This window comes from Deinococcus ficus (assembly GCF_003444775.1).
Lineage (GTDB): Bacteria > Deinococcota > Deinococci > Deinococcales > Deinococcaceae > Deinococcus > Deinococcus ficus.
Window position 1 is genome coordinate 911,919 of sequence record NZ_CP021081.1, and the last position, 112,069, is coordinate 1,023,987.

104 protein-coding genes and 1 riboswitch (2 of these 105 only partly in view) are annotated in these 112,069 nt (G+C 70.8%); of the genes, 41 read left to right on the forward strand and 63 right to left on the reverse strand.

Annotated elements, in window-relative coordinates:
* Together DFI_RS04585 and DFI_RS04590 are read left to right on the forward strand one after the other, a co-directional pair.
* Positions 1 to 1,033: the 3' portion of an ABC transporter permease gene (locus DFI_RS04585; protein ID WP_027462112.1), read on the forward strand. It extends 167 nt beyond the left edge of the window; only the last 1,033 of its 1,200 coding nucleotides appear in the window; its start codon lies beyond the left edge, outside the window; it ends in the stop codon at positions 1,031 to 1,033.
* Positions 1,034 to 1,157: 124 nt separating this feature from the next.
* Positions 1,158 to 2,177 carry a DUF4384 domain-containing protein gene (locus DFI_RS04590; RefSeq protein WP_022799853.1) on the forward strand — a complete coding sequence of 340 codons (1,020 nt, stop codon included), beginning with the start codon at positions 1,158 to 1,160 and terminating at the stop codon, positions 2,175 to 2,177.
* 69 nt (positions 2,178 to 2,246) lie between these two features.
* Here DFI_RS04590 and DFI_RS04595 read toward each other — a convergent pair whose 3' ends face one another.
* Both DFI_RS04595 and DFI_RS04600 read right to left on the reverse strand, forming a co-directional pair.
* The gene (locus DFI_RS04595; RefSeq protein ID WP_027462113.1) at positions 2,247 to 3,419 is read right to left on the reverse strand and encodes an acetyl-CoA C-acetyltransferase; all 1,173 of its coding nucleotides are present in this window, start codon (positions 3,417 to 3,419) and stop codon (positions 2,247 to 2,249) included.
* Positions 3,420 to 3,487: 68 nt separating this feature from the next.
* Complete coding sequence (locus tag DFI_RS04600; protein ID WP_051307473.1) at positions 3,488 to 4,837, reverse strand: ArsB/NhaD family transporter; 1,350 nt, start codon at positions 4,835 to 4,837, stop codon at positions 3,488 to 3,490.
* 152 nt (positions 4,838 to 4,989) lie between these two features.
* Between DFI_RS04600 and DFI_RS04605 the strand changes: the two genes are divergently transcribed.
* The 6 genes from DFI_RS04605 (at position 4,990) to DFI_RS04630 (ending at position 11,037) form a co-directional block, all read left to right on the forward strand.
* Positions 4,990 to 5,814, forward strand: coding sequence for an alpha/beta hydrolase (locus DFI_RS04605; RefSeq protein WP_027462115.1), 825 nt, complete (start codon positions 4,990 to 4,992; stop codon positions 5,812 to 5,814).
* A 175-nt stretch (positions 5,815 to 5,989) separates the two neighbouring features.
* Positions 5,990 to 6,625 (forward strand): phage holin family protein, encoded by a 636-nt coding sequence (locus DFI_RS04610; RefSeq protein WP_081425726.1) that lies wholly within the window; start codon positions 5,990 to 5,992, stop codon positions 6,623 to 6,625.
* Positions 6,622 to 7,806 carry a hypothetical protein gene (locus DFI_RS04615; protein ID WP_051307475.1) on the forward strand — a complete coding sequence of 395 codons (1,185 nt, stop codon included), beginning with the start codon at positions 6,622 to 6,624 and terminating at the stop codon, positions 7,804 to 7,806. Before DFI_RS04610 ends, DFI_RS04615 begins: the two co-directional genes overlap by 4 nt.
* A gap of 105 nt (positions 7,807 to 7,911) precedes the next feature.
* On the forward strand, positions 7,912 to 8,316 hold the full coding sequence (locus DFI_RS04620; protein WP_022799847.1) for a Fur family transcriptional regulator: 405 nt from the start codon (positions 7,912 to 7,914) through the stop codon (positions 8,314 to 8,316).
* A 316-nt stretch (positions 8,317 to 8,632) separates the two neighbouring features.
* On the forward strand, positions 8,633 to 10,003 hold the full coding sequence (locus DFI_RS04625; RefSeq protein ID WP_043776967.1) for an O-acetylhomoserine aminocarboxypropyltransferase/cysteine synthase family protein: 1,371 nt from the start codon (positions 8,633 to 8,635) through the stop codon (positions 10,001 to 10,003).
* Entirely contained in the window at positions 10,000 to 11,037 is a 1,038-nt protein-coding gene (locus DFI_RS04630) for a homoserine O-acetyltransferase family protein (RefSeq protein ID WP_244940315.1), read from the forward strand. The genes DFI_RS04625 and DFI_RS04630 overlap by 4 nt, the downstream gene beginning before the upstream one ends.
* A 46-nt stretch (positions 11,038 to 11,083) precedes the next feature.
* Here the strand turns inward: DFI_RS04630 and DFI_RS04635 are convergent, their stop codons facing one another.
* From DFI_RS04635 to purH, 4 genes are all read right to left on the reverse strand, one after another.
* A complete protein-coding gene (locus DFI_RS04635; protein WP_027462116.1) occupies positions 11,084 to 12,376 on the reverse strand; it encodes a glycosyltransferase in 1,293 nt (430 codons plus the stop codon).
* 42 nt (positions 12,377 to 12,418) lie between these two features.
* A complete protein-coding gene (locus DFI_RS04640; protein WP_043776969.1) occupies positions 12,419 to 13,528 on the reverse strand; it encodes a glycosyltransferase family 4 protein in 1,110 nt (369 codons plus the stop codon).
* Positions 13,525 to 14,421, reverse strand: a complete 897-nt coding sequence (locus DFI_RS04645; RefSeq protein WP_027462117.1) for a bifunctional 5,10-methylenetetrahydrofolate dehydrogenase/5,10-methenyltetrahydrofolate cyclohydrolase — start codon at positions 14,419 to 14,421, stop codon at positions 13,525 to 13,527. The genes DFI_RS04640 and DFI_RS04645 overlap by 4 nt, the downstream gene beginning before the upstream one ends.
* 72 nt (positions 14,422 to 14,493) lie before the next feature.
* Complete coding sequence (gene purH, locus DFI_RS04650; RefSeq protein WP_027462118.1) at positions 14,494 to 16,041, reverse strand: bifunctional phosphoribosylaminoimidazolecarboxamide formyltransferase/IMP cyclohydrolase; 1,548 nt, start codon at positions 16,039 to 16,041, stop codon at positions 14,494 to 14,496.
* 85 nt (positions 16,042 to 16,126) lie between these two features.
* Positions 16,127 to 16,213: riboswitch (ZMP/ZTP riboswitch) on the reverse strand.
* Between the two features lie 138 nt (positions 16,214 to 16,351).
* Here purH and DFI_RS04655 point away from each other — a divergent pair.
* Positions 16,352 to 17,149 (forward strand): amino acid ABC transporter permease, encoded by a 798-nt coding sequence (locus DFI_RS04655; protein ID WP_022799840.1) that lies wholly within the window; start codon positions 16,352 to 16,354, stop codon positions 17,147 to 17,149.
* Between the two features lie 64 nt (positions 17,150 to 17,213).
* Here the strand turns inward: DFI_RS04655 and DFI_RS04660 are convergent, their stop codons facing one another.
* The 3 genes from DFI_RS04660 to DFI_RS04670 all read right to left on the reverse strand — a co-directional run bounded on the left by DFI_RS04660 (position 17,214) and on the right by DFI_RS04670 (position 21,830).
* A complete protein-coding gene (locus DFI_RS04660; protein ID WP_022799839.1) occupies positions 17,214 to 18,515 on the reverse strand; it encodes an AI-2E family transporter in 1,302 nt (433 codons plus the stop codon).
* A 4-nt stretch (positions 18,516 to 18,519) separates the two neighbouring features.
* Positions 18,520 to 20,769, reverse strand: coding sequence for a TRAP transporter permease (locus tag DFI_RS04665; RefSeq protein ID WP_081425710.1), 2,250 nt, complete (start codon positions 20,767 to 20,769; stop codon positions 18,520 to 18,522).
* A gap of 95 nt (positions 20,770 to 20,864) precedes the next feature.
* On the reverse strand, positions 20,865 to 21,830 hold the full coding sequence (locus DFI_RS04670) for a TAXI family TRAP transporter solute-binding subunit (RefSeq protein WP_022799837.1): 966 nt from the start codon (positions 21,828 to 21,830) through the stop codon (positions 20,865 to 20,867).
* A 260-nt stretch (positions 21,831 to 22,090) separates the two neighbouring features.
* Between DFI_RS04670 and DFI_RS04675 the strand changes: the two genes are divergently transcribed.
* Positions 22,091 to 22,816 (forward strand): amino acid ABC transporter ATP-binding protein, encoded by a 726-nt coding sequence (locus DFI_RS04675; protein ID WP_162145400.1) that lies wholly within the window; start codon positions 22,091 to 22,093, stop codon positions 22,814 to 22,816.
* 79 nt (positions 22,817 to 22,895) lie between these two features.
* Here DFI_RS04675 and DFI_RS04680 read toward each other — a convergent pair whose 3' ends face one another.
* Positions 22,896 to 24,194 carry an MFS transporter gene (locus DFI_RS04680; protein ID WP_420810877.1) on the reverse strand — a complete coding sequence of 433 codons (1,299 nt, stop codon included), beginning with the start codon at positions 24,192 to 24,194 and terminating at the stop codon, positions 22,896 to 22,898.
* 112 nt (positions 24,195 to 24,306) lie between these two features.
* Positions 24,307 to 25,947, reverse strand: a complete 1,641-nt coding sequence (locus DFI_RS04685; RefSeq protein ID WP_027462120.1) for a chloride channel protein — start codon at positions 25,945 to 25,947, stop codon at positions 24,307 to 24,309.
* A 119-nt stretch (positions 25,948 to 26,066) separates the two neighbouring features.
* On the opposite strand from DFI_RS04685, the gene DFI_RS04690 reads away from it, so the two are divergent.
* From DFI_RS04690 to DFI_RS04705, 4 genes are all read left to right on the forward strand, one after another.
* Entirely contained in the window at positions 26,067 to 27,461 is a 1,395-nt protein-coding gene (locus DFI_RS04690) for an NCS2 family permease (RefSeq protein WP_027462121.1), read from the forward strand.
* 4 nt (positions 27,462 to 27,465) lie between these two features.
* Positions 27,466 to 28,728 (forward strand): glycerate kinase type-2 family protein, encoded by a 1,263-nt coding sequence (locus DFI_RS04695; RefSeq protein WP_027462122.1) that lies wholly within the window; start codon positions 27,466 to 27,468, stop codon positions 28,726 to 28,728.
* Between the two features lie 129 nt (positions 28,729 to 28,857).
* Positions 28,858 to 29,481 (forward strand): superoxide dismutase [Mn], encoded by a 624-nt coding sequence (gene sodA / locus DFI_RS04700; protein WP_027462123.1) that lies wholly within the window; start codon positions 28,858 to 28,860, stop codon positions 29,479 to 29,481.
* 100 nt (positions 29,482 to 29,581) lie between these two features.
* Entirely contained in the window at positions 29,582 to 29,992 is a 411-nt protein-coding gene (locus DFI_RS04705; protein ID WP_027462124.1) for a hypothetical protein, read from the forward strand.
* A 21-nt stretch (positions 29,993 to 30,013) separates the two neighbouring features.
* Here the strand turns inward: DFI_RS04705 and DFI_RS04710 are convergent, their stop codons facing one another.
* The gene (locus DFI_RS04710; protein WP_027462125.1) at positions 30,014 to 30,757 is read right to left on the reverse strand and encodes a chlorite dismutase family protein; all 744 of its coding nucleotides are present in this window, start codon (positions 30,755 to 30,757) and stop codon (positions 30,014 to 30,016) included.
* A 248-nt stretch (positions 30,758 to 31,005) separates the two neighbouring features.
* On the opposite strand from DFI_RS04710, the gene DFI_RS04715 reads away from it, so the two are divergent.
* Positions 31,006 to 31,386 carry a VOC family protein gene (locus DFI_RS04715; RefSeq protein ID WP_027462126.1) on the forward strand — a complete coding sequence of 127 codons (381 nt, stop codon included), beginning with the start codon at positions 31,006 to 31,008 and terminating at the stop codon, positions 31,384 to 31,386.
* Here the strand turns inward: DFI_RS04715 and DFI_RS04720 are convergent.
* From DFI_RS04720 to DFI_RS20685, 4 genes are all read right to left on the reverse strand, one after another.
* Positions 31,344 to 32,639 (reverse strand): AI-2E family transporter, encoded by a 1,296-nt coding sequence (locus DFI_RS04720; RefSeq protein WP_244940316.1) that lies wholly within the window; start codon positions 32,637 to 32,639, stop codon positions 31,344 to 31,346. The genes DFI_RS04715 and DFI_RS04720 overlap by 43 nt on opposite strands.
* 64 nt (positions 32,640 to 32,703) lie before the next feature.
* A complete protein-coding gene (locus DFI_RS04725) occupies positions 32,704 to 33,732 on the reverse strand; it encodes a helix-turn-helix domain-containing protein (protein WP_027462127.1) in 1,029 nt (342 codons plus the stop codon).
* 136 nt (positions 33,733 to 33,868) lie between these two features.
* Entirely contained in the window at positions 33,869 to 34,783 is a 915-nt protein-coding gene (locus tag DFI_RS04730) for an ABC transporter permease (RefSeq protein ID WP_022799823.1), read from the reverse strand.
* Positions 34,780 to 36,933: an ABC transporter permease gene (locus DFI_RS20685; protein WP_081425712.1), complete on the reverse strand. Its 2,154-nt coding sequence runs from the start codon at positions 36,931 to 36,933 to the stop codon at positions 34,780 to 34,782. Before DFI_RS20685 ends, DFI_RS04730 begins: the two co-directional genes overlap by 4 nt.
* Positions 36,934 to 37,100: 167 nt before the next feature.
* Here DFI_RS20685 and ndk point away from each other — a divergent pair, with 167 nt between their 5' ends.
* Positions 37,101 to 37,514 carry a nucleoside-diphosphate kinase gene (gene ndk, locus DFI_RS04740; RefSeq protein ID WP_022799821.1) on the forward strand — a complete coding sequence of 138 codons (414 nt, stop codon included), beginning with the start codon at positions 37,101 to 37,103 and terminating at the stop codon, positions 37,512 to 37,514.
* 69 nt (positions 37,515 to 37,583) lie between these two features.
* Here ndk and DFI_RS04745 read toward each other — a convergent pair whose 3' ends face one another.
* Positions 37,584 to 38,063, reverse strand: coding sequence for a hypothetical protein (locus DFI_RS04745; RefSeq protein ID WP_244940317.1), 480 nt, complete (start codon positions 38,061 to 38,063; stop codon positions 37,584 to 37,586).
* A 52-nt stretch (positions 38,064 to 38,115) separates the two neighbouring features.
* Here DFI_RS04745 and DFI_RS04750 point away from each other — a divergent pair, with 52 nt between their 5' ends.
* The 4 genes from DFI_RS04750 (at position 38,116) to DFI_RS04765 (ending at position 41,462) form a co-directional block, all read left to right on the forward strand.
* Positions 38,116 to 38,433 carry a hypothetical protein gene (locus tag DFI_RS04750; protein ID WP_027462128.1) on the forward strand — a complete coding sequence of 106 codons (318 nt, stop codon included), beginning with the start codon at positions 38,116 to 38,118 and terminating at the stop codon, positions 38,431 to 38,433.
* Between the two features lie 25 nt (positions 38,434 to 38,458).
* Entirely contained in the window at positions 38,459 to 39,244 is a 786-nt protein-coding gene (locus tag DFI_RS04755; protein ID WP_027462129.1) for a nitroreductase family protein, read from the forward strand.
* An 84-nt stretch (positions 39,245 to 39,328) separates the two neighbouring features.
* Complete coding sequence (locus DFI_RS04760; RefSeq protein ID WP_051307477.1) at positions 39,329 to 40,255, forward strand: aldo/keto reductase; 927 nt, start codon at positions 39,329 to 39,331, stop codon at positions 40,253 to 40,255.
* Positions 40,256 to 40,400: 145 nt separating this feature from the next.
* Positions 40,401 to 41,462: a type III polyketide synthase gene (locus DFI_RS04765; RefSeq protein ID WP_027462131.1), complete on the forward strand. Its 1,062-nt coding sequence runs from the start codon at positions 40,401 to 40,403 to the stop codon at positions 41,460 to 41,462.
* Between the two features lie 60 nt (positions 41,463 to 41,522).
* Here the strand turns inward: DFI_RS04765 and DFI_RS04770 are convergent, their stop codons facing one another.
* The 7 genes from DFI_RS04770 to DFI_RS04800 form a co-directional block, all read right to left on the reverse strand.
* Positions 41,523 to 41,867 (reverse strand): hypothetical protein, encoded by a 345-nt coding sequence (locus tag DFI_RS04770; RefSeq protein WP_051307478.1) that lies wholly within the window; start codon positions 41,865 to 41,867, stop codon positions 41,523 to 41,525.
* 26 nt (positions 41,868 to 41,893) lie between these two features.
* On the reverse strand, positions 41,894 to 42,097 hold the full coding sequence (locus DFI_RS04775) for a hypothetical protein (RefSeq protein ID WP_027462132.1): 204 nt from the start codon (positions 42,095 to 42,097) through the stop codon (positions 41,894 to 41,896).
* An 18-nt stretch (positions 42,098 to 42,115) separates the two neighbouring features.
* The gene (locus tag DFI_RS04780) at positions 42,116 to 42,313 is read right to left on the reverse strand and encodes a hypothetical protein (protein WP_022799813.1); all 198 of its coding nucleotides are present in this window, start codon (positions 42,311 to 42,313) and stop codon (positions 42,116 to 42,118) included.
* A gap of 121 nt (positions 42,314 to 42,434) precedes the next feature.
* Positions 42,435 to 42,902, reverse strand: a complete 468-nt coding sequence (locus DFI_RS04785) for a heme-binding domain-containing protein (protein ID WP_043776976.1) — start codon at positions 42,900 to 42,902, stop codon at positions 42,435 to 42,437.
* Positions 42,903 to 42,924: 22 nt separating this feature from the next.
* Positions 42,925 to 44,850 (reverse strand): heavy metal translocating P-type ATPase, encoded by a 1,926-nt coding sequence (locus DFI_RS04790; RefSeq protein ID WP_051307479.1) that lies wholly within the window; start codon positions 44,848 to 44,850, stop codon positions 42,925 to 42,927.
* 361 nt (positions 44,851 to 45,211) lie between these two features.
* Complete coding sequence (locus DFI_RS04795) at positions 45,212 to 46,057, reverse strand: CoA transferase (protein ID WP_027462135.1); 846 nt, start codon at positions 46,055 to 46,057, stop codon at positions 45,212 to 45,214.
* 68 nt (positions 46,058 to 46,125) lie between these two features.
* Positions 46,126 to 47,052 (reverse strand): hypothetical protein, encoded by a 927-nt coding sequence (locus tag DFI_RS04800; protein WP_244940318.1) that lies wholly within the window; start codon positions 47,050 to 47,052, stop codon positions 46,126 to 46,128.
* Positions 47,053 to 47,292: 240 nt separating this feature from the next.
* Between DFI_RS04800 and acnA the strand changes: the two genes are divergently transcribed.
* A complete protein-coding gene (gene acnA / locus DFI_RS04805; protein ID WP_027462136.1) occupies positions 47,293 to 50,007 on the forward strand; it encodes an aconitate hydratase AcnA in 2,715 nt (904 codons plus the stop codon).
* A gap of 110 nt (positions 50,008 to 50,117) precedes the next feature.
* Here acnA and DFI_RS04810 read toward each other — a convergent pair whose 3' ends face one another.
* The 6 genes from DFI_RS04810 to DFI_RS20565 form a co-directional block, all read right to left on the reverse strand.
* On the reverse strand, positions 50,118 to 51,485 hold the full coding sequence (locus tag DFI_RS04810) for an NAD(P)(+) transhydrogenase (Re/Si-specific) subunit beta (RefSeq protein ID WP_027462137.1): 1,368 nt from the start codon (positions 51,483 to 51,485) through the stop codon (positions 50,118 to 50,120).
* A gap of 3 nt (positions 51,486 to 51,488) precedes the next feature.
* Positions 51,489 to 51,809, reverse strand: coding sequence for an NAD(P) transhydrogenase subunit alpha part 2 (locus tag DFI_RS04815; RefSeq protein ID WP_051307480.1), 321 nt, complete (start codon positions 51,807 to 51,809; stop codon positions 51,489 to 51,491).
* Positions 51,810 to 51,819: 10 nt separating this feature from the next.
* Complete coding sequence (locus DFI_RS04820) at positions 51,820 to 52,944, reverse strand: NAD(P) transhydrogenase subunit alpha (RefSeq protein WP_027462138.1); 1,125 nt, start codon at positions 52,942 to 52,944, stop codon at positions 51,820 to 51,822.
* 302 nt (positions 52,945 to 53,246) lie between these two features.
* A complete protein-coding gene (locus tag DFI_RS04825; RefSeq protein ID WP_081425713.1) occupies positions 53,247 to 54,587 on the reverse strand; it encodes an NF041680 family putative transposase in 1,341 nt (446 codons plus the stop codon).
* 168 nt (positions 54,588 to 54,755) lie between these two features.
* The gene (locus DFI_RS04830) at positions 54,756 to 55,151 is read right to left on the reverse strand and encodes a hypothetical protein (protein ID WP_051307481.1); all 396 of its coding nucleotides are present in this window, start codon (positions 55,149 to 55,151) and stop codon (positions 54,756 to 54,758) included.
* Positions 55,152 to 55,240: 89 nt separating this feature from the next.
* Entirely contained in the window at positions 55,241 to 55,711 is a 471-nt protein-coding gene (locus DFI_RS20565; RefSeq protein ID WP_211235341.1) for a hypothetical protein, read from the reverse strand.
* A 130-nt stretch (positions 55,712 to 55,841) separates the two neighbouring features.
* Between DFI_RS20565 and DFI_RS04840 the strand changes: the two genes are divergently transcribed.
* From DFI_RS04840 to rdgB, 5 genes are all read left to right on the forward strand, one after another.
* Positions 55,842 to 56,966 (forward strand): XdhC family protein, encoded by a 1,125-nt coding sequence (locus tag DFI_RS04840; protein WP_027462139.1) that lies wholly within the window; start codon positions 55,842 to 55,844, stop codon positions 56,964 to 56,966.
* Positions 56,967 to 57,028: 62 nt separating this feature from the next.
* On the forward strand, positions 57,029 to 57,436 hold the full coding sequence (locus tag DFI_RS04845; protein ID WP_244940319.1) for a YbaN family protein: 408 nt from the start codon (positions 57,029 to 57,031) through the stop codon (positions 57,434 to 57,436).
* Positions 57,429 to 58,433 (forward strand): 4Fe-4S dicluster domain-containing protein, encoded by a 1,005-nt coding sequence (locus DFI_RS04850; RefSeq protein ID WP_027462141.1) that lies wholly within the window; start codon positions 57,429 to 57,431, stop codon positions 58,431 to 58,433. Before DFI_RS04845 ends, DFI_RS04850 begins: the two co-directional genes overlap by 8 nt.
* Positions 58,434 to 58,551: 118 nt before the next feature.
* The gene (locus tag DFI_RS04855; RefSeq protein ID WP_027462142.1) at positions 58,552 to 59,967 is read left to right on the forward strand and encodes a D-alanyl-D-alanine carboxypeptidase/D-alanyl-D-alanine-endopeptidase; all 1,416 of its coding nucleotides are present in this window, start codon (positions 58,552 to 58,554) and stop codon (positions 59,965 to 59,967) included.
* Between the two features lie 87 nt (positions 59,968 to 60,054).
* Positions 60,055 to 60,657, forward strand: coding sequence for an RdgB/HAM1 family non-canonical purine NTP pyrophosphatase (gene rdgB / locus DFI_RS04860; protein ID WP_373295768.1), 603 nt, complete (start codon positions 60,055 to 60,057; stop codon positions 60,655 to 60,657).
* 64 nt (positions 60,658 to 60,721) lie between these two features.
* On the opposite strand, the gene DFI_RS04865 is transcribed toward rdgB, so the two are convergent.
* Positions 60,722 to 61,168: a SufE family protein gene (locus tag DFI_RS04865; RefSeq protein WP_027462144.1), complete on the reverse strand. Its 447-nt coding sequence runs from the start codon at positions 61,166 to 61,168 to the stop codon at positions 60,722 to 60,724.
* 101 nt (positions 61,169 to 61,269) lie between these two features.
* On the opposite strand from DFI_RS04865, the gene DFI_RS04870 reads away from it, so the two are divergent.
* The 3 genes from DFI_RS04870 (at position 61,270) to DFI_RS04880 (ending at position 63,595) form a co-directional block, all read left to right on the forward strand.
* On the forward strand, positions 61,270 to 62,142 hold the full coding sequence (locus DFI_RS04870; RefSeq protein WP_027462145.1) for a sulfurtransferase: 873 nt from the start codon (positions 61,270 to 61,272) through the stop codon (positions 62,140 to 62,142).
* Positions 62,143 to 62,421: 279 nt separating this feature from the next.
* A complete protein-coding gene (locus tag DFI_RS20690) occupies positions 62,422 to 62,997 on the forward strand; it encodes a hypothetical protein (protein ID WP_244940320.1) in 576 nt (191 codons plus the stop codon).
* Positions 62,998 to 63,118: 121 nt separating this feature from the next.
* The gene (locus DFI_RS04880; protein ID WP_027462146.1) at positions 63,119 to 63,595 is read left to right on the forward strand and encodes a hypothetical protein; all 477 of its coding nucleotides are present in this window, start codon (positions 63,119 to 63,121) and stop codon (positions 63,593 to 63,595) included.
* A 67-nt stretch (positions 63,596 to 63,662) separates the two neighbouring features.
* Here the strand turns inward: DFI_RS04880 and DFI_RS04885 are convergent, their stop codons facing one another.
* Entirely contained in the window at positions 63,663 to 64,625 is a 963-nt protein-coding gene (locus DFI_RS04885; protein WP_027462147.1) for a metallophosphoesterase family protein, read from the reverse strand.
* 77 nt (positions 64,626 to 64,702) lie between these two features.
* Between DFI_RS04885 and DFI_RS04890 the strand changes: the two genes are divergently transcribed.
* The 4 genes from DFI_RS04890 to DFI_RS04905 all read left to right on the forward strand — a co-directional run bounded on the left by DFI_RS04890 (position 64,703) and on the right by DFI_RS04905 (position 68,055).
* Positions 64,703 to 65,059, forward strand: a complete 357-nt coding sequence (locus DFI_RS04890; RefSeq protein ID WP_027462148.1) for an MmcQ/YjbR family DNA-binding protein — start codon at positions 64,703 to 64,705, stop codon at positions 65,057 to 65,059.
* On the forward strand, positions 65,056 to 65,634 hold the full coding sequence (locus DFI_RS04895) for a hypothetical protein (RefSeq protein ID WP_118375832.1): 579 nt from the start codon (positions 65,056 to 65,058) through the stop codon (positions 65,632 to 65,634). Before DFI_RS04890 ends, DFI_RS04895 begins: the two co-directional genes overlap by 4 nt.
* Before the next feature lie 61 nt (positions 65,635 to 65,695).
* On the forward strand, positions 65,696 to 66,559 hold the full coding sequence (locus tag DFI_RS04900) for an SDR family NAD(P)-dependent oxidoreductase (RefSeq protein ID WP_043776979.1): 864 nt from the start codon (positions 65,696 to 65,698) through the stop codon (positions 66,557 to 66,559).
* A gap of 32 nt (positions 66,560 to 66,591) precedes the next feature.
* Entirely contained in the window at positions 66,592 to 68,055 is a 1,464-nt protein-coding gene (locus DFI_RS04905; RefSeq protein ID WP_027462150.1) for a class I adenylate-forming enzyme family protein, read from the forward strand.
* Positions 68,056 to 68,284: 229 nt separating this feature from the next.
* Here DFI_RS04905 and alaS read toward each other — a convergent pair whose 3' ends face one another.
* A complete protein-coding gene (alaS, locus tag DFI_RS04910) occupies positions 68,285 to 70,957 on the reverse strand; it encodes an alanine--tRNA ligase (protein ID WP_027462151.1) in 2,673 nt (890 codons plus the stop codon).
* A 109-nt stretch (positions 70,958 to 71,066) separates the two neighbouring features.
* Here alaS and DFI_RS04915 point away from each other — a divergent pair, with 109 nt between their 5' ends.
* Positions 71,067 to 73,436 carry a putative bifunctional diguanylate cyclase/phosphodiesterase gene (locus tag DFI_RS04915; RefSeq protein ID WP_051307482.1) on the forward strand — a complete coding sequence of 790 codons (2,370 nt, stop codon included), beginning with the start codon at positions 71,067 to 71,069 and terminating at the stop codon, positions 73,434 to 73,436.
* A gap of 19 nt (positions 73,437 to 73,455) precedes the next feature.
* Here the strand turns inward: DFI_RS04915 and DFI_RS04920 are convergent, their stop codons facing one another.
* From DFI_RS04920 to DFI_RS04945, 6 genes are all read right to left on the reverse strand, one after another.
* Positions 73,456 to 74,490 carry an AfsR/SARP family transcriptional regulator gene (locus DFI_RS04920; RefSeq protein ID WP_022799784.1) on the reverse strand — a complete coding sequence of 345 codons (1,035 nt, stop codon included), beginning with the start codon at positions 74,488 to 74,490 and terminating at the stop codon, positions 73,456 to 73,458.
* 123 nt (positions 74,491 to 74,613) lie between these two features.
* Positions 74,614 to 75,345, reverse strand: coding sequence for a YebC/PmpR family DNA-binding transcriptional regulator (locus tag DFI_RS04925; RefSeq protein ID WP_022799783.1), 732 nt, complete (start codon positions 75,343 to 75,345; stop codon positions 74,614 to 74,616).
* Positions 75,346 to 75,512: 167 nt separating this feature from the next.
* Positions 75,513 to 75,989, reverse strand: coding sequence for an MgtC/SapB family protein (locus tag DFI_RS04930; protein ID WP_027462152.1), 477 nt, complete (start codon positions 75,987 to 75,989; stop codon positions 75,513 to 75,515).
* A 34-nt stretch (positions 75,990 to 76,023) separates the two neighbouring features.
* Complete coding sequence (locus DFI_RS04935) at positions 76,024 to 76,224, reverse strand: hypothetical protein (RefSeq protein WP_022799781.1); 201 nt, start codon at positions 76,222 to 76,224, stop codon at positions 76,024 to 76,026.
* A gap of 85 nt (positions 76,225 to 76,309) precedes the next feature.
* Positions 76,310 to 77,347 carry a sugar phosphate nucleotidyltransferase gene (locus tag DFI_RS04940; RefSeq protein ID WP_027462153.1) on the reverse strand — a complete coding sequence of 346 codons (1,038 nt, stop codon included), beginning with the start codon at positions 77,345 to 77,347 and terminating at the stop codon, positions 76,310 to 76,312.
* Positions 77,348 to 77,421: 74 nt separating this feature from the next.
* Entirely contained in the window at positions 77,422 to 78,393 is a 972-nt protein-coding gene (locus DFI_RS04945) for an alpha/beta fold hydrolase (RefSeq protein WP_081425715.1), read from the reverse strand.
* A gap of 243 nt (positions 78,394 to 78,636) precedes the next feature.
* On the opposite strand from DFI_RS04945, the gene DFI_RS04950 reads away from it, so the two are divergent.
* Positions 78,637 to 79,305: a response regulator transcription factor gene (locus DFI_RS04950; protein ID WP_022799778.1), complete on the forward strand. Its 669-nt coding sequence runs from the start codon at positions 78,637 to 78,639 to the stop codon at positions 79,303 to 79,305.
* A gap of 69 nt (positions 79,306 to 79,374) precedes the next feature.
* Here DFI_RS04950 and DFI_RS04955 read toward each other — a convergent pair whose 3' ends face one another.
* Positions 79,375 to 80,022 carry a TetR/AcrR family transcriptional regulator gene (locus DFI_RS04955; protein ID WP_027462155.1) on the reverse strand — a complete coding sequence of 216 codons (648 nt, stop codon included), beginning with the start codon at positions 80,020 to 80,022 and terminating at the stop codon, positions 79,375 to 79,377.
* A 79-nt stretch (positions 80,023 to 80,101) separates the two neighbouring features.
* Between DFI_RS04955 and DFI_RS04960 the strand changes: the two genes are divergently transcribed.
* Positions 80,102 to 80,986, forward strand: coding sequence for an alpha/beta fold hydrolase (locus tag DFI_RS04960; RefSeq protein WP_027462156.1), 885 nt, complete (start codon positions 80,102 to 80,104; stop codon positions 80,984 to 80,986).
* A gap of 34 nt (positions 80,987 to 81,020) precedes the next feature.
* Positions 81,021 to 81,953 carry a P1 family peptidase gene (locus DFI_RS04965; RefSeq protein WP_043776983.1) on the forward strand — a complete coding sequence of 311 codons (933 nt, stop codon included), beginning with the start codon at positions 81,021 to 81,023 and terminating at the stop codon, positions 81,951 to 81,953.
* Here the strand turns inward: DFI_RS04965 and DFI_RS04970 are convergent.
* Positions 81,940 to 82,647, reverse strand: a complete 708-nt coding sequence (locus tag DFI_RS04970) for a GNAT family N-acetyltransferase (RefSeq protein ID WP_051307500.1) — start codon at positions 82,645 to 82,647, stop codon at positions 81,940 to 81,942. The two genes, DFI_RS04965 and DFI_RS04970, sit on opposite strands and share 14 nt — an antisense overlap.
* 44 nt (positions 82,648 to 82,691) lie before the next feature.
* Here DFI_RS04970 and pyrE point away from each other — a divergent pair, with 44 nt between their 5' ends.
* Positions 82,692 to 83,267 carry an orotate phosphoribosyltransferase gene (pyrE, locus tag DFI_RS04975; RefSeq protein ID WP_027462158.1) on the forward strand — a complete coding sequence of 192 codons (576 nt, stop codon included), beginning with the start codon at positions 82,692 to 82,694 and terminating at the stop codon, positions 83,265 to 83,267.
* Positions 83,268 to 83,296: 29 nt separating this feature from the next.
* Here the strand turns inward: pyrE and DFI_RS04980 are convergent, their stop codons facing one another.
* The 5 genes from DFI_RS04980 to DFI_RS05000 form a co-directional block, all read right to left on the reverse strand.
* Complete coding sequence (locus DFI_RS04980) at positions 83,297 to 85,117, reverse strand: ABC transporter ATP-binding protein (protein ID WP_027462159.1); 1,821 nt, start codon at positions 85,115 to 85,117, stop codon at positions 83,297 to 83,299.
* Between the two features lie 61 nt (positions 85,118 to 85,178).
* Positions 85,179 to 86,978, reverse strand: a complete 1,800-nt coding sequence (locus DFI_RS04985; RefSeq protein WP_244940321.1) for an ABC transporter ATP-binding protein — start codon at positions 86,976 to 86,978, stop codon at positions 85,179 to 85,181.
* A gap of 107 nt (positions 86,979 to 87,085) precedes the next feature.
* The gene (gene phoU, locus DFI_RS04990) at positions 87,086 to 87,739 is read right to left on the reverse strand and encodes a phosphate signaling complex protein PhoU (protein WP_022799770.1); all 654 of its coding nucleotides are present in this window, start codon (positions 87,737 to 87,739) and stop codon (positions 87,086 to 87,088) included.
* A 135-nt stretch (positions 87,740 to 87,874) separates the two neighbouring features.
* Positions 87,875 to 88,792, reverse strand: coding sequence for a sensor histidine kinase (locus DFI_RS04995; protein ID WP_043777160.1), 918 nt, complete (start codon positions 88,790 to 88,792; stop codon positions 87,875 to 87,877).
* Positions 88,793 to 88,892: 100 nt separating this feature from the next.
* Complete coding sequence (locus DFI_RS05000; protein ID WP_027462161.1) at positions 88,893 to 89,588, reverse strand: winged helix-turn-helix domain-containing protein; 696 nt, start codon at positions 89,586 to 89,588, stop codon at positions 88,893 to 88,895.
* 273 nt (positions 89,589 to 89,861) lie between these two features.
* Here DFI_RS05000 and metK point away from each other — a divergent pair, with 273 nt between their 5' ends.
* Positions 89,862 to 91,073 (forward strand): methionine adenosyltransferase, encoded by a 1,212-nt coding sequence (metK, locus tag DFI_RS05005; RefSeq protein WP_027462162.1) that lies wholly within the window; start codon positions 89,862 to 89,864, stop codon positions 91,071 to 91,073.
* 56 nt (positions 91,074 to 91,129) lie between these two features.
* Here metK and DFI_RS05010 read toward each other — a convergent pair whose 3' ends face one another.
* On the reverse strand, positions 91,130 to 92,098 hold the full coding sequence (locus DFI_RS05010) for an RluA family pseudouridine synthase (RefSeq protein ID WP_043776986.1): 969 nt from the start codon (positions 92,096 to 92,098) through the stop codon (positions 91,130 to 91,132).
* Between the two features lie 25 nt (positions 92,099 to 92,123).
* Complete coding sequence (locus tag DFI_RS05015) at positions 92,124 to 92,732, reverse strand: carboxymuconolactone decarboxylase family protein (protein WP_027462163.1); 609 nt, start codon at positions 92,730 to 92,732, stop codon at positions 92,124 to 92,126.
* Between the two features lie 121 nt (positions 92,733 to 92,853).
* Here DFI_RS05015 and DFI_RS05020 point away from each other — a divergent pair, with 121 nt between their 5' ends.
* Positions 92,854 to 93,825, forward strand: coding sequence for an MBL fold metallo-hydrolase (locus DFI_RS05020; protein ID WP_027462164.1), 972 nt, complete (start codon positions 92,854 to 92,856; stop codon positions 93,823 to 93,825).
* Here DFI_RS05020 and DFI_RS05025 read toward each other — a convergent pair.
* From DFI_RS05025 to DFI_RS05060, 8 genes are all read right to left on the reverse strand, one after another.
* Positions 93,816 to 94,103 carry a hypothetical protein gene (locus DFI_RS05025; RefSeq protein ID WP_027462165.1) on the reverse strand — a complete coding sequence of 96 codons (288 nt, stop codon included), beginning with the start codon at positions 94,101 to 94,103 and terminating at the stop codon, positions 93,816 to 93,818. The genes DFI_RS05020 and DFI_RS05025 overlap by 10 nt on opposite strands.
* A gap of 3 nt (positions 94,104 to 94,106) precedes the next feature.
* Positions 94,107 to 95,879 (reverse strand): ATP-binding protein, encoded by a 1,773-nt coding sequence (locus DFI_RS05030; protein WP_043777163.1) that lies wholly within the window; start codon positions 95,877 to 95,879, stop codon positions 94,107 to 94,109.
* Between the two features lie 23 nt (positions 95,880 to 95,902).
* The gene (locus DFI_RS05035; RefSeq protein ID WP_118375837.1) at positions 95,903 to 96,943 is read right to left on the reverse strand and encodes a nuclease; all 1,041 of its coding nucleotides are present in this window, start codon (positions 96,941 to 96,943) and stop codon (positions 95,903 to 95,905) included.
* A gap of 68 nt (positions 96,944 to 97,011) precedes the next feature.
* On the reverse strand, positions 97,012 to 98,049 hold the full coding sequence (locus DFI_RS05040; RefSeq protein WP_027462167.1) for an ABC transporter ATP-binding protein: 1,038 nt from the start codon (positions 98,047 to 98,049) through the stop codon (positions 97,012 to 97,014).
* Positions 98,046 to 99,608 carry an ABC transporter permease gene (locus DFI_RS05045; protein ID WP_027462168.1) on the reverse strand — a complete coding sequence of 521 codons (1,563 nt, stop codon included), beginning with the start codon at positions 99,606 to 99,608 and terminating at the stop codon, positions 98,046 to 98,048. The genes DFI_RS05040 and DFI_RS05045 overlap by 4 nt, the downstream gene beginning before the upstream one ends.
* A 100-nt stretch (positions 99,609 to 99,708) precedes the next feature.
* Positions 99,709 to 100,698, reverse strand: a complete 990-nt coding sequence (locus DFI_RS05050; RefSeq protein ID WP_027462169.1) for an extracellular solute-binding protein — start codon at positions 100,696 to 100,698, stop codon at positions 99,709 to 99,711.
* 127 nt (positions 100,699 to 100,825) lie between these two features.
* A complete protein-coding gene (locus DFI_RS05055) occupies positions 100,826 to 101,464 on the reverse strand; it encodes a helix-turn-helix domain-containing protein (RefSeq protein WP_027462170.1) in 639 nt (212 codons plus the stop codon).
* Positions 101,465 to 101,675: 211 nt separating this feature from the next.
* A complete protein-coding gene (locus tag DFI_RS05060; protein ID WP_027462171.1) occupies positions 101,676 to 102,590 on the reverse strand; it encodes a histone deacetylase family protein in 915 nt (304 codons plus the stop codon).
* Positions 102,591 to 102,660: 70 nt separating this feature from the next.
* On the opposite strand from DFI_RS05060, the gene DFI_RS05065 reads away from it, so the two are divergent.
* Positions 102,661 to 103,422 (forward strand): CHAD domain-containing protein, encoded by a 762-nt coding sequence (locus DFI_RS05065; RefSeq protein WP_051307484.1) that lies wholly within the window; start codon positions 102,661 to 102,663, stop codon positions 103,420 to 103,422.
* Positions 103,423 to 103,999: 577 nt separating this feature from the next.
* On the opposite strand, the gene DFI_RS05075 is transcribed toward DFI_RS05065, so the two are convergent.
* The 7 genes from DFI_RS05075 to DFI_RS05105 all read right to left on the reverse strand — a co-directional run.
* Positions 104,000 to 104,805, reverse strand: a protein-coding gene (locus tag DFI_RS05075) for an IS5 family transposase (RefSeq protein WP_118375838.1) whose coding sequence is annotated in 2 segments (ribosomal slippage) — positions 104,000 to 104,463 and positions 104,463 to 104,805 — 807 coding nt in all. Because the reading frame shifts where the segments join, the coding sequence is not laid out codon by codon here.
* A 416-nt stretch (positions 104,806 to 105,221) separates the two neighbouring features.
* A complete protein-coding gene (locus DFI_RS05080; RefSeq protein WP_051308335.1) occupies positions 105,222 to 105,686 on the reverse strand; it encodes a hypothetical protein in 465 nt (154 codons plus the stop codon).
* Positions 105,687 to 105,928: 242 nt separating this feature from the next.
* Positions 105,929 to 106,474 carry a T6SS immunity protein Tdi1 domain-containing protein gene (locus DFI_RS05085; protein WP_118375839.1) on the reverse strand — a complete coding sequence of 182 codons (546 nt, stop codon included), beginning with the start codon at positions 106,472 to 106,474 and terminating at the stop codon, positions 105,929 to 105,931.
* Between the two features lie 33 nt (positions 106,475 to 106,507).
* Complete coding sequence (locus DFI_RS05090) at positions 106,508 to 110,002, reverse strand: eCIS core domain-containing protein (RefSeq protein WP_043779687.1); 3,495 nt, start codon at positions 110,000 to 110,002, stop codon at positions 106,508 to 106,510.
* A gap of 130 nt (positions 110,003 to 110,132) precedes the next feature.
* The gene (locus DFI_RS05095; protein ID WP_027464280.1) at positions 110,133 to 110,942 is read right to left on the reverse strand and encodes a metal ABC transporter permease; all 810 of its coding nucleotides are present in this window, start codon (positions 110,940 to 110,942) and stop codon (positions 110,133 to 110,135) included.
* 4 nt (positions 110,943 to 110,946) lie between these two features.
* Complete coding sequence (locus DFI_RS05100; RefSeq protein ID WP_027464279.1) at positions 110,947 to 111,678, reverse strand: metal ABC transporter ATP-binding protein; 732 nt, start codon at positions 111,676 to 111,678, stop codon at positions 110,947 to 110,949.
* A 39-nt stretch (positions 111,679 to 111,717) separates the two neighbouring features.
* Positions 111,718 to 112,069 carry the 3' portion of a M28 family peptidase gene (locus tag DFI_RS05105; protein ID WP_051308333.1) on the reverse strand. 896 nt of this gene lie beyond the right edge of the window, so the window shows 352 of its 1,248 coding nt (coding positions 897-1,248); its start codon lies off the right edge, out of view — the gene reads right to left on this strand; the stop codon is at positions 111,718 to 111,720.

Genomic DNA, 112,069 nt, shown 5'->3' on the forward strand with positions numbered 1-112,069 from the left:
CTTCACCGGCGCCCTGATCGACGCGACCCTGCGGGCCAGCCCTCACCTGAGCGTGACCGCCTTCCGGCCCGCCGGCCCCGACCCGGAGCTGGAACGCGCGCTGCGCGGCGACGCTCGGGTGCAGGCCTTCACGCCCTTTCTGGCGGACAAGGGCCTGCTGACCCGGCCGGCCACGGACGGGCGGGCCGCCGGGGTGGACTTCACCACGCTGTTCGGCGTGCCCGGGCAGGGCAGCCGCGTGCTGGAACTGCGCGAACCGGAACGCAGCCAGCTCGCCACCCTGAAAGACGGCGAGGTGCTGCTGGGCAGCGCCCTGGCCCGCAGCGTCGGGGCGTTCACGGGAGAGGAGGTGCGGCTGCTGAACAGCACGCAGCGCCGCACCACGCTGACCGTGCGGGGCGTGTTCAGCACCGGCAACTACCTGATCGACAGCGCCTACGCCTTCACCACGCTGAACACCCTGCAGGACCTGCAGCAGACCCGCACCATCACCGGGTACCAGCTGCGCCTGCACGACCCGCAGACCGCCCGCGCGGTCGGCCGGGACCTGACCCTGAACCGCAACTACGCCGCGCTGCCCTGGCAGAACCTGTACGGCACGCTGCTGCAGCAGCTGGACCTGCAGAAGAAGGTCATCGGGTTCGTGGTGTTCCTGATCGTGGTCGTGGCCGCGTTCGGGATCGCGAACGTCCTGACCCTGGCGGTGTTCGAGAAGACGCAGGAGATCGCCATTCTCCGCGCGGTCGGCGCCACCCGCGCCCTGATCACCCGGGTGTTCCTGCTCGAAGGCCTGATCCTGGGCCTGGGCGGGCTGCTGCTGGGCAACCTGCTGGGCCTGGGCATCAGCGCGTACTTCACGGTGCGGCCCTTCCAGCTGCCCGGCGACCTGTACTTCATCACGGCCCTGCCGGTGGAGGTGCGCCTGACGGACCTGCTCGGCGTGAACACCCTGGGCCTGGTGACCACGCTGCTCGCCGCCCTGATCCCGGCGCGGCGCGCCGCGAACATCGAACCGGCCCGTATCATCCGCTGAAGAGATGCGGTTCCTGACCGGACTGTTCAGACCTGATCCGTGCCTGAACCACAATTAACGTTCCGTGCCGGCCGGCTCATGGCCGGTCAAGATGACCCCACTAGGCTGCGGGCAGGAGGAACCCATGAAAAAGATCCTGATGATTCCCGCTGCCATGCTCCTTAGCACGGCCGCCGCCGCCCCGAAGATCAGCGCCCAGAGCATCATCGTGAACCCCACCCAGCCCGACCTCAAGGTGAGCGTTCGCGTGGACAAGGACACCAGCGGCAGCCAGAACCCCGCCTACCGCGTCGGTGAGAAGATCAGCATCAGCACGACCGTCAACCGCGACGCCTACGTGTACCTCTTCAACGTCAACCCCGACGGGACCGTCGACCAGATCCTGCCCAACAAGCTGGGCGGCGACAACTTCGTCAAGGCCAACACCACCCGCGTGTTCCCGGCCGCCGACGACAAGTTCACCTTCGACATCCAGGGCCCCATCGGCCAGAACAAGGTCCTGGCGCTCGCCAGCCTGACGCCCCTGAACCTGGAGCAGATCAGCCAGTTCAAGACCGCGCAGGACACCTTCGCGACCGTGACCGCCAAGACCCAGGCCGGCTTCGCGCAGGCGCTGAGCATCGTCGTGAACCCCCTGCCCCAGAACAGCTGGGTCAGCGACACCGCCTTCTACACCGTCGCCTCCCGCGCCCAGATCAGCACCGGCAGCCTGTTCGTCGGCACGAACGTGAACAACGCCACCGTGATTCTGAACGGCCAGCGCCTCGGCGGTGCGAACGTCACCTACAGCAACCTGCGTCCCGGCACGTACCCCATCCGCGTGCAGGCCGCCGGCTACCGTGACTTCACCACCACCATCACCGTGCGGGCCAACACCACCACGAACGTGAACGTGGAATTCGCCCAGGCCACCACCCCCGCGCCCGTCGTCAGCACCTACACCGTCGCCATCCGCAGCAACGTGAACGGCGCTCGCGTGTTCGTGGACGGCCGCGAGGTGGGCGTGATCGCCAACAACGGCCTAAACGTACAGCTGAGCGGCGGCCAGCACGAGATCGTGATGATCGCCCCCGGCTACCGCACCAGCGTCGGCACGTACACCGTGACCCGCAACGCGCAGCTGACCATCAACGCCAGCCGCTAATCCTGAGCCGGACCAACTGTGCCACCCCCGCCGAAGCCGGCGGGGGTGTTTTCTTTGCCCTGCTGTTGTTCAGCCGCGGGCACGGACCACCATGGCGATCCCCATGCCGCCGCCGATGCACAGGCTCGCCACCCCGGTCTCCTTGCCCATGCGCCGGAGCTGATGCACCAGCGTGACCAGCACGCGCGCGCCGGACGCGCCGATGGGGTGGCCCAGCGCCACCGCGCCGCCCGTGACGTTCACGCGCGCCGGATCGGCCTTCAGGTCCCGCACGACCGCCAGGGACTGTGCGGCGAAGGCCTCGTTCAGCTCGAAGAGGTCGACGTCCGCCACGCCCAGTCCGGCGCGGTCCAGCGCGATCGGCACGGCCTTCGCCGGCCCGATCCCCATGACCGCCGGGTCCACGCCGATCGCGGCGTAGCTGGCGATCTCGGCCAGCACCGGCAGCCCGTGTGCCTGCGCGTACTCCTCGGAGGCGACCAGCAGCATGGCGGCGCCGTCGTTGATGCCGCTGGCGTTCCCGGCCGTGACGGTCCCGTCCTTCTTGAAGGCCGGCTTCAGTTTCGCCAGGGCCTCCAGGGTGGTCGCGCGCGGGTACTCGTCGCGCTCGAAGATGGTCGTGCCCTTGCGGCCCGGCACCTCCACCGGCACCAGCTCGTCGGCGAAATGCCCGGCGTCCAGCGCCGCCGCGGCCCGGGTCTGGCTTTCCAGCGCGAAGGCGTCCTGCTCCTCGCGGGTCAGATTCCACGCCTCGGCGACGTTCTCCGCGGTGATGCCCATGTGGTAGTCGGCGAACACGTCCGTCAGGCCGTCACTCAGGATGCTGTCCAGCGCCTGCGCGTGCCCCAGGCGGTAGCCCTCGCGGGCGCGGGGCAGCAGGTACGGCGCGCGGCTCATGGATTCCGTGCCGCCCGCGAGGTACACCTGACCGTCCCCGGCGCGGATGCCCTGCGCGGCGCTCACGACCGCCTGCAGGCCGCTGCCGCACACGCGGTTCACGGTGAGGCCCGGCACGTGATGCGCCAGCCCCGCCCCGATCGCCACCTGCCGGGCCACGTTCATGCCCTGCCCGGCCTGCAGCACGTTCCCCACGATCACGTCGGCGATGTCGTCGCCGTTCACGCCGTCCAGCACTGCCCGGGCCGCCGTCACGCCCAGCTGCGCGGCCGACACGTCCTTCAGGCTGCCCAGGAAACTCCCGATGGGGGTGCGTTTGGCGGCCACGATCACCAGTTTCGTCATGCCCTGAAGTGTAACGGGCGGGTGTCACAGCGGCGCCCGCGCCGGGTGTCACCGCCGCGGGACGCGGCCTACGCGGTGAGCCGGTACACGGCCCAGTACAGCAGCAGGGCCACGCTGGTCGTGACCACCGCCACCGGCGTGCCGTAGCGCATGAACGCCCCGAAGCCCATGGGATGCCCCTCGCGGCGCGCGATGTCGGACACCACGATGTTCGCCGACGCGCCGATCAAGGTGAGGTTCCCGCCCAGGCACGCGCCCAGCGACAGCGCCCACCACAGCGGGTCCAGCGCGGCCCCGCCGGCGCCCTGCATCTCGCGCAGCACGCCCGCCATGCTGATTGTGAAGGGAATGTTGTCCACGAACCCGCTGATCAGCGCGCTGCCGAACCCCACCAGCAGGATGCCGCGCCCCACGTCCCCGCCGATCACACCGGTCATCGCCTGCGCCACCGTGGTGAACACCCCGGCGTGCTCCAGTGCGCCCACCACCACGAACAGCCCCATGAAGAACAGCAGCGTCGTCCACTCCACGCTCTCGAACAGTTCCGCCGGGTTCAGGTCGGCGATCAGCATCAGGAACGTGCTGGTGGTCAGGGCGATCAGGCCGGCCTCCAGGCCGAGCGGGTGCCCCACCATGAACAGAAGGAGCGTCACCCCGAACACCGCCAGCGCCTGCCGCATCAGCCGCGCGTCGGTCTTCACCGGGGTGGGGTCGGTCAGCACCCGGCGCAGGTTGTCCGCGTCGAAGGTTCCGGCCAGCGCGCCGCTGCGGCGCATCATCAGGTGCATCATGCCCACCGCGAGCACGGTCACGACGGCCGCGTACGGCGCGACGTTCACCAGGAAATCCCCGAAGCCCTTGCCGGCCACCGAGCCGATGATGATGTTCGGCGGGTCGCCGACCAGCGTGGCCGTGCCGCCCGTGTTGCTGGCGATGATCACCGCGATCAGGTAGGGCAGGGGCTTGAGGCCCAGCCGCGTGACCACCGTGACCACCACCGGCGCCATGAACAGCACGGTCGTCACGTTGTCCAGGAAGGCGCTGAACGCCGCGGTGAGCAGGCTGAACACCCACAGCACCCGCACCGGCTCGCCGCGCGTGACCAGCAATGCCCGCCGCGCGACCAGCTCGAAGAACCCGCTGCGGGACAGCACGTTGACGATGTTCATCATGCCGAACAGCAGGAAGATCGTGTTGAAGTCGATGGCCCCCCACGCCTGATCCGGCGTGAGCAGACCCAGCAGCATCACCGCGCAGGCGCCGAGCAGCGCCGCGACGGTGCGGTGCACGTACTTTTCCAGCAGGATCATCAGGTACGTCAGGCCGAACAGCGCGAGGGCCAGCGTGGTGACCTGCCCCGCACTCAGGTGCAGGCCGAGCGAGTCCAGCAGGGAGGGGTGGGCAGGGGAGTCATGCATCAGGGCACCGTCCAGGGCAGCAGGGGAAGGCTCAAAGCAAAGGAGGAGTCTGCGCAGAACAGACTCCTCCAGGTCGGCGTATGGTCGCCGGCACCCGCCCCGAAAGGCAGCGTTACGCTCCCACTGTACCAGCCCTTCACTACACTGCACGCATGCAACCACAGGACTGGACGGTGCCCGGGGCGCCCGTGAAGGGGTACGTGTGGCCGGCCGCCCCGGAGCGCGGCGCGGTGCTGCTCTCCCACGGCGTCGGCGAGTACGCCGCGCGCTACGTCGAGCGGTACCACGCCCTGATTCCCGCCCTGGTCGCGCGGGGCTACAGCGTGTACGCCTTCGACCACCGTGGGCACGGGCAGTCGCCGGGCCGGCGCGCCGTGGTGGACCTGAACGACCTCGTCGAGGATCACCTCAGGGCCCGGGAGGCGCTGCGGGGTCTGACCGTGCCGGTGTTCGCGTTCGGGCACAGCCTGGGCGGGCTGGTCACCGCCGCCAGCGCCAGCCGCGACCCGCGCGGCCTGGCCGGCGTGATCCTCTCCAGCCCGGCGCTGCTGGTCGGGCAGGAGGAACCCGCCTGGCTGAAGAAACTCGCGCCGCTGCTGGCCCGGGTCGCGCCCGCCCTGCCCGTGAACGCCCTGAGCACCGCGCACCTGTCCCGCCTGCCCGACGAGGTCCAGGCGTACGAGGCCGACGAGCAGGTCTTTCACGGCAAGGTCCGCGCCCTCACCGCCGCGAGCCTGCTGGGCCTCAGCGAGCGCCTGTGGGACATGTACCCCCGCTGGACGCTGCCCACCCTGACCGTGCACGGCGAGGCAGACCGCATCACCGACCCGCGCGGCAGCCGCCGGTTCCACGACCTGATCGCCAGCCCCGACAAGGAACTGCACCTGGAAGCGGGCGGGTACCACGAACTCCTGAACGACCTGCCGCGCGAGCAGGTGCGCGCCCGCCTGCTGGACTGGCTGGACGCCCGCACCTGAGCCGCGCCCCCTTCCAGCCCGCGCGGGTGCCCGGACACGCATGAGCCCGCTGGGGACGGCGGCTTCAGGTTTCCTTGTCGCAGCCTGCCCGCCCGGGGCCGGATTGACTATGCTGCGCTGAGAGTCAAGGGCGGCGCGCGGCGGGTTGCGGCGCGCCCGCCCACCGGAGGAACGCATGGAAGAACGCAAGAGCATGGGAACGGCCCTCGTCGACGTGTTCGACGCCGGGGTGACCCTGGTCAAAGCAGAAGTGAATGGTGTGGCCCGCAAGGTCGGGGACGTCGCCAAGGCCAAGGGGCTGGGCGCCGTGATCCTGCTCGCCGCGGTCGGGCCGCTGATCCTGGGCCTGATCTTCCTGATCCTCGCCCTGTTCTACCTGCTGATGCTGTGGCTGCCCGCCTGGGGCGCCGCCCTGGTGATCGCCCTGCTCAGCCTGGCCGTCACCGCCGGCCTGATCATGTTCGGCCTGAAGAAACTCAGCGCCGAGGTGGACACCAGCGAACCCCTGCTGCACCGCGACGAGATCGCCTGGGCCGACCAGGGCAGCCCCAGCGTGACCTTCGGTCAGAGCGCCGCCGAGACCACCACCGTGAGCACCACCACCTACGCCGCCCACGCCACGCCCGACGCGGCCAGCACGACCACCTACGCGGCCACCACCGGCACGGAGGTCACGGACGATATCCGGGTGGTTGACCGGTCCCGCACCGCCCACACCCACCCCACCCCCGGAACGCCCGAGGTGCCCGGCGTGCCCGTCAGCACCGAACCGACCTACCGGGACGACATGCGCCGCGGAGGCAACGCATGAACGGCAAGCACGACCACGTCCCGCCCCACGTCACCACCGAACGCGAACTGATCACCGAGCGCGAGGCCGCCCGTGAACGCCTGCGCGCCAGCGTGGACACCCTGGCGCAGCAGGCCAACCTGCACGTGCAGATGCAGAAAGACCCCCTGAAGATGATCGGCGGCGCGTCCGCGGTCGGGGCGGTCCTGGGCCTGATGATGGGCCGCCAGATGCGCCGCACGAAGAAGATCTACGTGGACGCCGACAGCCCCGCCAAGTACCAGAAGGCCCTGATCAAGGCGCAGAAAAGCCAGAAGGGCGGCGGGGTCGGCGGCGCCCTGGTCGCCACGCTCGGCACGCTGGCCGTGAAGACGCTCACCGAGCGCGTCATCACGCCCCGCCTGGAGCAGCTCTCCACGTCCCTGCTCGACCGGGCCGGGCAGGCCCCCGCAGCCGGGCCGCGCGCCGCTCTGGACCGCGGACAGCAGGTCACCTTCACCGAGGTGGACCGCGTGACCGGCCGCCCCGCCACCTTCGACAAACCCGTCACCGGCCCGGTCACCCTGACCACCGGCGAGGGCGGGCAGGTCGTCGTGAAGGAAGGCCGCACGCCCGTCCACTCGTCCGCAGCCACCGCCGCCTTCCTGAAAGAGCCCCAGGGCGGGGAGGACCACCGCCCAAAAGCTGACGCGCCGGGCCTCCACACGAGTGGACGTCCGGCGCATGCCAGCCACGACCGGAGCGGTACAGTGACGGCCGTGAGTCCCGTTACCCCCACCCACCCCGGGGTCGTGCCCATGCCCGAGAGCCAGGTCGAGGCCAAGGCCGTCGGCACCGCCATCCCGGACACCGACCGCCGCAATCCCACCGCCTCCGCGGCTCTGCCCGGCGGGCAGACGCCCCACAGCACCGGCGCGACCGGCCCCGCTGTTACCCCCCGCCACGCCGGCGTGGTCAGCATGCCGGACAGCCAGGTGGACGCCAAGGCCACCGGCACGGCCATCGATCCGCTGCACCGCAGCAACCCGAACGCCGGCCCCGTCACCCGCCCCGGAACGGGCGCAGTGGGCACCGGACCCACCGGCCCGGTCGTGACCCCCGCGCACGCCGGCGTGGTGCGCATGCCGGACAGCCAGGTGGAGGCGAAGGCCAGCGGCACCCCCATCGCCGGGGACGAGCGCGGCAACCCCAACGCCCGCTGACCTGGGTTCCACCCTGAATCCGGCGCCCCGCCCCCTGTGGCTGCGGGGCGCCTGTTCGTGGCGCGCGCCCCGGCCGGTTGCGGGGGCGTTTGCTACCCTGGGCACGTGCCCTCCGCCCGTCCCTCCACCCGCACCACCCGCCAGCGCGACGAGATTCACCGCGTGCTGACCACCGCGCCGGGCCCCCTGACCGTCACCGAGATTCACGCGCAGGCGCAGCGGGACCTGCCGGCCCTGGGCATCGCCACGGTGTACCGCACCCTGAAGCTCCTCACCGACCAGGGCCTGATCCATCCGGTCATGCTGGACGGCGAGACGCTGTATGAGGCGAGCGGCCGCGGTCACCACCACCACTTCAGCTGCCGCCGGTGCGGCCGCGTGTTCACCCTGCAGACCTGTCCGGTCAGCCTGCCGCGCGGCACGGTGTTCGCCGGCGGGTTCGTGGTGGACGCCCACGAACTTACCCTGTACGGCCTGTGCCCCGACTGCGCCGCCCTGCCCCCCGCCTGACCTGACCGGACAACCCCGCCGCCCGGCCCTTGCACGCCCCCGCACCGGGGCGGTACTCTCCGCATAGCTCCCGCGTGGAGCGACCCACTTCAGAGCGCCCGAGAGACCTGGCTCCACGACGGCGCGGCAACCGGACCTCATCACGTCACGGTGCCAAGGCCAGCCCCCGCACGTTCACGATGATCACTGCGCGGGGACCGAGCGGGAAGAGGACACGCGGATGACCATCTGGCGCCCCCTTCTCTTCAGACCCACCGAAGAAGGGGGCGCCCCTGTACCGGGGCCGCTCCCACCCCCCCACCGAGGAGGGCGGCCCATGCCCCATTCCCACAAGACCACCCCGCGTTTCGAGACCCTGCAGGTGCACGCCGGCCAGCGCCCCGACCCCGCCACCGGCGCGCAGGCGGTGCCCATCTACGCCACGAACAGCTACGTGTTCGAATCCCCCGAGCACGCCGCGCAGCTGTTCGGGCTGCAGGCCTTCGGGAACATCTACAGCCGCATCCAGAACCCCACCACCGCCGTGTTCGAGGACCGCGTCGCCGCGCTCGAAGGGGGCGTGGGCGCACTGGCCGTGTCCAGCGGGCACGCCGCGCAGTTCCTGGCGATCACCACCCTGGCGCAGGCCGGGGACAACATCGTCGCCAGCCCCAACCTGTACGGCGGGACCGTCAACCAGTTCCGCGTAACGCTGAAACGCCTGGGCATCGAGGTGCGCTTCACCGGCCGCGATCAGCGCTCCGAGGAGTTCGCCGCCCTGATCGACGACCGCACCCGCGTCGTGTACTTCGAGACGCTCGGCAACCCCGGCCTGGACGTCCCGGACTTCGAGGGCATCGCGCGGGCCGCCCACGCGCGCGGCGTGGCCGTGATCGTGGACAACACCTTCGGCGCCGGCGGGTACTACTGCCAGCCGCTCAGGCACGGCGCGGACATCGTGACCCACAGCGCCAGCAAATGGATCGGCGGGCACGGCAACGGCATCGGCGGCGTGATCGTGGACGGCGGCACCTTCGACTGGGGCAGCGGCCGCTACCCCCTGATGACCGAGCCCAGCCCCAGCTACCACGGCCTGAACTTCTGGGAGACCTTCGGCACCGGCAACCCGCTCGGCCTGCCGAACATTGCGTTCATCATCCGCGCCCGCACCGAGGGCCTGCGTGACTTCGGCACCACCCTCGCCCCCCAGCAGGCGTGGCAGTTCATCCAGGGCCTGGAAACGCTGAGCCTGCGCGCCGAACGCCACGCGCAGAACACCCTCGCGCTGGCCGGCTGGCTCGCCACGCACCCTGACGTGAGCCGCGTCACTTATCCCGGGCTGAGCAACCACCCGCATTACGACCGGGCCCAGCATTACCTGCCGCGCGGGGCCGGCTCCGTCCTCACCTTCGAACTCAAGGGCGGCCGGGCGGCCGGCGAGGCCTTCATCCGCAGCGTCACGCTCGCTCAGCACGTCGCGAACGTCGGCGACACCCGCACCCTGGTCATCCACCCCGCCAGCACCACCCACAGCCAGCTCGACGAGCTCACCCAGACGGCCGCCGGCGTCACGCCCGGCCTGATCCGGGTGTCGGTGGGCATCGAACACATCGACGATATCCGCGAGGACTTCGCCCAGGCGCTCGTCGCCGCCCACGACGGCCCCGCCGCACCGCAGGAGGCCGCGCCCGCCGGAGCCGGAGCGTGACCGCCCTGACCCGCCCCGCCCCCACCCGGCCCGCCCCGCCCGTCACCACCCCGGAAGGCGGCCGCGCCCCCGAGCCCCAGCCGGCCCCCGTCACCACCGGCACCGCCACCCTGTTCCGCACCACGCCGCTGCTTCTCGACTGCGGGCAGCCGGTCAACGACATCCGCCTGCGGTACCACACCTACGGCACCCCCCGCCCCGAGGCCACCCTGGTCCTGCACGCCCTGACCGGCACCAGCGCCGTGCACGACTGGTGGCCAGACTTCCTCGGCCCCGGCCGGCCCCTGGACCCCCAGGAGCAGTACGTCGTGTGCGCCAACGTCCTGGGCGGCTGCGCCGGCAGCACCGGCCCCGCCGACCTGCCCCGCGTGAACGGCGGCGACCCGCCCCTCACCCTGCGCGACCTCGCCCGCGCCGGACGCGCCCTGCTGGAGCACCTGGGCGTGCAGCGCGTGCGCGTGATCGGCGCCAGCATGGGCGGCATGCTCGCCTACGCCTGGCTGCTGGAATGCCCGGACCTCGTGGACCGCGCCGTGATCATCGGCGCGCCCGCCCGGCACAGCCCCTGGGCGGTCGGCCTGAACACTGCCCAGCGCGGCGCCATCCGCGCCGCCCCCGGCGGGGAAGGCCTCAAGGTCGCGCGGATGATCGCCATGCTCTCCTACCGCAGCCCCGAAAGCCTGGACGCCACCCAGGCCGGACAGCGCGTGCCCGGCGTGCCCGCCATCACCAGCTACCTGCACTACCAGGGCGAGAAACTCCACGCCCGCTTCTGCGAACGCACCTACTGCACCCTCACGCAGGCCATGGACGCCTTCCAGCCCACCGACGCCGAACTGCGATGTATCCAGGCGCCCGTGCTCGCCGTCGGCATCCGCAGCGACCAGCTGTACCCCGCCGCCGAAGTCCAGGGCCACGCCCGGCGCCTCCCGCAGGGCACCTACTGGGAACTGGACAGCCCCCACGGCCACGACGCCTTCCTGATGGACGCCCAGGACCTCCCCGGGCAGGTCCGCGCCTTCCTGAACGCCTGACTCCCCCAAGCCCGGGTGGGCAGGGGGAGTCAGGAACCTGCAGGCTTTACAGCGGGACGGTGGCCGGCGGTTCATCGTGCCGGACGCTCTTGTACCAGCTTTTCTCCCCGGTGGCGTGCCGGTAGAGGGCCAGCGGCAAGGACCACAAGGTCACGGCACTGAACACCGGCAGCGTCAGCATGATGTACACCACGGTCGTCCACGGCAGCTGCTTTTCCCGGCAGTAGCGCACGGCCCACTGCAACTGCATCAGGAGCGGCAGGCCCGACATGACCGTGCCCCACCACCCTGGCGTGGACAGCCCCGCCCCCGGCGTCCGGCGCCGCAGCGGCTGGGTCAGCAGGCTGAGGGTGAGCAGGGTGTTCAGCCAAGGCCCCAGGATCATGTACGTGAAGTCCAGCAGCGTCGCCGGATGGGACCGGCTGCGCAGCAGCCTGGGCAGGTACGGCAGGCACTCCATGGTGCCCTGAATCCAGCGGGCGCGTTGTTTCATGAAGGGCACCGCGTCGATCATGCCCTGCTGCCCGACCTGCGCGGTCAGCATCGCGATCCGGTTCTCGGGCCGTTCCAGCCGGATTTCCAGGGCGCTGCCGAAATCCTCCAGCAGCACGTCCGGCCAGGGCAGCACGCCCCGGTCCAGCTGCCGGGCCACGTAACTGGCGCGCATGCACTGCCCGTTCCCGGTCAGGGACGCCGTGCCGGCCGCATGCCGCACGCGCTGGTAATGCCCCAGGATGAAGTTCTCCAGGTCCTGCTGGACCAGCAGCACGCGGGCCAGTGCCCCATGCAGGCCCGGCAGCGCCCCGCCCGGCATCCGGTAACGCATCCAGCCCTGCGCGGCCATGACCTGAGGCGCCTCGAACGCGCCCCGCACCTGCGAGACGAACTCCGGCCCGATCCGGCCGTCCGCGTCGATGCCGACGAACACGACCCGCTCCAGGGCCCGCCCCGCCGCCCGGTACTCCCGCAGCAGCTGCTCCACCGCCCAGTTCATGGCCCGGCCCTTGTTCTGCCGGGCATTCGGGAACTCGCGGCGCAGCAGGCGCACCGACGGGTCCAGCGCGGCAAGGCGCCGCACGATGCCGTCAGTGCCGTCGTCGCTGGCGTCGTCGATCACGACCACCTCGGCGTCCGGGGCGGTCGCCCGCAGGTTCTCCACGGTCGCCTCGATCACCTGCGCCTCGTTCAGCGCGGGCACCAGGAACGTGAGCTGGGCGCCGGACCTCGACTCGGGGAGCCGCTGGGCGGGCATCAGGGCACTGGCCACCTGCTGAACGGCATACAGGCCGAACGAGACCATGCCCACGGCATCAATCAGTTTGAAGAGCTTCCTGAGCATAAAGTTCCTAGAGATACCACACGTCGCCCGGCGGGTCGGCCTTCAGGAGCGCCGCGCGCCGCCCGGGGACGCCTCACCGAGAACGTCCGCGACGAGCGCGGCGGTGTGGTGGATGGTGTGGTGGTCGAGCACGAACTGGCGGGCGTTGAGGCCCAGCTGCCGGGCCCGCTCCGGGTGGGCAGCGAGGGCCCGGAGGGCGGTGGCGAGCAACCGGGGCTGGGCGGGCACCAGCAGGCCGGTGTGGCCGTCCTGGACGAGTTCGGCCTGGGCGGGGATGGGGGTGGTGACGATGGGCAGGGCGCTGCTCATGGCCTCCAGGGTGACGAGGGACTGGTTTTCGGCGAGGGTGGGTTGCAGCAGGACGTCGGCGGCGCGGTACAGCTCGGGCATGTCCCAGCGCCGTCCCAGAAACCGCACGTTCCCCAGCCGCAGGAGCTTCTGGAGGCGGTGCGCGGCGGCGCCCAGCCCGGCGTCCTGGTCGCCCACGAACACGAAGTCCAGGTCCGGGGCGTGCCGGGCGGCGAGCAGCGCCGTGAGCTGGTTCTTCTCTGGCGCGAACCGGCCGGGAATCAGCACCGTGAAGCGCGTGAAGCCGTACTCGGAGCGCAGTGCCTCGCGTTCCCCGGGGTGGGCCGGGCGGAACCTCGTGGGGTCGGCGCCGTTCGTGACCTCGCCCACCTGCGGCAGCCCGAGCGGGCCGCGCAGGAACGCCCCGCCCCAGCGGGACACCGTGACCAGCCGGTCGGCGGTCCGCAGGGGCCGGGCCTTCGTGCGTCGGTAGATCTCGCGGTACAGCAGCCGCACCGGCGCGGGGTAGTGGTATTCCAGCTGGTCGTGCAGCACGGCCAGCCGCGGCGAGGCCAGCCGTGGCAGCAGCTGGCGGTAGGTGGCCGGCTCCCAGGCCTGCAGCACGCGCAGGTGGAAGGCCCGCGTGTGGTCCGGCAGCGTGGCGGGGTCGCCGAAGCGCTCCACCGGCACGCCGGCCGCCTGGAAGCGCCGGGCGAGTTCGTCCAGCGTGTCCCGGTCCGGCAGGAACACCGTCGGCTGCCAGCCGTGCGCGGGCAGCAGCGGCAGCACGTCCAGCAGCCAGACCTCGCTGCCGGCCACGCGCGGGGCGTCCGTGATGAAGGCCGCAGTCCGGGGGGCGGTCATTCGACGCGTTCTCCCCGCTGGAGTTTCACGGCGCGCACGAGGTTCTGGTACATCAGCGCGCCGGTCAGCGGGCCGACGCCGCCGGGCACGGGCGTCTGCGCGCGGACCGGCAGGTCGCGCTCGGCGTCGCCAGCCACGCCGGACTCCTGCACGTTGATGCCGGCGTCCACGATCACGTGGTGCGGCTGAACGTGCCCGGCCCGCAGCAGCCCGGCCCGGCCGACCGCGACCACCACGGCGTCCACGTCCGCGAGCACGCGCGGGAGGTCGCGGGTGTGCTCGTTGCACAGGGTGACGGTCACGCCGCGGTTGTTGAGCATGAAGGTCAGGGGCCGGCCCACCGTGCGGCCCGGGCCGATCACGGCCACGCGCCGGCCGCGCAGGTCGTCACCCAGCGCCTCGCGCAGCAGGAACCGCACGGACCGTGGCGTGGGCGGCAGCAGCGCCTCGGGCTCGCGCCCGGCGGCGATCAGGCCCAGGTTGCCGGGCGTGAGGCCCTCCACGTCCTTGCGGTGCGCGATGTGCAGCAGCGCCTCGTCGGCGTCCAGGCCGGGCGCGAGCGGGAGTTCCAGCACGATGCCGTGCACGGACTCGTCGGCCGAGAGTTCCCGCAGCGCGGCTTCCAGGTCGGCCTGGGTGACGGTCTCGCCCAGGTCCACCACGTGGAAGTCCAGGCCGAGCTTGCGGGCCTGCCGGGCCTTGCTCTGCACGTACACGCGCGAGGCCGGGTCGCTGGAGGCCAGCACGCTCACCAGCCGCGGCTGGAACGGTGGGGTCAGGGCCGCCCACTCGGCCAGGGCGGCGCGGACCTCGGCGGTCACGCGGTCGGCCAGGGGTTTGCCCGGCAGGGCGCGGGGCGGGGCAGGGGAGTCGGGGGGAGTGAAATCAGTCATGGCTGGGGGGGGCGGGGCGGCGCCCGCGGACGCTGCCCTTGAGCTTACCCCCGGGGTGGGGGAGGGCGCTCATCAGTGGCGGAAGTGGCGGGAGCCGGTGAAGACCATGCTGAGGCCCAGCTCGTTGCACGCGGCGATGACTTCCGGGTCGCGTTTCGCGCCGCCGGGCTGCAGGATGGCGGTCACGCCGGCCGCTGCCGCGAGGCGCACCACGTCGTCGAAGGGGAAGAAGGCCTCGCTGGACAGCACGGCGCCCTGCGCCCGCTCCCCGGCGTTCGCCACGGCCCGCTCGGCCGCCCAGATGCGGCTCACGGCGCCCGCCCCCAGGCCCACGGTCACGCCCTCCTTGGCCAGCACGACGGCGTTGCTGCGCGCGCCCTTGACCACGCCCCACGCGAAGCGCAGGTCTGCCCACTCCTGCTCGGTCGGCTGGCGCTCCGTCACCACTTCGGGGCACAGGTCGTCCCAGGGCCGCGCGTCGCGTTCCTGCACGGCGAAACCCCCGGTCAGCGGGCGGACGTCCAGCACGCTCACATTCTGCTCGGGCCCGGCGATCAGCACGCGCAGGTCGGGTTTCTTCTGCGCGAACCACTCCACCGCGTCCGGGGTGACGTCCGGCGCGATCAGCACCTCCAGGAACGTGCCGCGCATCGCCTGCGCCGCCGCGAAGTCCACGGCGCGGCTCACCGCGACCACCCCGCCGAACACGCTGAGGGTGTCGGCGTCCCGGGCGCGTTCCCAGGCCCCCGTCACGGTGTCCGCCACGGCCACGCCGCAGGGGTTGGCGTGCTTCACGGCCACGCACACCGCGCCGTCCGTCCCGGCCGCCTGTTCCTGCGCGGCCAGGTCCTGGCACAGCGCCCAGGCGGCGTCCGCGTCGGCGTAGTTGTTGAAGCTCATGGGCTTGCCGGCCACCACGCGGGCGTCCAGCACCGGCCCGCGCGCCGCGCCCCAGCGGTAGATGGCGCCGGGCTGGTGCGGGTTTTCTCCGTAACGCACCTCCGCCGCCTTGGTCAGGTTCAGGGTCAGGGCGTCGGGCAGTTTCGTGGGCAGGACGTCCGAGGCGCCCTCCAGGTACGCGGTGATGGCCGCGTCGTACTCGCTGGTGTGCCGGTAGGCCTTCGCCGCCAGCCGCCGCCTCTCGGCCGCCGGGACCTCGTCCTGCAGGGCCACGGCGTAGTCGGCCGGGTCCACCAGGACCAGCACGCCCTCGTGGTTCTTCGCCGCCGAGCGGATCATGGCCGGCCCGCCGATGTCGATGTTCTCGATCACGTCCGCGTCCGGCGCGCCGCGCGCCACCGTCTCCCGGAAGGGGTACAGGTTCACGCACACCAGATCGATGGTGCCGAAGCCCTGCCCGGCCAGCTCGTCCATGTGGGCCGTGCCGCGCCGCGCCAGGATGCCGCCGTGCACCGCGGGGTGCAGGGTCTTCACGCGGCCGTCCATCATCTCCGGGAAGCCGGTCACGTCACTCACCGCGCGCACCGGCACGCCCGCCGCCGACAGCGCCGCGAAGGTGCCGCCAGTGCTCAGCACCTCCCAGCCGCGCGCCGAGAGCGCCTGCGCGAACTCCACCACGCCCGTCTTGTCACTCACCGAGATCAAGGCCCGTTTCGTCATCCTGTCCTCCCTCCGTCCGGCGGGCCCGCGCCCGGCCGGCTGCATCAGAAACGATGGACACCACCCCCACCACTTGCGGGAACCGGTGTCCGACCCAGGCGCGCGATCACTTCCCTGTCCTGAACGGCTTCCCCGTGGTTCGCCCACGCTAGCGCCAGTCGCCGTTCACTCGGAGTGCAGCATACCAGCCGGCCCGGCCCCCGGCCCACCCGGACAGGGGGTGAAGCTGGACAGCCCACCTCTCCCGCCCCCGGGCCGCGGCGGTATCTTCTGGGGCAATGACCAACGCACGCATCACCGGGGTCCGGCCATGACCGCCGCGAAGACCGCACCGGCCCGCCAGTCGCCCATGAGCCCGGGCGCCATCCTGCTGTGGGTGGCCGGGGCCGCCCTGGCCTTCATCGCGCTGTTCTACGTGATCACCCTGATTCTCCGGGCGATGCCCGACCCCATCGGGCCGCGCGCCGACCTGTTCGTGCAGGGCGCGCGCATGACCCTGCAACTCACCGTGGTGAGCGGCCTGATCGGCCTGGCCGTGGGCATGCTGGCCGGCATCATGAAGGTCAGTGCCAGCCCGCTGGTGCGCGCGCCCGCGAACCTGTTCGTGTGGCTGATCCGCGGCACGCCGTTGCTGGTGCAGATCCTGTTCGTGTACAACGCCCTGCCGCCCCTGCTGCAGGGCATCGGCCTGAACGTCAGCCTGAACGAGTTCTGGTCGGCGGTGATCGCCCTGGCCCTGAACGTCGGCGCGTACAACGCCGAGGTGATCCGCGCCGGTATCCTCGCCATTCCCAAGGGCCAGACGGAAGCCGCGCGCAGCCTGGGCCTGACCAGCGGCAAGACCATGCAGACGGTCGTGCTGCCGCAGGCCATGCGGATCGTCGTGCCGCCCCTGGTGAACAACATCGTGGCGCTGCTCAAGGACTCCTCGCTGGCCAGCACCATCGCCCTGCTGGAACTCTCCCTGGCCGGCGCGCGCGTCAGCAGCGAGACGTTCATGCCCATCCCGGTCCTGACCACCATCGCGGCCGTGTACCTCGCGCTGACCACCGTCATGACCTTCTTCACCGACCAGCTGGAAAAACGCGTGAAGATCGCCAGCCGCTGAGCTGGCCCCCCACCGCGAAGCCGCCCACCAGGACTCCCGGTGGGCGGCCTTCTTCTGGTGTGCTTCAGGTGCCGTCGCTCAGGCCCTTGGCTTCCTGACGGGGGTCGTCGGGCTGCAGGTCGCTCATGATCTCCACCGGGTCCAGGTCCGGTTCGCCCAGCACCCCGGCCGGCGCGTCGCTCGGGTCGCCCTCGTGCGCGGCGCTGGGCAGCCAGTAGCGTTCCACCCAGCGCTTGATCAGCGTGGCGACTGGAATGGCCAGCAGCGCGCCGCCCGCGCCGCCCAGCGCCAGCCCGATCAGCAGCGCCACCAAGATTGTGGAGGCGGTCAGCTGCGTGGTGCGGCCCATGATGATCGGCCCGATGACGTTTCCGAGCAACTGGTTGATCAGGAAGTACAGCAGCGCCACCAGCAGGATGGTGGTCGTGCCCAGGGGCACGGCCTGCACCATCGCCAGGATGGACGCCAGCACGATCCCCACGTACGGGAACAGGTTGATGAACCCGCTCATCAGCCCGATCGCCAGGGCGTTCGGGACCTTCAGCAGCAGCAGCCCGCCGGTGGCGAGCACCACGCACGCCACCATGGTGAGCAGCGTGCCCCGCAGGTACGACCCGAAGCTCTCGCTCACGTCGTCGGACAGCCGGACGATGGTCGGCTGCCAGCGTTTCGGGAACACCCCCACCAGCGTGCGGCCCACACCGTCGTAATCGAACATGAAGTACATGGCGAGCGTCACGATGAACCCCACCTGCCCCAGCCACCCCACCAGGTTGCTCAGGGTGTGCATGACGTCCGGGCCGGAATTCAGGATGCGTTCGGCAAGCGGCCCGGCGCCCTGCTGGATGCCGCTGAGCTGCTTGTCGATGGCCTCGCTCACCCGGTCGCGCAGGCCCTCGGCGCCCTGCACGTTCCCCAGGTGATCGAGGAGGTTCATGGCGAGTTCCTTCAGGGACCGGGCGAGCTGCGGCAGGCTCTGCAGCATGCTCTGCACCTGGGAACTCAGGGTCATGACGATGCCCGTCACCAGCCCCAGGCCCAGGATCAGCACCAGCAGCACGCCCAGGCCCCGGCCCACCCCGCGCCGCTCCAGCCACACCAGCAGCGGGTTGCACAGGAACGCCAGTCCGTACGCGAGCAGGATCGTGACCAGCACGCTGGTCAGGAGCTGCATGCCGCGCAGCAGCACCCACAGCGCCAGCGGCACCGCGATCAGGTACACCACCAGCCGCACCGCGGGCCGCTGCCACAGCACGGCGATCAGTTCCACCACGTTCTCCCCGCGGCGCAGCGCGGAGCGGAGCGGCTCGTTGGCCGCCGGGGCCGGGGCGGGGACGTGCGGGTCAGGGTGGGGCGGGAGGGTCACGCGGTCATCCTGCCACGGCGGGCGGCACGACCGGCGGCTGCTCGCGGCGGCTGCCGGCCTTCTGCCAGAAGTACACCAGGGCGATCAGGCCCAGCGCGCCCAGGTTCCAGAGGATGTGCGTGGGAATGATCAGGATGAGGGACGCGACCAGCAGCAGCAGCGTCTGAAGGACGTTGGTGCGCCGGTGCAGGAAGCGCAGCGTGGCCGCGCTGAACGCCACCAGCCCAATGAACGCGAACACCACCATGGGCACCGCCTCGGCCAGCGGCAGGCCGCCCAGGCGGTTGTTGGCGATCAGGAGCAGCTGCGGGTTGAAGAACATCATGTAGGCCAGCAGCGCCGTGCGCAGCTCGTACTGGAAGGCCTGCACGCCGGTCGCCACCGGATTCCCGCCGCTGATGGCCGCTGCCGCGAACGCCGCCAGCGCCACCGGGGGCGTGCTGTCGGCCATGATCCCGAAGTAGAACACGAACATGTGCACCGGCAGCATCTGCGCGGGGTTGCTGGTGTCCAGCCCGGCGATCTTGGCGATGATCGGCACGATCAAGGCCGACATCAGGATGTAGTTGGCGGTGGTGGGCAGGCCCATGCCGAGCACCAGCGCGATCAGCTGCGCCATGAGCAGCACCACCACCATCGCCCCGAACGTCGCCACCTGAGCGGCGTTCACCCCGGGAATCAGCGCGGCGATGCTGGCGAAGAGGTTGCGGAAGGTCTCGCTGACCAGCTGCACGATGTCCGCCAGGCCGAAACCCAGGCCTGTGATGGTCACGATGCCCACGATGATCCCCGCCGCCGCCGTGGCGATGGCAATGCCGATCATGCTGCGTGCCCCGGACTCGAAGGCCTCGACCAGCATCCGCACGCCGTCCTTCAGGCCCTGCACGGCAGTGCGCCCGTCACCGGGGCGGGTGGCGCGGTACACCTCCTGCACCAGCATCATCACCATCATCATCAGGATGGTGTTCAGCGCGATGCGCTCCGGCGCGGCGTCCGGGTTCGCGGTCAGGGTGCCCAGCAGGTACCCCAGCGGAATCAGGTAATACCACCCGGCGATCAGCGTCTGCCGCACGCGCGGCAGCTCGGACTTCGGCAGGCCCCGCAGGTTCAGCTTCAATGCCTCGATGTGCGTGACCACCAGCAGCGCCGCGTAACACAGGAACGCCGGGATGGCCGCCGCGAGAATCAGGCTGCGGTACTCGATGTTCAGGTTCTGCGCCATGATGAACGCCGCCGCACCCATCACCGGCGGCATCAGCTGCCCGTTGCTGCTGGACGCCACCTCGATGGCCCCCGCCTTCTCGGCGCTGTACCCGACCTTCTTCATGGTCCCGATGGTGATGTTCCCGCCCGTCACCACGTTACTGACCGCACTCCCGCTGATGATGCCGTTCAGGGCGCTGGACAGCACGCTCGCCTTCGCCGGCCCCCCCCGGTACCCGCCCAGCAGGCCCTGCGCGACGTTCATGAACCAGTCCCCGGCGCCCAGCTTGTCGAACACCGCGCCGAACAGCACGAACAGGAACACGATCTGCGCCGACACGCCGATCGCCGTGCCGAAAATCCCCTCCGTGTTCGCGAACAGCTGCCCCACCACCTGCGGCCAGGTCTGCCCGGCGTGCAGCTGCAACTGCGGCCCCAGGTCCCCCTGAATCAGGCCCTTCGGGCCCGTCAGGGCGTACAGCATGAACACGCCCGCCACGATCGGCATGGCAATCCCGATGGTCCGCCACGCCGCGAGCAGCAGCAGCACGATCATCGCGCTGCCCACCCACACGTCCGTGCTGGTCAGCGACCCGCCCTGCACGTTCGCGATCGTCGGGTACTGCCGGATCAGATACACAGCCGTACCGGTCGCCGCCGCGCCCAGCACCCAGTCCAGCCACGGCACCCGCGTCTGCGGCCGGTCCGGGGTCTTGCGGAACGGGAACACCAGGTACGCCAGCGCGAACGCGAACGCCAGGTGCACCGCCCGCAGGGTCAGCAGGTCCACCGTGCCCTTCTGCGCCGCCCACATCTGGAACGCGCACCACGCCAGGGCCAACGCCGTGACCAGCCATTTCGGGAACCCGCTGAGTTTCCGGCCGCCGGTCTCGGCCGCCTCGACCATCTCGATGGCGCGGCGCTCACCCTCGGTGGTCGCCTCGTGCGCGTGCAGGAAGAAGGGGTCGTGATGCGGCGGAGCTTCATACCGCGCATCCTGAAACTGCCGGGGGTTGGGAATAGGGGAGGTGGGTTCTCTGGGGTCAGTCATGCAGGTCCTCGGTCAGGCGGAACTCGGGGAAAGGGGAGGGGGCCAGCCGCACATGCTGGCAGCTGGCCCCGGATCGCGGCGGCATCCGCCAGGACTTACTTGACGTTCAGGCCGTTTTCCTTGAAGAACTTGATGGCGCCCGGGTGGAAGGGCACGCCGGCGCCCTTCGTGGCCTTGGTCAGGCTGAAGTTGGTGTTCAGGCTGGGGTGGATGGCCTTCAGGGCCTTCTCGTCCCCGAAGGTGGCCTTCATCGCCTTGTACACCGCGTCCTCGCTGAGCGCGGTGGTCGTGACCATCACGGCCTGCACGGCCACGCTGGGCACCGTGGCGCCCACGCCCTTGTAGCTCTTGGCGGGCACGTTGTAGCGCACGTAGAAGGGGTACTTCTTGATCAGGGCGGTGGCCTGGTTGCCGCTGACCGGCACGATCTTCACGTCCACCGTCTGCGCGATCTGACTGATGGCGCTGGCGCCCACACCCACCGTGTAGAACAGCGCGTCGGCGCGCTTGTCCTGCATCAGCGTGATGCCCTGCGCAGGCGAAACGCGCAGCTGCTGCCCCAGGTCATCGAAGCCCAGGCCGTACGCCTCCAGCACCTGCCGGGCCGTCTGCTCGGTGCCGGACCCCAAATCGCCCGTCACCACGCGCTTGCCCTTCAGGTCCGCGACGCTGTTGATCTTCGCGTCCTTGCGGGCCACGATGTGCAGCACCTCCGGGTACAGCACGCCCATGGCACGCACCTTGTTGTTCGCCTTGCCCTCGAAGGAGCTCACGCCCGTCCCGCGGAACGCGTAGAAGGCGATGTCGTTCTGCACGATCGCCATGTCCAGCTCCCCGGTCGCCAGGGCGCTCATGTTGAACACGCTCCCGCCGGTGCTGCGGGCGTTGGCGCGCACGCCACCCGCGTCGTTCATAAGTTTCGCCATGCCGGTCCCCACCGGGAAGTACACCCCGGTCGTGCTGCCGGTCCCGATGGTCAGGAAGGTCGTGCCCTGCGCCAGCGCGGCCGCAGCCACACCCAGGCCCAGAACGGCGGTCAGTTGCTTGATGCTTTTTTTCATAGGTGGAACCTCCAGGTCAGGCCGGCACACGGTCGCCGGTCGGACATGAGAAATCGAAGTGAACGCCCACACACTAGCGCGCCCCGGCCCGCCACACCGTGAGTCGCACCGACAACTTCCCCACGCGCCCCACCACCCTGTCCGGACCACTCCCGCCCCCGGCCGCGCCCCCCGGGCAGCAGGCGTGTACAGTAACGGCCATGACCCAGGCCCGCCCCACGCCCCGCCCGGCGGCCCACACGCAGGCGGCCGGCCAGCCCATGATCCAGATCCGCGACGTGCACAAGCACTTCGGCAGCTTTCACGCCCTGCGCGGCGTGAACCTCGACGTGAAAAGCGGCGAGGTCGTCGTCGTGATCGGCCCGTCGGGCAGCGGCAAGAGCACCTTCATCCGCACCATCAACGCCCTCGACGCCCACGACCAGGGCACCATCATCGTGGACGGCATCGAACTCAACGGCCGCGGCAACCTCGACGCCATCCGCCGCGAAGTCGGCATGGTCTTCCAGAGCTTCAACCTCTTCCCCCACCTCACCGTGCTGGAAAACATCACCCTGGCCCCCACCCGCGTGCGCCGCACCAGCCGGCCCGAAGCCGACGCCCGCGGCCTGGAACTCCTCCGCCGCGTGGGCATCGAGGAACAGGCCCACAAGTACCCCGCGCAGCTCAGCGGCGGGCAGCAGCAACGCGTCGCCATCGCCCGCGCCCTGGCCATGGACCCCAAGGTCATGCTCTTCGACGAACCCACCAGCGCCCTCGACCCCGAAATGATCAAGGAAGTGCTGGACGTCATGAAAGAACTCGCCCGCAGCGGCATGACCATGCTCGTCGTCACCCACGAGATGGGCTTCGCCCGCGAGGTCGCCGACCGCCTGCTGTTCTTCGACCAGGGCAACATCGTCGAGGACACCACCCCCGAGAACTTCTACCAGAACCCCCAGCACGAACGCGCCAAACAGTTCCTCAGCAAGATCCTCGGCCACTGAACATAGACACAAAGCGCGCCCGCCTGGTGTTCAGGCGGGCGCGCGAACATTCAGGAATTCTGGTGGCCCTCCCGCCCGGTCAGGCGTCGCGTTTGAGCTGTCCGCCGACGATCCAGGCGGCGAGGCCGAGCAGGATGCTGGCGGTGAACACGGCCGCGTACCCCAGCCAGTCGGCGAGCAGGCCGCCCAGGGCGGGGAAGAGGAGCGCGGGAGCGATCAGGGTGTTGAGCGTGCCTATGTAGCGGCTGCGGGCGTGGTCCGGGGCGAGGTTCAGCAGGTAGTTGGTGTGGCCGAGGTTGAAGCCCTGCGCGGCGATGCTGGAGAGCATGAAGACGGGCAGGTAGGCCGGCAGTGCCAGCGGCTGCGGGGGCCGCAGGACGGTGACGGTCAGTGCCCAGAAGGCTGCGAGGACGCTGACGGCAGTGGCGTACCGGAGGATGCGGCGCGACCCGCGGCGTTCGGCGACGCGCTGCCAGATGGGGTTGGCGAGGGGCGCGGCGCCCATGACGGCCATGACGAACACGCCGAGGCTCGCGGCGGGGAAGTTCAGGTTGCGCAGGGCGTTCGCGGCGTAGAAGGATTCGCTCATGCTGGCGGCGGCCAGCAGCAGCCGCAGGTGCAGGAAGGCGCGGAAGGGCCGGTCCTGGAGCGTCACGGGAATGCTGCGCAACTCCGCGCGGAAGCCCTGGGCGGCCTGGGGGGCGTCCGGGGGTTCCTGCACCAGTCCGAAAATCCAGTACCCGAGGACGTACGCGGCCGTGCCTAGCGAGAAGATCAGGGTGTAGTCCAGCGGGAACGCGAGGTCCCCGGCGAGGATCTGCCGCACGAGAATCCCGGCCCCGAAGGCGAGCAGGCCACCGTACAGGTTGCGGGTGGCGAAGTAGCGGGGGCGGCGTTCGCTGGGCACGGTCTTGCTGACCACTTCCAGGAAGGGCAGGCCCGACACGCCGGAGGCCAGGGCATTGACCAGCATGGCCGTGAGGAACAGCGTGAGGCACAGGGCCGGCTGGTCGGCGAGGAACGCCGTGATCAGGATCATGGCGATGTACGTCGCCGTGCGGACCAGCGCCGCCGAGCGGTATACCGGCAGCTTGTAAGGCCGGCCCCGCACGCGGGAGGCGATGAACAGCTGCGGCAGCAGCCACCCCCCGAACGCGATGCCGGGCAGCAGACCGATCATCCAGTTCGGCGCGCCGAGCCGCGTGGCGAAGCCCGCGATCACGACCGTGGAGCTCATGAACCCGTCCCCGATGAACACGGCCCAGCCGTTGAGGATGCCCAGCCACTCGTTGCGGTTCCAGTCCCAGCGGCGCCGGCCGGGGCGGGTCATGAAGGGCCCGGTGCGGACGGCAGCGGGCGGGGGCGGAACGGGCGGCACATACCGGCCCAGCCTACGCCCGGCGGCGTGGCCCTGCCAGGGGGCGCGGGGCAGGCGGGCCGGGCCCGTCTACACGTCGGCTGAGGTTGGCGTTGCTGTCAGGCGGCCTGCTTCAGCTGCCGGTGAGGCGGAGCACGCCTTCCAGCGCGGCGAAGGCCTCGGCGTCGGCCAGGAAGATCAGTTCGTCGTCCGGGGTGAGGCGCAGGTCCGGGCGGGGCACGCGCACGGTGCCGTCACGGATCACGCCGACGACCTCCACGCCCGGTGGCAGCGCGACCAGGCTCAGGCGGGTGCCCTGCCAGCTGCGGGGCACGCTGCGGCGGTACAGTTCCCGCTCGCCGCGCAGCGCGCCCTCGGGCGCGGCCGGCCGGTCGAAGGGCACGGCGGCCGGAACGCTGGTCACGTTCACCACGTTCACGCGGGGCGCGTAGCGGATGCCTTCGGGCAGGAGGGGCGCGGCGGTGTTGTGGGCGCCGCTGTCCTTGCGGGCGGTGACCTGCGCGTCCATCAGGCCGCGGGGGCCGCTCAGGACGTGGGCGATGCCGGCCGCGACGAGCGCCAGCGGGAGCAGCGCCTCGCCGCCCCAGGTGGTGGCGAGCAGCGCGGCAGCCACCGGGACGTTCAGGGTGACGGTCAGCACGCTCACGGCGCCGATCATGCTGGCGATGGCGGGGTCCACGCCGAGCAGGCTGCCTAGGCCGGTGCCGAGCAGCCCGCCGATCGCCACGGACGGCAGCACGCCGCCCCCGAACGCCAGTTGCGCGCCCAGGGCCAGCAGCGTCCAGCGCAGCAGGCCCAGGCCCAGGCCTTCGGTGCCAACGAAGCCGGAGAGCGCGAGTTGCTGCCAGCCGGACCCGCCGCCCAGGATGTCCGGGGTGACGAACACGGCCACGGCGGCGGTGAGCAGGCCGAACAGGCCGCCCAGCAGCGGCCGGTACCAGGCGCCGGTCACGGTGGTGGGCAGCAGGCGGCTGAGCAGCACGGCCACCACGGCGGCCAGGGTGGTCGCCAGGGCGATCAGCAGGTACTGCGCGAGCTGCGGCGCGGCCGGGGCGGGCAGGGTGGGCACGCTGAACAGCGGGCTGAACCCGAAGGCCAGGCCGTACACGGCGCTGCCGGCGACGGCGGCGAGCAGGCAGGGCATCAGGACCTCGAACTCGAATTCGAAGCGGCGGTACAGCACCTCGGCGAGCAGCACGGCCGCGGCGAGCGGGGCGTGCAGCACCAGCCCCAGCGCCGAGGCCGCCCCGGCGAGGGTGAGGGTGCGGAATTCCACGGCGTCCAGGCTGGTCACGCGCCGGAGCAGGGCCGCGCCGAGCTGCCCGGCCAGCAGGAAGGGCGTGTCCCGGCCGACCAGCAGGCCGCTGGCGTTCGCGGCGGCGGCGGCGCCCAGGGTGCCCACCTGACTGCGCAGGCCCGGCAGGGGCGCGCGGGTGTGGTACGAGGCGATCAGGGCGTTCAGGGCGTCGCCGCGCCGGGCGGGCGTCAGGGCCGTGTACAGCATGCCCAGGGCCGGCAGGACCAGCAGGGCCCAGGGGAGGGCCGCGCCGAAGGTCATCATCAGGCCGCCCTCGCCTGGCGTGCCGGGCGGCGAGTAGCCGATCACCACGTCCCGCAGGGTGGCCAGGGCGTCCAGGGCGAGCCGCAGCAGGATGCCCAGCCCGCCGACCAGCATGCCCAGCAGCACGCTCAGCACGACCAGCCGCCCGGTTTCCAGGCGGGTCAGGACGGAGCGGGGCAGCGGGGAACGCATGGGCCGCATGGTAGTGCAGGCCGCCGCTTTCCGGAAACGGTGCGGGGCGAATCCCGGCCGGCCGGGCCGTCTGGGTGTGGGGCCGCTGCGGGGCGGGTGCAGGCGGTAACGTGGGCGGCATGACGATTGGGCCGGATCAGGCAATGGGTGGGCGCAGGGGTGGACTGGACGGGTTTTTCAACCTGTCCGGGCAGGGGAGCAGTGTGGCGCAGGAGGTCCGGGCGGGCATCACGACCTTCCTGACCATGAGTTACGTGCTGTTCGTGAACCCGCAGATTCTTTCGGGCGCCATTCAGGTGCCGAACGCGTTCGTGCAGCTGCTGATGGCCACCGCGATCGCCGCGGCGTTCGGGTCGCTGGCGATGGGCCTGGTCGCGAAGTACCCGTTCGCGCAGGCGCCCGGCATGGGCCTGAACGCCTTCTTCGCGTTCTCAGTGGTGCTGGGCATGGGCGTGCCGTGGCAGACGGCGCTGGGCGCGGTGTTCGTGAGCGGGGTGCTGTTCGTGCTGCTCAGCGTGCTGGGCGCGCGGCAGGCGATCGTGAAGGCCATCCCGAACAGCCTGAAGTTCGCCATCACGGGCGGCATCGGGGCGTTCCTGGCGTTCCTGGGGCTGCGCAGCGCGGGCATCGTCGTGGCGAACGAGGCCACCATGCTCGGCATGGGCGCGGTCACCGCGCCGGGCGCGTGGCTGGCGCTGCTGGGGTTGCTGCTCACGGCTGTGCTGATGGCCCGGAACGTGAAGGGCGCGATTCTGTACGGCATCCTGATCACCAGCCTGATCGCGGTGGTGCTGCGCCTGCCGGTGTATCCGGGCGGGCCGGAGGGTGCCCTGCAGGCATTCCAGGGCTTCCAGAACGGCGTGGTGGGCGTGCCGGTCTGGCCCTCGGACCTGGTCGGCCAGCTGGACCTGGGCGGCGCGCTGGCGCTGGGCCTGCTGAACGTGGTGTTCACGTTCTTCTTCGTGGACTTCTTCGACGCGACCGGCACCCTGACCGGCCTCGCGCACCGCGCTGGGGCGCTCACCCCGGACGGTGACCTGCCGCGTGCCCGCCGCACCTTCGCGATGGACGGCCTGGCCGCAATGTTCGGGGCGTTCATGGGCACGAGCACCGTGACCGCGTACGTGGAGTCGGCCAGCGGCATCAGCGAGGGCGGCCGGACCGGCCTGACAGCGGTGGTGGTGGGCGTGCTGTTCCTGCTGGCGACGTTCCTGTGGCCGCTCGCCGGCGCGATTCCGGCTGCCGCGACCGCGCCCGCCCTGATCCTGGTGGGCGCCCTGATGATGGAAGGGGTGCGGCACATCGACTGGGACGACCTGACCGACAGCCTCCCGGCGTTCCTGACGATCATCGCCATGCCGCTGACCTTCAGCATCGCCAACGGCGTGAGCCTGGGCGTGATCGCGTACTGCGTGCTCAAGGCCCTGACCGGCAAGGTGCGCGAGGTGAGCCCGGTCCTGTACGGCGTGGCCGCGCTGCTGCTCTTCCGTTACGTGTTCCTCGCCACCGAGTGACGCCGTGCGCGAGGTGCTGCGCGGGACGTTCCAGGCGGCCCTGGCGGCCACCGACCCGGGCCGGCTGACCGCGCGGCACCTCGCCGGCTGGTCCGGGCCGGCCCCCGCGCGGCTGCTGGCGTTCGGAAAGGCCGCCGGCCCCATGCTGGGCGCGGCCCTGGAGCGGTTTCCCCGCACGCCGGCGCTGGGCATCCTGCCGGACGATGCGGCCCTGCCTGCCGCCGTGGCGGCCGCGCCGCACGTGCACCTGCTCCGCGCGGCGCACCCCCTGCCCGATCACCGCAGCGTGCAGGCGGGCCAGGCCGCCCTGGCCGAGGCGGAGCGCCTGCCCGCCGGTGGCGTGTGGCTGGTGCTGGTGTCCGGTGGGGGCAGCGCCCTGCTGTCCCGGCCGCAGGGCGTCACCCTGGAGGATAAGGCCGCCGTGGTCCGCGACCTGATGCACGCCGGGGCGGACATCCACGCCCTGAACACGGTGCGCAAGCACCTGTCCGGCGTGAAGGGCGGCCGGCTGGCCCAGGCGGCCCTGGCGCGCGGGGCGGCCGTGCAGGCCCTGCTGCTCTCGGACGTGGTGGGGGACGACCCGGCCGTGATCGCCTCCGGGCCGACCGTGCCGGACCCCACCACCTTCGCGGACGCCCGCGCGGTGCTGGAGCGGTTCGGGGTGGCGGCGCCGGAGGTCGCGCGGCACCTCGCACGGGGGGAGGGGGGCGAGGTGCCCGACACGCCCAAGGCGCTGCCCGGCGTGACGTCGCGGGTGATCGGCTCGAACCGCCTGCTGCTGGACGCGGCCGCCCGGCATTTGCACGATCTGGGCTACGGCGTCGTGGATCTCGGCGACGGCTGGACCGGGGAGGCGCGGGACGTCGCCGCGCAGCACGCCCGGATCGTGCAGGAGCACCTGAACACGGACGCGCCCCTGGCGCTGGTTTCCGGCGGCGAGGCGACCGTCACGGTGCGCGGCCCCGGTGTGGGCGGACGCAACCACGAGTTTGCGCTCGCGCTGGCCCTGCACCTCGGGCCGACTGGCGTGTGGGGGCTGAGCGCCGGGTCGGACGGCCTGGACGGCAGTTCGGGCGCCGCCGGCGCGATCCTCACGCCGGACACGCTGGCCCGCGCGGCCGCCCTGGGCCTGGACGCCGCGGCCTGCTTGACCCGCAACGATTCCGGGGCCTTCTTCGCGGCGCTGGGGGATGGACTGGTCACCGGGCCGACCGGGCAGAACCTGAACGATCTGCGCGTGCTGCTCGTGTCCCCACGCCGCGCGTGAATCCGGGATGAAGGGCCCCTAAAGTCACCCCGCGCCGGACGACCGGGCTCATCTTCATGCCCGGCCGTTACCATGAGAAGCGCTGTGCAGGCCCCGCGAGTGCGCCGCCTGCCCGGAAAGGAGTCTCCCATGGCCTACGAACTGCCCAAACTGCCCTACGCCTACGACGCCCTCGAACCTCACATCGACGCCCGCACCATGGAAATCCACCACACCAAGCACCACCAGGCCTACGTGGACAACGCCAACAAGGCCCTGGAAGGCAGCGACATGGCCGACCTGCCGGTCGAGGAACTCATCCAAAAGCTCGACCAGGTGCCCGCCGACAAGAAGGGCGCCCTGCGCAACAACGCGGGCGGCCACGCCAACCACAGCCTGTTCTGGCAGGTCATGGGCCCCAACCAGGGCGGCCAGCCCAGCGGCGAACTGATGGACGCCATCACAGGCGCCTTCGGGTCCTTCGACGCCTTCAAGGAGAAGTTCGAGGACGCCGCCAAGACCCGCTTCGGCAGCGGCTGGGCGTGGCTGGTCGTGAAAAACGGCGCCCTGGACGTCGTGAGCACCGCCAACCAGGACAACCCCCTGATGGGCGAGGCGGTCGCCGGCGTGAGCGGCACCCCGATCCTTGGCGTGGACGTGTGGGAGCACGCCTATTACCTGAACTATCAGAACCGCCGCCCCGACTACCTCAAGGCCTTCTGGAACGCCGTGAACTGGGACGAGGTCAGCCGCCGCTACAGCGCTGCAAAGTAAACTTCGGCACGGAACAGGTGCGCGCCGGCCCCCACTCGACGGGGGCCGGCGCGACTTGCGTTTATGGGCCTGGCCGCAGGGGGGCCCGTATCATGCCGGGGTGACCCGCCGCTTCCCCGACGCCACCACCGTTCAGATGCTGACCCTCACGCTGCTGGGGGCCGGCCTGGGCGTCTTCCGGGCCGCGCGGGGCGAGAACCCGGACCTGTTCCCCCTGCTGGCGTGGGTGCCGGCCCTGCTGCTGCCCACGTTGCTGCTCGCCTGGGCGGCGTACTGGCTCGCGGCCCGCTCCCCGCGGGCGGGCCGCTGGGGGGGAGCGGCGGCCGGGCTGGCCGCCGGGGTCTTTTCCTTCGCGGCGCTGCAACCGGAATACCAGGCGAGCGGCCTGCACCCCGGCATCTACGCGCTGCTGGGCTGGGTGCTGCCGCTCGGTCCGGTGTTCCTGCTGGGCGCGCTGGTGGGGAACCTCTCCGACCGCCTGGCCCGCCTGCGTTCTCCCCGGGACCCCTGAAGGCCGCGGGGGTGCCCGGGGTCAGGCGAGGTCGTTCAGGACGCCCGTCAGGTCTTTCTTGATGCAGGTGAACATGGGCGTGTCGCTCAGGGTGTAGTTGCTCGCCTCGGTGTAGCGCAGGCGGTGCACGAGGTCCACGAACTCCTGCGGGTAGTCGCTGTCGAAGGCCACCACGAACTCCTGGTCGTCGATGCCGTAGGAGTAACTGGTGTTGATGCGCACGCCCTTGAAGGGCCCGGAGGCGTAGATGTGCTCGTCCATCATGCCCTGGCGGGTCAGGGGAGTCAGGTCGTACCAGGCGCGCGTTTTCACGAAGGGGTAGATGAACAGGTACTTGCCCTGCCCGGGCAGCAGTTCCAGGCCGTGCCCGCTGCCCTCGATGGAGTTCACGTACTGGCTGCGCTTGTTCATGCTGATGTAGTGCCGGGGCTGCGTGAGGTAGCCCATCAGCCGCGTGCGGTTCAGGCGGGCCTGCGCCTCCTGGAAGTCGTTCACGTCGAAGGCCATGCGCCAGATCATGAAGTCCACGTCGGCCCGCACGCCCACCAGGCTGTACGTGCGCTGGATGATGCCCCTGGGCGCGGGCGCCTCGTCCACCCAGGCCTGCGCGGCGGCGGCGAACTCGGCCTTCATCTCCTCGCGCTCGGCATGCGGCAGGCGGCGGAAGGCGGGGTCCAGCTTGTAGAAGGCGTAGTTCAGGTACTGGCGGTTGGCGCGGTCCGGCTCACGCTGCGTGACCTGCCCGCTGGGGTCCATGTCCACCATGCGTTTCGGTCGGCCACCGGCCGGTTTGCCGCCACTCGCAGCCGGGCGGCCGGACGTGTCCAGGGCGGGCTGGCCCGCGTGCTGCGCCCCGGTGTGGGGGGCGGCAGGCTCAGGGGCTGCGGTAGTCGTGGGGGTGGGGGCGTCCGGCTCCGGTCGGGTCATAACTTTTACTCTCCCACAAGCCAAGGGGGACGTTTCACCCCGACTGAACGGTCGGGCGGGGGTGCCCGGCCCGCTATGCTGCCGGGATGCTCAAGCATGCCTCCTTCCTGACCCGCGACCTGGACGCCGTCCTGCACTTCTACGCCGCGCTGGGCGCGCAGGTGGAGAAGGCGCTCACCACCCCGGAAGGCTACCGCCGGGCGGTGCTGCGCCTGGGCGAGGGCGCGCTGCAGTTCTTCCAGATTCCCGGCGAGGCGCCCGCCCCCCACCCGCACTGGGCCGAGCATCTGGCCGTGCACGTGGCCCCCCGGGACCTGGGCACGCTGCTGAATGAACTGCGGGCCGCGGGCGTGCCCGTGACCCGCGACCTGCAACTCAGCCCCGGCGGGCGGGACATGGCCTTCGTGCTCGACCCGGACGGCCGTCAGGTGGAACTGCTGGGCGCCGTGCGCTCCGCGTCCGTCTGACGCACCCCCGCTCCGTCCCCCGGGGCCGGCCCGAGCGGTGTGGAGGGCAGCGCGGCCCCCTCCTGCACCACGGGGACTGTCCCGGCCGGGGTGTGCGACACCAGCGCCAGCCCCCCCGGACTGCCGGAGGGCCCCTCGGTGTACACGCGGCTGGGGAAGTAGTAGCGCTGCAGCAGCAGCTTGCCCAGCGCCACCGCCGGCACGGCCAGCAGCGCCCCGGTAAAGCCCATCAGGGCCACGCCCACCAGGATCGCCAGCAGCACCGTGACTGGGTGCAGGTCGGTGGTCCGGGACAGGATGTACGGGCTGAGGAAGTTGCTCTCGATCTGGTTGGCGGCCACGAACACCACCACCACGAGGATGATCTTCAGGACCGGGTCCGGCATGGTCAGCGCCAGCAGCATGGCGGGCGTCGCGCCGATGATCGGCCCGAGGTACGGCACGATGTTGAACGCCCCGGCCAGGAACCCGATCGCGGCCGCGCTGGGAATACCCACGATGCTCAGGCCCAGCCACACGACCAGCCCGATGAACAGGGCGATCAGCAGCTGCCCGCGCACGTACCCGCCCACGGCGGTGCCGGTCAGGTCGCTGAGTTCCAGCACGCGCGGCTGCCAGGGCCGCGGGAAGAACTGCAGCATGGCGGTGTTCACGCGGCTGTAGTCCAGCATCAGGTACACGCTGAGCAGCAGGATCAGCAGGATCTGTCCCACCACCCCGCCGATGGACAGCAGGCTGCTCACCAGCGTGCCGGTGCTGCTCAGGGCGTCCTGCAGGATCGGCACGAGGTTCTCGCCCAGGTTCTGCACGTACGTCTGCGCGGACGTGATGGCCTGCTCACGGATGTTCTCCATGCCGCTTACGCCGCGCGCCGAGAGCCACCCGGACAGGTTGTCCAGCACCTCGCCCAGGTTGCCGATCAGGGCCGGCAGCTTCTGAATGAGCTGCACGAACTGCGCCGAGACGGTGACCAGCAGCGCGCCGGCCAGGGTAAAGATGCCCACGAACACCAGCAGCACGAAGAACACGCCCAGCCCTCGCCGCACCCGGCCACGCTCCAGCCAGGTCAGCAGCGGATTGGCGATGTACGCGATCAGGAACGCCACGGCGAACACCATGACCACGCTGGTGATCCGGCCCGCGAGTTTCCACGCGAGGTACCCGATCAGCAGGAAGGTCAGGGCCCGCACCCAAGGACTGCGCCAGACGTACAGAAAGGCGTTGCTTGCAGGAGAGGTCGTCAGGTGCGGCACGTCTCACTGTACGGCAGGGCCGCCCGCCGCGTTCCCGGAACGCGGCGGGCGGCCCCGGGCGCCGTCAGTATCGTCTGGACAGGACCTGCCCGGCCGCCCCCATGGGCGTGGCCGGACCGCCGTTCACGCTGACCTTCACCGCGCCGGCGTTCCCGGTGCGGATCAGCACGCCCGCCGGGAACCCCTTGGCGCTTCCGGCGGGCGGCGTGCCCTCGTACAGCACGCGGCCGGAGGCGTCCGTGACCCGCGTCCAGGCCGCGCCGCTGAAGGTCACGCTGACGGGTGAGCGCGGGGCAGCGGGCGTGGCCGGCTCCGAGGCGGCAGGGGTGCCCGCTGGCGTGGCTGCCGGCGGCGTGACCGCGGTGGCCGCCGGCCGTGCCAGGTCCGTGATCGTGCTGGCGCCCTGGCCGCTGGTGGCGAGGTTCACGCGCAGGTTCCGGCCGCGGGTGAGCGCGATGCCGGTGCGCAGGGGCGCGCGGCCGCTCAGTTCGACGCGCAGCTCCGCGGTGGCGCGGGCGTCCACCGGGAAGGACTGCAGCGGCGTGACACCCAACTCGCGGTTGTCCAGGTACACCCGCGCGCCGGCGGGCACGCTGCTCACGCTGAGGTTCACGGACTGCGGGGCAGGCGTCTCCTCCGGCGTGGGGGTCTCGGTGACCGGGGCGGGCTCGGTGACGGGCGTGGCCGCAGTCTGCGGGCGGTTCATCAGGGTGTTCACGCCGTAGATGGCGCCGCCCAGCAGCAGCACCCCGGCCACCAGCCACAGCGGGTTCAGGCCCCGGTGGGCGGCAGGGGCGGGCGCGGCCACCCGCGCGCCGGGGTTGCTGGTGGGCTGGCGGGAGGCCGGGCCGAAGTCGGCGGCCTGGGGCATGCTCCGGTCGAAATCGCTGAGCAGGGGCGCGGGGTCCACGCCGAGTTCTCGGGCGTAGCGCTGCAGGTAGGAGCGGGCAAAGGTCCGTTCGGGCAGGGCGGCCACGTTGCCTTCTTCCAGGGCACGCAGGTAATCCAGTCGGATCTTGGTCTTCTGGGCGACGTCGTGCAGCGTCACGCCCTGCGCCTCACGCGCCTGTTTCAGGGCAGCACCGAAACTCATAAGCTCTACCTTAGCGTTTCTTGAGACAGGTGGGGAGGGCCACCCTCAGCGCAGCAGGGGCACGCCTGCGCCCCCCAAACAGAGGCCGCCCCGCTTCCCGGGCAGGCCAGGAAACGGGGCGGAGGGTGGAAAAAAGTCAGCCGTCGTAAGGCTGCCCGACCGCCTTCGGTGCGGCGCTGCGGCCCGTGAAGACCAGCGCGACCATGGTGATCAGGTACGGCATGGCGGTCAGCAGGGGGTCCGGAATCAGGTTCCGGCCGCCCCAGGCGATGCTCAGGGCCTGCAGGAACCCGAACAGCAGCGTGGCGCCCAGCACGCCCAGCGGCTTCCACTGCCCGAAGATCAGGGCCGCCAGCGAGATGAAGCCCATCCCGGCGCTGATGTTGCGCACGTAGGAATCCAGGTTCCCGATGCTCAGGAACACCCCGGCGGTGCCGGCCAGCACGCCGGACATCACCACGGCCGAGTACCGCATGCGCCGGACGTTCACGCCCATGCTGGCCGCCGCGTGCGGGTGCTCGCCGGTGGCGCGCAGGCGCAGGCCGTACGGGGTGCGGTACATCACGTACCACGCGAGAATCACGGCCAGCACCGAGAAGTACACCGGCGGGGAGAACTTCAGGTCCCCCACGCCCCACAGCGGCAGCGGGTGCTCCACCTTGGGGCTGTCGGTGCTGCTGCCGTACAGCGCGGTGAGCAGCACGGCCGGCACGCCGTTGGCGAGCAGGTTGATGGCGGTGCCGCTGATCACCTGATCGGCGCGGTACTTGATGCTGACAAGCGCGTGCACCCAGGCGACCAGCCCGCCGACCAGCATCCCGGCCAGCCAGCCCAGCCACGGCGAGGCGGCCCCGAAGGTCGGTTCGAGCAGTTTGGTGGACACCGCGCCGGCCAGCGCGCCGAAGATGATCAGGCCTTCCAGGGCGATGTTCACCACGCCGCTGCGCTCGCTGAACAGGCCGCCCAGGCCGGTCAGCAGCAGCGGAACGACGCTGCGGACGAACGTGACGAGAAACGCGGTGGTGAGCAGGGGCGTAAGGAGGTCGTTCATGCCTGGTCCTCCTTCTTCTGGTCAGGCGTCTGGGCTTCGGGGGTGCGGTACTCGCCCGGCGCGACCTGCGGCGTGGGCGTCTGGCTGGGGGCGGGCACGGCCGACGTGACCTCCACCGCGGCGGGCGGGGCGGTGTTCCCGCCCGTCAGGGCCGCGGGCGGCGGGTCGATGATGCGGCGGCTGAGGAAGCCCCCGGCGGCGATGAACAGCACGACCAGCGCCTTGAGCACGGTCACGATGTCCTTGCTGACGCCGTCGAGTTTCTGGTCCACGTCCACACCGCCGGTGTCGATGGTGCCGAACAGCAGCGCGGAGGCGACCACGCCCGCGGGCGTGTTCTGGCCCATCAGGGCGACCGCGATGCCGTCGAAGCCGACATTCACGGGGGTGTTGCCGCGCAGGGCGTACTCGTCCATGGCGCCGCCGTTCACGTAGTGCGTGCCGGCCAGACCGGCGAACATCCCGGCGACGGTCATGGCGAGGACGGTGTTCTTGGCGACGCTGATGCCGCCGTACTCCGCGGCTTTCGGGGACAGGCCCACGGCGCGCAGCGCGTACCCGGTGGAGGTGCGCCACATCAGCGTGCCGAACAGGATTACGCCGGCCAGGGCGATCAGGAACGAAGCGTTGAAGGTGTTGCCGGGCGTGACGACCGGCACGCCGATACGCCAGGTGACCGCGCCCGCCACCAGCGCGGCGGCCAGGGCGATCAGGTTGCGGTTCCCGGCCTTCAGGAAGGTGCGGACCAGCAGGTACGCGGCCAGGGCGAACAGCAGGCCCAGGCTGATCTTCACGGTGTCGGCCGTGCCGACGTTCAGCAGGTCGATCATGGTGGGCAGGCGGGAGGTTTCCTGCAGTTCCTGGCTTTTGGCCTCGTAGCCGTCCACGCGGATGGTGTTCGTGAACACCTGGGTGGGCAGCGCGGCGGTGAGCAGGCTGTACAGCGCGCGGGCGGCCAGCAGGTACGCCACCGCGAAGAGGGGCGCCTTGGCGACCGGGTTGAGGTTCGGCAGGCGCCGGAGCAGCAGGTTCACGAGGGGAATGGCAGCCAGGGCCAGCAGCGCCGCGCCGATCAGCTGCACGCCGAAGATCTTGGTGCTGCCCAGCATGGTCACGAAGATCGCCGAGGCGATGTAGTTCAGCATGATCGTGTTGATGACCTCGCTGGATCCGAACCGCGCCTTGAGCAGGCCCGGAATGGCGCCCCACAGCGCTCCGCCCAGACCGGCGGCCACGATGGACAGCGGCAGCAGCAGCCAGCCCAGCCCGGCCGGGCCGTACACGCCGACCAGCATGGCGAAGATCGCGCCGATGGTCAGCTGCCCCGGCGCGCCGATGTTGAACAGGCCCGTGCGGAACGCGAACGCCACGCTCAGACCGGTGAAGATCAGGGGTGTGGCCAGCTTCAGGCTGTCCAGCAGGGAGTTGAAGCGGGTGACCGGCGCGAACAGCGTGGAGTACACGAAGTACACCAGGTCGCTCTTGGCCAGCCAGCCGCCCCACAGGCCCAGCGGCTTGCCGCTGAGGTTCACGGCCGGCTGCACGACCAGCACCACGATCGCCCCCACCAGGATCGCCAGGGTGATCGCGGTGGCCGGCACGAGCAGGCCGCGTACGCGGTTGAAGCGGTCATGCCAGGCGCGGCGGGCACTGAGGCCCGCCCCGGCGCTGATCAGGCCGCCCAGGATGGGCAGCAGCAGCCCCAGGTTCATGCCGCCCCCGCCGTAGAAGTTGCGCAGCTGGCGCTTGGCGCCGGGGCGCAGCGCGGCGTCGTTCGCCACGCGGGCCACCTCGGCCCCCAGGGCGGAGTTCAGCAGCAGCACGTCCGCGAAGGCCGCCAGGGCGGCGAGCAGACCGGTGATCCAGAACCAGCGGGTGCGCTGCACCGCGCCGAACAGCGTGGCGGCCAGCAGCGCCAGGGCGACCCAGCCGAGCGCCAGGACCGTGCCGGTTTCGGGCAGGCGTTCGGGCGCGGCCGCCCCCAGGGTCAGCAGGCTGCCGGACAGGTGCAGCAGGACGGCGTCCGCGTCGAAGCCGCGGCCCAGCGCGGCCAGGGGAAACAGCAGCATGCCGAGCAGCCCGGCGCCGCTGGCGATCCGGGCTATCACTGCCGCTGTGGGGGAAGGGCGAGGGTCAGGGTCGTGAGTCACCCGCACATTCTAAGCGCTCTTTGGTGTCATCTATACGGATTTCCAGGACGCCGGGCTGGCGGGCAAAAACGCCCTCTGACCCGGGACGAAAGCACCGCCTTTGCCCCCCGCGTGACCCCCGGTCAGGGCTGGCGCAGGCGGCCGGGCCTGCTATCCTGCCGGGCGCTATGGAACGCACCTTTGCCATGATCAAGCCCGACGGCGTGCGCCGCGGTCTCACCCCCGAAATTCTCGCCCGCATCGCCAAGAAGGGCTACCGCGTGGTCGGCCTCAAGCAGATGGTCATCGCCCGCGAAACCGCCGAGAGCCACTACGGTGAGCACAAGGAGCGTCCCTTCTTCGGCGAGCTGGTGGACTTCATCACGGGCGGGCCCGTGGTCGCCATCGCTCTGGAAGGCGAGAACGCCATCGCCGGCTGGCGCGCCATGATGGGCGCCACCAACCCCGCCAACGCCGCCCCCGGCACCATCCGCGCCGACTTCGCCACGACCACCGGCGAGAACGTCACGCACGGCAGCGACAGCCCCGAAAGCGCCGAGCGTGAACTGGCCCTGTTCTTCAAGGACGGCGAACTGCTCTAAGCCGCCCCCTTCTGGACCGCCCCGTGTGGCCGGACCGCTCCCACCCGGGGCGGTCCGTTTCTTTTGCCTTCAGGGCGCCGGCTGGTCGAACAGCGGCAGCAGGGCCGTCTCGCGCTGCACCGCGTAGCCCCGCGTGAGCAGCCGCAACCCGTCCTCGGTGGGCAGCACCAGCACGTTCTTCAGCCGGCCCCCGGTGAACCGCTGCCCCGGGGTGGGGCCCGCCGGCTGCGCCGCGCCCGGGTTCTCCTTCAGCACGTCCCCGACCGTGAACTTCGGCGCGGTGATCGTCATGGTCCAGGCCACCTGCCGGGCCTCGGAGGCGTACGTGACCTCCACCCGCGCCGCCTCCAGGGGGGGATGTTCCACCCAGAGCACCGAGCGGGTGGAGCGGTTCACGCGGTTGCGCACGTCCGCCTGAGCGTCGTAGGAGCCGCTGGCGGTGTACAGCAGCTTCGAGGTCAGGTCCTCCGGCGCGCGCTTCCCGCAGGCCCCCAGCAGCGGCAGGGTCAGCAGGGCGGCGGTCAGCAGGAGGGGAGCACGCTTCGGCACGCCCGACACCATACGCCGCCCGGCCCGGCGCGGAGTGTGGCAGCATCCGGGCATGGAGGCCACGCACTGGAGTCTGGGCGTCACCGGGGCGCTGCTCACGCTGCTGCTGGGCCTGGGGCTGTCGCTGCAACTCGGCTGGCGACGCGATCAGGCCCGCTGGCCGCACCACGCGCTGTTCTTCGCGGTGTGCGCCGGCACCGCCCTCACCGCCCTGCTGGCCTGGCGGGCCGGGGGACGCGGCTGGGCGCTGCTGCCCGCGCTGGCGCTGCTGCTGAGCATGCCGGCCACGAAGCCCGGGCGCGCCGGGCACTGGCGGCTGGCCCTGCTGGGCGCGGCGGCGTTCGTGCTGGGCGGCGTGCTCATCCGCTAGGGCAGGGGCGCGGTAGCCTGCCGGCATGGACCTGATCGAGGGCATGCTCGCCCGCCGCACCACGAATGGCCCCTTCCGCCCGGACCCGGTCAGCCGTGAACACCAGCACCTCCTGATGCGGGTGGCGCAGGCCGCGCCCAGCCACTTCAACAGCCAGCCGTGGCGCTTCGTGCTGATCGAGAACCCCGCCACCATCCAGGAGATCGCGCGGATCAGCGGCGAGAGCATGACCGAACTGATCGACGCCGGCATCTTCTTCGAGCGCTACCGCCGCTACTTCCGCTTCACGGAACGCGAGATGGACGAGCGGCGCGACGGCATTCACATCGACCACCTGCCCGGGCCCCTCAAGCCCTTCACGAAACAGGTGTTCAGCGACGCCGGCATCAAACTCATGCGGCAACTCGGCGTGCCGCGCAAACTCGGGGAGGACAACCGCCGGCTGGTGGCCGGCAGCCCCCTGCTGCTGGCCGTGCTGCTGGACCGCACCGAGTACGTGCCGGAGCAGCTGTCCGGGTTTTACAGCGTGTTCGGCATGGGCGCGGCCATGGAGAACATCTGGAACGCCGTGGGCGCCCTGAACATGGGCATCCAGTTCATCAGCACGCCCATGGAGATCCCCCGGCAGTGGCAGGCCATCCAGACGCTGCTGCGCGTCCCGGACGACCTCGCGCTGATGGCGGTGTACCGCCTGGGGTACCTGCCGGACGGGGAGAAGCGCCCCACCATCGACTGGAGCAGCCGGCACCGCAAGCGGCTGGAGCAGTTCGTGAGCCGCGACACCTGCGACGTGCCCGAACGCGACGCCTGACCCACCGCCTTAACCGAAGCTTCAGGCAAGCCCTCACCGGTCCCCGCCCTGCCGGGCCAGAATGCTGCCTGGAGGTCATGCAACATGACGGAACAACCGAACGCGCCCGCCCGCGGCGCTGCCGTGCCCAGCGCCGCCCAGAGCGGCACCTTCCGCATCGGCGGGGATCTGGAGGTCAACCGCCTGGGCTTCGGCGCCATGCGCATCACCGGCGAAGGCGTCTGGGGCGACCCGGCCGACCCGGAAGGCGCCCTGGACACCCTGCGCCGCCTGCCCGAACTGGGCGTGAACTTCATCGACACCGCCGACAGCTACGGCCCGGCCGTGAGCGAGGAACTGATCCGCGAGGCCCTGCACCCCTACGACACCGTGGTCATCGCCACCAAGGGCGGCCTGACCCGCACCGGCCCGAACAAGTGGCCCCCCTGCGGCCGGCCCGAGTACCTCATCCAGCAGGCGCACCTCAGCCGCCGCCGCCTGGGCGTGGACCGCATCGACCTGTGGCAGTTGCACCGCATCGACCACAAGGTGCCCCGCGACGAGCAGTTCGCCGCCGTGCGGGAACTCATGGACAGCGGCGTGATCCTGCACGCCGGCCTGTCCGAGGTGAGCGTGGAGGACATCCAGGCCGCGCAGCAGGTGTTCCCGGTGTCCACCGTGCAGAACCTCTACAACCTCGTGAACCGCAAGTCCGAAGCGGTCCTGGACTACTGCGAGGCGGAGAACATCGGCTTCATTCCCTGGTACCCCCTCGCGGCCGGCAGCCTCTCCCGGCCCGGCAGCGTGCTGGACGAGATCGCCGCCCGCCTGAACGCAACGCCCTCGCAGGTGGCACTGGCCTGGGTGCTGCGCCGCAGCCCCGTGATGCTTCCCATCCCCGGCACCGGCAAGGTCCGGCACCTGGAGGAGAACGTGGCCGCCGCCGCCCTCACCCTCTCCGACGAGGATTTCCGCGCCCTGGACGCCCTGGGCCGCGTCGAGTGGGAAAACGGCCAGCAGGCCCGCGACTGAACCCCCCTTCCTCCGGCCAGGACTTGAAGATGCGTCCTGGCCCCCTGTCTGCCGGCGGCCGGCGTGCCTTTATGGCCCCTGAAGACAGCGTGGGCCGTGCCCCAGGCGACGTTTGCCCCGCCTCCGAGCAGGCATGATGCGCGGCATGCCCGTCACGCCCCCCCCGGTCATGCGTTCCCTCGTGACCGCCACGCCCCCGCACCAGGTCACGCAGGCCCAGGTGCGGGAGGCGGCCCGCACGCTGTTCCCCCGCATGGCCGCCCGGCAGACCCTGCTGGACGCCTTCGACAACGCCCGCATCGAGACCCGCTCCCTGGCCCGCCCGCTGGACTGGTACCTGGACCCGCGCGGTTTCGGGGAGAAGAACGCCACCTTCCTCACCGAGGCCCGCGCCCTGACCGAACAGGTGGCGCGCCAGGCCCTGGCGGACGCGCAACTCGCCCCTGAGGACGTGGACGCGGTCGTAATGGTGACCACCAGCGGCCTGAGCACCCCCAGCCTGGACGCCTGGCTGATCGAGAGGCTGGGCCTGAACCGGCACGCGGCGCGCCTGCCCGTGTGGGGTCTGGGCTGCGCGGGCGGCGCAGCCGGGCTGGCGCGTGCGGCGGACCTCGTCCGGGCCGGGCACCGCCGCGTGCTGTTCGTGGCGGTGGAACTGTGCAGCCTGACGCTGGTGCGCGGCGACGAATCCAAGAGCAACTTCGTGGGCACCGCGCTGTTCTCGGACGGTGCGGCGGCCGCCGTGGTCACCGCGCCGGACGTGCCCGGCCCCGCCCCGCGGCTGGCGCTGCACGGCGCGTACAGCACCCTGATCGAGGACAGCGAGGACATCATGGGCTGGGACGTGGTGGACGACGGCCTGAAGGTCCGGTTCAGCCGCGACATTCCCACCCTGGTGCAGGGCATGATGCGGGAGAACGTCGCGCAGGCCCTGGGCGCGCACGGCTGGACCCGGGACGACGTGCGGCACTTCGTGGTCCACCCCGGCGGCGTGAAGGTCATCGCGGCGTACGAGGCCGCCCTGGGCCTGCCCGGCGGAGCGCTGGATGCCAGCCGCGCCGTCCTGCGCGACTACGGGAACATGAGCAGCGTCACCGTGCTGTTCGTGCTGGAAGAAACCCTGCGCGGCGACCCGCACGGGCGGGGCCTGCTGAGCGCCATGGGCCCGGGCTTCAGCGCCGAGCACGTGTTGCTGGATTTCCACTGAGTGCGGGAATGAGAGAGCGGCGGGCCACTCAGGTCCGCCGCTCTCCTGACTGACCGGGGGCTATTCGAAGGCTTCCTCGCCGTCCACCTTCTTCTGCGCGTCGCTGGTGGCGCCGCTGGCCGGCCGGCCGCCGTCCTTCATGCTGCCGTACGTGGCCGGGTTCGGGCCATGCCCGGCATTCGGGCCGCTGAAGGCCTTCTCGGTGCCCGCCCGCCTCTGCGCGCCGGACGTGTGGTCCCCGGCGTGGGCGTTCTCGTCGCTGGCATCCGGGTAGATGCCCTGCGTCACGGCGTCCCCGGCGTGTTTCGGGGTGCCCTTGTTCCACTGCCCCTGGTCCAGGATGGTGTCCTGCGGGACGTTCGCGTGGGCCTCGCTGCCGGCCCGGCCTGGTCTGCCTTCGCCCATGTGGTCCTCCTGCGTGGCCCGGCGCCTCAGGAGCGCGGGGTGTCCGGGGTGCCGTTCAGCTCGTCGCCGAACTCCTCGGCATTCAGTTCGCTGCCGCCTTCCTCCTGCGGCCGGGGATCCAGGATGCTGGACACCTGCCCGGCCGGGTCGGTCGTGGCGGGGGTGGGCACGTCACTCACGTCCTCCGTGGTGAACTCGGTGATGCTGCGGTTCGCGCGTCCTTCTCCCATCGGGACCTCCTGCCGCGCTCAGCGGCGCTGATTGATCGGCTGGATGCCGTCGTGCTCGCCGGTCACGTCCTTCGGGGTCTGGTCCACCTGCCGGCCCTTCTCCAGCATGTCGGGCCGCTGGACGTCCTTGACGTCACTCAGGTCGTTCGTGTCCTTGTCGCCGCCCTCCTGGCCGGGGGCGCCGGGCTGCCGGGTGTGCTGGCTGTCATCGGTCATGAGCGAAACCTCCTCAGAGAAAGAAACGAAGTGCTGGGAACGACCCCAAGCCTAGGCCCGGCCACCGCGGATTGGGTGGGCCGGGCATTCACGCGGACTTGGGCATTGCCGCGCCCGGTCCTCACCGGCGGCCTTCCCGCTCCTCGTCGCCGAAGGTGACGGCCAGCCCCCGGATCAGCTGCTGCCGCTCGGCGTCCGTCAGTCTCGCTTCCGGGTGCAGGGGCAGGTAGGTGGGCTCCGGCATCTTGCCCCGGCGGACCTGCCCGGCCGCCTCGTCCGCGTCCCGGCCGAACCCGGGCACGTTCACGTTGAACTTCTGCCGGCCTTCCTGCACGTGCCGCTGCACCAGCCACGACACCGGGGCGACATTGCTGTACCACGGCCACCGCGTCTCGTTGCTGTGACAGTCGGCGCAGGCACGCGTGAACAGCGCCTGCGTGTCCGGGTCCACCCAGGCGGGCCGGACCTGCACGGGCGGGTTCGTGTGTGCCCGGCCGTACGGCACGAGCTGAACGAGCACGAACGCGGCCGCCAGGCCGCCCAGCAGGCGCAGCGGGGAAAGACGTCGGGCGGGAGCGGGGCGGGTCATATGGGCACCTCCAGGTGCGGGGTTACAGGCGGTGGGTGAGCAGGCGCAGGCCCATGAACACCACGAACACGGTGCCGCCCTCGTGCGCCACCACGCCCAGCGGCAGCGGCACCTTCCCGGCAATGGCGAGCGGCGCCACGATCAGGATCACCCCGAACGCGAAGGTCAGGTTGGTGATCACGGTGCGCCGCGCGGCCTTCGCCAGGGTCACGGCGCCGCCCAGCTTCCCCAGGTCGTTCTGCATCAGCACCACGTCTGCACTCTCGATGGCGACGTCCGTGCCGGACGCGACGGCCACGCCCAGGTCCGCGCGGGCCAGGGCGGGCGCGTCGTTCACGCCGTCCCCGACCATGGCGACCGGGCCGGGCAGTTCCCCGATGATGCGCAGCTTGTCCTCCGGCAGCAGGCCGGCCCGGTACTCGGTGAGGCCGGCCTCCTGCGCGACCGTGCGCGCCACCTCCTCCCGGTCGCCGGTGAGCATCACGCGGTGCGCCACGCCGCTGCCCTTCAGGTGCGCCAGAGCCTCGCGGATGTGGGGGCGCAGCGCGTCGGCCACGCCCATGATCCCGATGACGCGCCCGCCTACCCCCAGGATCACGCTGCTGCTGCCTTCCCGCCCGAGCCCCTCCAGGGCCGCCTGCTGCTGCGGCGTGAGTTGCGCGCCCTCCCGCCCGGCGAGGCGCAGGTTGCCCGCCCAGGCCAGCTCACCGGTGGGCAGCCGCGCCTCGATGCCCGCCCCGGGAAGGGCCTGCGCGTCCGTGACGGCCACGGGTGGCACGCCGCGTTCCCGGGCGGCCTGCACGATCGCCTGGGCGATGGGGTGCTCGCTGTGCGCTTCCAGGCCGGCGGCCAGCGCCAGCGCGGCTTGCTCGTCGTCGGCGACGATGCGCGTGAGGGTCATCTTCGCCTGTGTCAGGGTGCCGGTCTTGTCGAAGGCGACCGTGTTCACGCCGGCCAGGGCGTCCAGGGCGGCGCTGCTCTTGAACAGCACCCCGGCCCGCGCGGCGGCCGCCATCGCGGAGAGCATCACGGCGGGCGTGCTGATCACCACCGCGCAGGGCGAGGCGACCACCATGAAGGTCATCGCCCGGTACCACGCGTCGGCCGTGCTCAGCCCGCCCAGGAGGTGCAGCCCGGCGTACACCAGCGGCACGCACAGCAGCACGATCATCGCGTAAGGGCTCTCAAAACGCTCGGTAACGCTTTCGGTGCGGCTCTTCTGCGTCTGTGCTTCCTCCATCAGGCCCACCAGCCGCGCCAGGGTGCTCTCACCGGCAGGGCGCAGCACCTGGGCTTCCACGCTGCCGTTCAGGTTCACCGTGCCGGACGCCAGGTCCGATCCCGGCGCCTTGTCGATGGGTACGCTCTCGCCGGTGATGGGGCTCTCGTCCACGCTGGTCTGCCCGCGGACGATGCGGGCGTCCGCGGCGATGCGTTCCCCGGGTTTCACGACCAGCAGGTCCCCGATGCGGATCTCGCCCAGTTCGCACCAGCGTTCCACGCCGTCCCGGCGGACGGTGGCGCCTTCCGGGTTCAGGTCCATCAGGGCCTGGATGGCGTTCTTGGTGCGGCCCATCGCCCAGTCCTGCAGGGTGTTGCTCAGGGAAAACAGGAACAGCAGGATCGAGCCGTCCGCGGCCTGCCCGATGCTCGCGGCGCCCAGGGCGGCCAGGACCATCAGCAGGTCCACGTCCAGTTTCCGTTCCACGAACAGGCTGTGCAGCGCCTCCCGACCGGCGGGAATGCCGCCGGCCAGGAACGCCAGCCCGTACCCGGTCCATTCCACGTACGGGTTTGCCAGCAGGTGCTCGCCTGCCAGGCCGGTGAGCAGGCCGAGCAGGGTCAGGGCGGTCAGACCGATCGCGAGTTTCAGGTCGGACGTGAGGGTGAAGCGGGGTGGGGTGCGGGCGGGGGCAGGCACGCGCTGGGTGGAGGTGTGGGTGGTCATGAGGCTCCTTCATGGAATCCTTAATAGTAAGAATTCTCAGTAAGCGGAGTCTACGCGCCCCCACCCCGGAACTCAACGCAGCAACCAGACCGACTTACTCCGAATTGCCCCCCATCCGGGACACCCTCACGACCCGCCCCCGGCAAGGGACGGAACATCGGCCTCACCGCTTTCCGTGAGGCCCCAGGCCGGGCCACATCGCCACGTACGCGGACAGACGTCGCTTCCACCACACCCGCATCGCCTTGACCGGGACCGCCAGTCCCTCAGCGCTGCTCAACCTGAACAGTGGAACTGGCAGGACCGCCGTCCAGTGCTCCAGTGGCGGCCTTAACCGCCTGTTCGTAAAGGCCAAGTCCGATTAGTCACCCCAGGGGCCCTCAGTTTCAGTCACCGCCACCAGGGGCAGGTCCTCTCGGGCGGCCACGTCCACCCAGTGCGCTGTCGGGTGCCCGGCGAGGGTCCGCTCAGCATCCGGGCCCAGAGTCGCCGTCCAGCGGCCCACGAAATGCGCCTCCAAGGGTGCTGCGGCCACCCAACCGTCCGCCGTGCGGTACAGCCGGTACGTGGCCTGCGCCCCCGAGAGCAGTCCGCCCGGCGCGGTCAGCCCGTACCTGAGCGGCGCGGACGCGAACCGCGCGGCGTCCCCCAGGCCCACCACCCGTTCCCGCTCGGCGCTGCCCCGCTCGCGGCCCAGCAGCAGCGCCAGCGCCGCCGCGTACGCCTCGCGTCCGCCCAGCACGTCGGCCAGCAGCGTGCGTGGCATGGCCGGGCTCACGGGGTCCATCAGGCCGGCGGCCGCCTGGTAGGTCAGGTCATGCCCGGGGGTTTCCGGGTCGCGGGTGTCGCCCACGATCCGCACCCGGCACAGGTGGGGGAAGTCGGCGTCCAGCGCCGCAGGGGAGAGGCCCAGCCGCGCCAGCGCCGAGGGCCGCGAACTGGTGAGCAGCAAGTCCGCGCCGGCCAGCAGCGCCCGCAGCTCCGATTGGCCTGCGTCCGTCTTCAGGTCCAGCGTCCGGACCTCCACGACCCGGTGCAGGTCGGCGTACCACCTGGCACTCAGCGCCTTCAGCGGGTCGCCGCCCGGGGGTTCGACCTTCACCACCCGCGCGCCGTCGTCCCGCAGTGCGGCGGCCGCCAGCGGGCCCGGCAGGTTGGGGGCCAGCGTCACCACGCTGAGGCCCGCCAGCACGCCGGGGCCGGTCATGCCGGCCGGGGAAGGTTCAGGGCGGCGTGTGGGTTGGTCATGCCCCAGCGTAGCGGCCGGGTGGGCGCTCAGCCCTGCATCTGTGTGATCAGGTTCAGCACGCCTTTTTTCATGTCCTTGCCGGCGCTGCCCTCAGCCAGGATCTCGCCGGTTTCGCGGTCCACGATGCGGGCCAGGGCGCGGGGTTTGCCCTTCTCGTCGTGTTCCAGCACGACTTCCAGGCGCTGGCCGGGCATCAGGCCCTCGCGGGCATAGTTCATGCACCAGCTGGCCCAGTTCACCTTCTCGTCGGGTTCGGCAGCGGCTTTAGCGGCCTGCTTTTCCTGGTACGCCTGGGTTTTCTGGTTCACCTGCTCGCGGATCACCTCGTACCGCTGGGCGGGGCCCAGTTCGGCCAGCGCGACCTGACTGCCGCTTTCCGGGTGGTACACGGTGGTGTCGGGCGTCATCTTCTGCACCACGTTCGCCATGATCCGCAGTTCCGGCGCGGGCGGACCTTCCCACGGGGCGGGTTCGTCCGTGTCCGCGCCTTCCGGCTGGCGTTCCTGGGCGAGGCGGGCGACGAGGCGCCGCTGCTCGGGTTCCAGTTCGGTCAGGATCTTCGCGGCGCCCTTGAAGGCGCGGGCCTGCCGCTCGCTGATCGGGGCGATGCCCAGCGGTTCGAGGACCTTGGTGACCTCGTTCGCCTCGATGATCCGGTCGGCCTGGCTGGGCGTGAAGTCCCAGCGTTCTTCCAGGTACGCCTCGAAGGTGTCGTGGGTGGCGCGGAACAGTTCGTTGTCGCGGATCTCGCTGAGGGCCTGCCCGGTGCGCTGGAAGTCGCGCAGGCCGTCGCGGACGGTGGCTTCCAGGTTATGCAGGCGCTGCACCTCGTGCGGGGCGAGGAGTTCCGTGGCGTGGCGGGCGGGCGCGGCCGGGGGCAGGGGGGCGAGGTCGTGCAGGTCGTCCAGGTCCGAGTCGGACACGGGGAAGGGCAGATCGAAGTCTTCAGTCATGGGGTCTCACGGGTTCGGGAAGGGGAGAGGGTGGGATGATGGGGGAACGATAACAGGCGGGCCCGGCCTGCCCCCAGGCCCTCCTGTTGTCCCTATAGGGGTGACATAGCCGGAGGCGCGTGCCTGAGCGGGTAACGCCCGCCGCCAGCACCCCCCAACGTATGATGAACAGGCACTCAAGCCCCACCACCCCGGACCCCCGGCGGCCAAGGCCCAGAGCTTAAAGGAGGCACGACCCACATGGCGAATGCGATGAACCTGTTCGGCACGCGCGACACGCTCACCACGAGCAGCGGCAAGAAACTGTACTTCTACAACCTCAACAAACTCCAGGGCCACGACGTCTCCAAGCTGCCCTTCTCCATCAAGGTGCTGCTCGAAAGCGTCCTACGCGAAGCCAACGACTACGACGTCCGCCGCGAGGACGTCGAGACCGTCGCGAAGTGGAACCCCACCAACCCCGAAGTGGAAATTCCCTTCAAGCCCGCCCGCGTGATCCTCCAGGACTTCACCGGCGTGCCCGCCGTGGTGGACCTCGCCGCCATGCGCACCGCCATGGTCTCCCTCGGCGGCGACCCCAGCAAAATCAACCCCCTGATCCCCGTGGACCTCGTCATCGACCACAGCGTGCAGGTGGACGAGTTCGGCACCGAGTTCGCCCTGGCGAACAACATGGCCCTGGAATTCGAACGCAACCGCGAACGCTACGAATTCCTCCGCTGGGGCCAGCAGGCCTTCGACAACTTCGGCGTGGTGCCCCCCGCCAGCGGCATCGTGCACCAGGTCAACCTCGAATACCTCGCCAAGGGCGTCCAGAGCCGCCCCGAGGACGACGGCGTGGTCGTGTACCCCGACAGCCTCGTCGGCACCGACTCCCACACCACCATGATCAACGGCCTGGGCATCGTCGGCTGGGGCGTCGGCGGCATTGAGGCCGAAGCCGTCATGCTCGGCCAGCCCATCTACATGCTCATGCCCGACGTGATCGGCTTCAAGATCACCGGCTCCATGCCCGAAGGCGCCACCGCCACCGACCTCGCCCTGCGCGTCACCGAGATGCTGCGCAGCGCCGGCGTGGTCGGCAAGTTCGTCGAGTTCTACGGCGCCGGCCTGAGCAACATGACCCTCCCCGACCGCGCCACCATCGCCAACATGGCCCCCGAGTACGGCGCCACCATGGGCTTCTTCCCCGTGGACGACGAGGCCCTGCGCTACCTGCGCCGCACCGGCCGCCTGGAAGACGAGATCGAACTGGTCGAGGCGTACTACAAGGCCCAGGGCATGTACCGCACCGACGACACCCCCGACCCCGTGTTCACCAGCACCATCGAACTGGACCTGGGCACCATCGTCCCGTCGCTCGCCGGCCCCAAGCGCCCGCAGGACCGCGTGAACCTCACCGACATGCACACCGTGTTCGCCGAAGCCCTCACCGCCCCCGTGAAAAACCGCGGCTTCGAACTGTCCGGCGACAAACTCAGCGCCCAGGGCACCATCAGCGGCACCGACATTAGAATCGGCCACGGCGCCGTGACGCTGGCCAGCATCACCAGCTGCACCAACACCAGCAACCCCAGCGTGCTGATCGCCGCCGGCCTCGTCGCCAAGAAAGCCGTGGAAAAAGGCCTCAAGAGCCGCGCCTGGGTCAAGACCAGCCTCGCCCCCGGCTCCAGGGTCGTCACCGAGTACCTGGAAGCCGCCGGCCTCCAGCAGTACCTCGACCAGATCGGCTTCAACACCGTCGGCTACGGTTGCATGACCTGCATCGGCAACAGCGGCCCCCTGCCCGAACCCACCGTGGACGCCATCAACGAAGGCGACCTGGTCGTCGCCAGCGTCCTGTCCGGCAACCGTAACTTCGAAGGCCGCGTCAACCCCCACATCAAGGCCAACTACCTCGCCTCCCCGCCCCTGGTCGTCGCATACGCCCTGGCCGGCACCGTCGTGAACGACATCGTGAACGACCCCATCGGGCAGGACCAGGACGGCAACGACGTCTTCCTGAAAGACATCTGGCCCACCAACGCCGAAATCCAGGACGCCATGGACCGCAGCATCACCGCCGACATGTTCAAGAAGGTCTACGACGGCATCGAGAAGAGCAACGCCGACTGGAATGCCATTCCCGTCGCCGCCGGTGACCTCTTCGACTGGAAGGAAGACAGCACCTACATCCAGAACCCCCCCTTCTTCGACAACCTCGCCGGCGGCGCCAGCGAAATCGAGAACATTCAGGGCGCCCGGGTGCTCGTCAAGGTCGCCGACAGCGTCACCACCGACCACATCAGCCCCGCCGGCAGCTTCAAGGCCGACACCCCCGCCGGCCGTTACCTCACCGAACGCGGCATCCTGCCCAAGGACTTCAACAGCTACGGCAGCCGCCGCGGCAACGACCGCATCATGACCCGCGGGACCTTCGCCAACATCCGCCTGAAAAACCAGCTCGCCCCCGGCACCGAAGGCGGCTTCACCACCAACTTCCTGAACGGCGAGGTCACCAGCATCTTCGACGCGTCCACCGCCTACAAGGAAGCCGGCATTCCCCTGGTCGTCCTGGCCGGCAAGGACTACGGCATGGGCAGCAGCCGCGACTGGGCCGCGAAGGGCACCTTCCTGCTGGGCGTCAAGGCCGTCATCGCCGAGAGCTTCGAGCGCATCCACCGCAGCAACCTCGTCGGCATGGGCGTCCTGCCCCTCCAGTACAAGAACGGCGAAACCGCCGACAGCCTGGGCCTCACCGGAGAGGAAACCTTCGACTTCATCCTCCCCGCCGACCTCAAACCCCGCCAGGACGTGCAGGTCCGCATCACCGGCCAGGACGGCCAGAGCCGCGAGATCACCGTCCAGTGCCGCATCGACACCCCCGTCGAAATCGACTACTACAAGAACGGCGGCATCCTCCAGACCGTGCTGCGCGGCATCCTCGCCAAGAGCAAAGGCGAAGTCAACGCGTAACCCCTGATGAACAAAGGCCCCCGCCCAGTGTGGCGGGGGTTTTTCATCTGCTGACAGAGAGTAGGGCGGCGTTCCCCGAAGGGAAGATGCCGCCCTATTTCTCTTTGCCCCTACCCGAGGCTCTTGATGTTGGTGATGACGTCGGCGATGGCCTGCTGGGCGCTGCCGTACAGCATGCTGGTGTTGTCCTGGAAGAACAGTTCGTTCTCGATGCCGCTGTATCCGGCGCCCTTGCCGCGTTTGTTCACGATAACCTGGGCGGCCTTGTCGGCGTCGAGGATGGGCATGCCGTAGATGGGGCTGCTCCTGTCGTGCCGGGCGACGGGGTTCACGACGTCGTTCGCGCCGATGATCAGGGCAACGTCTGCGAGGGGGAATTCGCTGTTGATCTCGTCCAGGTCAAAGATCTTGTCGTAGGGCACGCCGGCTTCGGCGAGCAGGACGTTCATGTGGCCGGGCATGCGGCCGGCGACGGGGTGGATGGCAAAACGCACGTCCACGCCCTGCTCTTCGAGGAGTTTGGCCATTTCCCAGACCTTGTGCTGGGCGCCGGCGACGGCCATGCCGTACCCGGGGACGATGATGACTTTCTGCGCGAAGCGCATCATGGCGGCGGCGTCCATGGCGCCGACTTCCTTCATGGTGCCCTGGGGGCCGCTCACGGACGCCTGAGCCTCGCCGGTGATGGGTGTGAAGATGACGCCTGTGATGGCGCGGTTCATGGCCTTGGCCATCAGTTGCGTGAGCAGGATGCCGGACGCGCCGACGACGATCCCGGCGATGATCAGGGCGGGGTTGTACAGCACGTAGCCCTCGAAGCCCACGGCAAGGCCGGTGAAGGCGTTGAGGAGGCTGATGACGACGGGCATGTCGGCCCCGCCGATGGGCGCGACCAGCACCACGCCGAGCACCAGGGCGAGGAGGAAGAACAGGAGCAGGATCAGGGTGCTGGGGCCGCTGGCGATGATCAGGGCGCCCAGCAGGACGGTGATCAGCGCGAGGAGGCCGTTGAACAGGTTCTGCCCGGGGACCTTCCAGGCTTTTTTCATCAGGCCCTGGAGTTTCAGGAAGGCGACGATGCTGCCGCTGAACGCGACCGAACCGATCAATGCGCCCAGCACGGCCAGGGTGGTGACCACGGCGCCGGTGACCTCGCCACGCGCGAATTCCAGCGCGGCGATCGCGGCCGCGGCGCCGCCGCCCATGCCGTTGTACACGGCGACCATCTGGGGCATGTCGGTCATCTTCACGCGCTTGCCGAGCACCCATGCGACCCCGCCGCCCAGGATGATCGCCAGCAGCATCAGGCCGTAGTTACGCATGCCGGGCGTGAGGAAGGTGACCAGGGTGGCGAGGACCATGCCCACACCGGCCCAGTTGATGCCCTTGCGGGCGGTGACGGGGCTGCTCATGGCCTTCAGGCCCAGGATGAACAGGGCGGCCACCACGAAGTAGGAGATGTCGATGATCCACTGCACGGCTCAGTTCACCTTCTCCGGGGTGGGAATGGGCTGGATGGGTTCTTTTTTCTCGCGCCTGAACATGCCCAGCATGCGTTCGGTGACCACGTACCCCCCGGCGGCGTTCGCGGCACCGAGGAACACGGCGAAAAACCCGAGGGCCTGTTCCAGTGGCGTGACCGCGTGCCCCATGGCGTACATGGCGCCCACCAGCACCACGCCGTGCACGAAGTTCGACCCGGACATCAGCGGAGTGTGCAGGATCACGGGCACGCGGGAGATCACCTCGTACCCGGTGAAGGCCGCCAGCATGAAGATGTAGATATAGAAGAAGTCGTTCATCGCATCCCCCTTACAGCCCCAGGACCTGTTTCACGCCGGCGTGTTTCACTTCGCCGTTCGCGGTGAAGGTCGCGCCGGTCAGGACCTCGTCCGTGTCGTCCAGCGTGAGCACGCCGTCCTTGATGAACGGCCCGATGAAGTTGAACAGGTTCCTGGCGAACATCTCGCTGCTGGACACCGGCATGTTGCTGGGCAGATTCACCGGCCCGATGATCCGCACGCCGCCCACCTGCACCTCCTGGTTCGGCACGGTGCCCGAGACGTTCCCGCCCGTCTCGGCGGCCATGTCCACGACCACCGCGCCGGCCTTCATGCCGCGCACCATGGCGTCCGTGATGATCAGGGGGGCCTTCTTCCCGGGCACGGCGGCCGTGGTGATCAGCACGTCCGCCATGGCAACCGCCTTGCCAAGCCTCTCCGCCTGCTGGCGCTTCTCGTCTTCCGTCAGTTCACGCGCGTACCCGCCCGTCCCGGCGGCACTCACGCCGGTGTCCACGAACTTCGCGCCCAGCGACTCCACCTGCTCCCGCGTTTCCGGGCGCACGTCGTAGCCCTCCACCATGGCGCCCAGGCGCCTGGCCGTGGCGATGGCCTGCAGGCCCGCCACGCCCGCGCCGATCACCAGCACCCGCGCCGGGCGGATCGTGCCGGCCGCATAGGTCAGCATGGGAAAGAACTTCGGGCTGAAGGCCGCCGCGATCAGCACGCACTGGTACCCGCTGCACGCCCCCTGAGACGACAGGATGTCCATGCTCTGCGCGCGGGAGATGCGCGGCAGCAGCTCCATCGCGAAACTCGTGATGCGGCCGCCTGCCAGCGCCTGCGCGCGTTCCGCGCTTCCGTACGGTTGAAGCAGCCCGATCACGACCGTGCCGGGCTGCAACGACTTCAGGGTGTCGGGGGCGAGCGGACCGACGGTCCACAGCATGTTCGCCCGGGCGGTCACCTCCTGCTCGGTGTCCACCCACGTGACCTCCGGGTAGTCGCCTTCCGGGATGCTGGCACCCGCCGAGGCGCCGCGCTGCATCACGAGTTCGGCGCCCTGGGCGCGCAGTTTCTTCGCGACGTCCGGCACCAGCGGCACGCGCCGCTCGGTGGGGTCCGGACTTCTGAGTACTCCGATCACTACACCCATGCTCACTCCTTACGGCACTGCCTGCCGGAATCGGGACGCGAAAGCGCCTCGTGAACTGGCTCCGGAACGCAGAGCACCTGCTTTGAACGTGACCAAATTAGACCACCTTCGGGAGGTGAGTGTCCCGTGAAGGTGGTGCTCGCGGTGGGGGTAGCCAAGGGCCGTTGCCAGAGGCCGGCCCCGCCGGGGAGCAGGCGGGGCCGAAAGTCAGGTGAGCGGCTGTGTCGTCCGCGACTGGTTCTTAGCTCGTGATTTAAGACGACCGCGCTTGTCGCGGTCGTCTGTCGTTGGTGCGAAGGCTATCAGGCACTCTTTTTCAAGGCCGGGAAGCGAGGTGCTCGGCCTGAACACTTCCCTTTAGGGCGTCCTGGTGAACGACCTGACGGTTTTGGCGCGCATGTTGGACTGCCCAGGGGCACCAACAGTTGGACAAAACCCTGCCTGACTCGACTGGGGGTCAAGCGACCACATTCCTGTGGTCGCTGCCACGGGAGACGATGATCGGTCACGACGGGCTGAGCCAGTCGCAGTTGGGTAAACGCCAGCAGCACCAACAGCGTCCACCGGTCCGCTTGCTCCGGGTGACGCACCCGGGGCGTTTCCCAGTTCAGGGTCTGTTTGCGGAAGCGGAACGTATGTTCCAGGTCGAACCGCCGCGTGTACGCGCGCCACACCATCCCCAGATCGGGCACGCCTGGCCCCCGCCACCAGAGCCAGAAGGCCTGCGGTTGACGCGTTTCCCGGGGCAACTTCGCCACCTCCAGCAGCATCACCGTCCCGGTATACGTCGGCTTGAAGTGCCGTGATCCTGGTCGTGTGTCCTGGCTGGACTTGACATGCAGCGCGGTCCAAGCGCGCACATGCACCGCTCCATACTGCTCCGTCGTTTCCAGATGTTCCAGATGGGGGGCAGGCCAAGTCGTCTGATCCGCACACAGAAACTTGGCGCCATGAATCCGTGGCCGGCCCCCCTGGGGACCCGGACGTGTGGTGGCATCGAAGAAGAACCGTCGGTTGCGTCTTACACGGACAAGGACGCTGACTGTGTCAGCGTCCTTGAGTTTTGCCAAGCGGACCGGGTCGTACCCACCATCAAACACGAACAGCGGCGCTGCGGTCCCGGGAGGCAATAGACGGACGATGTGCTGAACCTGTTCATCGGCCAGCTCGTGCGCGGTCCGGTCGGGGGCGACCCGGCGCACATCGAGGGGTGCCGTCCAACTGCTGCTGACGGGTCCAAGCTGCGCGGCCCAGGAGTACGACCAGCCCGCAACCACAGGTTTTCCGGCGCTGTGTCGACTCGGGTGATAGAAGTATCCACGCTGTGGACTCGTCTCGGCATCGTTTCGGACCCAGGTCGAGGTATCAATGGCGAAGACGAGTGGATGGTCGCAGTTCAGCGTGGTACCGACAAGCGCTCGAACACGCTCGATGTCGAGCGTGCCCTTGGTCAATGCCGCGTATAGGCTGCCATGACCACGCTCAAAGGGCCCTTGCAGGCTGAGGTGCGCGAAACTGGGGACCAATCCGGCGACGGTGATGGCATCGATGAGATTGAACAGCGCATCCGCACGATGGTCGAAGCAGTGATAGACATCGTTCCGGAAGGCCTGCAGGCGGTCCACCTTTGCTGCAGCGTTCATACTCGATGGTACAGAACGCCGCCTACGCCAGCTTCAAACAGTTAAATCACGAGCTTAGACGCAGCGGTTGATTGCCCCGCGCTTCCTCAGCACCTCAGGGTGTCGTGCCCGGAAAGGATTGAAGAGGAAGGTCCCCGCCGAGTCCGATCAGGCGTGCATCCGCTGTGTTCAGCGGTCAATCAGCACCGCTTCCCATTCGGCGGCCTGCGTGTCGTCGTGCACCTGCCCACCGGCGCGGCTGTACGGCAGGCTCAGGCGCATCAGTTTCCAGGCCCGGTCACCGGCCATCAGGGTGTACGTGCCGTGTACGTTCGGTTCCGCCACCCGTTTGGGCGTTCCCTGGAACACCACCCGGACAGGCGTACCCTCGGACAGGGCCGCGTGGGGGGACGCGGCGACCTCACCGTGAAACTCACGGTCCGGGTCGGTGACGTCGCCGTTCCACGCGCCGCGCAGGGTCACGGTCAGCTGTCCCTGGTTCCCGGCAACTGTTCCGGACGGCGCCGGGGAGGCAGGCGCGGGGCCAGGGGCCTTGGGGGTGCCGTGGTCGTCGTTGCCGCTCATGCGCCCATGCAACCTCGGGCACGCATGACTGCGATGAGCCTCACCTTCACGGCCCAGGCCGTTTCTTTACCCCTTCGTCAGGTGGCGGTTCAGGAGGAGGTGCCGTCCGGCCGGGCGTCCGAGTCGGCGCCGGTTCCCGTGGAGGGCGCCGTGCCTGCGCTTCCGCCTTCCCCGCCGTCCTGGAAGGGGGGGCGGTTCACGGTGCCCGTGCCCGGTCCCGCACTGGAGGTGCCGGCGGTTGAGGTGGTGGCGACCGGGGCGATCAGGTCCTGCTGCCCTTCGGTGTGCGGGGCCTTGGGGTCCTCGCCCAGTTCGGCGATCAGGCGCTCGCGGCTGGTGATCTCCTCCTCGATGCGGCGGATCTCGTCGCGCACGCCGTGCAGCGTCTCGGCGCCGGCGTTGCCGTGGTACGAGCGGCCCAGGCGGGCGTAGGTGGCGTCCAGCTCGCGGCCCAGCTGGAAGACTTCCAGGCGCAGCCGCGCGACCTGCGCGACTTCCTCGCCCCGGCGCTGCACGCGTTCGGAGGCCTTCTTCACGGTGTTCAGGATGCTGTCCAGCATGCCCTCAGTGTGCCGCGTCCGGCCGGGCGGGTGCGTGAGCGTACCGCCCAGGGCCCTTCACCCGTGAAGAAGCGGTCAAGGCGCGCAGCGGCGCTACAGTGGGGCGCACCATGACACCCTGGGGCGCCCCGTGACCGCCGCCGAAACCCGATTCCTGCTGGACGCGCTGCGCCGCGCCCGCACGCAGGGCCTGGGCGCCGCCTTCGCGACCGTGGTGGGCGTGCAGGGCAGCGCGTACCGCCGCGAGGGCACCCGCATGCTGGTCCTGGAAGGCGGCGCGCAGGTGTGCATGCTGTCCGGCGGGTGCCTGGAGGCCGAGGTGGTGGAGGTCGCGCTGGCCGCCCTGCGCACCGGGGAGCGGGTCCTGACGCACTACGACCTGTCGGAGGACGCCACCTGGGGGCTGGGGATCGGCTGCGGCGGCAGCGTGGACGTCCTGGTGGAACCCGTCCGCGCGGACGACGCGCCGTTGAACGCCTGGATCGCCGCCCTGGAAGCGGGGGAGACGGCGGCGCTGGTCACGCCCCTGACCGCCCCAGGGCAGGTGTTCGTGCCGGCCAGCGGCGACCCGGTTGGGACCCTGCCGGACCCGGCCCTGCACGCCCACGCCGTGCACCTCGCGCGGGAGCGGCTGGCCCTGCGGGAACCGCGCGCCGCCACCCTGCCCGCCCCGGACGGCACGCCGCTGTTCGTGGACGTGACCGGCCCGCCCCCGCAACTCGTGCTGTACGGCGCCGGGCACGACGCCCTCCCGCTGGCCGCGCAGGCCCACGCGCTCGGGTACGACGTGCACGTCATCGACCCGCGCCCCGCGTACCTCACGCCCGCCCGCTTCCCCGGCGCGGCCCTGCACGCCCTGGATGCCGACGCCCTGCACGCCTTCACGCCGGGCGGCCGTGCGCACCTGATCGTCATGAATCACCACCTGGACCGCGACCGGCTGTGCCTGGCGCACGCCCTGCATTCCGACGCGCCTTACGTGGGCGTGCTCGGCCCGCGCAGCCGCGCCGAGACGCTCCTGGAAGACCTGCGGCGGGAGGGCGTGTCCTTCACCCCGGCGCAGCTGGCGCGGCTGCGCGCCCCGGTCGGGCTGAAACTCGGGGCGGAGGCACCCGAGGAGGTCGCCCTGAGCATCCTGGGGGAACTGATGGCGTGGCGCCGCGGGTACCCGGGCGGGTTCCTGACCGGGCACCCCGGCCGCATCCACGACGCCGAGACGCACGCCGCCGCGCCCCCCCTGCCCGGCGGGCCCTGAGCCCCCGCCGGAAAGGAACGCAGGGCGGCATGTCCCGCCCGGGCAGCCGTTACCCTGGGCGGGTGAAGTCGTCCGCGCCACCCCGACCCGCCGCCCGACCCTCGCGCCTGCGGCCCCTGTGGCTGGCCGCCGGGTTCCTGTTCACGGGCCTGGGCGTGCTGGGCCTGATCCTGCCGGTCCTGCCGGGCACCATCTGGTTCATCCTGGCGGCCGCCGCGTTCGCCCGCGGGGACGAGCGCTGGGAGGCGTGGCTGCTGTCCCGGCCCGTGATCGGGGACCTCGTGCGGGACTTCCGGGCCGGGCGGGGCATGCCGGCCCGCGCCAAGTGGATCGCGTGCCTGAGCATCACGCTGGCCGTCGCCCTGAGCGTGCCGCGCATTCCGGCCGTGGCGGGGCAGGTGGCCACGCTGCTGCTGGGCGTGGCGGGCGTGGCGTACATCCTGTTCATGGTGCCCACCCGCCGTGCTTAAGGGCCTGCTCGACACCCTCAGCGAGTCCACCGATCCCCTGCCGCGCTTCACGGCCCCGCGCTGCCTGCTGGAACGCCAGACGATGGGTGGCTGCGACGCCTGCCACGCCGCCTGCCCGCACGGCGCGGTGGAACTGGGGCCGCTGGGCAGCAGCGTGCGCATCCGTCCGGACCTGTGCACGTCCTGCGGGCTGTGCGTGCAGGCCTGCCCGACCGGCGCGCTGGAGTTTGCGCTGCTGCCCGCCCTGCAGAGCGTCCGGGACCAGCGGGATACCGCCGAGGGGCAGGCGACCCTCACCTGCGCTCCGTCCGGCGCGGGCGGGCCGCACCTGCCGTGCCTGGGCCGCGTCACGCCGGCCCTGCTGGCTGCCTCCGGCGCCTGGGACGTGCCCCTGACCCTCATTCACGGTGACTGCGCCGCCTGCCCCGTCGGCGCGCTGGACGTGCCGGATCGACTGCGCGCCGTTCTGGAGGACGCGCAGCGGCTGCGGGAACCGACCGGCCGCCCGGCCCGCGTCACCATCCGCCCGGCCGAGCCCGGCGACCGGGACCGCGCGGTGCGCATGGACCGCCGCGGCGCCTTCACCGCCCTGTTCCGCGCCGGCCGGCAGCAGGTCGCGCAGGCCCTCCCGGACCGGCCCCTGCCGTTCGTGGACTGGAGCGTCCCGGAGGACCGCACGCCGGAGGAATGGAAGTGGCGCCGCGCCGCCCTGAGCCCCGCCCCGCCGGAGGACGCGCCCGTGCCCTGGCCGGCGCCCGTGGTGGACGACACCTGCATCGACTGTCCGGTGTGCGCCACCGTCTGCCCCACCGAGGCGATCACCCGCGAACTCCAGCCGGACGGCGGCGTGAAACTCCTGCTGAACCTCGGCGCCTGCACCGGCTGCATGTCCTGCCTGAAGTCCTGCCCGCCGCAGGCCATTCACCGTCAGGAGGAGTGGCTGCCGGCCGCCTTCCGCGTGTCGATCCTGCTGCGGGAAAGCGACAGCGTGATGTGACCCCGGGCCAGGAGGCTGGCTATCGCCTCAAGCGGAAACGAGCGGCGGTCCGGCGCCGGCTGTTCGCCCGGACGGCCACCGGACCGGACCGCCCGGCCGGGCCGGGTATGCTGGGCGGATGCGTGTGATGCTGCCGGGAGCGGCCCTGCTGGGTCTGGTGCTGGGGGTGGCCGCGGCGCCGGCCCCGACGAGCCCGGCCCGGGCGCCTGCGACCGCGCCCACCGCACGGGCACAGGCCCTCCCCGGCCTGAGTGCCAGCGTGCAGGCCGCGCTCGCGGGCGTGCCGGACGACGTGCAGGTGGGCGTGTGGGTGCAGGACCTGACGACCGGCCGGGTGCTGGAAACCCTGACGCCCGGAACGACGTTCATTCCGGCCAGCACGATCAAACTCCTGACGGGCGCCGCCGTGCTCCTGGACCGGCAGGGCCTGGAAGGCTGGTGGAGCGCCGAACTGACCGTGCCCGCCGCCCAGGCCGGGCAGGCGCGCGTGAAGGCCCTGACCCTGCGGGGCAGCGGCGACCCCACGCTGACCGTGCGGGACGGCGCGTACAGCCTGCGGACGCTGGCACGTCAGGCCCACTCGCGCGGCGTGCGGGAGGTCGGGGAACTGCGCCTGGACGACGGGTCGTGGCAGGCGGGCAGCTGGGAGGACGCCGTGATCGGCGTGCCCATGACCGCCCTGAGGCTCGCGGAGTGGTACGACGACCCGCCCGCCACCGCGGCGGAGGCGCGCACCCGGCTGGCCTCGGCGCTCGCGGCGGAACTCCGCGCCGCCGGCATTCGCGTGCTGCGGGACGCGCCGGGCGTGGCGGAGCCCACGCGGCTGTACGTGCCGCCCGCCCGGCAGGACGACCAGGGCAACCCCCTGCCGCCCGACCCGGTGATCCCGGCCGGCCAGAGGCCGGAGGTGGGCGTGGCGGGCGTGCGCAGCGCCTCCGCGCGGGACGTGCTGTACGCCACCGAGCGGCCCAGCGACAACCTGCGCGCCGAGGAGCTGCTCGCCACGCTCGCCCCGCGCCGGGGCGGGTCCCTGCCGCTGGCCCTGAAGCGCGAGGGGGCCCTGCTCGCGGGGGCCGGAGTGAACCTGACCGGTGCGGTTCTCGCGGACGGGAGCGGCCTGAGCCGCGAGAACCGCCTGACGCCGCGCACGCTGGGCAGCCTGCTGAAGGTCATGCACGACCTGCCCTATCCCCTCAGCGCCCGGCCGGGCGAGGCCCGCGCCCCGGGCACCCTGTACGCCGCGCGGCAGAACGTGTTCGCGGAGATGCTGCCCCAGGCCGGCACCGGGGAGACGGGATGGCGACAGGACGGACGCGGCGGCACGCTGGCCCGCCGCCTGCTGGATTCCGGTCTGGACGTGCGGGCCAAGACGGGCACGCTGCCGGGCGTGAGTGCCCTGGCGGGGTACGTGACCGGGACGAGCGGGCACACGCTGGCCTTCGCGCTCCTCATGAACGGCCCGGAGGACACCCCGATCCTGACCCTGCGGGCCGTGCAGGACCGCGCGGTGCAGGCGCTGGCCGCCGTCCACTAGGCCTGCTTGACGGGGCCGGGCCGGGTTCCTCACCGAAAGTGCGCATTTCTTCACTGTCATCACGGGCGATTGCGTAGACTGCCGGGCGTGAAGAAGGTGGTCGTCGCGACCGGCAATGCCGGCAAGGTTCGGGAAATTCAGGAAGCGCTGGGGGACCTGGGCTGGGACCTGCAGCCGCTGGGCAATGTTCCCCTGCCCGAGGAGACGGGCGCCACCTACGAGGAAAACGCGGCCCTGAAAGCCTGCACGGTTTCCATGATGACCGGCGAGGTCGCCCTGGCCGACGACTCCGGCCTGGAGGTCGCCGCCCTGAACGGCGAACCCGGCGTGTTCAGTGCCCGCTACGGCGGCCTGAACAGCGACCTGGACCGCAACGTGCACCTGCTGGACAAGCTGCGCAAGGTTGCCGACCGCCGCGCGAAGTTCGTGTCCGTGGTGATCCTGGCCCACCCGGACGGCCAGGTGGAGTCGTACCGCGGGGAACTGCAAGGCACGCTGCTGGAAGGTCCGCGCGGTGAGGGCGGGTTCGGGTACGATCCGCTGTTCGTGCCGGATGGCGACACCCGCACCCTGGCCGAGATGACCGTCACGGAAAAACGCCAGATCAGCCACCGCGGCAAGGCGCTGGCCGCGCTGCGCGCCGCGCACGAGCAGGGCCTGCCGGCGCCGGTCGCCATGACCCTGGAATAGGGGAGGCAGTGAGGAGGGGCAGGGGTGCCGATTGGATGCCCCTGCCCCTCCTCTGGATTGCTGTTCAGCCCGCCGTCGCGTACTTCTCGCGGACCTCGTTCTTCAGGCGGGTGAGGATGGCGCCCATGCCGCGCAGGCGCATGGGGGTGATCAACTCGGTCAGGCCCATGTTCAGGTAGAAGTCGTTGGGCACGTTCAGGATCGTCTCGGGCGTGGCGCCGTCCAGCGCCTCGTGCAGGATGCCGGCGTAGCCGCGCACGGTGGGGGCCTCCTCGGGCACCTTGAAGAACAATCTCACGCCGCCCGCGTCGTCCTGCTCGGTGACCAGGAAGAACGGGCTGGTGCATTCCGGGACGGGCTGCATGAACTCCGGGTGCTCCACGTACTTCTCGGCCAGCGGGGGCAGTTTGCGGCTGTATTCCAGCAGGGCCTGGAGGCGCAGGGCCTTCGGGGCGGACCGGAACAGGCCGGTGATGGCCTGAAGTTTCTCGGGCAGGGCGGCGTCGGTCATGCGCCGAGTGTAATGCGCGGGTCCGGCCGGCAGGGGGTTCAGGACACCAAGTCGTCCAGTTGACCTTTCCAGTCAACTATCGGTCAGGGTAGAATTCAGCCATGACTGACACCTCCGGCTACGCCAACGACGTTCTGGTCAGCACCCAGTGGGTCGCCGAGCACCTGCAGGACCCCACCGTCCGCCTGATCGAGGTGGACGAGGACATCCTGCTCTACGACGTCGGCCACATCCCCGGCGCCGTGAAGCTCGACTGGCAGCAGGACCTGTGGCACCCCGTCGAACGCGACTACATCAAAGAAGACGAGGTCGCCGCGCTCCTCGGCCGCCTCGGGATCAAGGACACCGACACCGTCGTCCTGTACGGCGACAAGAGCAACTGGTGGGCCAGCTACGCCTACTGGTTCCTCACCTACAGCGGCGTCAAGGGCCTGCGCATCATGAACGGCGGCCGCCAGAAGTGGGTGGACGAGGGCCGCGACCTCACCACCGACCAGCCCCAGATCACCCCCACCACCTACCCCACCCCCCAGCGCCGCGAGGACCTGCGCGCCCTGCGCGAGGACGTCCGCGCCCACATCGCCGGCGTGCAGGCCGGCCAGAACGCCCTGGTGGACGTCCGCAGCCCCGACGAGTTCAGCGGCAAGGTCACCCACATGCCCACCTACCCGCAGGAAGGCGTGCTGCGCGGCGGGCACATCCCCGGCGCCCGCAACATCCCCTGGGCCCGCGCCACCAACGAGGACGGCACCTTCAAGAGCGCCGAGGAACTCCAGGCCCTGTACGCCGGCGAAGGCGTCACCAAGGACAAGGACGTCGTCGCGTACTGCCGCATCGCCGAACGCAGCAGCCACACCTGGTTCGTGCTGCACGAACTGCTCGGCTACCCCAAGGTCCGCAACTACGACGGCAGCTGGACCGAATGGGGCAACGCCGTGGGCATGCCCATCGAAAAGACCTACACCGAAGAATAAGCACGAAAGCGCAGCCGAACCGGCCGGGACCGCAGGAATCACCTGTGACCCCGGCCGGTTTGCGGTCGTCAACTGCCGCGCCGATCCATACTGCGCGATCACCCGGATGACGCACCCAGCTCGAAGCGGACCCTGCGGTGCCCTCAGCGCAAACCTGACCGACACCCACGGTCCACCCGGGCCACATCCTGGCAAGCCCCCCGATCGGGCGTGCAGCATTCGCCTAGGGACGGGCCTTCTGCACGAACTATGTAATGTTCGCCCCGTTACTCTGATCTCATGCGCTTCCTGCTGCTTTTCCTTCTCCTTGTCGTGGTCGGGTTCGTGGCGTGGCGCCTGCTGGGCCGCCGCTCCCCCGGCACCCCCTCGCAGGACCGCCGCACCGCTGGCCTCCCGGAACGCCCCTCCTCCGTGCGCGTGGTCCCCACCGCCGAGGACACCGCCGGCCCCGCCCTTGCCGCCGCGGCCGTGGCGCCCGCCGCCCTGACCCGCACGACCAGCGTCACCCCGCCCTCCACCCTGGGCCTGGACGACCCGGACGCCGTGCGTCCCGACCTGGACGAGGACGCCATGGCCTCCGCCCGGACCCTGATCACGCCCGCCGTGCCCGACGCGGTGCTCTCCGACGCCCTGCTGGACGCCACGCCGGAGCAGCTGCAGCACCTGTTCGCCGCCGTGCCGCAGGACGTGATGGCCAACGCCCTGGGTGACGACGTGCACCTCGCCGGCCCCCTGGCCGAGAGCGAGAAGGCGCAGCTGAGCGGCCTGGGCGACGAACTGGACACCCTGGACATCTGGGACTTCGGAACGGACGCCGGGACGCCTGACCCCCAGGGGCCCGGCCACAAGGCCTGACCCCGAACACCGCCCCCTAACTGCGCCCGCCTGAAGTCAGGGACGGGCGCGGCCTTTTGCTGTGGTGGGCAGGCCTTGAAAGTGCCTCCTGTGCCTCCTGCACGCCCTAATCTCTGAGGCGATGAGCGCCCCTGCCCCCGAACTCGCGGCCCTGTGGCCCGCCCTGGTCTCCCTGCCCGTCACCTGGGCTGCGCTGCCCGAGCAGGGCGTGACGCTGCCCGGGGGCACGCACCTCTCCCTCCGTGACGCCCCCGACGGCACGCACCACCTGGACACGGTCCTCCACGCCTCCGAGGACTTCACGGAGCTGTTCGACGGACGGGGAGACTACACGGAGGAGGAACTCGACGACCCCTCCGCAGTCGTGGACCGGCGCTGGGACGAGGCGCGCGAGGTGCTCGGCACGGTTCTCGCCGGGGCGATCCGGGTGCTCGGTGAGCCCGCGGAGGCGACAGAGAGCCATCCGGGCCGGGTGTCCTGGCCGCTGGAGGACCGCACCATCGTCGTCGGTCTGAATCAGGCCGACCAGGACTGCCCGATCGAGATGCGCCTGTGGCTGCTGCCCCCCGGCCGCACCCTGGACAGCCTCGGTCTCTGAACATGGTCTCCGTCATGCCGCCGGTGTCATCGGGCGGGGTTCCGACCCTTGCCAGCCGTGTTCTGGCTTAGCGTCGGAAGTCGGTCACGCGGCGCAGCGGGCCGTTGAGGCCGTTCAGGGCGGCCGGCAGGGACGCCGTGGGCACCTCACGGCCGGTCTCCGCGTCGAAGGTCTGGAAGGTGGCGCGGCCCTCCGCGGGGCGCAGCGTCAGCAGGGTCACGGTGCTGCGGGCGGTGCCGGGCACCCCCACGTAGTCGCGCCCACCGATTCCTCCGCTGGACAGGATGTTCAGGCCGCCCAGCCGCCCCGGGTAGTACGCCGCGTGGTGCCCGTGCACGTAGGCGAGCACCTCCCCCGCCTCCATGATCTGCCGCAATTCCGCCGCGCCGGCCAGGACTTCCCCGGGGCGGTTCTTGCCGGCACTCACGCCTGCCAGCGGCAGGTGGCCCAGCACCAGCCGGATGCCGGCCCGGCGCGCGGCCGGGGAGGCGAGCTGGGCGCGCAGCCACGCCCGCTGTTCGCCGCTCACCTGCGGTCCGGCGGCGTCCAGCGACACCACGAAGACCGACCCGCCGCCCAGCGTGAAACTGAACCGGAAGGGAAAGGCGGCCCGGTCCGCGAAGGCCACGGCGGGCGGGTGGGCGGTCCAGTACGCCTGCGCCTCGCGCCGGTCGCGGGCCAGGCTGGCGTCGTGGTTCCCGAGCGTGAACGCGAACGGAATGCCCGCCCGGGCCAGCGGCCCCTGCACGTCCCGATCAAAGGCCGCCCACATGGCCTGCACGGCCGCGTCCGTCAGGGACGCCTTCTGCCCGGCGATCAGGTCCCCGGCCGACAGCACGGCGTCCGGCCGCCACTCGTTCACGATCCGGCCCACCACACGCTTCACGGCCGGCGGGTAGGTGGTGCTGCCGTACGCGCCGTTGAAGTCGCTCAGGACCACCACGCGCACCACCTCCGGGGCGGGCGGGGCCGCGCCCAGCAGGCCGGGCGTGAGCAGCAGGAGGGTCAGGGCAAGGCGGCGCCGTCGCATGGAATCAAGTCCAGCACGGTTCCCTGAGGGGACGGTCAGGGCGCCCCGCCGGCCACGGGCCCGGTATCCTTGGCCTCATGCAGAGCATCCAGGACGTGCGGACGGTGTGCGGCGCCCTGCCGCACTCGCAGGAGACCTTTCCCTTCGACGCGACCACCCTGGTGTTCAAGGTCGCGGGGAAGATGTACGCCCTGACCGCCCTGGACGGCGACCCGGTCACCGTGTCCGTGAAGGTTCGCCCCGAGGACGGCGAGGCCCTGCGCGCCGCGCACCCCGGAATCACGCCCGGGTACCACCTGAACAAACGCCACTGGGTGACCCTCACCCTGGACGGCACCCTCCCGGACGGGCTGATCCAGTCCCTGATCGCGGACAGTCACGCCCTGGTCGTGCACGGCCTGACCCGAGCGGCCCGGGCGGACCTGGGGCTTTGACCCGGCTGCCCGTGCGCGCCCGCCCATTGAAGCGCGCGCGCCTCGCGCGGGACCTGGGCCGGACCGGCATGCTGCTTGCGGCGGTGTTCACGGCCGTGACCTGGGCGGCCCTGGCGTTCACGTTCGCGCCTGCCCGCGCCCTGCTGGACCGCGCCGACACGCAGCTCACCGCGCTCGACGCCCGGCTGGCCGACGCGCAGACCGCCCTGGCGCCCTTCGACGTCCTGGCCCGGCCCGAAACCCTGGAGGCCGTGCAGGGCCTGGGCGACCTCGCCCGCCGCGCCCAGGCCGCGCCCCTGCTGGACCTCGTCATCCCGCCGGACACGCTGGAGGGCGCCGTGACCCTCACCCGCGAATGGGAGACGGCCCTGAACGCCCGGCCGCCCCTCCCGGCTCTCCAGGCGGCCCGCGCGGACGTGCAGGGCTGGCAGGCCCGGGTGCACAACCTGCGTGTGCGCCTCACCGGCATCGCGCTGCTGACCGGCGCCCTGCTGACCCTGCTGTGCGCGTGGTTCGCCGCCGGGCAGTGGGCGCTGTGGCGCTGGGCTGAAGACCAGCTGAACCCGTCCTCCTGACCGGAGCAGGCGCGCGTCAGGTGCGGCCCTCTGCCTTCCGGGCGGGCGGCATACTGCCCCGGTGACCCCACGCGCCCTGCGCCGGCTGCTGCTCTCCCCGCCCGCCTGCCGGGACCCGCGCGCGTTGCGGGCCGCGGTGGCCGGGCGGACGGTCGCCGTGACCGGCGCGAGTTCCGGCATCGGCCGGGCCACCGCGTTGCTGCTGGGCGCGGCGGGCGCCGAGGTGCTGCTGCTGGCCCGCCGCACCGCCGAACTGGAACGCGTGCAGGCCGAGATCGGGGCCCACGGCGGCCGGGCGCACGTGTACCCGCTGGACCTCGCGGACCCGCAGGCAGTCCAGGCGTTAGCTGCGCACCTGCTGACCCGGCACCCCCGCCTGCACGCCCTGATCAGCAACGCCGGGAAGTCCGTCCGCCGACCTGTGGGCGCCTCCGCCGACCGGCGTGACCTGGAGCGGCAGCTCGCCGTGAACTTCACCGGCCCGGCCGCCCTGACACTGGCACTGCTGCCCGCCCTGACGCGGGCCGGTGGGGTGATCGTGAACGTGTCCAGCGTGTCGGCCCGGCCGCCGGGCGTGCCGCGCTGGGCGGGCTACCAGGGCAGCAAGGCGGGCTTCGACCTGTGGCTGCACAGCCTCGGTGCGGAACTGCGCGCGGACGGCGTGCGCGTGAGCAGCGTGTACCTGCCCCTGACGCGCACGCCCATGATCGCGCCCACCCGCGCGTACCGCTTCCTGCCGGCCCTGACCCCGCACGAGGCGGCGCAGGCGGTCGTGCGGCCCCTCGTGCATCCGGAGCTGCGCGTGGCGCCGTGGTGGCTGACCGGGCAGGAACTCGCCGCACTGGTGGCCCCCGGCGCCCTTCAGCGCCTGCTGGGCACGCTGGAACGTGGGGAACGCCGCCTCGGCCGGCAGGCGCTGCGGTGAAGCCCCCGGCGGCCCTCACCTTTCTCCGGGCGATGTGGCGCACCGGGGCCCTGCACCCGCGCCCGGTCCGGTCCAGCCTGAGCCTGCTGCTGGACGTCCTGCGGCACGGGCCGTCCCTGTACGCCCTGGTCCGCTGGCAGGCCAGAAGGCAGCCGAACGCCCCGGCCGTCGTCTGGGGCGACCTGCACCTCGGGTACGGCGCCCTGCTGGACCGCGCGGACGCCCTGGCGACCCGGCTGCCCACCCGCTCCCGGCATGGGGCGGTGGGCGTGCTGGACGGCGACCCCCTGCTGACCCTGCTGGCCCTGCTCGCCTGCGGGCGCCTGGGCTGCCGGGTGCTGCCGCTCAGCCCGCGCCTGGGGCCCCAGGCGGTGCGCGCCGTACAGATTCGGCAAGGCCTGGGCATTCTTTTGTGCCCGGACGCGCTGCTGGCCGCGTACCCGGACGCCACTCCGCTGCGCCTGGACGGTCCGCCGGCCACCCGGCCGGCGCGGCGGGGCCGCGCGCGGGCCGGGCAGCTCGGCCTGCTCACCTCCGGCAGCACCGGCCGGCCGCGCGTGATTCGCCGGCCAGGGCGTGGCCCGGCGCTGATGACCCTGGCGGCGCTGCTGAACACGCTGCCGCTGCGGGCCGGGATGGGCGCCGTGCTGCCCCTGCCGCTCTCGCACGGGCACGGGCTGGCGTTCCTGGGCACGTGTCTTTTCCTGGGCGCCCGGCTGCGGCTCCTGCGCGCCCCCACCCCCGGGCAGCTGTGGGGGGCGCTGCACGAGCCCGGCGCGGAGGTCGTGACCCTGGTGCCCACCCAGCTGCACCGCCTGATGAGCACCCCCTGGCCCCGCCCGGCCGGACTGCACGGCGTGCTGTGCGGCTCCGGCCCGCTGGATCCGGACCTGGCCTGCCGGACCCTGGCGCACCTGGGGCCGGTGCTGTTCAACCAGTACGGCACCACCGAGACCGGCCCGCTGGCCCTCGCCACGCCCGCCGACCTGCTCGCCGCGCCGGGCAGCGTGGGCCGCGTCCTGCCCGGGGTGCCCCTGAGCGTGCTGGAGGGTGCCGTGGCCCTGTGCACCGCGGGCGGCCTGCTCCGTACCGGGGACCTGGGGCACCTGGACGGGCAGGGGAGACTCTGGTTGCGGGGCCGGGCCGATCACCTGATCGTGACCGGCGGCGAGAACCTGAACCCGGAGACGCTGGAGGCGAGGCTGAGGGCCTGGCCGTACGTGCAGGACTGCGCCGTGCAGGGCCTCCCGGACGCCGAGTACGGACAGCAGCTGCGGGCCTTCGTGGTGCTGGACGACCCCGCTGACCTCGCGCGCTTTCAGGCGGACTGCCGCGCGCAGCTGCCCCGCGCCCACCGACCCCACGAGGTGCACGTCGTCCCGGCCCTCCCACGCACGGACGCCGGCAAACTGCTGCGCGGCGACCTGGAGCGCCTGCTTGCCACCCCGGACGCCCCGGTCGCGGCCGCAGAGCGGGACGCTCGTTCCCCCGCCTGAAGTTTCTGGTCAGGCGCGAGCAGGAGCTGCACGACATGGTTCTCCGCGCCGTCCACCGGGGCCAGGAAGCGCGCCTCATCCCGAAGCCCCCCCGTCCGCCTTTCGGCGTCAACCGTCGAAGCGGCCGTCCAGCAGCTCTGCACGGGCATCTCCCGGCCTGCGGGCCGTAGGACGGGGCGGGGGCTGGAGAGCGGCTTCCGCCCTCCAGCCCCCGCCGCACCCGGTCAGGTCAGAACGCGCTGTCCAGGGCGCCCAGTGCCCCGTCGGCGTCGGTGATGCCGGCCTGCGCCATGTCGGGCCGGCCGCCGCCCTTCCCGCCGCCAGCCGCGGCGAGCTTGCCGACCAGCTGCCCGGCGTGCGCGCCCTTCTCCACCGCGGCCTTGGTGGCCTTGACGACCAGTCCCTTGTCGGACGCGATCACCACGAGGTCCGCGCCGCTCTGGTCCAGGAGTTTGTCGGCGGCGCCGCGCAACTCGTTGCCCTCGATGCCGCTCAGTTTCAGGCTGGCGACCCGGAACCCGCCCAGGTCGCGGGTCTGCGCGGCGCTGCCTCCGCCGCCCATCTGAGCCTCGGCGAGTTGGCGCTTCACGGCCGCGACGTCCTTCTCGGCGGCCTTCAGCTGCCCCTGGAGGCCCTGGATGCGCGCTTCCAGGCCGTCCGGGCTGGTGTTCAGGAGTGCGGCGGCCTTCGCGGCGCCGGTCAGGCGTTCGCGGACCCAGGTGGTGGCGGCGTCCCCGGCCAGCGCCTCGATGCGGCGCACGCCGGCCGCCACGTTCTCGTCGGAGAGGAGCACGAACGCGCCGATGTCCCCGGTGCGGCGCACGTGGGCGCCGCCGCACAGCTCCATGCTGGACACGCGGGCGCCCTCGTAGTCCACGTCGCCTTCCACCCGCACGACGCGCACGGTGTCGCCGTATTTCTCGCCGAACAGCGCGGTGGCGCCCATCGCCTTGGCGTCTGCGATGGGCATCTCCTGCCAGCTCACGGGGAAGTTCGCACTCACCCAGCGGCTGACGAGCAGTTCCACCTGCGCGATCTCCGCGGCGCTCAGGGCGGCGCCGTGCGAGAAGTCGAAACGCAGGCGGTCCGCGGCGACCAGCGAACCCTTCTGCTGCACGCCGCTGCCCAGCACGGCCCGCAGGGCGGCGTGCAGCAGGTGCGTGGCGGTGTGGTGCCGCTGGATGGCGGCGCGAGCGGGGTTCACGGCGGCGCGCACGGTCACGCCCTCTTTCAGCTCGCCTGCCTCGACCAGCACGTCGTGCAGGAACACGCCGGCCTTGGTCTTCTGCGTGTCGCGGACCACGCCGGCCCCGCCGTCCCATTCCAGGCGGCCGGTGTCGCCGACCTCGCCGCCGCTCTCGGCGTAGAAGGGCGTGCGGTTCAGGATCACGGTGGCTTCACTGCCAGCCGTGAGATGCTCCAGGCGCTGCCCGGCGCCGACCAGGGCCAGCACCTGCCCCTCGGCCTGAAGCTCGTCGTATCCGACGAAGCTCGTGGCGCTCAGGCCGTCGAAGACCTCATGGTTCCCGCCGAACAGTTCGCTCTTGCCGTACTTGCTGCCGGCGCGGGCGAGTTCCTGCGCGTGCTCCAGGCTCTCGGCGTACCCGGCCTCGTCCACGCTGACGCCGTACTCCTCGGCGATCTCGCGGGTCAGGTCCACCGGGAAGCCGTAGGTGTCGTACAGCTCGAAGGCGTCCGCGCCGGGCAGGGTGCTGCCCTTCTCCATCCCTTTCAACAGGCCGCCCAGGCGCTGAATGCCGCCCTCCACGGTCTTCAGGAAGCGGTCCTCCTCGGCGCGCATGGCGGCCTGAACGCGCTCCTGCCCGCTGACCAGTTCGGGGTAGGCGCTTCCCATGCCGGCCACCACGCGGGGCACCAGCTGGAACAGGGTGGGTTCGCGCAGGCCCAGCATGTACGCGTGCCGGATGGCGCGGCGCATTATCTTGCGGGCGGTGTACCCGGCGCCGGTGTTGGAAAACGCGGTGCCGTCCGCGAGGATCATGCTGACCGAGCGGACGTGCTCGGCCACCACGCGGTGCGACACGCTGATCTCACCCTCGTAGGCCCTGCCGGTCAGGGCGGCGATCTCCTCGATGATGGGCCGGAACACGTCGTTGCTGTAGAAGTCCGGGACGTCCTGCACGACGCTCGCCACGCGCTCCAGGCCCATGCCGGTGTCGATGTTCTTGAACGGCAGGTCCTTCAGGACCGGCTGGCCGTCCGCGCCCAGGTCCTGGCGGTCGTACTGTGGGAACACCAGGTTCCACACTTCCAGGAAGCGCGCGCTCTCGCGGGTCTGGTAGTAGTCGCCCCAGGTGTCCGCGCCGTACTTCTCGCCGCGGTCGTAGTAGATCTCGCTGCACGGCCCGCAGGGGCCGTTGGGGCCTTCCAGCGGGGCGTTCGCCGGCCAGAAGTTCTCGTCCGCGTCGAAGCGGTGGATGTGGCTGGCGGGCAGCCCCACGAGTTCCGTCCAGTACCCGAAGGCCTCGTCGTCGTCCTTGTAGATGGTGACGTACATGTGCGCCGGGTCCATGCCCATCCACTCGGGACTGGTCAGGAATTCCCACGCCCACAGGATGGCTTCTTTCTTGAAGTAGTCCCCGAAGCTGAAGTTGCCCATCATCTCGAACAGCGACAGGTGCCGGCGGGTGCGGCCCACGTTCTCGATGTCGCCCACGCGCACGCACTTCTGCGCGGTGGTCACGCGCTTGCTGGCCCGGCCGTCGAACACGGCGGGCGCGCCCATGAACTGCTCCTTGAACGGCTGCATGCCCGCCACCGTGAACAGCGTCGTGGGGTCCGGGGCGACCGTGCTGTGGCTGGGCAGGATCAGGTGCTCCTTGCCCTGGAAGAACTGCAGGAACATCGTGCGAATTTCACTGGTGGACAGGTGACGCGGCATACAGGCCAGTCTACCGCCCCCCCCGCCCACCCCGCCGTCTGAAGGGCGCGCGGGGGCCCGCTGGCTGGACGGGACGCCTGAGCCCGCCGGCCGGGCGTTAGAATCGGGCATGAGCACCACGTCCGGACCGACGGCTGCCGAGCTGGCGGCCCGACTGGCGGAACTGTCGCCCGCGGTGCTGGCCGAACCCGGCCGCGTGCGCGGGGAACTGCGGGAGCTGCTCGCGCAGACCCGGCAGCAGGGCGCCGCCGAGGCCGAAGTGCAGGCGCTGCTGGAACTCAGCCGCTGCGACTTCTACCAGGGCCGCTACGAGGACATGCACGCCCTGGCCGAACAGGCCCTGAAATGCAGCCGCCGGCGGGGCTTCACGGTCCTGGAAACCCGCGCCCTGAACAGCCTGGGCCTCAGCGCCCTGCGCCAGCGGCACCTGCCGCAGGCCATGGAGCACTTCATGGCGGCGCTGCGCCTGGCCGCCCACGCCGACGAGGTCTCCGCCGCGATCACGCTGGGCAACGTCGCGCTGGTGTACGTGCAGCTCGACCGGCACGACACGGCCCTGAAACTGCAGTCCCACGTGCGGGCTGTCATGCAGGGCGCCGATCAGCCCGTCTATCTGGCATTCGCGCTGTCCAACCTGCTGGGCAGTCACCGCCGGCTGGGCCACCACGCCGCGGTGCTGGACCTGGCCGCGCAGGCCATCGTGCTGTGCCGCGCCCACGGCATCGCCCGCTTCGAGTGCACCACGCACGTCGCCCTGGGCCGCACCCTGCTGGACCTGGGACGCCTGGAGGCCGCGCGCCGCACCGCCACCGCCGGCCTGCGCGTGGCCCGCTGGGCGCAGGACCGCGAATCCATGGCGGCCCTGCGCCTGCTGGAAGGCGAGGCCCTGCTCGCGCAGCGGCTGACCGCCGAGGCCACCACCAGCCTCAACGAGGCCCTGCGCCTGAGCACTGCCGTGGGGCTGGCCCTGCAACTGGAGGTGCACGAGGCCATGGCACACCTGCACGAGGCCCGCGGGGAACTCGGGCGCGCCCAGCACCACCACGACGCCGTGCGCACCCTGCGCGCCGGCCTGCCCACGCCCGCGACCGTGCCGCCCCACCTGGCGCTCCCGGCCGGGCCGTTCGGGCCGTACACCTGGGCGCCGGAACTCGCCGCGCTGGTGGGCAGCCTGAACCCCCCGGCCCCCCTGCCGGACACCGCCGTGAGCCGGGACGGGCTGACCGGCCACCTGGACCGCGGCGCCCTGCAGGGCGCGCTGCGCCGGCAGCTGGACCTGCTCGGCCCGGAGGACCTGCTGGGCGTGCTGTTCCTCGGTGTGGACGGCATGCGCGCCGTGAACGAACGCTTCGGGCAGGACGTCGGGGACCGCCTGCTGGGCGAGGTGGGCCGGCGCCTGCAGGCCACGCTGCGCGCCGGGGACGTGATCGGCCGGCTGGGCAGCGACGAGTTCATGGTGATCCTGCCTTACCTCGCGCAGACGGACGACCTCGGACTGGTCACGGAGCGCGTGCTGGACGCCATCCGCGTGCCGTTTGTCACCGCCGGGCAGGAGATCAGCGTGTCCGTGTCGGTGGGAGGCGCGGTGGCCCCGCAGGACGGCACCGGCGTGGACGAACTGCTCAGCCACGCCGACCTGGCGCTGCACCAGGCCAAACGCGCCGGGCGGGGCGGCGCGCACCTGTACGAGGCCGCCCTGAGCGCCGACGAGCAGCGCCGCCGGGTGCTGCGCTACGACCTGCGCACCGCCCTGCGCTACGACGAACTCCGGCTGCACTACCAGCCTGTGCACGCCCTGCCGGGCCTGGACCTCACCGGGTACGAGGCGCTGCTGCGCTGGCAGCACCCCCGCCTGGGCCTGCTGCGGCCCACGCAGTTCGTGCCGCTCGCCGAGGAAAGCCGCCTGATCCTGGATCTGGGCGACTGGGCGCTGTGCGAGGCCGCCCGGCAGGCGGCCCGCTGGCGCTTCCCGGAACGGAACCTGAGCATGGCGGTGAACATCTCGCAGCTGCAGTTCGCGCAGCCGGACTTCGTGAGCGGCGTGAAGGCCGCCCTGCGCGGCGCCGGGCTGGACGGCCGGCACCTGCTGCTGGAACTGACCGAGTCGGCGCTGCACCCGGACGCCGCCCGCACCGACGCCCACCTGGCCGCCCTGGCGGACCTGGGTGTGCGGGTGGCGGTGGACGATTTCGGCACCGGGTTCAGCAGCCTGCGCCTGCTGCAGACCCACCGCTTCGACGTCCTGAAGATCGACCGGGGTTTCCTGCAGGACCTGCAGGCCGAGGGGGAGACGCGCGAGCGGGCCGTAACGCTGTTGGAGATGACGATAGAACTCGCCCGCCGCCTGGGCCTGCGCGTGATCGCCGAGGGCGTGGAATTCCCCGAGCAGATCGAACTGCTCAGCGCGCTGGGCTGCGACGGGGTGCAGGGGTACCTGCTGGGCACGCCCATCACGCCTGAGGCGTTCGAACCCCGTTAGGCGCCGTCACCGGCCGCGCTCAGTCCAGGTCCACGGCCCACCACGCCTCCCGCTGCGCCGCCAGGCGCGCGCGCGGGTCACCGATGGCGTTCAGGGCGCGGGTGAGGCCCTCCCAGTCCTGCTCGCTCATCGGGTCGATCGCCAGGGCCCGCTGGTGGAACTGCGCGGCCTCCTTCGCGCGGCCGGCGTCGGTGGCGGCGCGCGCCGCGAGCCCCAGCACGCTCATCTGCTTCTGTTCCAGGCGGGCGCGCACGTCGTCCACCCAGGGGCTGTCGGCGCCCGGCAGGAAGGTGCCGTACTGCCCGGCGAGTTCCTTGATCTCCTCACCGCCCAGCGCGCCCGATTCCGCCTGCGTGACCAGCAGCTCGTAGCGCTGCACGTCGTACTCCGGGGTGAGGTCCGGGTTCAGGGCGTAGCGGCGGTTGGTGCTGACGACCGCCTCGTTGTTCAGGCTCTTGCGCAGGCGGTGCAGGGTCGTGTGGAACAGGCTGCTGGCGCGCGACTCGTCCTTTTCCGGCCAGAGCGCCTCGGCCGCCTCCCAGCTGGTGACCTCGCGGTGCTCCAGCAGGTAGAAGAACAGCTCCAGCGCCTTGCGGCTCACCCAGGCGACCTGCGTGCCCTGCCAGATCACCTGCGCGGTACCCAGCGCGCGGGCCTGCATGCGGTTCTCGTCCTGCACGTTCAGGCCCGCGCGCCGCAGCCGCGCGTCGATGGCGGTGGTCAGGTCGGCGGGCGTGAAGGGTTTGGGCAGGTAGTCGTCGGCGCCCAGGTTCATGCCGCGGCGGATGTCGGTCCGCTCGGCGTGACTGGACAGCAGCATGAACGGCATGTTCGCCATTTTCGGGTCCTGGCGCAGCTTCTCCAGGAATTCCAGGCCGGTCATGTACGGCATGACCACGTCACTGATGATCAGTTCCGGGGTGAAGACCTTCAGCAGGTCCAGGGCCTCCACGGGGTGGCTGCTGGTGCGGACCTCATGCCCGGCGCGTGACAGGATCACGCTGATGAGCTTGAGGATGGCGGCGTCATCGTCCACCACGAGAATGCGCGGCATGCTTGAGTGTAACAGCCCGCCCCCGCCCGGGAAGGGCAGGGTGCCGCCCCGCGCCTTACGGAATCCCTAAAGGCGCAGGGGCGGGAGCCGCAGCCGCGCGCTCCCGCCCACCTGGCCCGGCCCTCACTCCAGGTCGTCGGGCAGGTCGGCGTTCGTGTACACGTTCTGCACGTCGTCGAGCTCTTCGAGGTACTCCACGAGCGTCAGCAGTTTCTTCGCGTCGTCCCCGGCCACGGCGACTGTGTTGCTGGGCAGCATGGTGATCTGCGCGCTCTCTACCTGAAAGCCTGCGGCGGCCAGGGCGTCCTGCACGGCGTACAGCTCGGCCGGGCCGGTGCTGATCTCCAGGCCGTCCTCGGATTCCTGGATGTCCTCCGCGCCGTGCTCGATGGCGACTTCCTGGGCCTTTTCGCTGGTGTCCGTGAGCAGCAGCACGCCCTTTTTCTCGAACTGCCAGGCCACGCTGCCGCTGTTGCCCATGCTGCCGCCGCGCTTGTTGAACACCGCGCGGATGTCGGCCACGGTGCGGTTCACGTTGTCGGTCAGCGTCTCGATGAAGATGGCCGTGCCGCCGGGGCCGTAGCCCTCGTACGTCTGCTCCTTGAATTCCGCGGCGCCCTCGGCCGCGCCCACCGCGCGTTTGATGGCGTTCTCGATGTTGTCCACCGGCACGGTGTCACTCTTGGCGGCGGCGATGGCGTTTTTCAGGCTGAGGTTCCCGGCCGGGTCACCGCTGCCGCCCGAACGGACGGCCGCCTGAATGGCGCGGATGTGCTTGCTGTACATCGCGCTGCGTTTCTTGTCGTTGGCACCCTTCTTGCGCTTGATCTGCGCCCATTTGCTGTGACCTGCCATGATTGCGTTCGCTCCTTACGCCCCGCCCGGCCGGGGGCCGCCGCGGCGTTCCAGTAGATCGCGCCTGCACCCGGAACGGCTCCTGCACACGTCCGGGGCGGCGCGTGACGGCCGGTATTCTAGAGCATCCGCGCAAACCCGTGAACCGTGCCCGGCCCCCTGACCCCCTACTCGCGGGGCGGGGGGGCGCGGCGGGTGCCCAGCAGGTGCACCTCCACCCACCGGAAGCCGTGCAGGATCAGCAGGATGACGCCCGTGAGCGCCGCCGCCAGCGGGTAGTGCGCCAGCCCGCAGCACAGCCCGATGGCGGCGGTGCCCAGGATGCTCGCCGCGCTCGTCAGGCTCTGGCGACGCTCGGTGGTGCTGCCCGCGATGACCGCGCCCGCCCCCAGGAAGCTGATGCCGCTGACCGTGGCGCCCAGCACCGCCAGCGGATCGAAGCGCAGCAGGGGAGAGGCCCCCTGGAAGGCCTGCACGGTCAGTTCCGCGAGGATCACGAAGGCGGCCGTGCACACGCCGACCAGCGCGTGCGTGCGCAGGCCCACCGACGTGCGGTTCAGTTCCCGTTCCAGGCCCACCAGCCCGGCCAGCAGCAGGGCCACCAGCAGCCGCAGCATCAGCGGCAGGTCCGCCTCAAGCGTCATCGGCACTCACCCGGCGGGACGAAGGGGCGGGCGTTCAGCCGTCCTCGTTGTCCGGCTCCGGCAGGAACTGCGCGAACGCCTGGAACCGCACATGTTCCTCGGTCGGCGTGCGGTTCTTCCGTTCGGCCCCGGCCGGGCCGGTGTCCACACCACTGATCAGGACCTCGCCCGCGTCACCGGTGCGGCGGCGGGACGACGGCTGGCGGCGCGGCTCCTGCGGTCGGTTGGAGGTCATGGCCGCACTGTAATCCCCGCACGCCGGGACTTGTGCAGCCCTACCTTCAGGAGAATTCAGACTTGCGCGCCGCCGCACACCCGCCTCACAGCCGCGCGACGCTACGGTCCCCGATCACCAGCTGCAACCCCACGTCCGAAGGCGCGCCCACCACCGCGTGCCGCCCGATGATGGAGCGCTCCAGCAGCCGGGTGGGGGCGTGCACGCGCGCAAAATCATCCACCATCGAGCCCTGGATCCGGGTGTGGCTGAGCAGCGCGTGCCGGCCCACGCTGGTGTACGGCCCCACCTCGCTGTCCCGCAGGACCGCGTGCGGCCCGATCCACACCGGCCCGGTCACGCGGCTGTTCTGCACCCGCGCGCCCGGCTCCACCACCACCAGCCCGCTCAGCTCGCTGTTTTCCAGCGTGCCGTCCATGCACGGCGTGAGCTGCGAGAGGTAATGCGCGTTGGCCCGCAGCAGGTCGCCGGGCGTGCCCGCGTCACTCCAGAAGCCCCCGAACTCCACCGCCCGCACCCGCCCGCCCGCGGCGATCACCGACAGCAGGGCCTGCGGGAACTCGATCTCGCCACGCACGCTGGGCTCCAGCGCCGCCACGGCGTCCAGCACGCCCGGCCGGAACGCGAACACCCCGCACGCCGCCAGGTTCCCCGCCGGCTGCGAGGGTTTCTCCACCAGCCCCCGGAGCAGCCCGCCCTCGACCACCGCCACGCCGAACAGCTGCGGGTCCGGAACCTGCTTCACGCCGATCACGGCGTCCGCCTCCCGCAGCGCGGCGCGCACGGGCCGCAGGGAATCCTCGAAGAGGTTGTCCCCCAGGTACAGCAGCGTGTCCTGCCCCTCCAGGAACTCCCGGGCGCACAGCACGGCGTGCCCGGTGCCCAGCGCCTCGGGCTGCCGGATGAAGGTCAGGTGCCCGCTGCCGAGCGTCACGTCGCGCAGTTCCGTCTCGCTGGAACTGCTCGTCACGATCCCGATGTCCTCCGCGCCCGCCTCGCGCAGCGCCCGCACGGCCCGCACGATGATCGGCACGCCGGCCACGTTCACCGTGTGCTTGGGCCGGGTGGCACTGACGGGCAGGAGGCGGCTGCCGCGACCCGCGGCGAGGATCAGTCCTTTCATGAACGGGGCCGAGTATAGCCGCGCCGCATGAGGGGCGCATCCCTGCCGTCGTCCCGCCCGGCCGGCCGGGGTCCTCAGCGGGTCAGGGCCTCTTCCAGCGCCTCCGCGAACGCGTCCTCGTCGTCCAGCCAGGGGTAGTGCCCGGCGTCCAGCACCGTGACCTCCCCGCCGCCCAGGTCCGCCACCCAGCCCACCTGCCCCGGGTAGCTCGTGCGGTCGTGCACGCCCGCGATCACGAACACCGGGCGGCGCAGCTCCTGCAGGAAAGGCGGGTACTCGAACTCCCACAGGCCCTGGTTCACCAGCGCCTCCTGCACCGCGCCGCCGCCCGTCAGCTGCCCCTCGGCGTCCGTGAATTCCAGGTGCATACGGCTGGCCGGGTCGCGGAACTGCATGGTGTTCAGCAGATCCCGGGCGTTCAGCAGCTCGAACGCCGCCTCCACACGCGCCTCCCCGATGGGTGCGTACTGGCCGCTGGGCGTCTCGGCCCGCACGCGCTCGGCGGGGTCCTCGACCTCCACGGCCCGCTGGGCACTGGCTTCTTCCAGCAGGGTGTAGGCCAGTTCCGGGAAGTGCACCCAGGGGTTCACGACCACGGCCCGCGCGGTGCGGGTGGGGTGGCGCCGCGCGTACTCCAGTGCGATCAGCGCCCCGAACCCGTGCCCCAGCGGAATGAGCTGGTTCACGCCCAGTTCGGCCCGCAATGCCTCCAGGTCCGCGACCAGGGTGTCCAGGTCCAGGGTGTCGGCGCCCTGCTCGGTATCCTCCAGGGCCCCGCTGCGGCCCGAGCCGCGCTGGTCCAGATACACCACCGGCCGCCCCATGCCCTCCAGCCGCTCCCCGAACAGCGCCCGGAAGGACAGGCTGTTGTACCCGGGGCCGCCGTGCAGGAACACCACCGGCGTGTCGTCTTCCTCGCCGGTCAGGCCCACGGCCTCCACGTACAGGTCCGCGCCGTTCAGGTGAAGGAGCTGCCCGTCCTCCAGCCCGTCCAGGTCGTCGGCGTGTGGGGCGTCCTCGGGCAGGGCGTGAAAATCGTCGGTCATGACGCACATTCTAGGAGGTCCCCGCCCGCCCGGTTCAGGACGGCCCCGGCCGCCCGCCCGGAAAAGCGCCTGCTGGACCGCGCCCGCGTCGTTAAGGGACCGTAAAGCGGGATGCTGGCACGGTCCGCAGGCCCCCGCCTACGATGAGCCTGACGAGCTGACCCCACCGGGGGCCGATCCACCGCGGCGCGCGCTGCAGTGGGCGCCGCCCCATTTCTCAAGCCGCCGCAGGAGACGACCCCCATGGACCAACGCATTCTCCTCATCGAGGACAACCCGGACATCACCCGCGTCGTGCAGTACGAGCTGGAACAGGCCGGGTACCGCGTCCTGACCGCCGCCGACGGCATCACCGGCCTGACCGCCGCCCGCGAACACAGCCCCGACCTGGTCGTGCTGGACCTGGGCCTCCCCGACTTCGATGGGGCCGAGGTCGCCCGCCGCCTGCGCAAGACCAGCAGCGTGCCCATCATCATCCTGACCGCCATGGACGCCGTGGACCGCAAGGTGAACCTGCTGGAAGCCGGCGCCGACGACTACATGACCAAACCCTTCCACCCGGAGGAACTGATCGCCCGCGTGAAGGTGCAGCTGCGCCACCAGCAGCACGGCGAGGTCATCAGCATCGGCGCGCTGGAAATCCACCCGCAGAAACGCCTGTGCCACTACAACGGCCACGAGGTCCGGCTCTCCCCGAAGGAATTCGATCTCCTGACCTTCCTGGCCCGCCAGCCGGGCCGGGTGTACTCCCGCCAGGAGATCGAACGCGAGGTCTGGAACGGCGAACTGCCCAGCAACAGCAACGTCGTGGACGTGCACATGGCGAACATGCGCGCCAAACTCCGTGACCTGGACGGCTACGGCATCATCCGCACCGTGCGCGGCATCGGGTACGCCCTCAAAACCCCCTGAACGGCAGAGGCGCGGCCGGGTTCCCCAGCATGGGTGAGCCCGGCGGTTCTGTATCTGCTGCGGCTCGTGTCAGTTGCTGGCCGGATCGTCCAGCAGGGGACGCAGCAGGGCAGCGCAGGCCGGGTCGGCGGCGGCCACGGCCTGCACGGCGCCCAGAAACGCGCCGGCCAGCAGCGCGACCACCTGCTCACGCGGCAGGGCACGGTCCTGCAGCCACCCGGCGCTGACGGCCTGCTCGAACTGCAGCCAGCCCCGCAGGGTCAGGGCCAGCGCAGGCGGCAGGGCCGAGGTGCCCAGCGCGCGGCCCAGAAGTGCCGCGGACGCCTGCTCGACCTGCGCGTGAATGGCCGCGACGGCCGCGTACTGCGAGGGGCTGAGCAGCACCTGCCAGCTCGCCGGGTCCTCCTCGACGTGTAGTAGGTAGGCGTCCAGCGCGCCCAGCAGCTGGGCGCGGGGCGGGCCGTCCGGCACGGCCCGCAGGGCGGCCATCAGCCGCTGCGCGGCCCGGTCCACCAGGGCCACGGTCAGGGCCTGTCGGGTGGGGAAATAGTAGTAGAGCAGGCCCTCGGAGACGCCGGCGGCGGCGGCGATGTCGGCCATGGTGAGGCGGTCCAGGCCTTGGGCGGCGGTGAGGGTGGTGGCGGCCTCCAGCAGGTCGGCGCGCCGCTGCTCGGGTTTGAGGCGGTGGCGCGGGGCCTGGGGCCGTGACGGCGTCATGTCTTCAGGGTAATGCACCCCTTGCTGAGTCTGAACTCAATACCGCATACTGAGTCTGAACTCAATAAGGAGGCTGGCCATGCCGCTGACCGCACACCCATACGTCATCTCTTTACCGCAGGGCTCTGTGGAGGTCCGCGAGGTGGGCCAGGGCCGCCCCCTGCTGTTCCTGCACGGCGCCTTCAGCGACAGCAGCATCTGGGACCCCGTCGTGCAGCGCCTCGCCCCGTTGGGCTACCGCTGCCTGCTCCCTACGCTGCCGCTCGGCGCGCACCGCCAGCCCCTTCCGCCAGGCGCCGACCTCAGCCCCCCCGGAGTCGCCCGGCTGATCGCCGACCTGATCGGCGCCCTGAACCTCGGGCCGGCCACCGTGATCAGCAACGACACCGGCACCGCCTTCATGCAGCTCGTGCTGACCGACCACCCGCACACCGTCGCGGCCGCCGTCCTCACCAGCGGCGACGCATACGACCACTTCCTGCCGCCCGTCTTCGCGTCCCTCAAGGCCCTGCCGTACGTGCCCGGCGGGCTGCGCCTGCTGGCCCGGACCATGCGCCAGCCGGCCCTGGCCCGCCAGTCCTGGGCATTCGGCCGCCTGAGCCGCCGCGGCATGACCCCGGAACAGGCCCGGCAGTGGAGCGCGGGACTGCTGGGCGACCGGGGTGTGCGCCGCGACACCCGCGCCCTGATCCGCGGCTTCCATCGCCGCCACACCCTGAATGCGGCGGCCCGCTTTCCGGCCGTGTCCCACCCGGTGCAGGTCATCTGGGGCCGTGAGGACCGCGTCTTTGCCCTGCACCTCGGTGAGCGGCTGGCGCGGGAACTGCCCGGCACCGAGCTTCAGGTGATTGATGACAGCGGCACGTACCTGCCCCTGGACGTCCCGGACGAGCTGACCCGGCACCTGCACGCGTTCCTCCAGGGCCGGGGCGCGCCTCCTGCACCCCACGCCGCCCTCGCCTGACCTGCTTCCTGCCCACGCGTGCTGGAATGCGGGCATGACCCCCGAGAACACCACCCTGACCGCCGTGCCCGGCTTCCAGGTGGGGCACTGGACGGACCCCGTGGGCCAGACCGGCTGCACCGTGATCCTCTGCCCGCCGGAGGGCGCGGTCGCCTCGGCCAGTTTCCTGGGCCCCAGCCCCGGCACGAGGGAAGGCGTGCTGCTGGCCCCGGAGAAAAAGGTGGAGCGGATTCACGCCCTGCTGCTCACCGGCGGCAGTGCCTTCGGGCTCGCGGCGGCGACCGGCGTGATGCGCGTCCTGGAGGAACGCGGAATAGGGCACCCCACGCCGTTCGCGCGGGTGCCCCTCGTCCCGGCCGCCGTGATCTACGACCTGGGCAGCGGCGACCCTCAGGCCCGGCCCGGCGACGCCCAGGGCGAGGTTGCCGCCCGCGCCGCCAGCCCAGCCTCGGTGCCCCGCGGCCGGGTGGGCGCCGGAACGGGTGCCACGGCCGGGAAGTACCTGGGGGGAACGGGCGCCGTGCCGAGCGGGCTGGGCAGCGTGAGCGTGACCCGTCAGGGCGTGCAGGTGGGGGCGCTGGCGGTCGTGAACCCCATCGGGGACGTGCTGGACGAGCAGGGGGGCGTGCTGGCCGGGCCGGGCGTGGGGCCCGGGGCGGTGGCGTTCACGCCCGGCGACGTGGAGAACACCACCTTGATCGCCGTGGTCACCGAGCACACCCTGACGAAGGCCGCCTGCCGGCGCCTCGCGGACGCCGCGCAGGCCGCGCTGGGCGGCGTGATCCGCCCCAGCCACACCGACTGGGACGGCGACGCCGCCTTCGTACTGAGCGCCGCGACCCGGCCGCCCGCCGATCCGCTGCTGCTGGTGACGCTGGTGCAGGAGGCCGTACAGGGCGCGGTGCGGGACGCCGTGCGGCAGGCGAACCCCGGGCTGGACCGCCCCGGGGCGCTCAGCGGGGCGTGAAGCTCAGGCGCGCGCCGCTGAGCCGGAAGCCCGCGCGGATCACGTTGCGCTCGCTGCCGGTGCCCGGCGTCACGAACACCGTCGCCAGCGTGGCCCCGCCCTCGTGCGCGGCCCGCAGCCGGGCGGCCAGCAGGGCCGCCTGCACGCCCCGCTCCCGGAATTCCGCCAGGGTGGACGTGCCGTGAAAGGCCGCCACGCCGTCCGTGAGGCTCAGGGCCGCCGTGCCGGCCGGGCGGCCGTCTACCTGCGCGGTGAACAGGTGCGTGCCGGGCGCCTGCGCCACCGCCCGCATCACCGCCTCGTTGCCCGACCCGAACCCCCGGGCGGACAGGGCCGCCCAGCCGGCCGGATCGGCCGAGGGCACGACCTCCAGCGGGGGAGCGGCGGGCCGCGCCTCCAGGTCGTGCGTGTACAGGTGCAGCACGTGATGCAGGGCGAAGTCTGCCTCCTGCAGCGCCGGCAGCACCCCGGGCGCGAAGGCGGACAGCACGTGCACCCACGCCTCAACCCCCCACGCCTGCGCGAACGCCAGATACGCTCGCAGGTCCGCCGTGGCGAACGGCCGGGACCCGTCATGCCACGCGGCGTTCAGGGGCAGGCCCGGCGCGGCCACCACGCCCCACAGCGGCCCGAACTGCCGGCCCGTCCCGTATCGCTGAAACGCGGCCGCCTCGGCCGCCGCCACCCGGCGCATCACCTCCACTCGGCTTCCCTCCTTCGGGCATACTCACGCACGACATGGACGTTCTGACCCTGTACAAGGAAGCCGGCGCGTACCACGAGGGGCATTTCCTGCTCGCCAGTGGCCGCCACAGCCCCAAGTTCCTGCAGAGCACCACCCTGCTGCAGTACCCGCACCTCACCGAGCAGATCGGGCAGGCCCTCGCCGCCAAGCTCATGGAGGGCGGCGTGCAGGCGGACTTCATCATCGGGCCGGCCATGGGCGGCGTGACCCTCGCCTACGAGACCGCCCGCCACTACCGGCGCGGCGGGGAGCGCGTCCGGGCGATCTTCGCGGAGAAGGACGGCCTGGGCGGCATGAAGATCCGCGAGGCCTTCACCATTCAGCCCGGCGAGACCTTCATCGCCGTGGAGGACGTGCTCACCACCGGCGGCAGCGTCCTGAAGGCCGTGCGGGCCGCCGAGCAGGCCGGCGCGACGTGCGCGGGCATCGCCTGCATCGTGGACCGCCGCGCCGTGGACGGCCCCCTGGACGGTTACCCGCTCGTGTCCCTGGTGCGGCTGGTGTTCGACACCTACGCCGCAGGTGAGGTGCCTGACTGGCTGGCGGCGCTCCCCCTTCAGGAGATCTGAGGGCCCGGCCGGGCGGACGGCGACGGCGCTCACTCGCCCGGCTCCTCGGCCCACAGGGCCCGCATCTCCTCGTTGCGGTCCAGCAGCTCGCTCAGGGTGCCCTCGTCGGCCACGCGGCCGTGCTGCATCAGGATGATCCGGTCCGCGCGGGTCAGCGCCGCCCGGCGGTGGCTGATCACCAGGCAGGTGGCGTCCAGTTCGTGGAACAGCCCGTCCCAGAGCTGCGCCTCGGTGCGGGCGTCCAGGGCGCTGGACACGTCATCGAACACCAGCAGGTCGGCCTGCCGGGCCAGCATGCGGGCCACGGCGGCGCGCTGCACCTGCCCGCCGCTGAGCTTCACGCCGCGCGCGCCCACCTGCGTGTTCAGGCCCTGCGGAAGCTGCGCGAGGTCGGGCGTCATCACGGCCAGCCGGGTCGCGCGGGTCAGGTAGGCGGCGTCCTCGCCGGACGTGATGTTCTCCTGCAGCGTGTCGCTGAACAGGTTGGGCAGCTGCGCCGTGTACGCCGCGCGGGGCGGCACCAGGAAGGTGGCCGGGTCGGTCACGGGCTCGCCGTTCCAGCGGACCAGGCCGCCCTGCACGGGAATCAGGCCCAGCAGCGCGCGGATCAGGGTGCTCTTGCCGCTGCCGATCCGGCCCGTCACGACCACGAACTCACCGCGGCGGACCGTGAAGCTCGCGTCCCGCACGCCCAGTTCACCGGCGTCGTCGTGCGTGGCGGTCAGGCCCTCCACCCGCAGCTCACGCAGGGGCAGTGGGGCGGGCGCGGCGGCCGGGGCGGGCGGTTCGGCGCGCAGGAACACGTCGTGGTGTTCCACGATGCGGGTGTCCGGGGCGTCCTGCAGCAGGCGGGTCATGCGGTCGTAACTCACGCCGGTGCGGCGGTGGCGGGCGATGGCGTCCCCGAAAAAGCCCATGCTGCCGGTCAGGCGGGGCAGCAGCCCGATGAACAGCACGAATTCCTCGATGCTCATGGTGCCGCCGCGCACGCGGGTGGCGCCCAGCAGCAGCACCAGCCCCACGGCGAAGTTCACCATGTTGGTGTTCACGCCGCGGATCAGTTCCGTGAGCAGCACGTCGTTCAGGGCCGCCTTCTTGCGCGTGTCGCCCAGGCTGGTCAGGTGCCGGACCATGCTGTCCTCACGCGCGGCGAGTTTCACGGCGCTCACGGCGTTGAAGGTCTCCCCGACGAAATCGGTGACGCGGGCGGTCGCCTCGCGCATCCGGCGGCGGTACGTGCGGATCACCGGGGAGAGGCGCTGCACGAAGAACACCATCAGCAGCAGCGGCGCGGTGACCAGCAGCGTGATCAGCGGGTCCACCCGCGCCATCAGCACGACCGCGACCGTCACGTACGCCAGGAAACCCGCGCCGTCCACCCACACCTCGGTGTACCCGGCGACGTCATCCACGTCGTCCCGGAAGCGGCTGACCGCCTCGGCCGGGGTGTCCGGCAGCCGGCGGGCGCGGGGCGCGGTGAGCAGGTAGCCCAGCAGGTTGCGGCGCACCAGGGCGTCCAGCGTGTACCACAGCTCGATCCACAGCCGGAACGCCCCGAAGAACAGCCCGAACCGCCCGAACCGCACGGCGGCGAACCATGCGAGCGCCGCCCAGGCGGCCATCAGTTCCGGCGTGACGGTCTGCCCGGCCACGCGCAGCTTCTCGGCGCCTTCCAGGTGCCCGAACAGGCGGCTGACCGCCCAGACGAGCAGCGCGGGCGAGGCGTGCACCATGCCCCACGCGAACAGGTTGGCGACGAACAGCACGGGCCGGTACACGAACAGGCGCCGGGAGAGCTTCAGCGTGCGGTCGGCGCGCGCGTGGTCTGGATTGGGGGTGGCGGTGGTCATCGCAGGAACTCCGTGAAGGGGAGGGGAGAGAGGGCCGGGCGGGCAACATGAGCGGGCAAGGTCATGCCAGCACCCCGTCCTCGACGTTCGCGCCGGCGCGCAGCAGGGCCGCGTACTCGCTGCGCGGATCGCGGGCCAGGTCGTCGCGCGCGCCGTCTTCCAGCACCTCGCCGGCCCCCAGCACCAGGATCCGGTCGGCGCGGGCGACGGTGTCCAGGCGGTGCGCGATGATGATCGCCGTGCGGCCCGACAGCAGGCGCGTCATGGCGCTGGTCAGCAGGGCCTCGGTGGCGGGGTCCAGTCGGCTGCTCGGTTCGTCCAGGATGATCACGTCCGGGTCGCGCAGCATCACCCGCGCGAAGGCCAGCAGCTGCGCCTCCCCGGCCGACAGGCTCCCGGCCGGCAGCGGCGTGCGCACCCCGTCCGGCAGGCGGTCCAGCCAGCGGCCCAGGCCGACTTCCAGCAGCGCCGCCTCCACCTGCTCGTCGGTCACCGAGGGGTCGAAGAAACTCAGGTTGTCGCGCACGCTCGCCTGGAACAGCTGCACGTCCTGCGTGACCACGGCCACGCGCGTGCGCAGTTCGCTGAGCGGCACGTCCCGGACGTCCACGCCGCCCAGCCGCACGGACCCGCTCGTCGGGTCGTACAGGCGCGAGATCAGGCGCGTGAGGGTGGTCTTGCCGCTGCCGGTGCGGCCCAGCAGGCCCACCGTCTGCCCGGCCGGCAGGTGGAAGGTCACGCCGCCCAGCACCGGGCGCGCGTCCGGCCGCTCCGGGTCGGGTTCGTAATCGAAGGTGACGTCCCGGAACTCCAGCGCCAGCCGGCCCCCGGGCAGCGGGGTGGTGCCGCCGTGAATGTCGCTGCGCAGCGCCAGCAGCTCCGCCACGCGGCCCAGGCTCGCGCCGGCCTTCTGCAGGTCCTGCAGCTGCTGCGTGAGCTGATCGATGGGTTCCTCGATCATGCTCATGTACTGGTACAGCAGGAACGCGGTGCCCAGCGTGATCGCGCCCGCCGCGTACAGCCCGATGGCGGCCGCCAGCAGGCCGGTGTAGCCCACCGCGAACAGCAGCATGCTCAGCTGCCACACGATGCTGCGCCGCATCCACGAGCGGGTGCTGCGATGGAAGAATTCACGCTGCGTGCGCAGGAACGCGTTCAGGTGGTGCCCGCCGGCGCCCAGCGCGCGGATGTCCTCCAGGCCGGTCAGGCGCTCTTCCACGAAGCCGAACAGTTTCGCGCTGGCCTCCCGCTCCTGGCGGGTGGGTTCCACGCCCAGCTGCCGCACGCGGTTCATGGCGTACAGCGTCACCAGCGTGAACACCAGGACCGCCCCGCCCACCCGGGCGTCCTCGCGGAAGAACATCACCAGCGAGCCCAGCAGCAGCAGCGTGGCGCCGAACACCCGCACCGCGAACTGCGAGAAGAAGTTGCTCAGCGCCGTGACGTCCCCGTCGATGCGTTCGATCATCTCGCCGGGCGTGCGCTCCTTGTGCTCGCGCATGTCCAGGCCCAGCAGGTGCGCCATCAGGTCCGCGCGCAGGCGATTGGTGGCCGTCCACCCGACCCGGGCGCCCACGTACGTCGCCCCGGCGTTCAGGAGCTGCACCGCCACCGCGCACGCGATGTACGTCAGGGCCAGCCGGGTCAGCAGGCCCGGGTCGGCGCCGTCCAGCAGCTTGGCGTTGTCCACGAAGCGCCGCATCAGCTGCGGCAGGAAGAGACTCAGGCCGGTGGCGGACAGCAGCAGCGCCGCCAGCAGCGCCACGAACCACTTCAGGGGCCCCAGGTACTGGCCCAGGACCGCCAGCATGGATCTTCGCGGCGCGTGAGCGGGCTCAGGCACAGAGGCGGACGTCGTCATTCCACCAGCGTAGTGGCCGGGCCCCGGCGGGGCATCTGCCGCGTGGCTTAGTGCAGGCGGCGCCCCGGAAACCTGCTTCCCGGGGCGCCGCCTGAGGCCTCAGGGGGTCAGTGGACGAGCTCGCCCCGTTCCCCCGTCACCCAGTACCGCACCCGCTCGGCAATGTTCTCCATGTGGTCCCCGATGCGCTCCAGGCTGCGGCCCACCCGCATCAGCATCAGGGCCTTGCTGATGTTGCGGGGGTCCTCGAGCATGTACGTCACCAGTTCCCGCTGGATCTGGTCGTACAGGTCGTCCACCTCGTCGTCCATCTGCACGGTGCTCTCGGCGCGCGTGACGTCCCGGTCGGCAATCGCGGTGCGCAGGTTCTGGCTCATCTCGTTGAGGCGTTCCATCATGCGCGCGAGGTTCACGTACCGCTTCAGCGCCGGGGCCTGCGCGAGCTCCTCGCCGTCCTCGGCGACGTGCACCACGTAATCGCCCATCCGCTCGATGTCCGACAGGCTCTTGAGGATCAGGGCCACCAGCCTCAGGTCCCGCGCGACCGGCTGGTGCAGCGCGATGATCCGCAGGCACTCGGCCTCGATCTGCGCTTCCTGCGCGTCCACCTGCAGGTCCAGCGCTCGGACGTCCGCGAGGCGTTCGGTCTTCTCGTGCAGCAGCACGTCCGCCGCGATGGGGAACATGCTCTCGACCGTGCCGAGCATGTTCAGGGCGCCGTTCAGGACGGCTCTGAGATCGTGTTCCAGGGCTTCACGCATGGGGGCTCCTCTTCGGGGGCGCGGTGGGCGCGCCGGAAACGGGACGTGCAGGCAACGTAGCACCTGAGTCCCGGGGCGGGGGGCACAAGCAGGCAGAACAGGGAGAAGAACGGATCAGGACAGGGCACAGGCGGGTCAGCCGAGCCCGGACACCCCCGGCAGCGTGAAGCAGAAGGCGTTCACGTCCCCCTGGCGCTCCGCCCAGGCCTGCCCACCCCAGCCGTGCACGATGCTGCGCACGATGTACAGGCCCATGCCGCTGCCCTGCCCGGTGGCCGCCTGCCCGCGCGTGTGCGCCCGGAACAGGCTCTCGGTGTCGTGCAGGGGCGCGCCGTGGTCCAGCACCGCCACCTCCACCCAGGTGCCGCGCTCGGTGGTGCGCACCTCGACCGGCTGCCCGGCCGGACCGTACTTCAGGGCGTTCTCGATCAGGTTCAGCAGCACCTGCAGCAGCTTGTCCGGGTCGGCCCGGACGAGGTGATCCTGCCCGAAGCGCAGCGTGGACCCCCGCGCCGTGAGTTCCGGAGTGAGCAGCCGCTCCGCCCGCGCGAACGTCTCCGAGATCGGCAGCGTCCGGGCGCGGGTGGGCCGGAACCCCACCGCGAGGTCCTCCACCAGCCGCGCCAGCCGCTCGGTCTCCTGCAGGCCCTGCCGCACGAAATTCTGCGCCAGGTCGGCCGGCATGTCGTACTCCAGGGCCTCCAGCACACCGCGCAGCGCCGCCACCGGCGTGCGGAACTCGTGGCTGAGCACCGCCGTCGCCTCGCGCAGCTCCGCCTCCCGGCGGCGGTGCTCGGTCACGTCCTCCACGATCAGCGAGGCGTTCACGCCGTGGTGCGTGGCCGTGCAGCGCAGCGTGCGCCCCCCGACCTCCAGCTCCAGTTCCCCGCCGCGCTCCATCAGGGTTTCCAGGGTGTGGCGCCGCACGACCTCCAGCACCGGCCGGCCCGCCGCGCGCTCCTGCGTGACGCCCCACAACCGCGTGGCCGCGGCGTTCACGCGCGTCACCAGTCCGCCCTCGGTCAGCAGGACCGCCTGCGGCAGCGTGTCCATCCACGCGTCGGCCGTGGCGTCCGCGGCCGGCCTGTCCGGCTGGGCACCCGCCCGGTCACGCTCCGGCCGCGTCACGCGCCCCGGCATGCCCACGCCCCCCTCACCCCTCCGCCCCGGCCGTCCAGGGCCGCATGCGGTACCCCTTGCCGCGCACCGTCTCCAGGAACCCCGGGCGGCCCGGGTCGTCCGCGAGGTGCGCGCGCAGCTGCGTGACGTGCTGGTCCACCGTCCGCTCGCCGCCCAGGAAGTCCGCGCCCCACACCCGGTCCAGCAGTTCCGTGCGGGAGTACACCCGCCCGGCGTGCTGGAGCAGGAAGGCCAGCAGGTCGAACTCCCGGCGCGTGAGGTTCAGGCGCCGGCCCGACATGCGCGCCTCGGCGGCCGCCACGTCCACCACCAGCGGCCCGTTCGAGAGCACCTGCGGGGCGTCCGGCGCGGCGCGGCGCAGCAGGGCCCGCACCCGCGCCACCAGTTCCGCAGCACTGAACGGTTTTGTCAGGTAATCGTCCGCTCCGGATTCCAGGCCCTCGACCCGCTCGGCCTCGGCGGCGCGGGCGGTCAGCATCAGCACCGGCAGGCGCCGCAGCTCGGTGTCGTCGCGCAGGCGGCGCAGGAAGCTCAGGCCGCTCTCGCCGGGCAGCATCCAGTCCAGCACCAGCGCGTCCGCGCCCGCCAGGACGTCCAGCGCCCCGTGCGTGGCGTCCAGGGCCGTGACCCGCAGCCCCGCCCGCTCCAGGTGGAAGCGCAGGACGTCCCGGACGGTTCCCTCGTCCTCGATTACAACGACGTGGCTCATTGATTCCATTCTGAATCCTGGCGTCAGGGCAATGTCAGGGCGTCACCCACGGCACAGTCTTCACCCGGCTCCCGGGGGAGCGCTGCGTCACGCGCCCGGGAACGGCCGCGGCCCTGTGCGCCCGGGGCCGCCTGCGTTACCCTGGGGTGCTTCGCCGTGGCGTCGTGCGCCGGGGCAGGAGCACGGGCGCGCGGCACACGCGACACTCCTTCTCCAGGTTTGTTCTGTGAGACGCACCCGCCGCCCGCAGGAGTCGGTATGCAAAAGCAAGGTATGCGCAAGTTCTACACGTCGGAATCCGTCTCGGAAGGCCACCCGGACAAGCTCGCGGACTTCATCTCGGACAGCATCCTGGACGAGTTCCTGCGGCAAGAACCGACCAGCCGCGTGGCCGTGGAGACGCTGCTCACCACCGGCATGGCCGTCGTCGCCGGTGAGGTCACCGCGAAGACCGCGCACGTGGACGTGCAACGCACCGTGCGTGACGCCGTGATGAAGGTCGGGTACACCCGCGCCAACTACGGCTTCGACGCCGAGTACAGCGCCGTGCTGGTCAGCCTGCACGAGCAGTCCCCGGAGATCGCCGGCGGCGTGAACCACAGCGAGGAGTGGCGCGGCATGACGGGCGCCGAGCGCCAGGACCCCGCCAACGCCTACAGCATGATCGGCGCCGGCGACCAGGGCCTCATGTTCGGGTACGCCACCGACGAGACCCCGGAACTGATGCCGCTGCCCATCAGCCTCGCGCACAAGATCACCCGCAAACTCGCCGAACTGCGCAAGAGCGGCGTCCTGACCTACCTGCGGCCCGACGCGAAGGCCCAGGTCACCGTCGTGCGCGACGGCGAACCCCACGAGGCCAGCTTCACGGCCGTGGACACCATCGTCATCAGCGCCCAGCACAGCGACGACGTCACCCAGGACCAGATCCGCCAGGACATGCTGGCGCACGTGATCCCCGCCGTGATCCCGGCGGAACTCCTCACGCCCGACACGAAGTACTTCATCAACCCCAGCGGCCGCTTCGTGATCGGCGGCCCCCACGGCGACACCGGCCTGACCGGCCGCAAGATCATCGTGGACACCTACGGCGGCGCCGTGCCCCACGGCGGCGGGGCCTTCTCCGGCAAGGACCCCACCAAGGTGGACCGCTCCGCGGCGTACTACGCCCGCTACATCGCCAAGAACATCGTCGCCGCCGGGCTGGCCCGCCGCGCCCTGGTGGAGGTCGCCTACGCCATCGGCCGCGCCAACCCCGTGAGCCTGCGCGTGGACACCTACGGCACCGGCACCGTCAGCGACGAGCGCCTGGCGGAACTGGTCGCCGCGCACTTCGACGCCCGCCCGCAGGCGATCATCGCGCAGCTGGACCTGCAGCGCCCCATCTACGCCCAGACCGCCGCGTACGGCCACTTCGGCCGCCCGGAATTCCCCTGGGAGCAGACCGACCGCGCCCAGACCCTGAAAACCGCCGCCGCGAAGTAACCAGGTCCCAAGGAAACGGGGACGCCGCCCACGAGCGCGCGTCCCCGTTTCCTGCTTTACAGCGTAGTTGGGCTTTCCAGGTCGGCCGGCAGGGCGCCGCCCAGCGCCACCCAGGCACTCAGCAGGTCGTCCGGGGCGGGCGCGTGCAGATGCAGCAGCTCGCCCGTCCCGGGGTGCGGCAGCGTCAGGAACTGCGCGTGCAGCGCCTGCCGGGGCATCACCTCCGACGCCCGGCCGTACACCGTGTCCCCCAGGATCGGGCTGCCCAGGTGCGCCAGATGCACCCGGATCTGGTGGGTGCGCCCGGTGCGTGGCTGCGCCCGCACCAGCGCCAGCGTCCGCCCGTGCCCGTCCGGGTGCGCGGCCAGTGGCGTGAACAGCGTCTGCGCCTCGCGGGGGTTCGCGCCGCCCACCGTCATCCGCTGCCGCTGCACCGGGTGCCGGCCGATGGGCACGTCCACCTGCGCGGGCCGCTCGGCCTTCCACGCCCCGGCCGCGACCGCGAGGTACACCTTGCGCGTCTCCCGGTCCTTGAACGCCGCCGCCAGCCGCGCGTGCGCCTCCACCGTCTTCGCCACCACGATCACGCCGCTGGTGTCCTTGTCCAGCCGGTGCACGATGCCCGGCCGGAATCCCGCCTCGGAATCGAAATCCGGCTGTTCGGGCAGCGGCACGCGGCCCAGCAGGGCGTTCACCAGCGTGCCCGTCACCACGCCCGGCGCCGGGTGCGTCACCATGCCCGGCGGCTTGTTCACGGCGATCAGCCAGTCGTCCTCGTAGAGCACGTCCAGCGGGATGTCCTCGGCCTCCACGCTCGCGCCGGGCGGCGGGGGCGGCGTGACGCTCAGCGCCTCCCCGCCGCGCAGCTTCAGGCTGGGTTTGGTGACGCTCACGCCGGCCACCTGCACCGCCCCCGCCTCGATCCAGAGGGCCACCTGGGACCGGCTCGCGCCCACCAGCGCCGACACGACCGCGTCCAGGCGGCCCGGCGTGGCGGTCAGGAGTAGAGGGGAAACGTCCGGCACGCGTGCCAGTGTATACGGCCGCCCCTCAGGGCAGGCGTTCCGGCGCTCGGGTCGTGATGGCGCGGCCCACCGTCAGCGTCTCCTGCAACTCGCCCTCAAGCTCGGCGTACGCCGCGTCCGGCTCGGCGCCCAGGGCGTCCAGCATCTTGCTGAAGAAACACCGCGCGCTCGCCGCGGCCGCCACGTCGAAGATCTCGGTGTCCGTCAGGCCCAGGTCGCGCAGGCCCGCGACGTCCTGCGCCGTGACGGACGCAGCGTCCCGCGCGACCTGCTCGGCGAACGCCATGACCGCCCGGTCCAGCGGGTCCAGGCTGGCCGTCCGGAAATCCCCGGCGATCCGCGCCAGCGCCTCCGGGGCGTAGAAGCGGTCCCGCAGCACCTTCCCGTGCGCCAGCGAACAGTACGAACTGCCCAGCGCCCGCGCCGCCGCCAGCGTCACCAGCTCGTACCGCCGGGCGTCCATGTTCCCGCGCACGCCGTCCAGCAGGCCCGCCCAGGCCGCATACACCTCCGGGCGCAGGCTGAACACCTTCACGTAATTGGGCACGTACCCCAGGGTGGCCTGCTGGCGCCCGTACAGCTTGCGCACCTCACCCTCCGCGCTCTGGACCGGCACCGTACCGATGAAAGACATGCATGTCCTCCTCTCAGGCGAGCGGGCGGGCCGCTCAGCCCCCCTCTGCGGGCAGTATACGCAGCGCCCCCCGCCCGCCGGCCCGCCGCCGCGCCGCTGATCGCCCAGAATGAGGCGCACCATGACCGGCGAGCTCCTGCGTTTCTTCCCGCGCCTGAACCCCAGCGCGAACAGCGTGCTGCTGCTCGGCCCGCGGCCCATCCTGGTGGACACCGGCTTCGGCAGCGGCGTGGCCGACCTGGAACAGTGGCTGCACGCCCAGGGCACCCCCCCGCACACCCTGAGCCTGATCGTGAACACCCACCACCACAGTGACCACGTCGGCGGCAACCACCACCTCCAGCAGCAGTACGGCCTGCCGGTCGCCGCGCACCCCTGGGAAGCGCACCCCGTGAACCACCGCCACCCGGAAGCGTGCGGGGCCCGCTGGCTGAACCAGCCCGTCCAGGCCTACCGCGTGCAGACCCTGCTGCACGCCGGCGACACGCTGGACACCGGGCACGCCGGCTGGCAGGTGCTGCACACCCCGGGCCACTCGCCCGGCCATCTCAGCCTGCACCACCCGGACAGCGGCACCCTGATCGCCGGGGACGCCGCCCTGGCCGGCGACGTCGGCTGGGTGAACCTGTACCGCGACGGCCTGCAGGCCCTGGAACAGAGCATCGAGACGACCGGGCGCCTCGCCGCCCTGAACCTGCGCGTCATCTACCCTGGCCACGGGGAGCCGATCACCGACCCGGCCCGCACACTGGCCGCCGCCCACGCCCGACTCACCCGCTGGCGGGCCGAACCGGAGAAGGTCGCCTGGCACGGCTGCAAACGCATCCTCACCTTCGCCCTGATGTACCGCGGCGGCCTGACCGCACCGGAACTGGACGCCTACTTCCAGGACAGCCCCTGGTTCCACGAGTTCGCCCGGCACGCCTTCGGCCTGAGTCCCGACGCCTTCCGCACGGCGCTGATTCAGGAACTGCTGCGCGCCGGAGCGGCCGCCTGGGTGGACGGCCGCCTCACCGCCCTCGGCCCGCACGCGGTGCCGGCCCCCGGCTGGCTCACCGGCGCCGCCCGGCCCCAGGACTGGACTCAGCCCTGAAGCGCCGCGCCGGCCGTGATCACACAGTGGTGTCCGAGCAGGTGAAAGCGGCCGCCATGCAGGAAGAAGGACGCGCCCAGGCCCGACGCCACCCGGGAATGGAACCCCCACCATTCCGGGCCGCTGTTCCCAACCTGGCCTCTCCGCACGAGCCCGCCCTTTGAGGCCAGCCAGTGCAGAATCTCCGTCCAGCCGCTCACCGCCTGCTGAATGGCCTCCAGCTGGCCCCGCAACGCCACGACCGTGAACTTCCGGGCTTCAGGCGAGCCGGGCCGCACGGCCTACCGCAGCCAGTCCTCGCCGACGTCCTGGGCGCTCTGGCCGTTCAGGTCGTCCACCTCGTCCTTGCGGGTGGCCCAGGCGGGGAAGGGGTAGTTCACGAGCACGGGGTTGGGCACGTCGGGCTGGGAGACGAGCATGGTGCCGGGTTGCAGGATGCCGGCGCGGCCCCGGAAGCTCTGCGGCAGGAAGCGGTACTCGGGCCGCTCGGCTTCCGCGAGGTCCAGGCGCCCCACCACGCGGATGGCGGCGTTGCTGACGATGCGGCGTTCGACCTCGCTGGCGGTCTGCTGCGCGCCGATCAGGATGATGCCCAAGCTGCGGCCGCGTTCGGCGATGTCCAGGAGCACGTCCTTGATGGGGCTGTCGCCCTCGCGCGGGGCGTACTTGTTCAGTTCGTCCAGCACCACGAACACGGTGTCCTGCCGGCCGTACTTCTCCTTGTGTTCGAACAGGTCGCGCAGCAGCACGCCCACCACGAAACTCTGCGCGTGGGCGCCGAGCTTGTGGATGTCCACCACGCTGGTCTGCACGCCGCGGCGCAGCAGGTCCGGGCGGTAGCGTTCGGCCTGCGGGGCGGTCAGGTCACCGCGCACCAGGGGCGTAAGGTGCTTCTGCACGCCGCGCAGCCGCCGCACGAAGGCCCGCAGGGTGCCCTGGTTCTGCTTCAGGACCCATTTCGGGTCGCCCTCGCCGTCGTTCTGGTCCAGCAGCTTGAATTCCAGGTAGCTGATCAGCTGGGAGAAGGTCGTCAGGCGCGTCCTGCCCATCTCGTCGAAGCGGACGTCCTCCTCGATCAGCACGTCCGTGTCGGGGGTCCAGTCGTCCACGGTGAGGTACGGGGTGGTGTCCCCGGCGCTCAGGCGGGCGAGCTTCTCCTCGATGTTTCCGATCACGAAGCCCAGGTTCAGGCTGGCGGAGGCGTCGCTGAACACGTACGGCAGCATGCGCTTGGCCGCGAATTCCCGCAGCGTGAACACGAAGGGCGTCACGCCCTCGGCGCGCTGCTCCACGTCCGGCACGATGGCCTCCCCACTGCCTCCTTTCGGCGGCGCGAGGAACTGCACGTCCCGGAAGGGCGTCACCGGCAGGTTCAGGCGCGGGTAGCGGCCCTGTGACCAGCCCTTGCGGGTTTCCACGGTGCCCTCCTTGTCCGTGACCTTGCGGTTGGGCTGGTCCAGGAACAGCAGGTCCTCGCCCTTCACGTTGAAGATCAGCGCGCGCGTGTTGTGCCCCTCGCCGCGGCGCTCCAGCACGCCGCCCCGGAAGATGCTGTGCAGCAGGAACAGCGCGTAGCTGGTCTTGGTCGCCACGCCGGAAATCCCGCTGATGTTGATGTGCCCGCCCTGCTCGCCGTTCACGAACTGGTAGTTGATCGGCAGGACCTGCCCGTCGGCCAGCAGGCCGCCCGCGAACGAGAAGTCCATCTTGTCCGCGCTCAGGGCCAGCTTCAGACTGTCGCCGGTCGCGTGCCGCACGCGGTCCCCGGGCTGCGGGGGAATGAAGTCCTCGGGGTCCACGCGCGTGACCAGCACCCGCGCGGCGTAGCTCACGCTGGCCGGCAGCAGGCCCGCCACGACGTCCTGCACGTCACTGTCGAAACTCACGCCCTCGTGCCGGGTGCGGACGTGGTCCACGATGCCGTAGAAGTGCACGCGGCTCCCGTCCGGTTTGCGGGTCTCCACGGCGACCAGGTCGTCCATCTGCACGCTCGCGCCACTCAGGACCGCGAACCAGAAACTGACCGGGGTGGCGTCCTCGGTGCCCAGCACCATGCCGATCTCGGCGCCCGCGGCGCTCACGCCACGACCTCCCGGCCGTACGTCTGCGCGATGTGCGCCCGGATGCGCCGCGTGACCAGCTCGGCGCTGCCCATGCTGCGGGTCATGGCGTGCTCCAGCGCGGCGGTGGGAATCAGGTTCTGCGGCGCGCGGGGGTCCTTGTGGGCCGCGCTGCCCAGGCGCATCAGCAGCGTGCCGCTGAGGTTCGCGACCTGCCGCACGATGGGCGGGAGGAAGTCCGGTTCGTCCGGCGCATACATCTCCAGGCGCATCACGCCGCTCATGGGATGCTGGTAGAACGTCGCCTCACACAGCCGCACGTACCAGATGAAGCGCGTCACCCGGCCGTTCGCGTACCGCATGTGCAGGATCGGGGTGCGCTCGCCGGGCTTGAGGTCGGTGAGCAGGTGCGCCCGGTCCGGCGGGAGGTACATGGTCTGGATGGTCTTCACACACCCCACCACCGCGCCACCCAGGTTCTTGCTGCGCAGCGTGCCGTCCTGAATGGTCAGGGCGGTCAGCCACTCGCGGTCGTCCTGCTCATCCTGAGGCACCGCCGACGCGTACCCGTGAGAGAGCTGCTGCTCGGCGTCCAGCATCAGGCCCTGCAGGGTGCTCAGCGCCGCCAGCTGGTCCTCGCCCAGAGTGGGCGTCGGGTGGTACGTGAGCATGCCGGTGTGCGGGTCGCGCGGTGAGAGGGTGGCCGGGTCGAGCCGCAGCCCGGGCGCGTGCGCCAGGATCCGCGAGGCCCGCACGTCCCGCAGCTGCGCCTGCCGGGTGCCGTGCGGGCAGAGTTCCACCGCGCCCACCACGAACGCCCCGAAGCCCCCCATGCCCGCCGCGCCGTGGTCGTCCTCCACGAACACCCGGGATTCCATGCGGCGCTTGCCGTCCACCACGTACACGGTCCGCAGCCGCTCGGGGATGGCGCGCTGCGGCATGGCCGCCCAGCGGGTCGTTTCGATGTCGATCAGGTCGCCCTCGAAGGGCGTCAGTGCAAGTTGTCCGCCCTCGATGTCCACGGGCCAGGGGTCCAGACGGATTCTCATTGCCGGCATTCTACGCGCTGAACAGAACGGAGCCGGACCGCACACGGGTCAGGCCAGCACGCCGGACCCCCCAGGTCTTACCGGACGGCGGCCACCTCGCCGCTCACGCGGACGTACACCGCCTGCCCCGGCTCGGCCCGCAGGGGGGCGCTGCTGAGCAGCAGCAGGTCCTGCCCGCCCGCGCTCAGGACGTACAGCGTGTCGCGGCCCTGGAATTCGCGGGCGGTGACGGTGGCGGGCACGCCCTGGTCGGCGTCCGTGAAGCTCAGCTGCTCGGGCCGCACACTCACGGTCACCGGTCCCGTCTGCTCGCGGCGCAGCGTCAGGCGGCCCAGCAGGGTGTCCGCGTACGCGCCCTGCGCCGCGCCGGAGATCAGGTTGCTGCGCCCGATGAAGTTCGCCACGAACGCCGTGCGCGGCGCGTGGTACAGCTCGGCGGGCGGCCCGACCTGCTCCACCTGCCCGCCCCGCATGACGGCCACCCGGTCGCTGAAGGCGAGCGCTTCCTCCTGGTCGTGCGTGACCAGGATGGCGCTGGTGCCGGCGCGGTGCAGGATGTTCCGGACCTCCTGGCGCGTGGCGTGGCGCAGTCCGGCGTCCAGGTTGCTGAAGGGTTCGTCCAGCAGCAGCAGGGCCGGGCGGGGCGCCAGCGCGCGGGCCAGAGCCACGCGCTGCTGCTGCCCGCCGGACAGCTGGTGCGGCCGGCGGGACTCGAACACCGTGAGCCCCACCAGGGCCAGCGTCTCGCGGGCGCGGGCCAGCCTCTCGGCGCGGGGCAGGTGAGTCAGGCCGAACAGCACGTTGCCCAGCACGGTCAGGTGCGGGAACAGCGCGTAATCCTGGAACACCAGTCCCACGCCGCGCTTCTCCGGGGGCAGGAAGGGCCGGGTGACCTCCCGGCCGGCAATCACGATCTGGCCGCTGTCCGGGCGGTCCAGGCCGGCGATCAGGCGCAGCGTGGTGGTCTTGCCGCACCCGCTGGGGCCCAGCAGGGTGAGCAGCTCCCCGGCGTGCAGGGTGAGGTTCAGGCCGTCCAGGGCGGCGGGCCCGCCCGGCACGAAGCGGCGCGTGACGTCCGCCAGGACCAGCGGGGCGGGGGAGGGGAGGTGGGTCATTGCGGGGTCTCCGGGGTGGTTTCGCGGCGCAGGACCAGCAGGGTCAGGGCCGTGCCGGCCGCGATCAGGGCCAGGGCGTAGGGGGCGGCGCTGGCGTACTGCGCCTCCTCGGTGTACGTCCAGATGTTGCGGGCCAGCGTGTCGAAGCCCGGGGGGGCCAGCAGCAGGGTCAGTGGCAGTTCCTTCAGGACGCTCAGGAACACGAAGGCCGCGCCGGTGATGAGCCCCGGGCGCAGCAGGGGCAGGGTCACGCGGCGCAGCGCCCCCATGGGCGAGAGGCCCAGCGTGCGGGCCGCCTCCTCCAGGCGGGGCGTGGCGGTCTGGAAGCCGCTGCGGATGGGCCCGATGGCCTCGGCGACGAAGTGCAGGGTGTAGGCCAGGAGCAGCAGCGCGAAGGTCTGGTACAGGCCCGGCACGGCGCCCAGCGTGAAGAACACCAGCGCCAGCGCGAACGCCAGGGGCGGCGTGGCGTAGCCCAGGTACGCGGCCCGTTCGGTCAGCTGCGCCCAGCGGCCCCCGTGGCGACTGCCGATGTAAGCCAGCGGCACGGCCAGCAGCGTGGTGGTCACCGAGGCCGCCGCACCCGCCGTGATCGCCGTGACCGCCGCATCCTTCAGGTCGGCCAGGGCGTAGGGACTGACCTCCATGCGCAGCCAGTGCAGGATCGTGACCAGCGGGATGACCAGGGCGGCCACCGCCACGCCCGTGGTGAGGGCCGCGGCCGGCCACTTCCAGGCGCCCAGGCGCACGCGGGGCAGCACGCGCGCCGTGCTGGGGGACACGCGGGACAGGCTCAGGCCGCGCATGAGCCGCGCCTCGGCCCACAGGGTCAGCGCGGTCAGCAGCAGCAGCAGCAGCGCCAGCCACGCCGAGTACACCCGGTCGTACGCGGCGGTGTACTGCTGGTAGATGGCGGCGCTGAAGGTGGGGTAGCGCATCAGGGACACCACGCTGAATTCCCCCAGCACGTGCAGCGCGACCAGCAGTGACCCGGACAGCCACGCAGGCCGCAGGTACGGCAGCGTGACCTCCCGGAAGGTCTGCCACGGCGTGCGGCCCAGCAGCCGCGCCGCTTCCTCCAGCGCCGGGTCCTGGAGGCGCAGGGCAGCGTGCAGGTTCAGGAACAGGTACGGGAAGGTGAACAGCGTCAGCACGCCCAGCGCGCCCGCGAAGCCGTTGGGGGTGGGGAAGGGGAGGCCCAGCAGGCGGTCCAGGGCGCCACCCGGACCGGTGGCGGCGATCAGGGCGTACGCGCCCACGTACCCGGGCAGCGCCAGCGGCAGCACCCCGGTGAGCAGCAGCAGCCCGCGGGGCCGGAAGTCGGTGCGGGCGGTCAGGAACGCCAGCGGCAGCGCCAGGGCGGTGGTCGTGCCCAGCACGCTGGCCGTGAGCAGGACCGTGTTCAGCGCGAGTTCCAGGTTGCGGGCCCGGAACACGATCTCGCCCAGGGTGGCGGGGTCGGCGCCCAGGGCGCGCACCACCAGGTAGATCAGCGGCAGACCCACACCCAGGATGGTCAGGACAGCCGGGATCAGCAGCGGGGTCGGCGGGCGGCGCATCAAGTTCATCAGGTTACCAGAGGGACTCAGCGGAGCTTCCTTTGAGGGCAGGGGAAACGCCCTGCCGGCGGTCAGGCAGGGCGTGCGACAGGCGCGGGGCTTACAGCAGGCCCACGTCGCGCAGCAGCTTCTGCGCCTTTTCGATGTTCTTGGGCAGCACGATGGGGTCCACCTTGGGGCTGCGCTTGACCACGTCGGCGTAGGGCAGCATGGTGGTGGGCTGCAGGATGTTCCCGATCACGGGGTACTCGAAGTTCACGCTGAGGAAGAAGGTCTGCGCGTCCTTGGCGACCAGGGCCTGCAGGAAGCGGCTGGCGGCGCTGACGTTCTTGCTGGTTTTCAGGATGGCGGCGCCGGTGGCGTTGCCGAGGTTCCCGGTGTCGCCCGCCTTGAAGAAGTAGGTGTCGATGGGGTAGCTCAGGCGGTTCACGCGCTGGATGTAGTAGTGGTTGGTCAGGGCCACGTCGATCTCTCCGGCGCGCATGGCTTCGAGCATGCCCACGTTGCTGGTCTTGTAGTCCTTGGGCTGCAGGGCCTTCATGCCTTCGAGCCACTGCTTGGTGGTGGCCTCGCCATGGCGGGCGATCATGGCGGCCAGGAAGTCCTGGAAGCTGGGGTAGCTGACGGTCCAGCCGATGCGGCCTTTCAGGCTGGTCATCTTGGGCAGGTCCAGGATGCTGTCGGGCAGGTCGCCGGGTTTGATCTTGCTGGTGTTGTAGGCCAGCACGCGGAAGCGTACGGTGGTGGGCACCCAGTCCTTGCTGGCGGGCACGTAGTCGTCGCTGACGCCGCGGTACTGGGCGGCGCCCAGCTTGCGGAAGAGTCCCTCGCTGCTCAGTTCGCCCAGCGCGCCCACGCTGTTGCCCCAGAACACGTCGGCGGGGCTGCGGCTGCCTTCCTCGCGCAGCGCGGCGACCAGCTGGGCGTCGGTGCCGTAGCGGACGTTGACCTTGATGCCGGTCTGGCGCTCGAACTGCTGCACGACGGGGTCCACGAAGGTCTTGGCGCGGCCGGTGTACACGGTGAGGGTCTGGGCGAGGCTGCTGCCGGACACGGCCAGGGCGAGGGTCAGGACGAGGGAGGGTTTCACGAGACGTAATCCTAAGTAACCCACTCGGATTAGTCAACAGAATGTGATGCCCGTCCAGATTCACCGGCCAAAAGCACAACCCTGTCCCGCGAAGGACAGGGTTCAGAGCCTGGGAGTGAACAGGCGCTCAGTCGCGGCCCGCACCCGCCAGGTCACGCAGCCCGGCCTCGTCCGTCAACGTCAGGCAGCGGTAGGCCGGCATGACCAGCCCGTCGTCCCGCATCTCCCCGATCAGCTTGCTCACGCTCTCGCGCGTCGCCCCGGTGCCCTCGGCGATCAGTTCGTGCGTCACGCGAACAAACCGCAGCCCGTCCGCGTGACGAGAGCCGAGACTGGTTTCCGCCAGCGTCAGCAGGTAGCGCGCGATCCGCCCGCGCAGGTCGCCGTCCTGCAGGTGAATACCGTCGGCCATCAGCCGCTCGACCTGCACCGCCAGGCTCCGCGCGACCTCCATCACCTCCGGCGCCCCCAGGTGCTGCGGGTGAATGGCCCGCACCGCCGCGTCGGACAGGGCCGTGACCTGATACAGGCGCCGGCCGGTGCTGAGGGCCTCCTCGCCGAACAGGTCCCCGGGCAGGATGTGCCGCACGGTCAGGGTCCGCCCCTGCGACGTGAGACTCACCGCGCGCAGCAGCCCCGCGTCCAGGCGGTACAGGTTCGGTGCGTTATCGCCGCCGTAATACAGGGTCTCCCCGCCGCGCAGCGAGCGGGACAGTGGATCGGCCAGGGTGGCCACGGTCATGGGGGTGGACTGGGTCAGGGTCATGATTCACTCCAGAAATGGGGCGAAAAGGGGCACAGCAGCGGGCGCGCAGCGCAGTTCACAGGCGCATTCGTAGCCGCACACACCGCCTCGGCGTTCAGGGGCCGGGCAGGGGCGGACCGAATGAAATCAATTTACAAAGTAAAGCGGTCACTGACCCATCAACATAAGGAACGCTCAACGGTCGTGAGAGGTCTCACCACCCTGTCCTGACTCAGCCCCCCGTCAAAACGTCAAGGCCGTCCAGCACCACACTCGCATGAGCCTCCACGGTCAGCGCATGGTCGCGGTTGTACCCCCCGGCCATCATGGTCACCACCGGCACCCCCGCCCCCGCCGCCCAGCGGAACACCCGCCGGTTGCGCTCCCGCACGCCGTCCAGACTCAGCGCAAACCGCCCGAACCGGTCCCCGGCCAGCACGTCCACACCCGCCAGGTACAGCAGCAGCTCCGGCCGGAACGCCCCCAGCGCCGGCACCACCTGCGCCTCCAGCACCGCCAGGTACTCCGCGTCCGTCACGCCGTCCCCCAGCCCCACATCCAGCGAACTGCGCTCCTTCCGGAACGGGTAATTCCGCTCCCCGTGCACGCTGATCGTCAACGCCCGGCTCTCCCCGGCCAGCAGGGCCGCCGTGCCGTTCCCCTGATGCACGTCCAGGTCAAGCACCGCCACCCGCCCCACCCGCCCCTCCGAGAGTGCCACGTGCGACAGGATCGCCGCGTCGTTCAGCAGACAGAACCCCTCCGCCCGGTCCCGGAAGGCGTGATGCGTCCCGCCCGCCAGACACGCCCCCCAGCCCACCTCCAGCGCGTCCCCCAGCGCCGCCAGACTCCCCCCGGCGGCCCGGCGCGCCCGCTCCACCACGCCCTCCGACCACGGCAGCCCGAACGCCCGCTCCTGCGCCGCCGTCACCTCCCCCCGCCGCCACGCCCGCAACCAGTGCGGGTCATGCACCTGCCCCGCCACCCCCCACGGCAACGCCGGCGTGGACAGCACCGGCAACAGCCCCGCCAGCCGGTCCCGCACGCCCCGGTACTTGTAGTACGGAAAGCGGTGCCCCTCCGGCAGGGGAAACTCGAACTCGGCCGGCGAGTACGCCCGGAACGGATGGGAGAAGTCGGCCGTCACCCCGCCAGTCTGCCCCACCCGGCCGCGCCGTCCGGTACGCTGTCCCACACCCGCACCCCCCGGAGGCCCCATGACCCACCCCGCCCCCGCCACCCCCGAACCCATCCACGACGACCTCCGGCCCCTGTGGCCCGACCTGCTCGCCGGTCACCCGAAAGCCGTGCACGAGGCCCGCAAACTCAGCCGCAAGGTCAGCGCCGAACTCGCTCTGACCAGCGGCACCCGACGGGAACGCCGCGCCTGGAGGGACCTGCGCCGCGCCCTGGCCCCCCTGCGCGACCACGACATCACCGGCGACCACCTCCTCACCGCCCTCACCCGAGCCGGCACCCCCCAGCCCGAACTGGCCGCCTTCAGGCAGGACTGGGCCCGGCGCCGCGCCGCCCTGCACGCCCACCTCACCCTCCCCGACCCGCCCGGCCCCGCCCCGAAAGCCGGCGGCACCCGCAAGGCCGCGCGCAAGACCCTGGCCCGCCACGCCACCCACCTGATCCGCGAAGCCCATATCGTCCTGAACAGCCGCGACGCCGAGGCGTGGCACGACTGGCGCAAGGAACTCAAGACGTACCGCTACACACTGGACACCCTGATCCCCACCCCGAAGGTCCTGAAGGCCACCCTGGACGCCCTGGGCCGCATGCAGGACGCCGAGGTCGTGCTGGATCTCCTGGGCCGCCCCGAGTGGACGCACCCGGGCACCGCCAGCCTGCAACGCCGCGAACACCGCGCCCGCACCCGCGCCCAGACCCGGGTGCGCGAACTCTGGCCGGACCTGAGGGCCCTGCTTGAAGCGCACGCCGAAGGCCAGGGCCTCAAGGCAAAAAAGACCTGAGGCCCGGCCAGAAGCTTCTGCTTTCCGGCGGAGTCCAGGCGAGCTGTCCGGTCATGACTGTATTTCTCTCAACAGCAGGAAATACGCCTTGATGCTTCCTACGGCAAGTTCAGAAGTCTCGTAGTCGCCGCCCGCAGGGACGGCTGGGATCAGGCAATAGCACTGCTCCACGTTGATTCTTCTGCCTCTGGTCCACATGGCTTGATGCCGTTCGTACATGACCTCATCGTCCGTGGCACTTCTGCGAGACAGATTCATCACTGTGGTCTCGAAGTCCACAGACGTGGCACTCAGGCTGAAGTCATTCGCGGAGCCCTGGTGGCAGACACCATCGGTCGAGACGAAGTACACCTCATCGAACGAGTTCCGGGCGAATGGAATGAGATCCGGCCGGCCAAACAGAACAGGCAGCCATCCGAACCGAGTGGGATTCAGTAGCCAAATGAAGCCGTCTTTGCGCCGGCCAAACCCAACCTCCTTCCAGAATTCCCGTGCAAATTCCGGGAAGGCATGGAGATCGGGGTTCTCCCCAGGGTCATCTTGAATCGGCCCGAAGCGCCGTCTGAAGTAAGAGTGCCTAACAAAACCGTTGGTGCTGCTTGAACGTGATGAGGCAGCAGGCCAACTGCGTGAACGCCAGGTGGATGTCCGCCCGCACCTCGTACCGCACCCGAAGCCGACGGAAGCGGCTGAACCATGCCAGTGTCCGCTCCACCACCCAGCGGTGCCGTCCCAACCGCTCACTCGACTCTCGACCCCGGCGTGCAATTCGCACTTTGATCCCACGTTTGTGGCATGCCCGGCGGCACCGGGGAATGTCGTACGCCTTGTCCGCATGAAGCCTCTCTGGGCGGGTGCGAGGATGCCCACGCCGCCCATTGTGGATGGGCGGCACCGCGTCCAGCAGCGCTTCGAACAGCATGCTGTCATGCCGATTCGCTGGCGAGATCAGCACCGCCAGCGGCGTCCCGCGGCCATCGACGATCACATGACGTTTGCTGCCTGGCCGGCCGCGATCCGTGGGGTTCGGGCCGGTCTGGGCCCCCCCCGGGCGGCGGGGATGCTCGTGCTGTCCACACACGCCCGTGACCAGTCGAGGTGATCCGCCTGCGCCATCCGGTCAAGGAGCACCTGGTGCAGGCGGGTGAAGACACCCGCCGCGTGCCAGTCCCGCAGCCGTCGCCAGCAGGTCATGCCGCTGCCATACCCGAGCTCACGGGGGAGGTGTTCCCAGCCGATGCCGGTCTTGAGCAAGTAGAGGATGCCTTCCAGTGCGGCTCGGTCAGGCACCCGGGGTCGGCCGCCTCTGGGTCTGGGTGTTTCGGGTGGGAGCAGTGGCTGAATCAGCTGCCACAACTCGTCGCTGACCAGGGAGGTGGCCATGCCTCACCTTGCGCCCCCAACCTGAGGTTTTGATAGGCGCTCTAAGTCCCTAGGTTTTCGCGACTCATGGTAGTCACCTCACGTTAGCGGACAGAGATCTTCTGCCGGTGGCTCGTCGGTCTGAACTCCTCAAGAAAAAGCTCGATCGCCTTTTCAACGCGGTCCACGATTGTTCCCTCATTCCAGGCACGGCGGGCTGATGCTGGGTCGGGAGCACGCACAGGTGCCGCCTCCCGCTGACGCAGAACACCTGCCTTGAGTGGCGCGAATCGCTAGACTCACTTTGCCGTAATTTGACGTTCACCAACATCCGGTGTGGGCCACACACGCTCCGTTCCCAGGATCAGGCGCGCGAGCCGACATGACAGTGTTGTGCAGCCGTGATGGAGGACTCCCTAATACACCACGTCATGGCTTTAATGTTCGGAACTCTCCATATCCGGACATGGGTCGTCGAGGAATTCGCCCAGGTCTTCACCACCGACGTAGGTGAAGGTGCCGTCGAAGTTGGTGTAGTAGGAGGACACGATTTTTAGCTCCCCACCTTCTTTCCGGAAGTGGATCAGTTCAAATTTGTCCTGGTTGCCTTTGTAGGCCGACCCCAGGACGCACTGGAAGGTTGGTCCATCGACTGCTTTGACGCAAAAAATCTTTCGCGACTGCTTGGTGGAGATCAGTTGTGCAAATTCGGCGACATCGAAGTCCGGTGTGTCGCCCGGCCGACTCAGAGCGGAGCCCAGACCGTCAGCGAAGTATTTCTGCTCGAACCTGGCGATGGCCTCTTCAGCTGCCGTGATGGTGGCCACGCCGTGAACGGTCCTCCAGGTCTCGTACTCGTCGCGGACGTAATTGTCGATGAACCTTTCTGCTTCCTGAATCATGCTTTTGGGTGCCTGCCTGCATAGAGTTGATCGTGATCATGCTTTCTGCGTCATTGTTGATCTCTGGACTATTGAGTATGAATGTTGCACTGTGACTTTCAAGAGGCGTCTGCGAATTTCCGAGAAGCTGGATAGTTGCTGCGGTAACGCAGCCGAAAATAAACTTGGAGGCATCAGCTGGACAGTTTCTGCGGATTCAGTGACAGCGAAACGCCGTTAAATATTTGAAGGAGAGTCGGACGTCAACGAGTGGCCTGGGCCAGAACTTCTAGGTACTCGCGGATCTTGCCGACATAGACTTCCGAATCCTGGAAGGTCCCCCCAAGAGGCATTGCAGGCTTAAGGCAATAGCATGTGTCGTACTCGGTTTTCAGTCCGGCTTTGGCATACTTCTTATGTAGCCTGAGGAGCTCTTCGTCATCGGTAAATTCCTTCTCCCCCAGGAAACTGATGGCTGAGAGCACGTCCTCGGCCATCAGGTCCAGTTGCCGGTTGTAGGGAAGGAATGAGTAGAGATGGCCCTGTGGGTTGGTGCAGAAGAAATTTCCGAATGAATCGTGGGCGACGGGTACCACGTCCAATTCAAACAGAGGGGCAATCCAGCCGAAGTCTGCGGGGTTGACGGTCCACAGGTATCCGTCATGGCGGTTGCATGCGCCAACTTCAGACAGGAAGGTCTGCCAATGCTCGTGAAGCCCTTTGAGGTCTTCTGCAGCAATGTCCTTTTTGTTTTTCTTGGGCTTGAAATCTTCGAGAAAGAGTTCGATGGTTTCTTTGATGCGGTTCACTGGGACCTCGGTTCCTGCGGGGAAGGATGTGGCTCAGACCTGGAGCAGAACATTCATCTTGACTTTACTGAAGTCGACCCCAGGGTAATTTATTCTGTAGGCATTTACTGCTGCGTCGATCTGACCCACTCTATGAGGCCATTGTCCGCCGATAGACTCATTCACTTTGTCTTTGCCAAGGGCAACAATATGTGATGGGTCCCCTCCGGCCACCTGATCTGGTGCGTGAAGTGCCCGCTGTTCCTTGAGCCAAGAATCCGCAGCGGCCGTTGCCTTCTTGCGGATCTCACGCTCGGTCAGGCCCGGGTGTTCTCGCCGGATGCTGTTTCTGAATTCGGCGACCAGCCGTGCCTTCTCGGCGCGGCGGCTTGCCCGTTGGGCGTGATCTCCGCTCGGGTCTCTCCCGCTGCCCAGGGTGGCGGCCCTGCTGGTGTATGCAGTTCTGCGTTGCTGCCAGACGGAGAGAGCAGTGGCGTTGATGCCCGCCTGTTGTTCCCTGAGCTGGAGTTTGAACTCGTTGGTGTACTGCGGGAAGTTGCCTGTTGTGAAGGTGATGGCCACGCGGTCCATCTTTTTCGGGCTGGCTCGTGCTTCCTGAATGCAAGTGCGGATCAGCTCCACATATCGGGCAATCTGGTTGTTGGTCGTGATGGAGTCGTGATCCAGCCGACTCCGAACATTCGGGTCGGTGGAGCGAACTGCCTTTCTCAGAAGGCCCATTCCGCGGCCCACTGTCTTGCCAGCGTCGGTGAAATAAGGCCGGATGTCCGCTGTGATCCCGACGGCCTGCGCGTCTTTTCTGAAATTCGACAGTTGAGTCACAGCGTCGGCCGGCGTTGAGGCAATGAAGATCTTGGGGGACCCATTTTTGACTTCGGTCCAGACACTGTGGTTTTCCTTGCCTGCGCGGAACGACACCTTACCGTAGATGCCGTCAACGTCAGGTTTCTTCGTTTTATCTTTCTTGCTCTTTCCGAACAGCTTGTCGATGATGCCTTTGACCTTGATGACGATCTTGTTGACCACCCCGTCGAGTTTGCCGCGGACCCGCTGGATGACGGCCTTGACCTTGCCGCCGAAGTTGCCGAGGCCGACGATCTTGCTCAGCCAGGCCAGGGCGATGGGGATGCTGCCGCCCAGGGACCGGTCGATGAAGCCGGCGGCGGCCGTGACGTTCCCCGCGATGATGGCGCTGACGCCGCTCAGGGCGCTGGTGATGACGGCGCCGATCTGGGCGGCCTGTTGCACGATGGTCTGGACGGTCTGGAAGGCGCCGATGATGGCGTTGATGAATCCGCCGCCGGGGACGAGCATGGTGACGAGTTTCTGCACGCCGGCCATCACGAGGCTCCTGGTGACTTCGCTCTTGATGCCGTCCTGGATGGCTTTGCCGGTGCTGCCCTGCTGGCCTTTCATCTCCTCGGCCTTGTGCAGGCCGGTTTTCATGGTCTGCAGGGCGCTGACGGTCTGTTCGGCTTTCTGGACCTTGTCGGCGCCGCCGGGGCCCATGGCGCGGACGAGTTTGCCGCGCATGTTCTGATAGGTGAGGCCCATGACGGTCAGGGCGGTGAGGAAGACGCCCTGGAGGTCGAACCTGGCGGGGAACTGGATGCCGGTGGAGCCGGTCAGCCACTGCCCGACGCCGTTCTGGAGGTATTTGGGGGCGTTGCCGGTGAACTGCGTGAAGCCGCCCTTGACGGCCGCGATCAGGTTCTTCGCGAAGGCGACGGGGTCCTTGAGGATCTTGATGATGTTGCCCTGGGCGCCTTTGAGGCCGGCCATGATCTTCTTGCCGAGGGGGCCGAGGGCGGCGGTGAGGGCGGTCAGGCCGATCTCGGCGATCTTGTGGGCGCTGCCGAGGATCAGGTTCTTGACGCCGCTGATGCGGGTGGTGACGGCCGCCTTGGCCTTGCCGACGTCGGCGCTCTTGATGGCGTCGGCGATCTCGCCGAGGGCGCCGCCCAGGTTGAGTTTGCCGAGTTCGGCCTTGAACCAGTCCCAGGCCTTGCCGATCACGTTCGTTTCCTTGAGGGCGCGGAGGATGTCCTTGAGGGGGCCGGGGACCCAGTTGGTCAGGGTGGTGAGGATGCTCTCGGCGCTGCCGGACACGGCGCTGCCAGTGACGAGATCCTTGCCGAACGCCAGGCACAGTTCGCGGTAGCCGGGCAGGACAGTGAGGCCCTTGGTGATGAGCTCCTTGCCTTTGGCGGCAAGCGCGGCGGCGCCGTCCTGGACCTTGTCGCCCACCCAGTTGGCGGCGTCGCCGAGGATGCCCCAGTCCCGCTGGAGGGTCAGCTCGGGGCTGCGCTGCATGGCGGGGGGGTACAGGTCGTACAGCGGTTTCAGGTTGACGTGCCGGGCGGCGCCGTCCTGCACGCGTTGCAGGGCGGCTTTCTGGCTGTACACTCCGGGGGCGTGCGGGCCGTCCCGGTGCGGGACGGGGGGCAGCAGGCCCTTGGGGCTGGGCATGACCTGCGCGAGTTTGGCGCCCATGCTGCGCGCCTCGCTTTCCAGGCCGGCGTCGGGGTCCACGCCCTTGCCCACCTTGCCCTGAGCCTGCTGGACGGTGTGGGTGACCTCGTGCGCGAGGAGTTCCAGGCCGGAGCGGGTGTTGGGGTTGAACTTCCCGGAGCGGAAGTAGATGTCCGTGCCGGTCGTGAAGGCCACGGCGTTCACGCCCTTGGCGAGCTTGTCCGCTTCGGCGTCGTCGTGGATGCGCACGCGGGTGAGGTCGTGGTTCAGGCCCTGTTCCAGGTGCCGCCGCACCGCCTCGGGGAGAGGATTGCCGGTCCCGCGGCGTTCCTGAATGCGTTGCAGCACGGGCCGGGTGGCCTGCTCGTTCAGTTCCGCGAGCTGCCGCTGCACGGCCACCTGCGCCTGCGCCTGCTGCGCGGCGGCCTGAGCGTCCTGGTGGCGCTGGACATGCAGGTCCACGGCGCGCTGCAGGGCGGGGCGGTCACTGGCGGGCACGAGCCCCAGCACGCTGCGGCCCACGTGACTGGTCAGGGGATGGTGGTGCAGCTGACCGATCAGTTCCCCGTACGCCTCGTTGCGTTCCGCGCCGGGCCGGCGGTCCTGTCGGTAGCCCTGCCCGAGTGTCTCGGCGACCTGCCGTTGCAGCGCGGTGTATTCCGCGTGCTGGCGGGGGTTGAGGTGCCGGCCCTCGGCCTGGGCGGCGCGGGTGGCGAGGCGCTGGATCAGCGCGGCCGGGGAGCCCGGGGCTGCGGGGACGGGCATGGGTGAAGGCGTGCTGAGGCTGGTCGGGGCTGGGCTGGCGGCCGCCTGGGCGCGCTGCACGGCCGCCGTGAGGGCCTGCCGTTCCTGTCGGTCCAGCTGCGCGGCCCGGAGGACCGGCGCGGCCGCCTGCCGCTGGGCCTGGGTGGGCGTGCTGACCAGCCGTTGCAGCCCCTGCGTGAGGCTCCGGGCTGGGGGGGCAGGCAGCGCGACGCGGGGGGCCGGGGTGACGGCCGGCTGGTGCTGGGGGGTGGGGTTGACGCGGACAGTTCCGGGTTTGGGGGCGTGCTGCATCGGTGCTCCGGCCTGGGGCGAGGGGGCGGGGGAGAGGACGGCCAGGTCAAGCGGCAATGAGAGAACGCCCCCAGTCTAGCGGACGGGGGCGGGACGTGCCGGGGGTTTGTCGCACGCGGCGTGTGGGACGTCAGTCGCGGCGGCGCAGCAGCAGGGCCAGCAGGAAGATCGCGGTGTTCATCAGCACGATGGTCGCGCCGGGCGCGGTGTTCAGGTAGTAACTGGCGTACAGCCCGGCTGTGCCGCCCAGCACACCCAGCAGCGCCGCGAGCCCGATCATCTTCTTTAGGCTGCGGGCCAGCAGGCGCGCCGCGGCGCTGGAGGTGATCAGCAGGCTCACGCTGAGGGTCGTGCCGACGAGCTGCACGGTCATCACGACGACCAGCCCGATCACGATCAGCAGGCCGCTTTCCAGCAGCCGCACTGGCAGGCCGATGGCGCGGGCCTCGGTGGGGTCGAAGCTCGCGAGCAGCAGTTCCTTCTGCACGGCCGTGAGCAGCGCCCCGACCAGCAGCGTGACGCCCAGCGTGCTCCACAGGTCCGCGCGGGTCACGCCCATGGGGTTCCCGATCAGGAAGTTGCTCAGGTCGGTGGTGAAGGAACTCGCGCGGGACAGCATCACGATGCCCAGCGAGAACATGCCCACGAACACGATCCCGATGGCGCTGTCCTGCTTCAGGCCGCTCTGCCGGCCCACCGCGCCGATGCCCAGCGCGGTCAGGACCGCGGCGATCAGGGCGCCCACCAGCAGGTTCCCCTTCATCAGGAAGGCCGCCACGATCCCCGGCAGGACCGCGTGGCTCATGGCGTCCCCGATGTAACTCAGGCCGCGCAGCACCACCCAGGCGCCCACCAGGGCGCACAGCACGCTGACCAGCGCCACGGCCGCCAGCGCCAGCTGGAAGAACTCGAATTCCAGGGGGCCTGTGAGCCACGCCAGCACCTCAGACCACCTCGCTGCCCGACGTGTGCGCCGGGCCGAGCAGGGACGTGCTGAAGGTCGCCTCGATGTTCGCCGCGGTGTACACCTCGGCGGGCGTGCCGTCGGCGATTACCCGGCCGTTGACCAGCACGAGGTGATCGCACCATTTCTTCGCCTGTTCCAGGTCGTGCGTGACCATCACCACCGCCCGGCCCTTGTCCGCCTGGGCGCGCAGCAGCGCCATCAGGCCCTCCTGCGTGACCGGGTCCACGCCGGTCAGCGGTTCGTCCAGCAGCAGCAGGTGGCCCTGCCGGGCCAGCATGCGCGCCAGCAGCACCCGCTGACGCTGCCCGCCCGACAGCGCCCCGATGTGCCGGCCCCGCAGCTCGTACACGCCCGTCTCGCGCAGGGCGTCCTCCACGATCACGCGGTCCTTGCGGCTGGGGAAGTGCAGCCAGCCCAGCCGGCCGGTGCGGCCCATCATGGCGACGTCCCACACCGTTACCGGAAAGGCCCAGTCCAGCGTCTGCTGCTGCGGCACGTACGAGATGCAGTCCGGGGAGTGGCCGGGGTCGAACACCGCGCGGCCCTCCGCGGCCGGCACCAGGCCCACCAGGGCGCGCAGCAGTGTGCTTTTCCCCGCGCCGTTCGGGCCGATGATCGCGCTGAACGACCCCGCCTCGAACCGCACCGTCGCGCCGCGCAGCGCCACGTGAGGGCCGTAGCGGACGGTCAGGTTCTCCACGCCAAGCACGGCGGCAGTGTAGAGCACGCCGCCGCCCGGAGGCCCAGGTCAGGGCAGCGGCAGCCGCAGCAGGCGCAGCGCCACCCGCCACCCCGCGCCGGCCGCCTCGCGCACCAGCCCCAGGTCCAGCGTCACGTCACCCGGCTGGTGGTAGGTGGAGTCCAGACCGCGGTGAAAGTACAGCGTGGGCACCCCTGCCTCCCGGAAGGGCGCGTGATCGCTGCTGCCGGTCACGCCCTCCTCGCTGGGAACGCCGGTGACCTCCCGCGCGACCTGCACCAGGGGCCGCTGCCCACGCAATTCCAGGGGCCGGGCGGGCAGGCCCACCATGTCGAAGTTCAGCATGCCCCGGAGTTGCGTGACCAGCGCCCAGTTGGATTTCACGAAGTGCTGCGAGCCG

What these genes read in the sequence shown, in the direction of transcription:
- DFI_RS04770 (WP_051307478.1), bottom strand. Translation starts at nt 41,867, where the DNA reads ATGGGCGAAGGCAGACCAGGCCGGGCCGGCAGCGAGGCCCACGCGAAC.
- DFI_RS04595 (WP_027462113.1), bottom strand. Translation starts at nt 3,419, where the DNA reads ATGACGAAACTGGTGATCGTGGCCGCCAAACGCACCCCCATCGGGAGT.
- DFI_RS04930 (WP_027462152.1), bottom strand. Translation starts at nt 75,989, where the DNA reads ATGACGCTTGAGGCGGACCTGCCGCTGATGCTGCGGCTGCTGGTGGCC.
- DFI_RS04785 (WP_043776976.1), bottom strand. Translation starts at nt 42,902, where the DNA reads ATGACCCGCCCCGCTCCCGCCCGACGTCTTTCCCCGCTGCGCCTGCTG.
- DFI_RS04590 (WP_022799853.1), top strand. Translation starts at nt 1,158, where the DNA reads ATGAAAAAGATCCTGATGATTCCCGCTGCCATGCTCCTTAGCACGGCC.
- DFI_RS04820 (WP_027462138.1), bottom strand. Translation starts at nt 52,944, where the DNA reads ATGGGTGTAGTGATCGGAGTACTCAGAAGTCCGGACCCCACCGAGCGG.
- DFI_RS04760 (WP_051307477.1), top strand. Translation starts at nt 39,329, where the DNA reads ATGACGGAACAACCGAACGCGCCCGCCCGCGGCGCTGCCGTGCCCAGC.
- DFI_RS05090 (WP_043779687.1), bottom strand. Translation starts at nt 110,002, where the DNA reads ATGCAGCACGCCCCCAAACCCGGAACTGTCCGCGTCAACCCCACCCCC.
- DFI_RS04865 (WP_027462144.1), bottom strand. Translation starts at nt 61,168, where the DNA reads ATGACCGACGCCGCCCTGCCCGAGAAACTTCAGGCCATCACCGGCCTG.
- DFI_RS04800 (WP_244940318.1), bottom strand. Translation starts at nt 47,052, where the DNA reads ATGACTGAAGACTTCGATCTGCCCTTCCCCGTGTCCGACTCGGACCTG.
- DFI_RS04765 (WP_027462131.1), top strand. Translation starts at nt 40,401, where the DNA reads ATGCCCGTCACGCCCCCCCCGGTCATGCGTTCCCTCGTGACCGCCACG.
- DFI_RS04665 (WP_081425710.1), bottom strand. Translation starts at nt 20,769, where the DNA reads ATGACTGACCCCAGAGAACCCACCTCCCCTATTCCCAACCCCCGGCAG.
- sodA (WP_027462123.1), top strand. Translation starts at nt 28,858, where the DNA reads ATGGCCTACGAACTGCCCAAACTGCCCTACGCCTACGACGCCCTCGAA.
- DFI_RS04965 (WP_043776983.1), top strand. Translation starts at nt 81,021, where the DNA reads ATGACCCCCGAGAACACCACCCTGACCGCCGTGCCCGGCTTCCAGGTG.
- DFI_RS04985 (WP_244940321.1), bottom strand. Translation starts at nt 86,978, where the DNA reads ATGACGACGTCCGCCTCTGTGCCTGAGCCCGCTCACGCGCCGCGAAGA.
- DFI_RS04600 (WP_051307473.1), bottom strand. Translation starts at nt 4,837, where the DNA reads ATGCATGACTCCCCTGCCCACCCCTCCCTGCTGGACTCGCTCGGCCTG.
- DFI_RS04715 (WP_027462126.1), top strand. Translation starts at nt 31,006, where the DNA reads ATGCTCAAGCATGCCTCCTTCCTGACCCGCGACCTGGACGCCGTCCTG.
- DFI_RS04960 (WP_027462156.1), top strand. Translation starts at nt 80,102, where the DNA reads ATGCCGCTGACCGCACACCCATACGTCATCTCTTTACCGCAGGGCTCT.
- phoU (WP_022799770.1), bottom strand. Translation starts at nt 87,739, where the DNA reads ATGCGTGAAGCCCTGGAACACGATCTCAGAGCCGTCCTGAACGGCGCC.
- DFI_RS04995 (WP_043777160.1), bottom strand. Translation starts at nt 88,792, where the DNA reads ATGGACACGCTGCCGCAGGCGGTCCTGCTGACCGAGGGCGGACTGGTG.
- DFI_RS04615 (WP_051307475.1), top strand. Translation starts at nt 6,622, where the DNA reads ATGAACGGCAAGCACGACCACGTCCCGCCCCACGTCACCACCGAACGC.
- purH (WP_027462118.1), bottom strand. Translation starts at nt 16,041, where the DNA reads ATGACGAAACGGGCCTTGATCTCGGTGAGTGACAAGACGGGCGTGGTG.
- DFI_RS05065 (WP_051307484.1), top strand. Translation starts at nt 102,661, where the DNA reads ATGACCCACCCCGCCCCCGCCACCCCCGAACCCATCCACGACGACCTC.
- DFI_RS04655 (WP_022799840.1), top strand. Translation starts at nt 16,352, where the DNA reads ATGACCGCCGCGAAGACCGCACCGGCCCGCCAGTCGCCCATGAGCCCG.
- DFI_RS04950 (WP_022799778.1), top strand. Translation starts at nt 78,637, where the DNA reads ATGGACCAACGCATTCTCCTCATCGAGGACAACCCGGACATCACCCGC.
- DFI_RS04750 (WP_027462128.1), top strand. Translation starts at nt 38,116, where the DNA reads ATGGAGGCCACGCACTGGAGTCTGGGCGTCACCGGGGCGCTGCTCACG.
- DFI_RS04870 (WP_027462145.1), top strand. Translation starts at nt 61,270, where the DNA reads ATGACTGACACCTCCGGCTACGCCAACGACGTTCTGGTCAGCACCCAG.
- DFI_RS04670 (WP_022799837.1), bottom strand. Translation starts at nt 21,830, where the DNA reads ATGAAAAAAAGCATCAAGCAACTGACCGCCGTTCTGGGCCTGGGTGTG.
- DFI_RS04790 (WP_051307479.1), bottom strand. Translation starts at nt 44,850, where the DNA reads ATGACCACCCACACCTCCACCCAGCGCGTGCCTGCCCCCGCCCGCACC.
- DFI_RS05030 (WP_043777163.1), bottom strand. Translation starts at nt 95,879, where the DNA reads ATGGTGCTGGGCACCGAGGACGCCACCCCGGTCAGTTTCTGGTTCGCG.
- acnA (WP_027462136.1), top strand. Translation starts at nt 47,293, where the DNA reads ATGGCGAATGCGATGAACCTGTTCGGCACGCGCGACACGCTCACCACG.
- DFI_RS04815 (WP_051307480.1), bottom strand. Translation starts at nt 51,809, where the DNA reads ATGAACGACTTCTTCTATATCTACATCTTCATGCTGGCGGCCTTCACC.
- DFI_RS04775 (WP_027462132.1), bottom strand. Translation starts at nt 42,097, where the DNA reads ATGGGAGAAGGACGCGCGAACCGCAGCATCACCGAGTTCACCACGGAG.
- DFI_RS05045 (WP_027462168.1), bottom strand. Translation starts at nt 99,608, where the DNA reads ATGCGCCGCCCGCCGACCCCGCTGCTGATCCCGGCTGTCCTGACCATC.
- DFI_RS05035 (WP_118375837.1), bottom strand. Translation starts at nt 96,943, where the DNA reads ATGCCGGCAATGAGAATCCGTCTGGACCCCTGGCCCGTGGACATCGAG.
- DFI_RS04690 (WP_027462121.1), top strand. Translation starts at nt 26,067, where the DNA reads ATGACGATTGGGCCGGATCAGGCAATGGGTGGGCGCAGGGGTGGACTG.
- DFI_RS04830 (WP_051307481.1), bottom strand. Translation starts at nt 55,151, where the DNA reads ATGAGCGGCAACGACGACCACGGCACCCCCAAGGCCCCTGGCCCCGCG.
- DFI_RS04920 (WP_022799784.1), bottom strand. Translation starts at nt 74,490, where the DNA reads ATGCCGCGCATTCTCGTGGTGGACGATGACGCCGCCATCCTCAAGCTC.
- DFI_RS04915 (WP_051307482.1), top strand. Translation starts at nt 71,067, where the DNA reads ATGAGCACCACGTCCGGACCGACGGCTGCCGAGCTGGCGGCCCGACTG.
- DFI_RS04610 (WP_081425726.1), top strand. Translation starts at nt 5,990, where the DNA reads ATGGAAGAACGCAAGAGCATGGGAACGGCCCTCGTCGACGTGTTCGAC.
- DFI_RS04635 (WP_027462116.1), bottom strand. Translation starts at nt 12,376, where the DNA reads ATGCTCAGGAAGCTCTTCAAACTGATTGATGCCGTGGGCATGGTCTCG.
- DFI_RS04755 (WP_027462129.1), top strand. Translation starts at nt 38,459, where the DNA reads ATGGACCTGATCGAGGGCATGCTCGCCCGCCGCACCACGAATGGCCCC.
- DFI_RS04890 (WP_027462148.1), top strand. Translation starts at nt 64,703, where the DNA reads ATGCAGAGCATCCAGGACGTGCGGACGGTGTGCGGCGCCCTGCCGCAC.
- DFI_RS20565 (WP_211235341.1), bottom strand. Translation starts at nt 55,711, where the DNA reads ATGCTGGACAGCATCCTGAACACCGTGAAGAAGGCCTCCGAACGCGTG.
- DFI_RS04685 (WP_027462120.1), bottom strand. Translation starts at nt 25,947, where the DNA reads ATGCGTTCCCCGCTGCCCCGCTCCGTCCTGACCCGCCTGGAAACCGGG.
- DFI_RS04605 (WP_027462115.1), top strand. Translation starts at nt 4,990, where the DNA reads ATGCAACCACAGGACTGGACGGTGCCCGGGGCGCCCGTGAAGGGGTAC.
- DFI_RS04625 (WP_043776967.1), top strand. Translation starts at nt 8,633, where the DNA reads ATGCCCCATTCCCACAAGACCACCCCGCGTTTCGAGACCCTGCAGGTG.
- DFI_RS04945 (WP_081425715.1), bottom strand. Translation starts at nt 78,393, where the DNA reads ATGACCGACGATTTTCACGCCCTGCCCGAGGACGCCCCACACGCCGAC.
- DFI_RS05040 (WP_027462167.1), bottom strand. Translation starts at nt 98,049, where the DNA reads ATGACCCACCTCCCCTCCCCCGCCCCGCTGGTCCTGGCGGACGTCACG.
- DFI_RS04885 (WP_027462147.1), bottom strand. Translation starts at nt 64,625, where the DNA reads ATGCGACGGCGCCGCCTTGCCCTGACCCTCCTGCTGCTCACGCCCGGC.
- DFI_RS20690 (WP_244940320.1), top strand. Translation starts at nt 62,422, where the DNA reads ATGCGCTTCCTGCTGCTTTTCCTTCTCCTTGTCGTGGTCGGGTTCGTG.
- DFI_RS04795 (WP_027462135.1), bottom strand. Translation starts at nt 46,057, where the DNA reads ATGACCGGCCCCGGCGTGCTGGCGGGCCTCAGCGTGGTGACGCTGGCC.
- DFI_RS04675 (WP_162145400.1), top strand. Translation starts at nt 22,091, where the DNA reads ATGATCCAGATCCGCGACGTGCACAAGCACTTCGGCAGCTTTCACGCC.
- DFI_RS04880 (WP_027462146.1), top strand. Translation starts at nt 63,119, where the DNA reads ATGAGCGCCCCTGCCCCCGAACTCGCGGCCCTGTGGCCCGCCCTGGTC.
- pyrE (WP_027462158.1), top strand. Translation starts at nt 82,692, where the DNA reads ATGGACGTTCTGACCCTGTACAAGGAAGCCGGCGCGTACCACGAGGGG.
- DFI_RS04780 (WP_022799813.1), bottom strand. Translation starts at nt 42,313, where the DNA reads ATGACCGATGACAGCCAGCACACCCGGCAGCCCGGCGCCCCCGGCCAG.
- DFI_RS04725 (WP_027462127.1), bottom strand. Translation starts at nt 33,732, where the DNA reads ATGAGTTTCGGTGCTGCCCTGAAACAGGCGCGTGAGGCGCAGGGCGTG.
- DFI_RS04955 (WP_027462155.1), bottom strand. Translation starts at nt 80,022, where the DNA reads ATGACGCCGTCACGGCCCCAGGCCCCGCGCCACCGCCTCAAACCCGAG.
- DFI_RS04855 (WP_027462142.1), top strand. Translation starts at nt 58,552, where the DNA reads ATGCGTGTGATGCTGCCGGGAGCGGCCCTGCTGGGTCTGGTGCTGGGG.
- DFI_RS04935 (WP_022799781.1), bottom strand. Translation starts at nt 76,224, where the DNA reads ATGACCTCCAACCGACCGCAGGAGCCGCGCCGCCAGCCGTCGTCCCGC.
- DFI_RS04645 (WP_027462117.1), bottom strand. Translation starts at nt 14,421, where the DNA reads ATGACTGATTTCACTCCCCCCGACTCCCCTGCCCCGCCCCGCGCCCTG.
- DFI_RS04980 (WP_027462159.1), bottom strand. Translation starts at nt 85,117, where the DNA reads ATGACCACCGCCACCCCCAATCCAGACCACGCGCGCGCCGACCGCACG.
- DFI_RS05020 (WP_027462164.1), top strand. Translation starts at nt 92,854, where the DNA reads ATGACCGGCGAGCTCCTGCGTTTCTTCCCGCGCCTGAACCCCAGCGCG.
- DFI_RS04905 (WP_027462150.1), top strand. Translation starts at nt 66,592, where the DNA reads ATGTGGCGCACCGGGGCCCTGCACCCGCGCCCGGTCCGGTCCAGCCTG.
- metK (WP_027462162.1), top strand. Translation starts at nt 89,862, where the DNA reads ATGCGCAAGTTCTACACGTCGGAATCCGTCTCGGAAGGCCACCCGGAC.
- DFI_RS04940 (WP_027462153.1), bottom strand. Translation starts at nt 77,347, where the DNA reads ATGAAAGGACTGATCCTCGCCGCGGGTCGCGGCAGCCGCCTCCTGCCC.
- DFI_RS05080 (WP_051308335.1), bottom strand. Translation starts at nt 105,686, where the DNA reads ATGATTCAGGAAGCAGAAAGGTTCATCGACAATTACGTCCGCGACGAG.
- DFI_RS05015 (WP_027462163.1), bottom strand. Translation starts at nt 92,732, where the DNA reads ATGTCTTTCATCGGTACGGTGCCGGTCCAGAGCGCGGAGGGTGAGGTG.
- DFI_RS05000 (WP_027462161.1), bottom strand. Translation starts at nt 89,588, where the DNA reads ATGAGCCACGTCGTTGTAATCGAGGACGAGGGAACCGTCCGGGACGTC.
- DFI_RS04730 (WP_022799823.1), bottom strand. Translation starts at nt 34,783, where the DNA reads ATGAACGACCTCCTTACGCCCCTGCTCACCACCGCGTTTCTCGTCACG.
- DFI_RS04640 (WP_043776969.1), bottom strand. Translation starts at nt 13,528, where the DNA reads ATGACCGCCCCCCGGACTGCGGCCTTCATCACGGACGCCCCGCGCGTG.
- DFI_RS04925 (WP_022799783.1), bottom strand. Translation starts at nt 75,345, where the DNA reads ATGGCAGGTCACAGCAAATGGGCGCAGATCAAGCGCAAGAAGGGTGCC.
- ndk (WP_022799821.1), top strand. Translation starts at nt 37,101, where the DNA reads ATGGAACGCACCTTTGCCATGATCAAGCCCGACGGCGTGCGCCGCGGT.
- DFI_RS04710 (WP_027462125.1), bottom strand. Translation starts at nt 30,757, where the DNA reads ATGGTGGACATGGACCCCAGCGGGCAGGTCACGCAGCGTGAGCCGGAC.
- DFI_RS04825 (WP_081425713.1), bottom strand. Translation starts at nt 54,587, where the DNA reads ATGAACGCTGCAGCAAAGGTGGACCGCCTGCAGGCCTTCCGGAACGAT.
- DFI_RS05055 (WP_027462170.1), bottom strand. Translation starts at nt 101,464, where the DNA reads ATGACCCTGACCCAGTCCACCCCCATGACCGTGGCCACCCTGGCCGAT.
- alaS (WP_027462151.1), bottom strand. Translation starts at nt 70,957, where the DNA reads ATGCCGCGTCACCTGTCCACCAGTGAAATTCGCACGATGTTCCTGCAG.
- DFI_RS04970 (WP_051307500.1), bottom strand. Translation starts at nt 82,647, where the DNA reads ATGCGCCGGGTGGCGGCGGCCGAGGCGGCCGCGTTTCAGCGATACGGG.